Origin of the sequence: Serratia sp. szju, assembly GCF_044594185.1 — a bacterium.
GTDB lineage: Bacteria > Pseudomonadota > Gammaproteobacteria > Enterobacterales > Enterobacteriaceae > Serratia > Serratia bockelmannii.
In genome coordinates this window covers 393,462-508,804 of record NZ_CP172576.1, presented here as the reverse complement: position 1 = coordinate 508,804, position 115,343 = coordinate 393,462, and the positions used below count along the sequence as shown (strand labels likewise).

Sequence of the window (115,343 nt, the reverse complement as noted above, 5' to 3'; positions counted from 1 at the left end):
CCTGTCTCCGGCGCTGAAATTCATCTGTATCGACGTGGCCAACGGTTACTCTGAACACTTCGTCGCCTTCTTGCAGAAAGCGCGCGAAGCCTGCCCGAATCACGTGATCTGCGCCGGCAACGTAGTGACCGGCGAGATGGTGGAAGAGTTGATCCTCTCCGGCGCCGACATCGTTAAAGTCGGCATTGGCCCGGGGTCGGTATGCACCACCCGCGTGAAAACCGGCGTGGGCTATCCGCAGCTGTCGGCGGTAATCGAATGCGCCGATGCGGCCCATGGGCTGGGCGGCCAAATCGTCAGTGACGGCGGCTGCTCGGTGCCGGGCGATGTCGCCAAAGCCTTCGGTGGCGGCGCGGACTTCGTGATGCTGGGTGGCATGCTGGCCGGCCACGACGAGTGCGAAGGCACCGTGGTGGAAGAGAACGGCGAGAAGTTCATGCTGTTCTACGGCATGAGCTCCGAGTCAGCGATGAAGCGCCATGTCGGCGGCGTAGCGGAGTATCGCGCGGCCGAAGGGAAAACCGTCAAGCTGCCGCTGAGGGGCGAGGTGGAGTTTACCGTGCGCGATATCCTCGGCGGCCTGCGTTCCGCCTGCACCTACGTCGGCGCCGAGCGTTTGAAAGAGCTGACCAAGCGCACCACCTTTATCCGCGTGGCAGAGCAGGAAAACCGCGTCTTCGGCAGCAAATAAGCCGCACCTTGCATTCGGGCGCAGCACACCGCGGCGCCCGCTATCCTCTTCCCTTTATCCCAACACGCTGCCCAGTTGAAAGATAGGCAGGTACATGGCGATCACCAAAGCGCCGACAATCCCGCCCACCACCAGCATCAGCAGCGGCTCCAGCGTTTGCGCCAGCGTATCGGCCAGCTCGTGCGTCTGCCGTTCATACCACTGTGCCAATTTATCCAGCAAGGCGTCCAGCGAACCGGACTCTTCGCCCACCCGCACCAACTGCCGGCACAGCGGCGGAAACAGCGGTTGCAGGCCCATGGCATGATGAAAGGCTTCGCCTTCGGCGATCTGCCGTCGCACCTGCTCCAGCGCCTGTCGGTACAGCAGATGGTCAGCCGCCAGCGCCGCCGCGCTCAAGCCTTCCACCAGCGTCAGCCCGGCGCGTTGGGTCATGGTCAGGATGCGAAATGTTTGGCTCAGCGCGCCGCCGCTCACCAGCCGGGCGATCAGCGGCAGGCGAAGCAAGAGTGCCTGTTCACGTCTGCGCCACGGCGGGCGCGGATGCAGCCAGCGGCAGTAGCCGAACAGCGATGCGCCGAGCAGCAGCGCCAAATAGGGGCCAACGGCGATCAGCAGCGCGGACAACTTCAATAGCCCTTGGGTAAACCAGGGCAGTGGCGCATCGAACGATTGATAAACCTTGGCGAATTCCGGCAGCACCATCACCAGCATCAGCACGCTGACCAGCAGCGCCACCGCACAGATGAAGAGGGGATACCGCAGCGCCTTGGTCACCTTGCGGCGCAGCAGCAGTTGGGCTTCTTGCTGTTGTGCCAGCTGCAGGCAGCAGCGATCGAGGTTACCGGTCAGTTCGCCGATGGCGATCAGCTGGCGGTAGATCAGGGGAAAAATCCCCGGTTGTTCGGCGAGGGTTTCGGAAAGCGGTTGCCCTTCGCGCACCTGGTCGGCCAACTGGCGCAGCAGGCAGCGCCAGGCTGTCGAAGGATGCTCTGCTGCCAGCAACTGCAGCGCATCGACCAGCGGCAACCCCGCCTGCAGCAGAGTGGCGAGCTGGCGGGTGAAGTGGATTAAGGGTTCTCCACGCCATTGGCCGGGCGTAACGCGTTTGCCGTGCCCGATTCGGCACGGTTGCATGCCTTGCTCAATCAGTAATCGGCTCACCTGCCGTTTTTCTTCGCTCATCAGTTCGCCGCGGCGTAAGGCGCCCTGAGCGTCGAAAGCCTGCCACAGAAACAGGCGGCGCGCTTTCATGACGTGGTTGCGCCGAGCTGGACGACGTCGATCACGCGATACAGTTCTTCCAGCGAGGTCGTGCCTTCGGCGGCCAGAGTCAGCCCGGCCTGCAGCAGCGAAAGCTGCCCCTGCTCACGGGCGATATTCGCCAGCAGGCTAGGAGCAGCGTTCGCCAGCAGCGCCGCCTGTATTTCCGGCGTAATGGCCAACAGCTCATACACGCCGATGCGCCCATAGTAGCCGCCGAAGCAGTGCTCGCAGCCGTCGGCGCGCCAGGCGGTCAGCGGTTCTGGCCAGATAGCGGTGGGAAAATGCGTCGGCTGGCTTTGCGGATAGCGGCAGTGGCGGCACAGCCTGCGCACCAACCGCTGCGCGACGATCAGCTTCAGGCAGCCGGCGAGCAGGTAGCCGGGGATCCCCATGTGCATCAGCCGCGTCAGGGTTTCGCCAGTGGAGTTGGTATGCAGCGTTGACAGCACCAGGTGGCCAGTTTGCGCGGCCTTGACCGCGATCTCGGCGGTTTCCGCATCGCGGATCTCGCCGATCATGATGACGTCCGGATCCTGGCGCAGCAGGGCGCGCAGCACCCGGGCGAAGCTCAGCTCGGTTTTGGCGTTGATCTGGGTCTGATTAATGCCGAACAGCGGGATCTCGACCGGATCCTCGACGCTGCATAGGTTGCTTTGCGCATCGTTCAACTGGCGCAGACCGCTGTACAGCGTCACCGTCTTGCCGCTGCCGGTCGGGCCGGTCACCAGGATTAACCCTTGCGGGCAGGCCAGCGCCGTCGCGTAGCGCGCCAGATCCGCCCGGCTCATGCCCAGTTTATCCAGCGGCAGCTCCTGCTGCTCACCCTGCTGGACGCGCAGTACCACCTTTTCGCCGTGCAGCGTCGGCAGGGTGGCGATACGCATGGCATAGCGCGCGCTGTCCAGCGTCAGGCTGAGCTGCCCGTCCTGAGGCTGACGGCGCTCGGCGATATCCAACTGGCCGAGGATCTTCAGCCGGGCGATGAGGCGCGCGGTCAGCTGCGGCGGCGGTGAGGCGAGGGTTTGCAGCACGCCGTCGATGCGCAGACGAATGCGAAAATGCTGCCGAAAGGGCTCGAAGTGGATGTCCGAGGCGCGGCGCTGAATGGCCAGGCGCAGCGTCTGGTTGATGAACTGTACCACCGGCGCATCGCCGTCGTCGGGGTAGGCGATATCGGTTGTGTCCTCTTCGGCCGCCAGCGGTGCCGAGAGCGGCTCGTGGTGCTGATTCAGCGCCAGCTCCAACCTGGCCGCCGGCCATTGTTCCAGATGGATGCGTTTGCCGGTGGCGAAACGCAGCGCCGCCAGCAGCCCCTGCGGCGCTTCTTCGCTGAGCGCGACCGTCAGGGTGGTCGGGTCTTCGCTCAGCGCCAGCGCCTGATAGCGCCGACACAGGGTGTGAACCTCTTCGCTGATTTGCGCGTTCATCGCTGCTACTCCGCTGCGTCGTCGAAGCGGAAGACTTCCCGGCACACCTCAACCAGCGTCGCGTTTTCGCTGCTGCACAGCCGGGTCCAGTGGGTCAGCCCATCGGCGTTCGATTTGGGGGTTAACGCCACCGCCAGCCCCTGCAGCGTTTGGGCGCCGGTCAGCGTGATGACGCCTTTAACGACTTTCACCCCGCTGACGTAACGCGACGCGCCGCCGGTGGGAATGCCTTTGCTGCCGGCTTCACAGCCGGCGGGCGCGCCTTCATCCAGCACGCACAGTTCGACCGCCAGTTTATACGGCGCCATGGTTTGCAGCATGTCGGTCATCGCCGCTTTCTGGATGTAGCGCTGGTAGGCGGGAATGCCGATGGCGCTGAGGATGGCGATGATGGCGATCACCACCATCAGTTCGATCAGGCTAAAGCCGCGTTGCGTTTCCATGCGTTGTTTCCTCCATAAGGGTGTGGAAAACAACGGTAGCGGTTTGCGCGGGGGAACGGCGAGCGGGTTTTACGCGTTTCTCGGCGTGCTTCCATCAGTAATGATGCCGTTTGCAGCGGAGGGAAAAACGGTGCGAGGGGCTTCGCAAATCTGCGGTAACGCCCCCGGCGGCGGCCGGGGGCGAGGGGATCATTTGAAGCGCATCGACAGATCGAGCGCGGTCACATGTTTGGTCAGCGCGCCGACCGAAATGTAATCCACGCCGGTCTCGGCGAAGGTGCGCAGCGTCTCGCTGGTGACGTTGCCGGATACCTCCAACTGGGCGCGGCCCTGGGTTTGGGCAACCGCCTGACGCATCATCTCGACGCTGAAGTTGTCCAGCATGATGATGTCGGCGCCGGCGTCCAGCGCCTGCTGCAGTTCATCAAGCGATTCGACTTCCACTTCCACCGGCACGTCGGCGTGCAGCCAGAAGGCTTTTTCCACCGCGTTTTTGATCGAGCCGGAGGCGATGATGTGGTTTTCCTTGATCAGGAAGGCATCGGACAGCCCCAGCCGGTGGTTGCTGCCGCCCCCGCACAGTACGGCATATTTCAACGCGGTGCGCAGGCCGGGCAAGGTCTTGCGGGTATCGAGCAGGCGAGTCTGGGTGCCTTCCAGCAGAGCCACATAGCGGCTGACCTCGGTCGCCACGCCGGAGAGCATCTGCACGAAGTTCAGCGCGGTGCGCTCGCCGGTCAACAGCACCCGCGCAGGGCCGCGCAGCCGGCAAAGCGGTTGGTTCGGTATCAGACGGTCGCCGTCTGCCACCAGCCACTCCACCTGCACCTGGTTGCCCAACTGAATAAAGACTTCGTTCAGCCAGCGGCGGCCACAGAACACGCCGGCTTCGCGGGTAATGACGGTGGCTTCGGCCTGCTTGTCCGCCGGTAACAATTGCGCGGTAATATCGCGCCCGGCGTCAACTTCACCTCCCAGGTCTTCGCGCAGCGCCTGGGCGACGGAATAGGGAATATCACTTTCAATACGTTCAAGAAGCTCGGTACGGCGACGGTCGGCACTGTAGCGGCGTGTCGGCATGGAAAACTCCGAAATGGACGGTTAGATCGTAGGGGAACATGCTACTCTGTTGCAGGAATAAGTACCACCGCAGAGAGGTGTCTGATGCAGTTGGAAAATGGCTGGATTGTCGGGGTGACGCGAGTGGTTTCGCCGCACTGCGATCGTCGCCCGGATGACGAGCCGCCCTCGCTGCTGGTCATCCATAACATCAGCCTGCCGCCCGGCGAATTCGGTGGCCCCTATATCGACCAGCTGTTCACCGGCACGCTCGATCCCGCGCAGCACCCTTATTTCGCCGAGATCCATCAGCTGCGAGTGTCTGCGCACTGCCTGATCCGCCGCGATGGGGAGATCGTGCAGTATGTGCCCTTCGACCAGCGCGCGTGGCACGCGGGCGTTTCTCTGTATCAGGGGCGCGAACGGTGCAACGATTTCTCCATCGGCATCGAGCTGGAAGGCACCGACCAGTTAGCCTACACCGAGGCGCAATATCGCACGCTGCAGGCGGTCACCGCGCTGCTGGCCGAACATTATCCGCCGTTGGCGGCGCATATCGCCGGGCATTGCGATATCGCCCCCGGCCGCAAAACCGATCCCGGGCCGGCGTTCGATTGGGATCGCTATCTGGCATCTCTGGAACAACGCGGCGCGCCTGCCGACGCTATGCTTGAGACAAGAAAAAGGGAGAGGAATCGCTAATGACGCTGTTTACGCTGTTGCTGGTTTTGGCCTGGGAGCGCCTGTTCAAGCTGGGGGAACACTGGCAGCTGGATCATCGCCTCGAAGTGGTATTTCAGCGGCTGCATCGGGTTTCGCTGGCGCAGACGCTGGCGATGACCGCCGCCTGGATGGTTGTCGTCTGGGGCGTTCTGTGGTTGTCGCACGGGTTATTCTTTGGCGTGGTGACGCTGCTGCTGTGGATCGTCATCGATCTGCTGTGCGTCGGCGCCGGCATCAAGCGCAAACACTACCGCGCCTACCTGAAAGCGGCGCGGCAGGGGGATACCCATGCCAGCGATCAGATGGCGGAAGAGCTGGCGTTGATCCACGGTTTGCCGGTGGACTGCAGTGAAGAGCTGCGTCTGCGCGAGCTGCAAAACGCGCTGCTGTGGATCAACTTCCGCTATTACCTGGCGCCGCTGTTCTGGTTCGTGGTCTTTGGGCCGTACGGGCCGATCGCGCTGGCGGGATATGCCTTCCTGCGCGCCTATCAAACCTGGCTGGCGCGCCACAATACGCCGCTGGAGCGTTCGCAGTCGGGCATCGATCACCTGCTGAACTGGCTGGACTGGATCCCGGTGCGTTTGGCCGGGGTGGCCTATGCGCTATTTGGCCACGGCGAGCGGGCGCTGCCGGCCTGGTTCGCCTCGCTGGGGGATCGGCATTCGTCGTCGTATCAGGTGTTGACGCGGCTGGCGCAGTTCTCGCTGGCGCGCGATCCGCATATGGATCCGGTGCAAACGCCGCGCGCGGCGGTGACGCTGGCGCGCAAGGTGACGATGATCATCGTGGTGGTGGTGGCGCTGTTGACCATTTACGGCACGCTGCTGTAAACCGCAGCGAAAAACAAAACGGGCGCCGAGGCGCCCATTTTTTTGGCCATCCGGCCGGGATTACAGCTTGGCGAAGCAGCGACGCGCGGCGTCGATGGTGCGCTGGATGTCTTCTTTGCTGTGCGCCACGGACATGAATCCCGCTTCGAAGGCGGACGGTGCCAGATACACCCCTTCTTCCAACATCAGGTGGAAGAAGCGCTTGAAGCGTTCCACGTCGCACTGCATCACGTCCTGGTAGCAGGTGACCGCCGGCGCGTCGGTGAAGAACAGGCCGAACATGCCGCCGACGTTGTTGACCACCAACGGGATATTCTCTTCCTGCGCCGCATGCAGCAGGCCTGCGGCCAGCATCTCGGTCAGTTCGGTCAGCGTCTGGTGCACGCCAACCTGCGACACTTCGGTCAGGCAAGCGTAGCCCGCCGCCATGGCGATCGGGTTGCCGGACAGGGTGCCCGCCTGGTAGACCGGACCGGTCGGCGCCAGCGCCTCCATCACATCGCGACGGCCGCCGAAGGCGCCCACCGGCATACCCCCGCCGATGATTTTGCCGAGGCAGGTCAGATCCGGCTCAACGCCGTAATAGGACTGCGCGCCGGCCAGCGCCACGCGGAAGCCGGTCATCACTTCGTCGATGATCAAGAGCGCGCCGTACTTGTCGCACAGGGCGCGCAGGCCCGGCAGGAATTCCGGCAGCGGCGGCACGCAGTTCATGTTGCCGGCGACCGGCTCGACGATGATACAGGCGATCTCTGACGGGTACTGTTCGAAGGCGGCGCGCACCGAATCCAGATCGTTATAGGTGCAGGTCAGAGTGTGTTTGGCGAAGTCGGCTGGCACGCCCGGTGAGTTCGGCTGGCCGAGGGTCAGCGCGCCGGAGCCGGCTTTCACCAGCAGGCAGTCGGCGTGGCCGTGGTAGCAGCCTTCGAACTTGATGATTTTATCGCGGTTGGTGTAGCCGCGCGCCAGGCGGATGGCGCTCATGGTGGCTTCGGTGCCCGAGTTCACCATGCGCACCATATCCATCGTCGGCACCAGCTCGGTGACCAGCTGCGCCATTTTGACTTCCATCTCGGTCGGCGCGCCGAAGCTCAGGCCGCGCTGCGCCGCTTCGATCACCGCGTCGCGGATCGCCGGGTGGTTATGCCCCAGCACCATCGGCCCCCAGGAACCGACATAGTCGATATAGGCCTTGCCGTCGGCATCGAACAGGTAAGCCCCGTCTGCGCGCTCGATAAACAGCGGCACACCGCCTACGCCGGTGAATGCACGCACCGGAGAGTTTACCCCGCCGGGGATCAACTGTTGCGCCTGGGCGTACAGACTTTCGGACTTGCTGTGTAGGCTCATAAATCGGCTCCTGGATTCTCTTTTGAATGATTTGACCGCGCTATTCTAGAGGAGAGCGCCGCGTTATGAAACGATCACAGTCAGATACCATTAACGGCAGCGCCCGCCGCCGGGTTGGGGTAGAATTATCGCCCTGCCTATTTGTATTACAAATTACCTGACGAATTATTCGCGATGACAGAATCATACTCACAGCCCGTCGGGACGTTGAGCCCGCGCCTTAGCCGCAGCGATGCGGTGCGCCAGTTTATCCGCCGCGATAAAACGCCGGTGGCGATCTTGTTGATGGCCGCGCTGGTGGGGACGCTGGCTGGTTTGCTTGGCGTGGCCTTCGATAAAGCGGTGGAGTGGGTGCAGCAGCAGCGGCTGGCTTCGCTGGCGCAGGTCGCCGACTCCTGGATCCTGGTGTGGCCGCTGGCGTTTATCCTGTCCGCCGCGCTGGCGGCGCTGGGCTATTACCTGGTGCGGCGCTTTGCGCCTGAGGCGGGCGGCTCGGGCATTCCGGAGATCGAAGGCGCGCTGGAGGAGCTGCGGCCGGTGCGCTGGTGGCGCGTGATACCGGTGAAATTCATCGGCGGCATGGGCACGCTGGGGGCGGGCATGGTGCTGGGGCGCGAAGGGCCCACGGTGCAAATGGGCGGCAACGTCGGGCGCATGGTATTGGACGTGCTGCGCATTCGCGGCGCCGAGGCGCGTCATTCGCTGCTGGCGACCGGGGCCGCCGCCGGGCTGTCCGCCGCGTTCAACGCGCCGCTGGCCGGCATTCTGTTTATCATCGAAGAGATGCGGCCGCAGTTTCGCTACAACCTGATCTCGATTAAAGCGGTGTTTATCGGCGTTATCATGTCGAGCGTGGTGTACCAGCTGTTTAACGGCCAGGGCTCGGTGATCGCGGTCGACAAACTTTCTTCGGCGCCCATCAACACCCTGTGGCTCTATCTGGTGCTGGGGGCGATATTCGGCGCGGTGGGCGTGGGGTTCAACGCGCTGATCTTCCGCACCCAAGACATGTTCGCGCGCCTGCACGGCGGCAGAATGCGCAATATCTTGTTGATGGGTGGGTTGCTCGGCGGCGTGTGTGGCATTCTGGGGTTGATTCAGCCAGAGGCGGCGGGCGGCGGCTTTGGGCTGATCCCGATCGCCGCGGCGGGCAATTACAGCGTCGGCATGTTGATGTTTATCTTCATTACCCGCATCTTCACCACGCTGCTGTGCTTCGGTTCCGGCGCGCCGGGTGGCATCTTTGCGCCGATGCTGGCGCTGGGCACGCTGTTCGGCACCGCCTTCGGGCTGGCGGGGGCGCATCTGTTCCCGCAATACGGCATCGAAGCGGGCACCTTCGCCATCGCCGGTATGGGGGCGCTGTTCGCCGCCACGGTGCGGGCCCCGTTGACCGGTATCGTGCTGGTGCTGGAAATGACCGACAACTACCAGCTGATTTTACCGATGATCATCACCTGCCTCGGCGCCACGGTAGTGGCGCAGCTGCTCGGCGGCAAGCCGCTGTATTCATCGATCTTGGCTCGCACCCTGCAAAGGCAGGAGGCGCAGCTGGCACGGGAAGCGGCGGAGAAAACAGGTAAAGAAAATACAACAAATGCGGTGAATACTTGAACGCAACACTCAGGTATCGGATAATCGTTAATATTAATCAGGCAGCCATAGTCGCGATCTGATGCTGAACAATGTTGGGAGTAAAGAGTATGAGTGATCAAACGGCACTGCCCTTGCAATTTACCGAGGCAGCAGCAAACAAGGTTAAGTTCCTGATTGCTGACGAAGAAAACCCGAACCTGAAGTTGCGGGTTTACATTACCGGCGGCGGCTGCAGCGGATTCCAGTACGGCTTCACTTTTGACGACAAGGTCAACGATGGCGACATGACCATCGAGAAGCAGGGCGTGGCGCTGGTGGTCGATCCGATGAGCCTGCAGTATCTGGTCGGCGGTTCGGTGGACTACACCGAAGGGCTGGAAGGGTCGCGCTTCGTGGTGACCAACCCGAATGCCAAAACCACCTGCGGTTGCGGTTCGTCGTTCAGCATCTGAGTTTGCCTGTCAGAACATCAACCCGCTCGCCTTAGGCCGGCGGGTTTTTTTTATGCCTACCATTACCATTCCACGAGGATCACTTCCGCACCGTTCTGCTGCGTCGGTGGGTTGCGGATGATCTTCGGCTGCGCCGTCGCGTGGCTGCATTCGGCCTGGGGGACGGCGGCTTCGAGGCGCACGGCGCATTGCGGTTCAATGGTCAGGGTAACGCCGATCTGGCCGCTGACGGCATCGGCATACGCGGCGCCACTCAGCAGGGCGCCACAGCAGGCAAGCAGAATTTTTTTCATCATTGCGGGAATAGTCATCCGTAAGCCATCTTGTGATGACTTATCGGCAAAAAGTTAAAAAGTTTTAACAGCGTGGGGAAGGGATTAACCTGCGGGTAACAGAATTTTACATCGACACTACGCTATTTTTTGGACGAAAATAATACCACTGGACCCGTTTTTAGTCTAATAAATCACCCGGTGCGGCGTTGCCACGCGTCGCCCCGCAGGGCGACGGCTCAGCGTTCGAGAATAAAGGCGGGCAGCTTGAGGTGCCAGCGGATGGCCGCCAGCCGAATGGCCAGCGTGATGATCATGCCCAGCATCATGGCCTGTTGCAGCGGCATGTGGAAGGTGTAAAACGCCGTAGCGTGCACGATGCCGCCGATGATGCAGGCGGTGGCGTAAATTTCGGTGCGCAGGATCATCGGGATCTCGCGCGCCAACACGTCGCGGATAATGCCGCCGCCGACGCCGGTGATCACTCCCATGCAGATCGCCACCAGCGGGCCGGTGCCGGCCGCGAAAGCCTTGTTGACGCCGATGCCGACGAACACCGCCAGCCCGACGGCGTCGAGCACCGGCAGCACCCATTTCGGCAGGCGGCGCGGCTGGCGCACCAGCAGCAGCGTCAAGACGCAGGTGATCATCGCCACCACCAGATCGGTGGGATCCTTGACCCAGAACACCGGGCCGTTGGCCAGCGCCATATCGCGGATGGTGCCGCCGCCGACCGCGGTGACCACGCCCAATACCAGTACGCCGAACGGATCCATGCGCAGCTTGCCGGCTAACAGTACGCCGGAGACGGCGAACACCGCCGTGCCGAGAATATCCAACCAGAACACCAGCATCAGCGGATCTCCGCCAGCTGGCGGCACAGCTGCTGCGCCGCCAACAGCAGGCGCGGCCCGCCGCGATTGAACCAGTCTTCGTTCAGCGCGATCACCGGCACCTGCAGCTGCGGCGCCCAGAAGGCTTTCACATTGGCGGCCTCTTTCGCGCCGCCGGTGATGACGATGGCCTGGGGTTGACGCGCCAGCACCTGCTCGCGGCTGATCTGCGGCCAAGGGGTGCGGCTATCGGCGAAGACGTTCTGCCCGCCGCACAGCGCCAGCACCTGGCTTTGCAATGTGGCGCCGGAGCTGGTGAACAGCGGCTGGGTGCCGAACTGCAGCAGCACGCGCCGTGGTGAGTTAGCGGCGTATTGTTGCTTGAGAGCGGCGAACTGGCGGCGAAGGTCGTCTGCCGCCTGATGCGCCTGATCCGGGTGCGGGCTGTATTGCGCCAGCTTATCCAGCAAGCCGGCGATCCCCCCGAGGTTGTCGGCGTCCGCATAGAAGATCGGGATGCCGAACGCGGCGAGCTGATCCAGCACGCGCTGCGGATTGCCGCCGCGCCAGGCGAGGATCAGGTCCGGCTTGAGCGCCAGCACCCGCTCCAGGTTGATGCCCTGCCAGGAGGCCACCTGCTCCAGCTTGGCGGCCTGCGGCGGGTAATCGGAATAGGCGCTCGCCGCCACCAGTACCTCGCCCATGCCGGCGGCATAGGCGAGCTCGGTGGCGTTGGGCGCCAGGCTAATCACCCGCTGGGCGGCGCCGACCGGCAGGGCCAGCCAGAGCGCCAACAGACAGAGCATCGAGGTGAAGCGCAGCCTCACATCAACCGCGCTTGGCCAGGGTTTGCAGCATGGCATTGACCATCAGCGTAGACTGCTTGGCCGCTACCACCAGGAACTCGTCAAAGCTCATGTGCGACTCGCTGTCGGCGACGTCGGAAATGGCGCGCACCACCACGAACGGCGTGCCGAACAGATGGCAGACGTGGGCGATCGCCGCGGCTTCCATTTCCACGGCGGCGACGCGCGGGAAAGTGGCGCGGATGCGCGCCAGCGGCTCGGCGCCGTTGATGAAGGCGTCACCGCTGCAGATCAGGCCGCGCACCGCGTGCAGATCCAGCTGTTTGATGCAGCTTTCCGCCAGCGCGATCAGCGCGTCGTCGGCGACGAACGCCGCCGGGCAGCCGGCCATCTGGCCCGGCTCGTAGCCGAAGGCGGTGACGTCGGCGTCGTGGTAGCGCACTTCTTCCGACACCACGATATCGCCCACGCGCAGGGTGCTGGCCAGGCCGCCGGCGGAACCGGTGTTGATCACCAGATCCGGGCTGCAGTGTTCCAGTAGCAGGGTGGTGCCCATGGCCGCAGAGACTTTGCCGATGCCGGATTTCAGCAAGGCCACGTCAACGCCGCCGATCTGGCCGGTGTAGATTTCGCAGCCCGCGCGCTGGATGGTTTGACGGTTTTCGATTTGATCGCGCAGCAGGGTGACTTCCTGCTCCATTGCGCCGATGATGCCTACTTTCATAAATAACACTCGCTGATTGGCCGTGAGAATTGCGGCATAGTCTATCATGGCTGTGTATCAGAGATAATGCGTTGCATCCGCTGCCGGGAATTGTTATCACGGGGGCAGGGCGCAACGGCGGAGAAACAGATGTCCGGGATCGACTTCAAGCAAAAAATCAGCTTCCAACGGCCTTTCAGCAAACCGATCGAGGCCGAGGAAGAGTACGACATCGTGCGGCAGTTCGAGAGCGATCGCGGGCGCATCGTCAACTCGGCCGCCATTCGCCGTCTGCAGCAAAAAACCCAGGTGTTTCCACTGGAGCGCAACGCGGCGGTGCGCAGCCGCCTGACGCACTCGATGGAGGTGCAGCAGGTTGGGCGCCACATCGCCAAAGAGATCCTCAATCGCTTCAAACAGGCGGGGAGAATTGATGAGCTCGGCTTGACCCGGCTGCTCGATCCGTTTGAAAGCATCGTGGAAATGGCCTGCCTGATGCACGACATCGGTAATCCGCCGTTCGGACACTTCGGCGAGTCGGCGATCAACGACTGGTTCGCCCAGCGGCTCGATCCCGCCAGCTGCGGCAGCGAGCCGGGCAGCCACGATCGCTGCCAGGTGGCGACGCTGCGCCTGCATGAAGGGGAGAGCGATCTGAACCGGCTGCGCAGCCGGATCCGTCAGGATCTCAGCCACTTCGAGGGCAACGCCCAGGCGATCCGCATGGTGTACAGCCTGCTCAAGCTCAACCTGACCTACGCGCAGGTCGGCTGCATTTTGAAATACACCCGCCCGGCCTACTGGGCGAGCGACATCCCTGCCAGCCACAGTTACCTGATGAAAAAGCCCGGCTACTATCTGGCGGAAGAGGCCTTCGTCGATCGGTTGCGGCGCGAGCTGCACATGGGCGAGTTCGATCGTTTCCCGCTGACCTATATTATGGAGGCCGCCGACGATATCTCGTACTGTGTGGCCGATCTGGAAGACGCGGTGGAGAAGAGCATTTTCACCGTCGAGCAGCTGTATCAGCACCTGATTCAGGAGTGGGGCGAGGTGGTGCCGGGCGATCTGTTCGACAAGACCGTCGCCAGCGCGTTTCGCAAGATAGATCGCGGCGGCGCGCGGCGCAGCGCGGAAGATCAGTTCTTCATGTATCTGCGGGTGTTTACCGTGGCGCGGCTGGTGCCGCATGCGGCGCAGCGCTTTATCGACAATCTGGACGCGGTCTATCAGGGCAGTTTCAATCAGGCGCTGCTGGAGGATTCCAGCCCGGCCTATCGGCTACTGAAGATATTTAAAAATGTGGCGTTCAAGCACGTGTTCAACCACCCTGAGGTCGAGCAGCTCGAGCTGCAAGGCTATCGGGTGATCAGCGGCCTGCTGGACATTTACAGCCCGCTGTTGGCGATGTCGCTGGCGGACTTCAGCCAGCTGGTGCGCGAGGACAGCCATCGCGCTTATCCGATTGAAACACGCCTGTTCCACAAGCTGTCCACCAAGCATCGGCTAGCGTATGCGGAGGCGGTAGAAGGGCTGCAGCATTTATCGCCGGAGCAGCAAGCCATTCGGGAATATTATTTCCGCGCGCGTTTATTGCAGGACTATATCAGCGGAATGACCGACCTGTACGCCTATGATGAATATCGTCGATTGATGGCGGCGGAATAATTGAGCTGAAGAATAATTTCCAGCAATTCCAACCGGTTGGCTGTCTCGAGTTTTGTAAAGACGGACAATATTTGTTTACTATTGCCAATCATCTGTGCCGGAACTTCGGGCTATTAATTAACTCTGAATAAGCACGCAAGACGGCCATTCTTTTTGAACGACTTTATAAGAGACACACAGATGAAAAAAACCGCATTAGTTCTGAGCGCACTGGCATTCAGTATCGGTATGGCGATGGGCCCGGCGACGGCCAGCGCCGCTGAAACCGCCTCTTCCAGCACCCAACAGCTGCCGAGCCTGGCACCGATGCTGGAGAAGGTGATGCCTTCCGTCGTGAGCATTAACGTTGAGGGCAGCACCACGGTCAATACGCCGCGCATGCCGCAGCAGTTCCAACAGTTCTTCGGTGAGGATTCGCCGTTCTGCCAGGACGGTTCGCCGTTCCAGGGCTCGCCGATGTGTCAGGGCGGTGAACAGCCAGGGCCGGATGGCCAGCCGCAGGGCACGCAGCAGAAATTCCAGGCGCTGGGCGCCGGGGTGGTTATCGATGCCGCCAAGGGCTATGTGGTGACCAATAACCACGTGGTGGACAACGCCAACAAGATCCAGGTGCAGCTGAGCGACGGACGCCGCTTCGACGCCAAAGTGATCGGCAAGGATCCGCGTTCCGATATCGCGTTGATCCAGCTGAAAGACTTCAAGAACCTGACGGCGATCAAGATGGCGGACTCCGATCAGCTGCGCGTCGGCGATTACACCGTGGCGATCGGCAACCCGTACGGGTTGGGTGAAACCGCCACCTCGGGCATCGTGTCCGCCCTGGGGCGCAGCGGCCTGAACATCGAAAACTACGAAAACTTTATCCAGACCGATGCGGCGATCAACCGCGGTAACTCCGGCGGCGCGCTGGTTAACCTGAACGGCGAGCTGATCGGCATCAACACCGCGATCCTGGCGCCGGACGGCGGCAATATCGGTATCGGCTTCGCTATTCCGAGCAACATGGTGAAAAACCTGACGGCGCAAATGGTCGAGTATGGCCAGGTGAAACGCGGCGAGCTGGGTATCATGGGCACCGAGCTGAACTCTGAGCTGGCCAAGGCGATGAAGGTCGATGCGCAGCGCGGGGCCTTCGTCAGCCAGGTAATGCCGAAATCTTCCGCCGCGAAGGCGGGCATCAAGGCCGGCGACGTGATCGTCACCATGAACGGCAAGGCCATCTCCAGCTTCGCCTCGTTCCGGGCGGAGATCGGCACGCTGCCGGTCGGCAGCAAGATGTCGCTGGGCATTATTCGCGACGGCAAGCCGGTAACGATTGACGTCACGCTGGAGCAAAGCGCGCAGACCCAGGTGGCCTCGGGCAATATCTACACCGGCATTGAAGGCGCCGAGCTGAGCAATACCCAGGTCGGCAACGTGAAAGGCGTCAAGGTCGACAGCGTGAAAGCCGGCAGCGCCGCCGCGCGCATCGGCCTGAAAAAGGGCGACGTGATCCTGGGCGTGAACCAACAGCCGATCCAGAACCTGGGCGAGCTGCGTAAAATCCTCGACAGCAAACCGTCGGTGCTGGCGTTGAATATTCAGCGTGGCGATAGCCAACTGTACCTGCTGGCGCAGTGATAAACGTCAGGCGCTAAAAGCAACAAAGGCACGCTACGGCGTGCCTTTTTGCATTATGGCCTGAGGATTCAGGCCGGTTGCGCCAGATGCGCGCGCGCCGCGTGGATCACCAGTTCAATCTCATCCAACAGCTCCAGCCACTCCGGCTCCAGTTCGTCGTTGGTGATGCCCTGGCGCAGCTGCCGCTCGAGGTAGAAACACAGCTGCTTGAGGCGCGGCACGCCGCTGTAGCTGCAGCTGCCGTGCAGCTTATGGACCAGGTCGAGGATCTCGTCGTCGTGTTGCCCCTCGAGCAGCGCCTGCACCCGTTCGCGCACCTGCGGCAGGAAATCGAGCAGCATTTGCAGCAGATCGCGCGCCAGATCCGGTTTATTGGCCGCCTGGCGCAGCGCCAGCGGCCAGTCGAGCGACAGCGGGGCATCGTCGGCGACGGCGCTTTCCACGTCGCCGCTGTGGTAGCGCGACAGCACGCGGGTCAGCATTTTCTCGTCGATCGGCTTGGCCAGGTAGTCGTCCATTCCGGCCTGCAGCAGATGCTCGCGTTCGCCGCTGGCGGCATGGGCAGTGACGGCGACGATCGGCGTAGAGTTGTGGTGCGGCAGTTGGCGGATCAGTTCGCTGGCGTGAATGCCGTCCATCTTCGGCATTTGAATGTCCATCAGGATCAGATCCAGCACGTTGTTGCGCGCCAGCGCCAGCGCTTCCTCACCGCTCTCGCACAGCAGCGTTTTTTCCACCTGTTCGCCCAGCAGCGTGCCGATCAGCTTCAGGTTGGCCGGGTTGTCGTCCACCGCCATCACCGTCAGCGGCAGACGTTTACGCTCAGGTGGGGCGGCGAGCCGATCGGGCGTCTCCATTCTCAGCAGCGGGAACAGACGCGTGCTGGTGATAGGCTTGATCAGGCAGCCAAGCGCACCTTGTTGCTTGAGCAGTTCGGCGTCGATCTGCGCCTGGCACGGCAGCGCCAGAATCACCCGATCGGCCAGCTTCAGCGAGGCCAACAATTTGTCCTGATGCTGCGCCATGTTGTCGCGGAACGGGATCGGCACGCCGGCCAGCAGGAAATCGTAATGGCCTGACGGCAGCTGGCCCAGCGTCGGCGAGTGGGTGATCACCAGCTGCGTGACGCTGAGCATGTTGAGCGTCGCCTGTGCCGCCGTCGGGTTGGACTCGATATAGGCCAGCGTTTTGCCGTTCAGATCCGGCAGGCTCGGCGCCAGCGACAGCATGCCCTCGTTCAGATCCAGCGTGATGTGGAACCAGAAGGTCGAGCCGCGATTCAGCTGGCTGTGGAAGCAGATGTCGCCGCCCATCTCCTTCACCAGCTTTTGCGTGATCACCAACCCTAGCCCGGTGCCGCCGTGGCGGCGGGAGATGCTGGCGTCTGCCTGACGGAATGCCTGGAACAGCTGCGACTGCTGGCGTTCGGAGATGCCGATGCCGGTGTCGTGGATCTGCACTTCCACTTCCACCCGGCGATCCAGCTGTTTGCGCAGCTCGACGCGGATATCGATATTGCCAGTTTCGGTGAACTTGATGGCGTTCCCCAGCAGGTTGGTGATGATTTGCTGCAGGCGCAGCGAGTCGCCGATCACCTGCTCCGGCACGTCGTTGTGCACATCCAGCGTCAGCTCCAGCCCTTTGTCGTGGGCGCTGGGGGCCAGCAGCACCACCACTTCGTCCAGCGTTTCGCGCAGGGCGAACGGAATATGCTCCAGCACCAGCTTGCCGGCCTCCAGCTTGGAGAAGTCCAGCACATCGTTGATGATGGTCAGCAGGTTGTTGGCCGAGCGTTCGATGGTCTGCAAATAATCGGTTTGGGTTGCGCTCAGATCGGTTTTCAGCATCTGGCGGGTAAAACCGATCACGCCGTTGAGCGGGGTACGCAGCTCGTGCGACATGTTGGCCAGGAATTCGGACTTGATGCGCGCCGCCTCCTGCGCGCGTTTTTTCGCCAGATCCAGCTCGACGTTCTGGATCTCCATCTGCTCCAGCGTTTCACGCAGGTCAGACGTGGCCTGATCGATGTTCTGCTGCATCTCTTCGTGATAGGCGGTAAGCGACATCGCCATCGAGTTGATGCCGTTCTTCAGCATGTGCAGCTCGCCGAGCATGTAGCCCTCCACGCGGCTGTCGAGCTGGCCGCGGCGGATGCGGTCGACGGTGTTCACCATATTGCGGATCGGGCCGGTCACGTCGCGCATCAGCCGGTAAGCGAACAGGATGGCGATGCACATGCACAGCAGCAACAGCAGGGTGGAGACGAACACCTCTTTATACTGCTGCAGCCGCACCGACTGCAGATCCAGCTCGATCGCCACATAGCCCAGGTTGTTGTCGGGGTGGCTGCCGCCGTCGGCGGTTTCATCCGGATACTGATTTTCCGACAGGATCGGCGTGCGCAGGATCAGCGAATCGCCGCGTCGGGTGAGCATCAGCTCGGTGGGCAACGGCACGCCTTTCGGCAGCTGCAGCTGAGCGAAGTTGTGGTGATAATTAGAGGTAACGAACAAATTGTTCTGTGCATCGAACACGGTGATCGAACGCACGATGTCCGAATGGCGGCGGTGCAACAGGCTGACCAACTGCCTGACCGATTCGCGGCTGCGGAACGTCATGCCGTACTCGCTGGCCACCGCCAGCGGCTCGATGATGCTGGCGCCGGCGTCGACCAATTGCTCCTGCAGCTCGTTATAGCGGTGCACCACGAAGAAGGTGCTGAGCAGCAAACCAATCAGCAAGGTCGGGGCCAGAATCAGGATCATCATGCGCGCACGCAGGCTGTATTTGGTCATGGGATTCCAATGTGGGAGAATTGACAGCTGACACTAGCTTAATGAACCAGCACACAATCGACAAATATGGCGCAATTCTACTCTCCCAAACGCCGCGTGACGACCCGGCAGAGCTCACAAATCTTCACCGTGACGGTGAGCGATCTCGATCCTTTCGGCCAGGGCGTGGCGCGCCACGACGGCAAAGCGGTGTTCGTGCCGGGCGTATTGCCGGGCGAGCAGGCGGAAATCCAGCTGACCGAAGACAAGCGCCAGTTCGCCAAAGGCAAGCTCAAGCGCCTGCTGAGCCGCAGCCCGCAGCGGGTGGCACCGCGCTGTCCGCATTTCGGCGTGTGCGGCGGCTGCCAGCAGCAGCATGCGGATGAGGCACTGCAGCAGCAGAGCAAGGCGGCGGCGCTGGTGCGCATGATCGCCCGCGAAACCGGGGTGACCCCGCAGCAGGAACCGGTGATCGCCGGCCCGGAATACGGTTATCGCCGCCGCGCCCGCCTGAGCCTGGCGTGGCAGCCGAAGTTGCAGCGCCTGATGATGGGGTTTCGACAGGCGGCCTCCAGCGAGCTGGTAGCGGTGGAGCACTGCCCGGTGCTGCGCCCGGAGCTGGAACAGCTGCTGGCGCCGGTGCGCGCCTGCCTGAGCGGGCTGCAGGCGGTGCGGCGGCTGGGGCATGTGGAGCTGGTGCTGGCGGATAACGGCCCGCTGCTGGTGCTGCGCCATCTCGATGCCCTGAAAGAGGCGGATCGCCAGGCGCTGTTGGCGTTTGGCGAGCGGGAAAACGTCGCTGTTTATCTGGCGCCGGACAGCGACCGCGTGGAAAAACTGTGCGGTGAAACGCCGTATTATCAGGTTGACGGGCTACGCTTAGACTTCAGTCCGCGCGACTTTATTCAGGTCAATGACGCCGTAAACCAACAAATGGTGGCGCAGGCCCTTGAATGGCTCGACATTCAACCCAATGATCGGGTGCTGGACCTGTTCTGCGGCATGGGGAATTTCACCCTGCCGCTGGCGCGCCGCGCCGCTGCGGTGGTGGGCATCGAAGGTGTTGCCACGCTGGTAGCGAATGGGCAATATAATGCACATAAGAATAAGCTGAATAATGCGTCGTTCTTCCATGAGAATCTGGAGGACGACGTTGAGCGGCAACCTTGGGCAGCACAAGGGTTTGATAAGGTGATGCTGGATCCCGCCCGCGCCGGTGCGGCCGGGGTGATGTCACACATTGTAAAACTGGCGCCGGCGCGGGTGGTGTATGTTTCCTGTAACCCCACCACGCTGGCTCGCGACAGCAAAGTGCTGTTGAACGCCGGTTATCGTCTTGCGCGCGTGCGGATGTTGGATATGTTTCCGCACACGGGGCATCTTGAATCAATGGCGCTGTTTATCAACGAGCGCGCGCCAGAGGTCGCTGCAAAGTAGGGAGAAGTTATGGTTGCGGTAAGAAGTGCACATCTGAATACGGCGGGTGAGTTCGCTCTCGATGAGTGGATCGCCGGCTTGGGGCTACCCAACCCGCAGTCATGTGAGCGATTGGCCGCAACCTGGCGTTATTGTGAGCAGCAGACCCAAAACCATCCCGACGCCTCGCTGCTGCTGTGGCGCGGCCTGGAGATGGTGGAAATCCTCTCGACGCTGAGCATGGACAACGACAGTATGCGCGCCGCGCTGTTGTTCCCGCTGGTGGACGCCGGCATCGTGCAGGAAGAGACCCTGACCGAAGCGTTCGGCAATGGCATCGTCGCGCTGGTGCACGGCGTGCGCGACATGGACGCCATTCGTCAACTGAAAGCCACCCAAAACGACTCGATGGCCTCCGAACAGGTCGACAACGTGCGCCGCATGCTGTTGGCGATGGTGGAGGATTTCCGCTGCGTGGTCATCAAGCTGGCGGAACGTATCGCCCACCTGCGCGAGGTGAAAGACGCGCCGGAAGACGAACGTGTGCTGGCGGCGAAAGAGTGTTCCAACATCTACGCCCCGCTGGCTAACCGGCTCGGCATCGGCCAACTGAAGTGGGAGCTGGAAGATTTCTGCTTCCGCTACCTGCACCCGGAAGAATACAAGCGCATCGCCAAGCTGTTGCATGAGCGCCGCATCGATCGCGAACAGTTCATCGACGACTTCGTCGCCGGGCTGCGCGCCGAGATGGCCAAAGAAGGCATTCGGGTGGAGATTTACGGCCGGCCGAAACACATCTACAGCATCTGGCGCAAGATGCAGAAAAAGCACCTGGCGTTTGACGAACTGTTCGACGTGCGCGCGGTGCGCATCGTGGCGGAGCGTCTACAGGATTGCTACGCGGCGTTGGGCATCGTGCATACCCACTTCCGCCACCTGCCGGACGAGTTCGACGACTACGTCGCCAACCCGAAACCCAACGGCTACCAGTCGATCCACACCGTGGTGCTGGGGCCGCGCGGCAAAACCGTCGAGATTCAGATCCGCACCCGGCAAATGCATGAAGACGCCGAGCTGGGCGTGGCCGCACACTGGAAGTACAAAGAGGGCGCGGGCGTGACCGTGCGCTCCGGCTACGAAGAGCGCATCGCCTGGCTGCGTAAGCTCATCGCCTGGCAGGAAGAGATGGCGGACTCCGGCGAAATGCTCGACGAAGTGCGCAGCCAGGTGTTCGACGATCGGGTCTATGTCTTTACCCCGAAAGGCGACGTGGTGGATCTGCCGGCCGGCTCCACGCCGCTCGATTTCGCTTACCACATTCACAGCGACGTCGGTCACCGCTGCATCGGCGCCAAGATCGGCGGCCGCATCGTGCCGTTTACCTATCAGCTGAAGATGGGCGATCAGATTGAGATCATCACCCAGAAACAGCCAAACCCGAGCCGCGACTGGCTGAACCCGAACCTGGGCTACGTGACCACCAGCCGCGGGCGCTCGAAGATCCACAACTGGTTCCGCAAGCAGGATCGCGACAAGAACATTCTCGCCGGCCGCCAGATGCTGGACAACGAACTGGAGCATCTCGGCATCAGCCTGAAAGAGGCTGAGAAGCTGTTGATCCCGCGCTACAACATGAACTCGCTGGACGAGGTGTTGGCGGCGATCGGCGGCGGGGACATTCGCCTGAACCAGATGGTGAATTACCTACAGGGCAAGTTCAATAAGCCGAGCGCCGAAGAGCAGGATCGCGAGGCGCTGCGCCAGCTGGTGCAGCAGAAAGCGCCGCCGCCGACCCGCAACAAGGATAACGGCCGCGTGGTGGTGGAGGGCGTGGGCAACCTGATGCACCACATCGCCCGCTGCTGCCAGCCGATCCCGGGCGACGACATCGTCGGTTTTATTACCCAGGGGCGCGGTATTTCGATCCACCGTGCGGACTGCGATCAGCTGGTCGATCTGCAATCGCATGCGCCGGAGCGCATCGTCGATGCGGTGTGGGGCGAAAGCTACTCCAGCGGTTATTCGCTGGTGGTGCGCGTGATGGCCAACGATCGCAGCGGGCTGCTGCGCGATATCACCACCATTCTGGCCAACGAAAAGGTCAACGTGCTGGGCGTCGCCAGCCGCAGCGATACCAAGAAGCAGTTGGCCACTATCGACATGGATATCGAAATCTACAACCAGCAGGTGTTGAGCCGGGTACTGGCGAAATTGAATCAGCTGCCGGACGTGATAGACGCCAAGCGTTTGCACGGCAACTAAGCCCATATCGCCTTTCGGGCCGTATCGATAGCGGATGCGGCCCGAAATCCATGAACTCTGCGGGCGCTCCCCTGCGCCCCCATTCTTTCTCAGAGATTTTTTATGACCCAATCCACTCCGCTGCAGCGTCTGCTGAACATCATGAAAACGCTGCGCGACCCGCAGCTCGGCTGCTCGTGGGACCGCAAGCAAACCTTCGCCACCATTGCGCCTTATACGTTGGAAGAGACTTACGAAGTGCTGGACGCCATCGAACGGCAGGACTACGCCGATCTGCGCGACGAGCTGGGCGACTTGCTGTTCCAGGTGGTGTTCTACGCCCAGATGGGGCAGGAGCAGGGGCTGTTCGATTTTGATGAGGTGTGCACCGCCATCAGCGACAAGCTGGAGCGCCGACATCCGCACATCTTCGGCGACGCCGAGGGCGGAGACAGCGAAGCCGTGGCGGCGCGCTGGGAGCAGCTGAAGGCCGGCGAGCGCGCCGAAAAAGCGCTGCACTCGGTGCTGGACGACATTCCACAGGCGCTGCCGGCGTTGATGAAGGCGCACAAGATCCAAAAACGCTGCGCCTCGGTCGGCTTCGACTGGAACACGCTGGGGCCGGTGCTGGACAAAGTGTATGAAGAGATCGACGAAGTGATGCACGAAGCCCGCCAGGCGGTGGTCGATGAGAGCAAGCTGGAAGAGGAGATCGGTGATCTGCTGTTCGCCACCGTGAACCTGTCGCGCCATTTGGGCCACAAGGCCGAGAACGCGCTGCAGGCGGCGAACCGCAAGTTCGAACGCCGCTTCCGGGAGGTGGAGGCGATCGTCCAGCAACGCGGGCTGCGGCTTGAAGACGCCACGCTGGAGCAGATGGAAGACGCCTGGCAGCAGGTGAAGCGCAAGGAAAGTTGAATCGCTGCAACGACAATGTTGATCGCAAACAAGGTTCACTCAGGCTGAAACGGTTAAGCTTACGGTCAGGTCACAGGCGCAGGGCTGCAGTCGGCAGCAAAAGGCCAACAAACTGAAATCTAAGGCGTTTTATCGCTCGATAGGGGCGGTAAAAAGAAATTTTCTCCGCTAACTCTTTGTATTTCCTAGAGGGTTTAGGCGGCGCCGGCGGAGTAAACCCTGATGAACACGGGAGGGCGGCCGAGATGATGGACAGCAAAACGATCGTTTGTAGGTCAGGAGAGGTTCGGGTATACTACTTTCCCGTCCTGGTTCTTCCATCGTCTTTAAACCTAAACTCTCAGGTTCAGCATGACAACTAATTATATTTTTGTGACCGGCGGGGTCGTATCCTCTCTGGGTAAAGGCATTGCCGCAGCCTCTCTGGCGGCTATTCTTGAAGCCCGTGGCCTCAACGTTACCATCATGAAACTGGACCCGTACATCAACGTGGATCCGGGCACCATGAGCCCGATTCAGCATGGGGAAGTTTTCGTCACCGAAGACGGCGCAGAAACCGATCTGGATTTGGGTCACTACGAGCGCTTCATCCGCACCAAAATGTCGCGTCGCAACAACTTCACCACCGGCCGCATCTACTCCGACGTGCTGCGTAAAGAACGCCGCGGCGACTATCTGGGCGCGACCGTGCAGGTCATTCCGCACATCACCAACGCGATCAAAGAACGCATCATCGAAGGCGGCGAAGGCCACGATGTGGTGCTGGTGGAAATCGGCGGCACCGTCGGCGATATCGAATCGCTGCCGTTCCTCGAAGCCATCCGTCAGATGGCGGTGGAAGTGGGCCGCGAGCACACCCTGTACATGCACCTGACGCTGGTGCCTTACATGGCGGCGGCGGGCGAAGTGAAAACCAAGCCGACCCAGCATTCCGTAAAAGAGCTGCTTTCCATCGGTATTCAGCCTGATGTGCTGATTTGCCGTTCCGATCGCGCGGTTCCTGCTAACGAACGCGCGAAAATCGCGCTTTTCTGTAACGTGCCGGAAAAAGCGGTTATCTCTCTGAAAGACGTTGATTCTATTTATAAAATCCCAGGCCTATTGAAATCTCAGGGGCTGGACGATTATATTTGTAAACGATTCAGCTTGAACGCACCGGAAGCCAACCTGGCCGAATGGGAACAGGTGATCTACGAAGAAGCCAATCCGGGCGGCGAAGTGACCATCGGAATGGTCGGCAAATACGTTGAGCTGCCGGATGCCTACAAGTCGGTGATCGAAGCGCTGAAACACGGCGGGCTGAAAAACCGTCTGACCGTGAACATCAAGCTGATCGACTCGCAGGACGTAGAAACCCGCGGCGTGGAAGTGCTGAAAGGGCTGGATGCGATCCTGATCCCGGGCGGCTTCGGCTACCGCGGCGTGGAAGGCAAAGTGATGACCGCGCGCTATGCGCGCGAGAACAACATTCCTTACCTGGGCATTTGCCTGGGCATGCAGGTGGCGTTGATGGAGTTCGCTCGCAACGTGGCCGGCATGGAAAACGCCAACTCCACCGAGTTTATGCCAGACTGTAAGTACCCGGTGGTGGCGTTGATCACCGAATGGCGCGACGAAGACGGCAACGTCGAAGTGCGCAGCGAAGAAAGCGATTTGGGCGGCACGATGCGCGTAGGTGGCCAACAGTGCAACCTGAGCGACAACAGCCTGGTGCGTCAGCTGTACGGCGAACCGACCATTGTCGAGCGTCATCGTCACCGTTACGAAGTTAACAACATGCTGTTGAAGCAGATCGAAGCCGCAGGGCTGCGTGTCGCCGGTCGTTCCGCCGACAACAAGCTGGTCGAGATCATTGAACTGCCGAATCACCCGTGGTTTGTAGCCTGTCAGTTCCACCCGGAATTTACGTCTACGCCGCGTGATGGGCATCCGCTGTTCGCCGGCTTCGTGAAAGCCGCAGGCGAGCATCAGAAGCGCCAGGTGAAATAAAATATTTGGTGGGCGGCGCGCGGTGAGAACCGCGCGCTGTTTGTCTGGAGTTTTAGTTTAACTTGTACTGAGGAAAACCTAATGTCCAAAATCGTTAAAGTCATCGGTCGTGAAATCATCGACTCCCGCGGTAACCCGACTGTTGAAGCCGAAGTTCATCTGGAAGGCGGTTTCGTCGGCTTGGCTGCCGCGCCGTCAGGTGCTTCTACCGGTTCCCGCGAAGCGCTGGAACTGCGTGACGGTGACAAGTCTCGTTTCCTGGGTAAAGGCGTACTGAAAGCCGTTGCTGCAGTAAACGGTCCGATTGCTCAGGCAGTACTGGGTAAAGATGCCAAAGACCAGGCGAACATCGACAAGATCATGATTGATCTGGACGGCACCGAAAACAAATCCAACTTCGGCGCCAACGCCATTCTGGCGGTTTCCCTGGCAGCAGCGAAAGCGGCCGCAGCCTCTAAAGGCATGCCGCTGTATGAGCACATCGCTGAACTGAACGGCACCCCAGGCAAATTCTCCATGCCACTGCCGATGATGAACATCATCAACGGCGGCGAGCACGCTGACAACAACGTCGACATTCAGGAATTCATGATTCAGCCGGTTGGCGCGAAGACCCTGAAAGAAGCGGTGCGCATCGGTTCTGAAGTGTTCCACCACCTGGCGAAAGTTCTGAAAGCCAAAGGCATGAACACCGCCGTGGGCGACGAAGGCGGCTACGCGCCAAACCTGGGTTCCAACGCCGAAGCGCTGGCCGTTATCGCTGAAGCGGTAAAAGCGGCGGGCTACGAGCTGGGCAAAGACGTTACTCTGGCGATGGACTGCGCGGCTTCCGAATTCTACAAAGACGGTAAATACGTGCTGGCCGGCGAAGGCAATAAAGCCTTCACTTCCGAAGAGTTCACTCACTTCCTGGAAGAGCTGACCAAACAGTACCCAATCGTGTCTATCGAAGACGGCTTGGATGAATCTGACTGGGCGGGCTTCGCTTACCAGACCAAAGTGCTGGGCGACAAAATTCAGCTGGTGGGCGACGACCTGTTCGTGACCAACACCAAGATCCTGAAAGAAGGCATCGAGAAAGGCATCGCTAACTCCATCCTGATCAAATTCAACCAGATCGGTTCTCTGACCGAAACGCTGGCTGCAATCAAGATGGCGAAAGACGCTGGTTACACCGCGGTGATCTCTCACCGTTCCGGTGAAACCGAAGACGCGACCATCGCCGACCTGGCGGTAGGGACTGCGGCTGGCCAGATCAAAACCGGCTCCATGAGCCGTTCTGACCGCGTTGCTAAATACAACCAACTGATCCGTATCGAAGAAGCGCTGGGTGACCGTGCGCCATTCAACGGCCTGAAAGAAGTTAAAGGCCAGTAAGTTCGACCGATTCGGTTGTTAAATAAAAACCCGCTGCGGCGGGTTTTTTTGTGGCTATAACCGATATATTAACCAGTAGTTATTTATTAAAAACGGTAGTTTTTAACGGGGTAAATTTATTCCGATATCTCTCTTTCCCGTTTTTATATTCCCATTTTATTTGCTTTATAACTATTCGTTACTAGACTGCCAATAAGGCAGTTTATTTCTCGCCGTTCTGCCGTAGAACTTCATCATCACCATACCTTAATACTGCCGGCTTGCTGGCCGGTTGAGCGGGGGCTTGATGCGACAGCGAATCATCATTATCGGCGGTGGAACCGGCGGCACCATCCTGGCCAATTTATTGGCCGCAAAATTACACCAAGAGATTATTAATAATAAAGTCGAGTTATTAATGATATCGGATTCGCCGCTGCATTATTACAAGCCGGCGTTTATGTATGTGGCGTTCAATGCTTTTTTCAAGCAAGAGCTCACGCGTTCACAGCGGAGTTTATTGCGGCCTGAAATACAGTTTATTGTTGATAAAGCGCAATCTTTCGATTTAAAACAGCGAAGTATAGCTACGCAAAGCGGTAAAATTTATTCCTATGACTTTCTGGTCTTTGCTACCGGCTGTGTCCCTTGGCCAGAACGCATCGAAGGATTGGCGCAGGCGGGCGATCATTTTTATCAGTATCAGGCCGCCAGGCGGCTGGCGCATAAGCTGGCGACGATCGAAAAAGGCCGAATTTTCATCACCGTGTCCTTCCCCGAAACGCCCAACGTGCCCCATCAGTGCGGCATTGCGCCGATCGAAACCACCTTGATGCTGGACGACTACCTGCGGCGGCGCGGCGTGCGCAAGGCGGTAGAGATTGTGTACACCTACCCGACCATTTCCCAACTGCTGCGCAACTGCCTGTTTTTGCAGCGGCCGACCGGCGAAGCGCTGCCCGCCATTTTTGCCGCGCGCGACATTCGCCACCAGCGTGGGTTTACCCTCAGCCGGGTAGACGCCCAGCGTAACATCGCCTATTCCGCCGAAGGGGAAGAACAGCCGTTCGACATTCTGATGGCAACGCCGCCGATTCGCGCAGTCGAGGCGGTGCGCAATACCGGGTTGAGCGAGAGTCAAAACGGCGAAGGCTGGCTGCCAACCGATCATCAAACGCTGCAGGTCTACGGCCAGCAGGGCGTATATGTGATCGGCGATACCGTGGATTTGCCGGTCAGCAAGGCCGGCGGCTCTTGCCATAATCAGGCGCCGGTCATTGCCGACAACATCGTGGCGGAAATGCGGCTGGGCCAGCCCGTGAGCCATTACGATGGCAAGGTGCAGGCGGTCGCGCAAATGGGGCTGAATGCCGGCATGCCGCTGGTCTACGACTACCGGCATGACGTACTGCCAACGCCCGCCACCAAGGTAGGCGGCATGCTGCGTAATGGGTTTAACCGCGGCCTTTACTGGGCCACGGTAAGGGGGCTGATATGACGGAAAGCACGGTGCATGCGGCGGACCTGCAATCATTGGCGGCGTTGCTCGAGAAATTGCAGCCGCTGCTGGCGGGCGGGCGGTTGGATAACGTGGTCGATCTGTTGTCGCTGTTGTCGGACGTGGTGGATATCGCCGACAACGCGCTGGTGGAGAAACTGGCCGGCGTGTTTGAAGGGCTGGTTACGGTCGGTTGGGAGGGGGGGACTGCGTTGCAGATGGCGCACAGCGAGCTGCAATTGAATCCTCCGCCGGCCAGTTTTCGCGCGCTGTACGCCTTGCTGAAGCAGCCGGATACCCTGCTGGGGTTGACGCTGCTGCTGCGTACTTTACAAATCATCGGCCAGCGCACGCGAGACAGCGCATTGCCGCCGGCCCTTTCGGATGAATCAACGAATTAAGCTTCACCCACTCAGGTAAGGAGTTGTGTTATGTCCGCTACAGCAGTTGGCCACGACTTTGCCACCCGGGCTATTCATTACGGCTACGATCCGCAGCGGTATCAGGGGGCACTGTCTCCGCCGGTGTTTATGAGCTCTACGTTTGCTTTTCCCACCGCGGAATACGGCGGTGCCTGCTTTGCCGGCACCGAGCCGGGGTACTTTTATTCGCGCATCGCCAATCCGACGTTAACCCTGCTCGAGCAACGCATCGCCAACCTGGAGGAGGGGGAGGCGGCGGTGGCGTTCGCTTCCGGTATGGGGGCGATCACCGCGTGTTGCTGGACGCTGCTCAGACCGGGCGATGAGCTGATTGTCGATGAAACCGTCTATGGCTGTACCTTCAGCTACTTTCATCATGGCTTGGCACGCTTCGGCGTCAAGATAACCCACGTTGACCTGACCCGGCCGGAGCGGCTAGCGTCGGCCATGGGTCCGCATACCCGACTGGTGTATTGCGAAACCCCGGCCAATCCCAATATGCGCTTGGTCGATATCGCCGCCGTAGCGGAGATCGCCCATCGGCATCAGGCGCTGCTGCTGGTGGACAATACCTACTGCACGCCCTATCTACAGCGGCCCTTGGCGTTAGGTGCCGATATCGTGGTGCACTCGGCGACCAAGTACCTCGGCGGGCACGGCGATCTCTTGGCCGGGATAGCGGTGACGCGCCAGGCGTTGGCCGAGGCGATCCGTCTGGAGGGGCTAAAGGACATGAACGGGGCGGTACTGTCGGCGCAGGATGCCGCGCTGGTGCTGCGTGGGATGAAAACCTTGCCGCTGCGCATGGAACGTCATTGCGATAACGCGCAGCGCCTGGCAGAGATGTTGGCGGAGCATCCGGCGGTCGAGCGGGTGTATTACCCCGGCCTGGCGAACTTCCCGCAGCATGCGTTGGCGCAGCGGCAAATGGCGCGCCCCGGCGGCATGCTGGCGTTTGAACTGCGGGGCGGCATGCGTGCAGGCATTCGCTTCCTCAATGCGCTGCAGCTCATTTTGCGCGCGGTCAGCCTGGGCGATTGCGAAAGCCTGGCGCAACACCCGGCCAGCATGACGCACTCGGCCTACACGCCGGAAGAGCGGAAACGGCACCACATCAGCGAGGGGCTGGTGCGGCTGTCCGCCGGGCTGGAGGCGTTTGACGATCTGCAGGCCGATATCCTGCAGGCGCTGGCGCAAGCGCAATAAAAAAACCCGCCGCAGCGGGTTTTATCAACAGCGGGCGTTACATCTGTTGCGTCGCCGCGGTCACCGGCGAGCCGCCGCCTTTTTTGCGCACCCACAGCCAGTAAGCCACGGTGAGTAAAGCGATCCACACCAGCCCGACGTACAGCGCGATGCGGCTCTCTTCGAAGTAGCCGAGCAGGCCGATGACGAACGCCATAAAGGCGGTCGCCAATGCCGGCGCCACCGGCCACCACGGCACCGGGAAGCTCAACTGACGAGTTTCTTCCGGCGACAGCGTGCGGCGCATGACGATCTGCGACAGCAGGATCATCAGCCACACCCAGACGGTGGCGAAGGTGGCGATCGAGGCGATGATCATGAAGACCTTCTCCGGGATCAGGTAGTTGAGCACCACCGCCAGCAGCAGGGCGAGTGACATCACCAGCACCGTCATCCACGGCACGCCGCTGGCGGTCAGTTTGGTGAAGCTGCGCGGCGCCTGGCCGTCCTGCGCCATGCCGTACATCATGCGGCCGGCGCCGAAGATGTCGCTGTTGATGGCCGAAATGGCCGCGGTGATCACCACCACGTTCAGCACGTTGGCGGCGGAACTGATGCCAAGGTTGCTGAAAATCTCGACGAACGGGCTGCCGTTCTGGCCGATACTGTTCCACGGATAGATCGCCATCAGCACCGTCAGCGTCAGCACGTAAAACAGCAGGATGCGCACCGGTACGGCGTTGATCGCCTTCGGCAGCACTTTGGCGGGGTCTTTCGCCTCGCTGGCGGTAATGCCGATGATCTCGATGCCGCCGAAGGCGAACATCACCACCGCTAATGACGCGACCACGCCGCCGAAGCCGTTAGGCATAAAGCCGCCGTGTTGCCACAGGTTGCTGATACCGGTGGCGTGTTGGGTTTGCCCGAAACCGAACAGCATCACCGCCGCACCGCCGACGATCATCGCCACGATGGCGGCGACCTTGACCAGCGACAGCCAGAACTCCAGCTCGCCGAAGACCTTGACGCTGCACAGGTTGAGCGCGCCAATAAACAGGATGATGCTGAGCACCCAAACCCACTGAGCGACGTCCGGGAACCACAGCCCCATATAGATGCCGAAGGCGGTGACGTCCGCCAGGGCGACGATCACCATTTCAAAGGTGTAGGTCCAGCCGGTGAGGAACCCGGCCAGCGGGCCGAGGTAGTGGCTGGCGTAGTGGCCGAACGAGCCGGAAACCGGCTGGTGTACCGCCATTTCACCCAGCGCGCGCATCACCATGAACACCGCCGCGCCGCCCACCAGGTAGGCCAGCAGCACGGCCGGGCCGGCCAGCTGGATGGCGCCGGCGGAGCCATAGAACAGGCCGGTGCCGATCGCCGAGCCGAGAGCCATGAAACGGATATGCCGCGCGTTTAGTCCGCGTCTGAGTTGTGTCGTTTCGTTACGCATGTTGTTTCCCGTTAAGTGTTTGCCGAACAGGCACGCGCTGCCCGCGCCGGGTGGAATGCACCCGGCGGGGCAGAACAAACTGCGTGATTCAGTGTGTGATGATTATGCCTGGCTAGGCAGCAGCGCCGCAGGCAGCAGCGATGTCAGGTGACCGGCCGCCAAAAGTTGGCTGGCGGCTTCAATGTCGGGGGCGAAGAAACGATCCTTGTCGTAGAAACTGACATGCTCGCGCAGCAGACGGCGCGCCTGCTCCAGACCTTCCGAGGTCTTCAGGCCGTTGCGGAAATCCAGGCCCTGGCAGGCGGCCAGCCATTCGACCGCCAGAATGCCGCGCACGTTGTCCGCCATGCTCCACAGGCGGCGACCGGCGGCCGGCGCCATGGAGACGTGGTCTTCCTGGTTGGCGGAGGTCGGGATGCTGTCGACGCTCGACGGATGCGCCAGCGCTTTGTTTTCGCTGGCCAGCGCCGCGGCGGTGACCTGGGCGATCATGAAGCCGGAGTTCACGCCGCCGTTTTCCACCAGGAACGGCGGCAGTTGCGACATGTGTTTGTCCATCATCAGCGAGATGCGGCGTTCGGACAGCGAACCGATTTCGGCAAACGCCAGCGCCAGGTTATCGGCGGCCATCGCTACCGGTTCGGCGTGGAAGTTGCCGCCGGACAGCACGTCGCCCTGTTCGGCGAACACCAGCGGGTTATCGGAGACGGCGTTGGCTTCGATTTCCAGCACCTCGGCGGCCTGGCGGATCTGCGTCAGGCAGGCGCCCATCACCTGTGGCTGGCAGCGCAGGGAGTAAGGATCCTGCACTTTTTCACAGTTGCGGTGCGAGTCGGAGACTTCGCTGCGCGCGCCGAGCAGGTGGCGGTAGGCGAGGGCGGCGTCGATCTGGCCGCGCTGGCCGCGCACCTCGTGGATACGCGCATCGAACGGGCTGCGAGAGCCCAGCGCCGCTTCCACCGTCAGACTGCCCGCCACGGTCGCCGCGGCGAACAGATCTTCGGCATCGAACAGGCCGCGCAGCGCGAAGGCGGCGGAGACTTGGGTGCCGTTCAGCAGCGCCAGGCCCTCTTTCGCCGCCAGCGTCAGCGGTTTCAGGCCGGCTTTGGCCAGCGCTTCGGTCGCCGGCAGCCATTGGCCCTGATGGCGCGCCTGGCCTTCGCCCAGCAACACCAGGCTCATGTGCGCCAGCGGCGCCAGGTCGCCGGAGGCGCCGACTGAGCCTTTCAGCGGAATATGTGGATAAACTTCGGCGTTGACCAGCGCGATCAGCGCCTGAATGACTTCCAGACGAATGCCGGAGAAGCCGCGCGACAGGCTGTTGATCTTCAGCACCATGATCAGGCGCACCAGGTTGTCGTCGGTCGGCTCGCCCACGCCGGCGGCGTGTGACAGCACGATCGAACGCTGCAGGTTTTCCAAATCGTCGCGGGCGATGCGGGTCGAAGCCAGTAGGCCAAACCCGGTGTTGATGCCGTAAGTGGTGCGGTTTTCTTCAACGATGCGTTCCACGCAGGCCACGCTCTGTTGGATAGGGCCGTAGGCGTTGTCGTCCAGCGTCAGCGTCACCGGATGTTGATACACGTCGCGTAGCTGGGCCAGCGTCAGTTTGCCCGGGCGAATAGTCAGCGCTTTCATGCTTTTTCTCCTTGGGTCGCGGCAACCATCGGCAGGTTCAGGCCTTGCTCGCGGGCGCAGTCGATAGCGATATCGTAACCGGCGTCGGCGTGACGCATGACCCCGGTAGCCGGGTCATTGTGCAAGACGCGGGCGATGCGCTCGGCGGCCTCGTCGGTGCCGTCGCAGACGATCACCATGCCGGAGTGTTGGGAGAAGCCCATGCCGACGCCGCCGCCGTGGTGCAGGGAAACCCAGGTGGCGCCGCTGGCGGTGTTCAGCAGGGCGTTCAGCAGCGGCCAGTCGGAAACCGCATCGGAACCGTCTTTCATCGCTTCGGTTTCACGGTTCGGGCTGGAAACGGAGCCGGAATCCAGGTGGTCGCGGCCGATGACGATCGGGGCGGACAGTTCGCCGCGGCGTACCATCTCGTTGAACGCCAGGCCCAGCTTGGCGCGCTGGCCGAGGCCAACCCAGCAGATGCGCGCCGGCAGGCCCTGGAAGCTGATGCGCTCGCGCGCCATGTCCAGCCAGCGGTGCAGGTGTTCGTCATCCGGGATCAGCTCTTTCACCATGGCGTCGGTTTTGTAGATGTCCTGCGGATCGCCGGACAGCGCCGCCCAGCGGAACGGCCCGATACCGCGGCAGAACAGCGGACGGATGTAGGCCGGCACGAAGCCCGGGAAGTCGAAGGCGTTGTCGACGCCGGTTTCTTTCGCCATCTGGCGAATGTTGTTGCCGTAGTCGAAGGTTGGCACGCCCATCTGCTGGAACGCCAGCATGGCTTTGACGTGATCGGCCATCGACTGCTTGGCGGCGGCGACCACTTTGGCCGGCTCGGTTTGCGCGCGCTGGCGATACTCTTCCCAGCTCCAGCCCTTCGGCAGGTAGCCGTTCAGCGGATCGTGGGCGCTGGTCTGGTCGGTGACCATGTCCGGGCGCACGCCGCGGCGCACCAGCTCAGGCAGGATTTCCGCTGCGTTGCCGCACAGAGCGATGGAGATGGCTTTGCCTTCTGAGGTGTATTTCTTGATGCGGGCCAGCGCGTCGTCCAGATCTTTGGCCTGCTCATCGACGTAGCGGGTTTTCAGACGGAAATCGATGCGGCTCTGCTGACATTCGATGTTCAGCGAGCAGGCGCCCGCCAGCGTCGCGGCCAGCGGCTGCGCGCCGCCCATGCCGCCCAGACCGGCGGTCAGCACCCAGCGCCCCTGCAGGCTGCCGTCGTAGTGCTGGCGGCCCGCTTCAACGAAGGTTTCATAGGTGCCCTGAACGATGCCCTGGCTGCCGATGTAGATCCAGCTGCCGGCGGTCATCTGGCCGTACATCGCCAGGCCTTTGGCGTCCAGCTCGTTGAAGTGTTCCCAGGTTGCCCAGTGCGGCACCAGGTTGGAGTTGGCGATCAGCACGCGTGGCGCGTTGCTGTGGGTTTTGAAGACGCCGACCGGTTTGCCGGACTGCACCAGCAGGGTTTCGTCTTCTTCCAGCGTTTTCAGGGTTTCGACGATCTTGTCGTAGCAATCCCAGTCGCGCGCGGCGCGGCCGATGCCGCCGTACACCACCAGCTCGTGTGGGTTCTCCGCAACTTCAGGATCGAGGTTGTTCATCAGCATGCGTAACGGCGCTTCGGTCAGCCAGCTTTTTGCGTTTAATTGTGTGCCGCGTGGCGCGCGTACATCGACATTGCGAACTTTGTTATTTGTAGTCACAGCAGTTTCCTCAAACAGTATCGGTGCAGATTCCATGCCGCGGTGGGGATGAGTACCACGGCATAACAATGCATAGGGCTTATTAACATATACTTGTATGTACAAGCATATGCAACACTGACCAGTTGCCGCTGAAAAGTGGCATAAGAAAAAGTTATTTTCTTTTTATATCAGGTTGATATGCGATTTTTTATCGCCGGTCTCAGGTACGGAAAGCCGGAGAAAAGTGAGCTGTTCGGCAAAAATGAATTAAAATTGACTCATTTTTGGGCGACTAGTCACAATATTTTTACAGTCTGATTACAGTTGACGGCGGAGAATAAAAAAGCCCTATCACCGCAGGAAGAAAGCCCGCCGTGGGCGGGCTTGCAAGGGTCAGGCGGCCGGCTGCAGCGTCGGTTTGCGGCTCATCTTGCACACCGTGGCGATGGCGGCGATCAGCGCCGGCACGCACAGGAACATCAGGATGCTCTGCACTTCCCACTGCATGGCCAGCAGTTGGGCGCCCATCATGGTGCCGGCGACGCCGCCGAAGCGGCCGATGCCCTGCATCCAGGCGATGCCGGTGGCGCGGCTGTGGGTCGGGTAGAATGTCGCCGCCAGCGTTTGCAGCCCGGACTGCGCGCCGTTCATGGTGACGCCCATCAGGAAGATGAAGGCGCCTAGCAGCACGATCTGTTTATCCTCGGTGGCCATCGCCACGATCAGCAGGGCGGTGACGACAAAGCCGCTCGAGACCACTTTGTGCGCATTCCAGCGGTCCATCAACCAGCCGGCCACCAGGATGCCCAGCGTGCCGCCGAAGGTGAACAGCGAGGTGAGCATCGCCGATTGCTCCAACTGATAGCCCAATCCCTGCATCAGGATTGGCATCCAGCTCAGCAACACGTAGTAGATCACCAGCCCCATAAAGTAGGTCAGCCACAGCATCAGCGTGCCGAGCAGGTAAGGGCGGCTGAACAGCAGGCCGACGCTGGTCTTGGTCTGCGCCAGCTTCTCTTCGTACAGATAAAAACGCGTCACGCCGTCGAGGCTCCGGCTAACGAAGCGCTGCGCGATGCGCTTGATCTTCGCCGCATCCTGGCCGCGGTTAACCATATATTTAACCGACTCCGGCAGCAGCAGGATCAGCAGAACCGTCAATACCAGCGGCGCAATGGCGCCGAGCAGCAGCACACTGTGCCAGCCGTAGCTCGGGATCAGCCACGATGAAATGGCGCCGCCGCCGGCTGCGCCCAGCGGAAAGCCGCAGTACATGGTGTTGATCGCCAGCGAACGGCAGCGCTGCGGCGCGTATTCGGAGATCAAGGTAATGGCGTTGGGCATCGCCGCCCCCAGCCCAAGGCCGGTGAGGAAGCGCCACAGCGTCAGGCTGTTGAGCGAACCGGCGTAGGCGGTGGCCAAACTCGACAGGCCGAAGAACAGGCAGGAAAACACCAGCACGCGCTTGCGGCCGATGCGGTCGGAGATCGGCCCGGCGATCAGCGCGCCGAGCGACAGCCCCAGCAGCGCGGCGCTCAGCACCGGCCCCAGATCCTGTTTGACGATGCCCCAGTCTTTGGCGACCGAGGGGGCGATATAGCCCATGGCGGCGGTATCGAAACCGTCGATGGCGAGGATCAGGAATCCGAGAATGATCAGGGTCCAGTGAAACAGCGAAAACTTGCTGTCGTCGATGGCCTGTTGAATGTTTAACTCGCTGGTGGAATGAGTCATGGCACCCTCTAAACGCAGATGTAGTCGTGATGGAACGTGGCCGAAACTGGCGCTCGGCTTGTGTTTGCTTGTATATACATCTGCGCGTCAGCGCTTTATGTCAAATATAATTATCTTATTTGTTAACTGCGTGTTGTTTTCTGTGGAGCAGGTTGCACCGCCGATGAAAGGCCAAAGACCGGTTAACAAATTAAATGAACGCCATTGGCGGTGAGATATGCTGATGGCGGCGCGGAGGATAAAATTTAATACAATTTTGGCCGTTTGGTCGCCGGGCCGGAATCTGCGATAATCGCTTTTTACTTTTCCAGATTGAGAAACCGATGCAGTACCCGATCAACGAGATGTTCCAAACCTTGCAGGGCGAAGGCTTTTTCACCGGCGTGCCGGCCATTTTCATCCGCCTGCAGGGCTGCCCGGTAGGGTGCAGTTGGTGCGATACCAAACATACCTGGGAAAAGGAAGCCCATCGGGAAGTCGACCTGCAACGGATCCTGGTCAAAACAGAAGAGAGCGACGCCTGGGGCAATGCCAGCGCCGAGCAGCTGTTGGCGGTGATGCGCCAACAAGGCTACACCGCGCGTCATGTGGTGATCACCGGCGGCGAACCCTGCATTTACGATCTGGCGCCGCTGACCGAGCTGTTCGAACAGCACGGCTACCGTTGCCAGATTGAGACCAGCGGCACCCACGAAATTCGCTGCTCCGCCAACACCTGGGTGACGGTTTCACCCAAGGTGAATATGCGCGGCGGCATGAAGGTGCTGGATCAGGCGCTGCGGCGCGCTGACGAGGTGAAGCATCCGGTGGCGCGCGAGCGCGACATCGAGGCGCTGGATGCGCTGCTGGCGACGTTGCAGGATGACAAGGCGCGGATTATCGCGCTGCAACCGATCAGCCAGAAAGAAGAGGCGACCCGCCTGTGCATCGAAACCTGCATTGCGCGCAATTGGCGGCTGTCGATGCAGACCCACAAATATCTGAATATCGCCTGAGTTTTTTATTGGCCGCAGGCCTTCGAACGGGACGGGAGTTACGGTGAAAATTGTATCGCGTGCATTCGAGGCGGTGACGGAAGCGGAATTGCGGTCGATTCGCTCGCTGTTGTCCGACGCTTTCCCCGAGATAACCGACGGATTTTATTGGCGGCAGGTGCCGGCTTGTCTGGTGACCGCCACGGAAGGCGAGGCGATCGTCGGCCAACTGGCGGTGCATGAGCGGCCGGTGTTGATTGACGGTGAGGCCGAGGTGATCGGCATCATCGGGCTGGTGGCCGTGGCACACACGCATCGGCGCCGCGGCGTGGCCGCAAACATGCTGGTGAAGGCGCATGACTATTTGCGCAGTAAAGGGATCGCGTATTCCATACTGTTTGCGGTAAGCGAAAAGTACTATACCGGCGCCGGCTATCGGGCGATGGAAAACGAGACGGCGTTCATTGAGGATGGCGAGAGCAAAACGTTTGTCTATCGAGGGGGAATGGCGCTGAGCCTGTCGGAAAGGCCCTGGGCGGCGCGGCACCTGGATCTGCAAGGCGAGGTAGTGTGAGGGTATCTGCACATACCCTCACGGCATCAACCTTTATATACGCATCCCGCCGTACAGGTCTCTTTCACCATCACCGCAGTCAGTTCCGGTAACTGAGGCTTGAGCTGCTGCCAAATCCAGGCGGCGAGCACTTCGCTGGTGGGATTTTCCAATCCTGGAATATCGTTCAGATAATGGTGATCCAGCCGCTCCCAGATCGGGGAAAACACAGCCTTGAGCTCGGCGAAATCCATCACCCAACCGGTGTGGGGATCCACGTCACCGGTCACTTCCAGACGCACCATAAACGAATGCCCATGCAGACGGCCGCATTTGTGGCCCTCCGGTACATGCGGCAAACGGTGTGCGGCTTCAAACTGAAAATCTTTAAACAGCGTGGTTGCCATTATTACGGCCTCATTGACTCAAAAACCGCCGCATAGTACCGGAAAGCGCGCCTGCTTGCCATTTATACCGGTATGGTCTACCGCCACGGCAAACGCACCCGGTTAACACTTTTTTTGTTTGGTGTCTGCGGCACCTATCGGCTGGGGTTATGAGCCGAAATGTTGAACGGTGAAAAAATGATGAAAAAAAGTGCTTTATTTTCATCTGGATAAAAAACTTTGTTTAACGGTTTAAGCGTTATCCCTTACCAGAAAAACAGCTTAGTCATTTTGGTTATGATTTATTGCTATCCCTTATTTAATCGTTGCTATTCTGCTCGGTAACCTTACAAACTCTCCTGATCTTTTCCGCACACCCGACGCAGCGAAGAGACAGCGACTGGCACTGGCGCGCGCCTGGCAGGAAAGGCGCTAAGTATAGGAAATAAGTACAGCAATGACGACTCAGGCTCCTCCAACATCTTTGCTCCCGCTGACGCCCGAACAGCTGGCGCGCTTACAGGCGACGATCGGCGACTATTCGCCGACGCAGCTGGCGTGGCTGTCCGGTTATTTTTGGGGCATGGTCAATCAACAGCCCGGAGCCGTGGCCATTGCGCCTGCCGCCCCTGCGGCTGCGGCCGCCATCACCATCATTTCCGCTTCGCAGACCGGCAATGCGCGCCGCCTGGCGGAGCAGTTGCGCGACGATCTGTTGGCCGCCAATCTGAGCGCCACGTTGGTCAGCGCCGGCGACTACAAGTTCAAACAGATAGCGCAAGAGCGCCTGTTGGTGATCGTCGCCTCCACACAAGGGGAAGGCGAACCGGCGGAAGAAGCGGTGGCGCTGCATAAATTCCTGTTCTCGAAGAAGGCGCCGAAGCTCAATGACACCGCGTTTGCGGTGTTCGGGTTAGGCGACACCTCTTATGAGAATTTCTGCCAGTCAGGTAAAGATTTCGACGGCAAGCTGGCCGAGCTGGGTGCCGAGCGCCTGGTGGAGCGCGTAGATGCCGACGTGGAGTACCAGGAGCTGGCCGCCGCCTGGCGCAAACAGGTGGTGTCGGTGCTGAAGGCGCGCGCGCCGGCGGAAAGCGCTGCGCCGGGCGTGTTGGCCAGCGGCGCGGTCGACCTGATCGACAGCAGTCCGTACAGCAAGGAACAACCGCTCACCGCCCAACTGGCGGTCAAGCAGAAAATTACCGGCCGCGCGTCGGATAAAGACGTGCGCCATATCGAGATCGATCTGGGCGACTCCGGCCTGCGCTATCAGCCGGGCGATGCGCTCGGCGTATGGTTCGACAACGATCCGGCGCTGGTGGACGAACTGGTGCAGCTGTTGTGGCTGAAAGGCGACGAGCCGGTCGAGGTGGAAGGGAAGACCCTGCCGCTGGCGCAGGCGCTGCGCAGCCATTTCGAACTGACGCAGAACACCACGCCGATCGTCGATAAATACGCCGCGCTGTCGCGCGACGAAACGCTGATCGGTCTGTTGGCGGATAAGGCTGCGCTGCAGCAGTATGCGCACAACACGCCGATCGTCGACATGGTGCGCCAGGCGCCGGCGGATCTGAGCGCCGAACAGCTGGTCGGGCTGCTGCGTCCGCTGACGCCGCGCCTGTACTCCATCGCCTCTTCGCAGGCGGAGAACGAAAGCGAAGTGCACATCACCGTGGGCGTGGTGCGTTACGACATCGACGGGCGCGCCCGCAGCGGCGGCGCCTCCGGCTTCCTGGCGGATCGCCTGGAGGAAGACGGTGACGTGCGGGTGTTTATCGAGCACAACGACAACTTCCGCCTGCCGGCCAATCCGGAGGCGCCGGTGATCATGATCGGCCCGGGCACCGGCATCGCGCCGTTCCGCGCCTTTATGCAGCAGCGCGACGCCGACGGCGCCGGCGGCAAGAACTGGCTGTTCTTCGGCAACCCGCACTTTACCGAAGATTTCCTGTACCAGGTCGAATGGCAGCGCTACGTGAAAGACGGCCTGCTGACCCGCATCGATCTGGCCTGGTCCCGTGACCAGCAACATAAAATATACGTACAAGACAAACTGCGCGAACAGGGCGCAGAAGTGTGGCGCTGGATTCAGGAAGGCGCGCACATTTACGTCTGCGGCGATGCCAATCGCATGGCGAAAGACGTGGAAAACACATTACTGGAACTGGTGGCCGAGCACGGTGGCATGGATACCGAGCAGGCGGATGAATTTTTAAGTGAGCTGCGCCTTGAGCGCCGTTATCAGCGAGATGTTTACTGATGAGTGATAAACACCCCGGGCCTTTGGTAGTCGAAGGCAAACTGGCCGATGCGGAGCGCATGAAGAAGGAAAGCAACTTCCTGCGTGGCACCATCGCCGAAGATTTGAACGACGGCCTGACCGGCGGCTTCAACGGCGACAACTTCCTGCTGATCCGTTTTCACGGCATGTACCAGCAGGATGACCGTGACATTCGTGCCGAACGCGCCGAGCAGAAGCTGGAGCCGCGCCACGCCATGATGCTGCGCTGCCGCCTGCCGGGCGGCGTCATCAGCCCACAGCAGTGGCTGGGCATCGACAAGTTCGCGCAGGAGAGCACGCTGTACGGCAGCATTCGCATCACCAACCGCCAGACGTTCCAGTTTCACGGCATCCTGAAAGGCAATGTCAAACCGGTGCACCAGCTGCTGAACCGCCTGGGGCTGGACGCGCTGGCGACCGCCAACGACGTGAACCGCAACGTGCTGTGCACCTCCAACCCGGTGGAGTCCGAGCTGCATCAGGAAGCCTACGAGTGGGCGAAGAAGATCTCCGAACACCTGCTGCCGCGCACCCGCGCCTACGCCGAGGTGTGGCTGGATCAGGAAAAGGTGGCCACCACCGACGAAGAACCGATTCTGGGGCCGACCTACCTGCCGCGCAAATTTAAAACCACGGTGGTGATCCCGCCACAGAACGACGTCGATCTGCACGCCAACGACATGAACTTTGTGGCGATCGCCGAAAACGGCAAGCTGGTAGGCTTCAACCTGCTGGTGGGCGGCGGGCTGTCCATCGAACACGGCAACAAGAAAACCTACGCGCGCCAGGCCAGCGAGTTCGGCTACATTCCGCTCGAACATACGCTGGCGGTAGCGGAAGCGGTGGTGACCACGCAGCGCGACTGGGGCAACCGCACCGATCGCAAGAACGCCAAGACCAAATACACGCTGGAGCGCGTCGGGGTAGATGTTTTCCGCGCCGAAGTGGAAAAGCGCGCCGGCATTACTTTCGCGCCGATCCGGCCGTATGAATTCACCGGCCGCGGCGATCGCATCGGTTGGGTGAAGGGCATCGACGATCAATGGCACCTGACGCTGTTTATCGAGAACGGCCGCCTGCTGGACTATCCGGGGCGCCCGCTGAAGACCGGCATGGCGGAGATCGCCAAGATCCATAAAGGTGACTTCCGTCTGACGGCGAACCAAAACGTGATCATCGCCGGCGTGCCGGAAAGCGAGAAGGCGAAGATCGAAGCCCTAGCGCGCGATCATGGCCTGATCGACGACGAGATCAGCGAGCAACGCAAGAATTCGATGGCCTGCGTGTCGTTCCCGACCTGTCCGCTGGCGATGGCGGAGGCCGAGCGCTTCCTGCCGCAGTTCGTCACCAAGGTGGAGGGGATCATGCATCGGCACGGGGTGGGCGACGAGCATATCGTGCTGCGCATTACCGGCTGCCCGAACGGCTGCGGCCGCGCGCTGCTGGCGGAGCTGGGGCTGGTGGGCAAGGCGGTCGGCCGTTATAACCTGCATTTGGGCGGCAACCGCGAAGGCACGCGCATTCCGCGCATGTACCGCGAGAACATCAACGAAGACGAGATCCTGAACGAGATCGACCTGTTGGTGGGGCGCTGGGCGGAGGAGCGCAACGGCGGCGAAGGCTTCGGCGACTTCACCGTGCGTGCGGGCATCGTCAAACCGGTGCTGGATCCGGCGCGAGATTTCTGGGAGTGAGGCCGGGCGGCCTCTGGGCAGAGGGGCCGCGCAGGTAATTTCAAGCATCAGGAGAGACAACATGGCTGAATTCGATCTGGCGGCGCTGAACGCGTTGCCCAAATCCGGGCAGGCGCTGGCATTGGCGGTAGTCAACGGCCAACTGGAGACCCTCAGCGCCGAACAGCGCGTTGCATGGGCGCTGGAGCATCTGCCCGGCGAGTTCGTACTCTCGTCCAGTTTCGGCATTCAGGCGGCGGTATGTCTGCACCTGGTGACGCGCATCCGGCCGGATATCCCGGTGATCCTGACCGACACCGGTTACCTGTTCCCGGAAACCTATCGCTTTATCGATCAACTGACCGACCAGCTGAAGCTGAATCTGCAGGTGTTCCGCGCCGAACAGTCTCCCGCCTGGCAAGAGGCGCGCTATGGCAAGCTGTGGGAACAGGGCGTGGAAGGGATTGAAAAGTACAACCAGATCAACAAGGTTGAGCCGATGAACCGCGCGCTGGAGACGCTGGGGGCGCAGAGCTGGTTCGCCGGTCTGCGGCGCGAGCAGTCCGGTAGCCGCGCCAATCTGCCGGTGCTGGCGGTGCAGCGTGGGGTGTTCAAGATCCTGCCGATCATCGACTGGGACAACCGCAAGATTTACCAGTATCTGACCGAACACGGGCTGAGTTATCACCCGCTGTGGGAACAGGGCTACCTGTCGGTAGGCGATACCCACACCACCCAGAAATGGGAGCCGGGCATGAGTGAGGAAGAGACGCGTTTCTTCGGCCTGAAGCGCGAGTGCGGTCTGCACGAAGGCTAAAAGAGGCGAATCACCCGACAGGGCTCAGCAATGCTGGGCCCTGTTTTTTTGTAGGCTACTTTTTCTTTTGTGCTTTCGGCGGGTGCGCCTGCGCCAACTCTTTGATCAGCGGCAGCAGGATCTGCACGCTGTCGCGGCTGCGTTTGTCGATCCGCCCCGGCAGATAGCGATCCAGATACTGCAGGTTGTCGTATTGCGGGCGGTGCCAGGTGATGCCCTGCGGGAAGTGCGGGCTGACGGCGCGCTGCTGATAGCCGTCCTTCTCCCCCAACGACCAGTTGGTGGCCTCTACCGACAATACCGGGATGCCTGCGGCATCGAACACCTCTTGATCGGAGCAGCAGCCGGTGCCCTGCGGATGCTGTGCGCTGCCTGGATTGGTGGCGGCGGCGATGCCGTAGCGATGGGCGATATCCAGCGCGCGATCGCGGGAGCGCTTCGCCATCTGCGGCGGCGTGTTGCGCCCGGCGTTGAAGTACAGCCGATCGCCAGTGATCAGGCTGTCGAGATTGATCACCAGCACGGTGTTGCTTTTCTCTTCCGCACTCATTCGCTGCAGGTAGTTCTGCGCCCCCAGCGAACCGAGCTCTTCGGCGCTGGTGGCGACGAAGCGCAGGCCGTAGGCGGTGGGGATGTTCTTCAGGCGTTCCGCCAGTTCCAGCATTACGCCGATGCCGGAGGCGTTGTCGTCGACGCCCTGCAGCGTCAAGCCACCGAGGTTGTTATCCAGATCCTCGTCGCTCTGCGGCGTATAGGTGTCGAAGTGGGCGACGACCACGATTTGTTTCGGGCTGTCGCCGTTGCGGGCGGCGATCACCGAGCTGGCGGTGACGTTGTTCCAGTTCTTCTTGCCATCTTTGCTGGTGTAGAGATAGCGCGTATTGACGCTGCGAATATCGCTTTGGTAACCCATCTTGCTGAATTGCTGCTTCAGGTAGTCGGCGGTGAGCAATTCGGCCGGGCTGCCCGCCATGCGGCCGGGGAAGTAAGTGGCGATGTGGCGGGTCTGTTCGGCGGCGAAACGGCCCATTGGCGCGTCTTTTACGGGCTGTGCGGCACACACGCTGAAGACGCCGCCGAGTGCGAGGGCCAGCAGGCTGGTCTTCAGGTAAAAACGGGAAAACATACCGAAAAATCCTTCTTTGCTATCGGCGCTGCCGATCATTTTTCTTCGGCACCCAGTATGAGACGCCGGGCGGCATTACACAATTTCCCTGTCTCTTAATTTTCGCGCCAACGCGCAAACTGCTGTCGTGAGTATCACCGTTTGCCTTCGGCGTTGCGGCCTATATTCCATAAAGGAACTAATCATTCCTTTTCGTCATTTCAGAGGCTAAATCTCAGCCCGTATAGTCACACTATCTTTCTGTTATATGAAAAGGCTGTTGTGGACTATCTACCAATATTCGCCGACCTGAAACAACGTCCGGTACTGGTCGTTGGCGGTGGTGACGTGGCGGCGCGCAAAGTCGATCTGCTTCAGCGCGCCGGGGCTGAAATACGGATAGTTGCGCAGTCGCTCTCACCGGAACTGGAACAACAACGTCAGCAAGGGCAGGTGCTCTGGCTGGGGAAAAGCTTTGATCCGCAGCAGCTGGACGACGTGTTTCTGGCGATCGCCGCCACGGACGACAACGCGCTGAACGCCGCGGTGTTCGCCGAGGCGGATAAACGCCGGGTGCTGGCCAACGTGGTGGACGATCAGCCGCGTTGTTCGTTCATCTTCCCGTCGATCATCGATCGCTCGCCGCTGGTGGTGGCCGTATCGTCCAGCGGCCAGGCGCCGGTGCTGGCGCGGTTGCTGCGCGAAAAGCTGGAGGCGTTGCTACCCGCCAGTTTGGGGCAGATGGCGCAGGTGGCGGGCCGCTGGCGCGGCCAGGTCAAACAGCGGCTGGCCTCGATTGGCGAGCGTCGCCGTTTCTGGGAGAAAACCTTTGGCGGTCGTTTCGCCACGCTGGTGGCCAACGGCCAGACGGCGCAGGCGGAACGGCAGCTGGAGCAGGATTTGCACCGCTTCGCCGCAGGCGATGAAGGCGCGCAGGGCGAGATCGCTCTGGTGGGCGCCGGGCCGGGCGACGTGGGGCTGTTGACCCTGCGTGGGCTGCAGGTGATGCAGCAGGCGGACGTGGTGCTGTATGACCATCTGGTCAGCGGCGAAATCCTCGATCTGGTGCGCCGTGACGCCGAACGCATCTGCGTGGGCAAGCGCGCCGGCGCGCACTCGGTGATCCAGGAGGAGACCAATCGGCTGCTGGTGGAACTGGCGCAGCAGGGCAAACGCGTGGTGCGCCTCAAGGGTGGCGATCCGTTCATCTTTGGCCGCGGCGGCGAAGAGCTGCAGGTGGCTGCCGCCGCCGGCATCCCGTTCCAGGTGGTGCCGGGCGTCACGGCCGCCGCGGGGGCGACCGCCTACGCCGGCATTCCGCTGACGCACCGCGACCACGCGCAGAGCGTGACCTTTATCACCGGCCACTGCCGCCCCGACGGCGATGGCCTGGACTGGGCCGATCTGGCTCGGGCGCGGCAGACGTTGGCTATCTATATGGGCACGATGAAGGCGGCGGACATTAGCCAGCGGCTGATCGCCCACGGTCGCGCTGCCGCGACGCCGGTGGCGGTGATCAGCCGCGGCACGCGCGCCGATCAGCAGGTGCAGATCGGCACGCTGGAACAACTGGAACACCTGGCCCAACAGGCGCCGCTGCCGGCGCTGTTGGTGATCGGCGAAGTGGTGGAACTGCACCATCAAATCGCCTGGTTCGGGCATCAATCGCAGACGGAAGGGGCAGCGCGCCCGGCCGTCGTGAATTTGGCATAGGCAAGGCTTTTAAGGACCTGTTATGGACGAAAAACGACTCACTCATTTGCGGCAATTGGAGGCGGAGAGTATCCATATCATCCGTGAAGTCGCCGCTGAATTCGCCAACCCGGTGATGCTGTATTCCATCGGCAAAGACTCTTCCGTGATGCTGCATCTGGCGCGCAAGGCGTTCTTCCCCGGCACGCTGCCGTTCCCGCTGCTGCACGTCGATACCGGCTGGAAATTCCGCGAAATGTACGAATTCCGCGATCGCACCGCGAAGGAGTACGGCTTCGAGCTGCTGGTGCATAAAAACCCGGAAGGGGTGGCGATGGGCATTAACCCGTTCGTGCACGGCAGCGCCAAGCATACCGACATCATGAAGACCGAGGGCCTGAAGCAGGCGCTGAACAAGTACGGTTTCGACGCCGCCTTCGGCGGTGCGCGGCGCGACGAGGAGAAATCGCGCGCCAAAGAGCGCATCTATTCGTTCCGCGATCGCTTCCACCGCTGGGATCCGAAAAACCAACGGCCGGAGCTGTGGCACAACTACAACGGCCAGATCAACAAAGGGGAGAGCATCCGCGTCTTCCCGCTGTCGAACTGGACCGAGCTGGATATCTGGCAGTACATCTTCCTGGAAAAGATCGACATCGTGCCGCTGTACCTGGCGAAACCACGCCCGGTGGTGGAGCGCGACGGCATGCTGATGATGGTGGACGACGATCGCATCGATCTGCAGCCGGGCGAAGTGATCAGCCAGCGCATGGTGCGTTTCCGCACCCTGGGGTGCTGGCCGCTGACCGGCGCGGTGGACTCGCAGGCGCAAACCCTGCCGGAGATCATCGAAGAAATGCTGGTCTCCACCACCAGTGAACGCCAGGGGCGGATGATCGATCGCGATCAGTCCGGCTCGATGGAGCTGAAAAAGCGTCAAGGGTATTTCTAAGGAGCCGCCGGATGAACAACGCAATTGCACAACAAATCGCTGACCAGGGCGGCGTCGAGTCCTATCTGCACGCGCAGCAGCACAAGAGCCTGCTGCGCTTTCTGACCTGCGGCAGCGTCGACGACGGCAAAAGCACCCTGATCGGCCGCCTGCTGCACGATACCCGCCAGATCTACGAGGATCAGCTGTCGACGCTGCACAGCGACAGCAAACGCATCGGCACCCAGGGCGAGAAGCTCGATCTGGCGCTGCTGGTGGACGGCCTGCAGGCCGAGCGCGAACAAGGCATCACCATCGACGTGGCCTATCGCTACTTCTCGACCGAAAAACGCAAGTTTATCATCGCCGATACCCCGGGGCATGAGCAGTACACCCGCAACATGGCCACCGGTGCCTCTACCTGCGATCTAGCGATCCTGCTGATCGACGCTCGCAAAGGGGTGCTGGATCAGACTCGCCGCCACAGCTTTATCGCGACCCTGCTGGGCATTCGCCATCTGGTGGTCGCGGTGAACAAGATGGATCTGGTGGACTATCAGGAAGCGGTGTTCGAGCAGTTCAAACAGGATTACCTGACCTTCGCCCAGCAGCTGCCAGGCGACCTGGACATCAAATTTGTGCCGCTGTCGGCGCTGGACGGCGACAACGTGGCGAGCGAAAGCGCCCATATGCCGTGGTACAGCGGCCCGACGCTGCTGGAAGTGCTGGAGAGCGTTGACGTGATCAGCGAGCGAGAAAACCAGCCGCTGCGTTTCCCGGTGCAGTACGTCAACCGCCCGAACCTCGATTTTCGCGGCTATGCCGGCACGCTGTCTGCCGGCGTGGTGCGGGTGGGGCAACGGGTCAAAGTGCTGCCTTCCGGTGTGGAGTCCAGCGTGGCGCGCATCGTGACCTTCGACGGCGATCTGCAAGAAGCGGTGCCGGGCGAGGCGATTACGCTGGTGCTGAAGGATGAAGTGGACATCAGCCGGGGCGATCTGCTGGTCGACGCCGGCGAAAGTCTGCAGGCGGCGCAGAGCGCGCTGGTGGACGTAGTATGGATGGCCGAGCAGCCGTTGGTGCCGGGCCAGAGCTACGACATCAAGATCGCCGGTAAAAAGACCCGCGCACGCGTGGAGAGCATCCGTCATCAGGTGGAGATCAATACGCTGACGCAGCATCCGGCCGACACGTTGCCGCTCAACGGCATCGGATTGGTGGAACTGACCTTCGACGAACCGCTGGTGCTGGACAGCTACCAGAACAATCACGACACCGGCGGGCTGATCTTTATCGATCGCATGAGCAACGTGACGGTTGGTGCCGGTCTGGTGCGTGAGACGCTGCAGGCCGCATCGGCGGCGCGCGGCGAATTCAGCGCCTTCGAGCTGGAGCTGAATGCGCTGGTGCGCAAGCACTTCCCGCACTGGGGCGCGCGCGATCTGCTCGGTGGCCGATAAGGTGGCCGTTGAACTGAGGGCGACCGGGCCGGACGACGAAAATGTGGTTTGGCATCCGCACGCGGTGACGCGCGCGGATCGCGAAGCGCGCAACGGCCATCGCGGCGCGGTGCTGTGGTTTACCGGGCTGTCCGGCTCGGGCAAATCCACCGTCGCCGGCACGCTGGAGCAGGCGCTGCATGGGCTCGGCGTCAGCACCTACCTGCTGGACGGCGATAACGTGCGCCATGGCCTGTGCCGCGATCTCGGCTTCTCCGACGAGGATCGGCGCGAGAACATTCGCCGGGTGGGGGAAGTGGCCAAGCTGATGGTGGACGCCGGGCTGGTGGTGCTGACCGCGTTCATTTCGCCGCACCGCGCCGAGCGGCAAATGGTGCGCGAGATGCTCGGCGACGATCGCTTTATCGAGGTGTTTGTCGATACGCCGTTGGCGATCTGCGAGGCGCGCGATCCGAAGGGATTGTATAAGAAAGCGCGCGCCGGCGAGCTGCGCAATTTCACCGGTATCGACGCGGTTTACGAGGCGCCGCAGCAGCCGGAAATCCACCTTGATGGCCAACAATTGGTAACAAATTTGATTGCGCAATTGTTAGACGTGTTGCGTGGTCAGGCTATTATCAAACCCTGAATTCAAAAAAAGCGTGTGGCGTTTTTCGCCATGCGCTTTTTACTCTAAGCCGCCGCAGAGCGAGCCGAATAACCAGGGATCACTATGCAAAATGTCACGCCTATCTTGATCGACGCCAAGCAATCAAAACAGGAGAGAGAGGAGCCTTCTTATTCTTTCCTGGGCGGCGTCAGCGGCTTTGTTTTCTACTGGCTGGCGTTCGCGTTGCCGTTTCTGGTTTACGGTTCCAACACGCTGTTTTTCCTGCTTTATACTTGGCCATTCTTCCTGGCGCTGATGCCGCTGTCGGTGTTGATCGGCATCACCCTCAGCATGCTGCTGCGCGGTCGTCTGATCTTGACGCTGCTGTTGACCGGCACCATTGTGCTGTGCCTGTTTTGGCTGGTGTTCAGCTTCCTGACCGGGTGGTGAGGGAGCGGGCGCCGATGCCGGCGCCCGAAGGATTGCAAAGCGGTGCCGAAGGTTACAAAACTTTGCTTAGAAATGCCTGAGTGCGCGGATTAGTCGGATGGCTGAAGATCTGCTGCGGTGCGCCTTCCTCCTGAATGATCCCCTGATCGATAAACAGCACCCGGTCGGCCACCTCGCGGGCAAAGCCCATCTCATGCGTGACGACCACCATGGTCATGCCCTCGTGGGCCAGCGATTTCATCACTGCCAATACTTCGCCCACCAGCTCCGGATCGAGCGCGGAGGTCGGTTCGTCGAACAGCATGATCTTCGGCTCCATCGCCAGCGCGCGGGCGATCGCCACCCGCTGCTGCTGGCCGCCGGACAGGCTGTTGGGGTAGGCGTCAATCTTGTCGAGCAGGCCGACCTTGCGCAGCAGCTGTTCAGCTTGCGTAATGGCTTCGGCGCGCGGCAGTTTCTTCACGCTTACCGGTGCCATGATGATGTTTTCCAACACCGTCATGTGCGGGAACAGGTTGAAGCGCTGAAATACCATGCCCACGCTTTCACGCATTTTGTTCAGGTCGGTTTTCTGATCGTGGACGGCGAAGCCATTCACCTCGATCTCGCCGCCGGAGAGCGTTTCCAGCGCGTTGATGCAGCGCAGGAAGGTGCTCTTCCCTGAGCCGGAAGGGCCGATGACGCACACCACTTCATTGGCGGCGATCTGACAGGAAATGCCGCGCAGCACGTGGCTTTCGCCGAACTGTTTTTGCAGGTTATGTACGCGAATCACTTTTACCGAACCTCTTTTCCATGTGTTGCACCAGCAGCGAGAGCAGGAAGGTGATGACCCAATAGACCAGCGAAATGGTCAGATAGGGCTCCCAGTAAGTGGCGTAGGCGCCGGAGACGGTACGGGCGGCATAGGCCAGATCCGCCAGGCCGATGGCGGAGGCCAGCGACGAATCCTTGACGATCGCGATGGCGTTGTTGCCCAGCGGCGGCAGCATGCGGCGGAAGGCCTGCGGCAAGATAACCTGTCGCATGGTCTTGCCGTAGCTCATGCCCAGCGAACGCGAAGCCTCCATCTGACCGCGATCGATCGATTGGATCCCGGCGCGGAAGATCTCCGACACATAGGCGCCGGCGTTGAGCGTGATCGCCACCACGCAGGAAAGAAAGGCACCGTAGTCGGCGCGCAGAGCACGGGCGAAATCGACGCTCATCAGGCCGCTGGTGACCAACAGGCCGTCGCGCGGATTGATGAACAGCGGCACCAATGCAAAGTGCACCACCATGATCTGCACGAACAGCGGCGTGCCGCGAAAGGCGCTGATGTAGATGCGTACCGGCCACTGAACGCCGTAATGCAGGATGGGTTTCCAGATGCCGTGCGGCGCCTGCGCCAAGCGGCCCAGCCCGAGGATCAAGCCCCAGGTGGTGCCCAGCAGCACGCAGATAATGGTGCATTTGATGGTCATCCAGGCGCCTTCCATAAACAACGGCGCGTATTCCTGGATGATCTCCCAGCGGAAGTTCAAAGGGTGTTCCTTCTTGGTAGGCTGAAACGGTGGCGCGCCGACGCCCATGCGGGCGCCGGCGGCAGGGCATTATTCCGCCGGCAGCGTCGGTACGTTGCTGTCGAACCAGGTTTGGTAGATCTTGGCGTAGGTGCCGTCGGCGACGATTTTCTTCAGGCCGGCGTTGATTTTGTTGCGCAGCTCATCGTTGCCTTTGGCGACGGCGATGCCGAAATACTGGCGCTCAAACTTGGCGTCGGGCACCAACTTGAAGGCTTTCTCAGGGTGGGTTTTGATATAGAACTTGGCCACGCCGACGTCGCCGACCGCCGCGCCGATGCCGTCTTCATACAGCTCTTGCAGCATCAGCGGGGTATTGTCGAAGCGCTTGATAGCGGTGCTGTTTTTACCCAGCACGTCGGACACCACGATGTCGCCGGTGCTGGAGTTCACCACGCCGACCTTCAGCGCCTTCAGCGCGGCGATGGAGTCCACCGTCGAGTCTTGCGGCACCACGATAGCCTGTTCGGCCGGGAAGTAAGGCGCCGAGAAATCAACCATTTGCTTGCGCTTGTCGGTGATGGTGATGCCGGAAATGATGATGTCGCGATCGCCGGAATTCAACGTGGCGAAGATCCCCTCCCACGGCGTATTGATCAGTTTGATTTGGAAGCCTTCGGCTTTGGCCACCGCTTTGATGATGTCGATGTCGAAACCTTCCAGCTGCTTTTGGCTGTTTTCAAACTCGAACGGCCGATAGGTGCCGCCGGAGCCGACGACGTAGGTCGTTTCAGCCGCTAACGCGGCGGTGGAGAAGGTGGCGGCCAGGCAGGCGCCGATCAGAACTAAACGTTTTAACATCGCGATCCCCGATAATGAATGGTTATATATTGGAATTATTTATGCACTATGAATGCATAAAAATAAGCTTCAATGAATGAAAGTGCAACCACTGCATGAGGATTATTCTTTCTATGGTGTTAAATATTCACTTTTGACGTTGCTTTGGCGTAAGCGATGGGTCAGCAAGCGGCGATGCAGTGGTTCTTGCTGCATAATGGGGGGAGGGCAGTGTATGTCTCATCGGAAAATGCGCCGCGCGTGCCGGGCAAAAGGGGCTTTTTTTGCCGCTTTCACCACGGAATTAGGCGATAAACTCGGGAACCCTTCATCCGTATTCTGAATTTGGCGCTGAAATGCCGCTCTCAGTGTGGAGTCCAACGAGAAGTTGTGGGATGATTGGTCGGTTTTTCAGGGGGCGGAGATGGGAAAACTTACGCTGCTATTGCTGGCATTGCTCGGTTGGTTACAGTATTCACTGTGGCTGGGCAAAAATGGTATTCACGATTACGTGCGAGTCAATGAAGACGTTGCGGTCCAACAGGGCAGTAACGCCAAGTTGAAAGCGCGTAACGATCAGCTGTTTGCCGAAATCGATGATTTGAACGGCGGTCAGGAAGCGATCGAAGAGCGAGCGCGTAATGAGCTGGGCATGATCAAGCCCGGTGAGACTTTCTATCGTCTGGTTCCTGACCAATCCAGACGCAACGCGGCGTCTTCCTCGCAAAATAACGCACAAAAATAACGCATGAATCACTCCGCAGGCACCTTTCCCTCGGTGATTGCCGTCCTGCCCGCTGCCGGTATCGGCAGCCGCATGCAGGCGGAATGCCCGAAGCAATATTTAACCATCGGCCGGCACAGCATCGTCGAACACGCTATCCATGCCCTGTTGCGCCACCCGCGCATTGAACGGGTGATCGTGGCGATTAGCCCGGAAGATCGCCAGTTCGAACGGCTGCCCATCGCCCAGGATCCGCGGGTGACCGTCACTCAGGGCGGCAAACAGCGCGCTGATTCGGTGATGGCCGGGCTGAAGCTCGCGGGCGATGCGGACTGGGTGCTGGTGCATGACGCTGCGCGCCCCTGCCTGCATGCCGACGATCTCGAGCGCCTGCTGGCGATCACCGCACACAGCAAGGTCGGCGGCATTCTTGCCGCGCCGGTGCGTGACACCATGAAACGCGCCGAACCTGGCCGCGACACCATCGCCCACACCGTCGAACGGCAGGATCTGTGGCATGCGCTGACGCCGCAGCTGTTTCCGCTGCCGCTGCTCAAGCAGTGCCTGCAGCGCGCGCTGGATGAAGGCGCTAACGTCACCGACGAAGCCTCGGCGCTGGAGCATTGCGGTTATCATCCGCAGCTGATCGCCGGCCGGGCGGACAACATTAAAGTAACGCGGCCGGAGGATTTGGCGCTGGCGGCGTTCTATTTGACTCAGTTAGACAATTAAGGAGCGCACCATGCGTATCGGTCACGGTTTTGACGTACATAAATTCGGCGGCGAAGGCCCGTTGGTGATCGGTGGCGTTCGCATCCCTTACGACAAAGGTTTGCTGGCCCATTCCGACGGCGACGTTGCGCTGCACGCCGCGACCGACGCCTTGCTGGGCGCTGCGGCGCTGGGTGATATCGGCAAGCTGTTCCCCGATACCGATCCGGCTTTCAAGGGCGCGGACAGCCGCGAGCTGCTGCGCGAAGCCTGGAAACGTATCCGCGCCAAAGGATACCGCCTCGGTAACCTCGATATCACGATTATCGCTCAGGCGCCGAAAATGGCGCCGCACATCCCGCAGATGCGCGTCTTCCTGGCGGAAGATCTGCAGTGCCATATGGATGACGTCAACGTGAAGGCCACGACCACCGAGCAGCTCGGCTTCACCGGGCGCGGCGAGGGCATCGCGTGCGAAGCGGTCGCCTTGCTGATTAAGGAATAACCGCATGGATATGGCGAATCTGACCTGGCTGCATGGCCGGCCGCAGAGCACCGGGGTGTTGAAAGCCAATCCGGAAGATTTCGTGGTGGTGGAAGACCTGGGCTTTGCGCCGGACGGCGAAGGCGAGCACGTGCTGGTGAACATCCGTAAAAACGGCTGCAATACCCAGTTCGTGGCCGACTATCTGGCGCGCTTCGCCGGTATTCACGCCCGTTCCGTCAGCTATGCCGGCTTGAAGGATCGCCACGCGGTGACCGAACAGTGGTTCTGCCTGCATATGCCGGGCAAGGACACGCCGGATTTCTCACAGTTTGCGCTGGAAGGCTGCGAGGTGCTCTCGTTCGCCCGCCACCTGCGCAAAATGCGCATCGGCAACCTGAAGGGTAACCACTTTACGCTGGTGCTGCGCCACATTTCCGATCGTCAGGACGTGGAAAACCGTCTGCAGGCTATCGCCGCGCAGGGCGTGCCAAACTATTTCGGCAGCCAGCGCTTCGGCCGCGGCGGCAACAATCTGGTGATGGCGCGTCGCTGGGCAAACGACGAAATCCGCGTCAAAGAGCGCAGCAAACGCAGCTTCTACCTTTCCGCCAGTCGCAGCGCGCTGTTCAATCTGATAGTCGGCCGGCGCCTGGCCGACGGCCTGCAGCGCACCGTGCTGGAGGGGGACGCCCTGCAGTTGAGCGGCCGTGGCAGCTGGTTCGTCGCCAAGGCCGATGAGCTGGAGACGTTGCAGCAACGGCTGGATGCCGGCGAGTTGGTTGTCACCGCGGCGTTGCCGGGCGACGGTGAGCCAGGCACCGCCGGCAAAGCCTTGGCTTTTGAACAACAATGCTTGGCGGAACAACCGGAATTGCTTACGCTTTTAAAGCGCGAGCGTGTCGACCCCGCTCGTCGGGCCCTGCTGTTGCAGCCGCAAAATTTGCAGTGGAACTGGTGGGATGACGTTACCGTGGAACTGCGCTTCTGGCTGCCAGCAGGCAGCTTCGCCACCAGCGTAGTTCGCGAAATCATGCAGCAGGATAACAGTGATGCGGATATTGCTGAGTAACGATGACGGCGTTAGCGCCCCGGGCATTCAGGTGCTGGCGGCGGCGCTGCGGGAGTTCGCCGAGGTGCAGGTCGTGGCGCCGGATCGTAACCGCAGCGGTTCTTCCAACGCCCTGACGCTGGAGTCGCCGCTGCGCACGCAGACGCTGGCCAACGGCGATATCGCGGTGCTGCAGGGGACGCCGACCGACTGCGTTTATCTTGGCGTCAACGCATTGATGCGCCCGGCGCCGGATATCGTCGTCTCCGGCATTAACGCCGGACCGAATTTAGGCGATGATGTCATCTATTCCGGCACCGTCGCGGCGGCGATGGAGGGCCGGCACCTGGGGCTGCCCGCGCTGGCGGTGTCTCTGAACGGTCACCAACACTACGCAACCGCAGCGGCCATTACCTGCCGCATCCTGCGTGCGCTGCAGCGTGAACCGTTACGCACCGGAAAAATCCTGAATATCAACGTGCCGGATTTGCCGCTGGCGGAGATCAAAGGCATGCGCGTCACTCGCTGTGGCAGCCGTCATCCTGCCGATAAGGTCTTCTGCCAGCAGGATCCGCGTGGACAAAATCTCTACTGGATCGGGCCGCCTGGTGATAAATTTGATGTCGGGCCGGATACCGACTTTGCGGCGGTGGAACAAGGCTATGTGGCGATCACGCCGCTACAGGTGGATTTGACCGCCTACGCGGCGCAGGAAGTCGTGACAACATGGTTAACCAAGGCAGAGGTTAGCGGGGAATGGTGAACAAGCGTATGCAAACATTGCTGACGCAGCTGCGTCAGCAAGGGATCCGGGACGAAAAGCTGCTGAGAGCGATCGAGGCGGTGCCGCGCGAGCGTTTTGTCGACGAAGCGCTGGATCACAAAGCCTACGAAAACACTGCATTACCGATCGGCTCTGGCCAGACCATTTCTCAGCCTTATATGGTGGCGCGGATGACCGAGCTGCTGAATCTGAAGCCCACCTCAAGAGTGCTGGAGATCGGCACCGGTTCCGGTTATCAAACCGCCATCCTGGCGCATCTGGTGCAACACGTTTGTTCTGTCGAGCGCATCAAGGGGCTGCAGTGGCAGGCCAAGCGCCGCCTGAAGCAGCTCGATCTTCATAATGTTTCCACTCGCCACGGCGACGGCTGGCAGGGCTGGGCGTCGCGCGGCCCATTCGATGCGATCATCGTCACTGCCGCGCCGCCGGAGATCCCGCAGGCGCTGGTGGAGCAGCTGGACGACGGCGGCATTTTGGTGTTGCCGGTGGGCGAGCAGGCCCAAACCCTCAAACGCATTCAGCGTCATGGCAACGATTTCGTGGTCGATGCGGTAGAAGCGGTGCGCTTTGTGCCGTTGGTGAAGGGCGAATTGGCCTAGCGATTGTCTGATTTTTCGACCGTCTGCAAAATCTGTTGCACTTTCATCACGTGCGGATAAGGTTTTCTCGTTCCAATCAGGCTAATTTTCACTAGAATTGGCCTTTCTACGTAGTTGTCTTATGGTGCGGCGACGCCAATGTGGTTAGCATTGGCGCGCGTTTTGATGCTCCGGCGGGAGATGACCTGGCGTTCAGGGATCGGCCGGCGGCGCCTTTACATCGCAGAAACTGGGAAGTGGCAAAAGCTCGGCTACGATGTAAAGGGTATTTTGGATATATCACTGATATTGCTGTCATGGGGGAAGCATGAGCACGGGAAGCCCAATGATTACGTTACGCCGGGTAGCGGTGTGTACGATGGTAAGTTTGTGGTTGGCGGGTTGTACGAATACGGCCTCGACGTCGGCCCCTATCAGCAGTGTGGGCGGCGGCGCCGTTCCATCCGGCAATAATAATGGCGGAGTGCAGCAGGCCAGCCCAGAGGGCCGCATTGTCTATAATCGTAGTTATAACGCCATCCCAAAAGGGAGCTACAGCGGCGGCGAAACTTATACGGTCAAGCGCGGCGACACGCTGTTTTACATCGCCTGGATCACCGGCAATGATTTCCGCGACCTGGCGCAGCGCAACAATATTCCCGAGCCATACAGCCTGAATGTTGGCCAAACCATTCAGCTTGGTAATGGTTCTGCCAACGGCGGCGGCGGCATGTTGGCGACGACAGACGCGACCAAAGGCGGCGTTCCGAAGCCACCTTCCAGCGCCCAGATCCAGACGGCAACGGTTGATTCTCAATCAACTAACGCGTATTCTGAAAACTCGGGTAAACAGAATGTAGGTAAGATGTTACCTGCAGCAGGTGCCGCAGCGGTTGGGACCGCGACTGCGCCTGTTACCGCGCCGGAAGCCGCTCCACCCGTGAGCAGCACCGTCAGCAACAGCGCTCCAGTCAGTACCTGGAGATGGCCGACTGACGGTAAGGTTATTGATAACTTTTCCTCATCAGAAGGTGGGAATAAAGGTGTCGATATCGCCGGTTCTCGTGGGCAGCCTATCTTCGCTACCGCCGATGGTCGCGTAGTGTATGCAGGCAACGCTTTACGGGGTTACGGTAATCTAATCATCATCAAACATAATGATGATTACCTGAGCGCCTACGCTCATAACGACACAATGCTGGTCCGGGAACAACAAGAAGTGAAGGCGGGTCAAAAAATAGCCACCATGGGTAGCACCGGTACCAGTTCAGTACGTTTGCATTTTGAAATTCGTTACAAGGGGAAATCCGTAAACCCGCTGCGTTATCTTCCGCAGCGATAGATTGGGCAGAATACGCTGAGATTCTGCTCGCGGTATCACGGGTAGGAGCAGCATATGAGCCAAAATACGCTGAAAGTTAACGAGTTACATGATGATGCGGATTTCGACGAGAATGGAGCTGAGGCCGAGTCGTTTGATGAAAAAGCGCTGGTAGAAGAAGAGACCAGCGAGAACGATTTAGCGGAAGAAGAGCTGTTGTCTCAAGGCGTTACGCAACGCGTATTGGATGCGACGCAGCTCTATCTGGGTGAGATCGGTTATTCACCTCTGCTGACCGCAGAGGAAGAAGTCTATTTTGCGCGGCGTGCTCTGCGCGGTGACGTGCCGTCCCGCCGTCGCATGATTGAAAGCAACCTGCGGCTGGTGGTGAAAATCGCCCGTCGCTACAGCAACCGCGGTCTGGCGCTGCTGGATCTGATCGAAGAAGGTAACCTCGGTTTGATTCGCGCAGTGGAAAAATTCGACCCGGAACGCGGTTTCCGCTTCTCCACTTATGCAACCTGGTGGATCCGTCAGACGATTGAACGGGCGATCATGAACCAAACCCGTACTATTCGTTTGCCTATCCATATCGTCAAAGAACTGAATGTCTATCTGCGCACCGCACGCGAGCTTTCCCACAAGCTGGATCATGAACCGAGCGCTGAAGAGATTGCCGAGCAACTCGACAAGCCGGTGGATGACGTCAGCCGCATGCTGCGCCTGAATGAGCGCATCACTTCGGTAGATACGCCGCTGGGCGGGGATTCGGAGAAAGCGCTGCTGGACATTCTGGCCGACGAGAAGGACAACGGGCCTGAAGACACCACGCAAGATGACGATATGAAACAAAGCATCGTCAAATGGTTGTTCGAACTGAACGCCAAACAACGTGAAGTGTTGGCGCGTCGTTTCGGCCTGCTGGGCTATGAAGCGGCGACGCTGGAAGACGTAGGCCGGGAGATTGGCCTGACGCGCGAGCGCGTCCGTCAGATTCAGGTTGAAGGTCTGCGCCGTCTGCGTGAGATTCTGCAGATGCAGGGCCTGAGCATTGAGGCGCTGTTCCGCGAATAACGCCGGTTGTTGAACCGCATCAAATAAAAACGGTGAGCATTATGCTCACCGTTTTTTTATGCCTGCGTTTAGCGCCTGACTACACCATATTTTTCAGCCGGTAGATCCATTCCAGCGCCTGGCGCGGCGACAGGGAATCCGGATCCAGCGCTTCCAGGGCTTCAACCGCCGGCGAGGCCTCTTCCTGCAGCAGCGTCATCTGGGTGGCATCGACGCTGCCCGACGCGGTGTGGCTGGAGATAGACTCCAGCTCGCGCAGCTTCTGGCGGGCGCGCTTGATGACGTCGCGCGGCACGCCAGCAAGCGCGGCGACCGCCAGGCCATAGCTTTTGCTGGCAGCCCCGTCCTGTACGCTGTGCATAAAAGCGATGGTGTCGCCATGTTCGAGCGCGTCCAGATGCACGTTGACCACGCCCTCCATTTTTTCCGGTAGGGTCGTCAGTTCGAAGTAGTGGGTGGCGAACAGTGTCATCGCCTTGATGCGGTTAGCCAGGTTCTCGGCGCAGGCCCAGGCCAGCGACAGGCCGTCGTAGGTGGAGGTACCGCGGCCGATTTCATCCATCAACACCAAGCTGTGCTCGGTGGCGTTGTGCAGGATGTTGGCGGTTTCGGTCATCTCCACCATGAAGGTGGAACGGCCGGAAGCCAGATCGTCCGCAGCGCCGACGCGGGTGAAGATGCGATCCACCGGGCCGATGTTGGCCTTGGTGGCCGGCACGTAACTGCCGATGTGCGCCATCAGCACGATCAGCGCCGTTTGCCGCATATAGGTGCTTTTACCGCCCATGTTCGGGCCGGTGATGATCAGCATGCGGCGCTGCGGCGACAGGGTGAGCGGGTTGGAGATAAACGGTTCGCTCAGAACCTGCTCCACCACCGGGTGGCGGCCTTCGGTAATGCGGATCCCCGGCTGCTCACTCATGGTCGGGCAAGCGTAGTTCAGGGTATCGGCGCGTTCGGCCAGGTTGGCCAGCACGTCCAGTTCGGCCAGTGCGGCGGCGCTCTGCTGCAGCTCCGCCAGGTGCGGCAGCAGCAGATCGAACAGCTCGTCGTACAGGCTTTTCTCGATCGCCAACGCCTTGCCCTTGGAGGTGAGCACTTTGTCTTCGTACTCTTTCAATTCCGGGATGATGTAGCGCTCGGCGTTTTTCAACGTCTGGCGGCGCACATAGTGGATCGGCACCAGATGGCTTTGGCCGCGGCTCACCTGAATGTAGTAGCCGTGTACGCCGTTAAAACCGACCTTGAGCGTGTCCAGCCCCAGCTTTTCACGCTCGCGGATCTCCAGCCGGTCGAGGTAGTCGCTGGCGCCATCGGCCAGCGCGCGCCACTCGTCCAGCTCGCTGTTGTAACCGGGGGCGATCACGCCGCCGTCGCGCACCAATACCGGCGGCGATTCAATCACCGCGCGTTCAAGCAGCTCGCGCAGCTCGTCGAACTGGCCCACCTGCGCCAGCAGCTGCTGCACGTGCGGGGTGTCCACGTCTTGCAGCAGCGCGCGGATGTCCGGCAATTGCTGGAAAGCATGACGCATGCGCGCCAGATCGCGCGGACGCGCGGTACGCAGCGCAAGGCGCGCCAAAATTCGCTCCTGATCGCCCACCTGGCGCAGCGAAGGCTGCAGATCGGCGAACAGCTCCTGCAATGCGCCGATCGCCTGTTGGCGGGCGGTCAGCACCTTGATGTCTCGGGTCGGCATGTGCAGCCAGCGTTTCAGCATGCGGCTGCCCATCGGCGTGACTGTGCGATCGAGGATCGCCGCCAGCGTGTTGTCGCTGCCGCCGGACAGGCTCTGCGTCAGCTCCAGGTTGCGGCGGGTCGCGGCGTCCATGATGATGCCGTCCTGCTGGCGCTCCATAGTGATGCCGCGAATATGCGGCAGCGAAGTACGCTGGGTATCTTTGACGTATTGCAGCAGGCAGCCAGCGGCGCGCAGCGCCTGGTGCGCCTGCTCGACGCCGAAGCCGGTCAAGTCGCGGGTGCCGAACTGCAGGTTGAGCTGCTGGCGTGCGGTCTCCAGTTCGAATTCCCACAGCGGGCGGCGGCGCAGGCCGTGGCGCTGTTCGATCAGCGCCATTTGTTCGAAGGTTTCCGGGTAGAGCAGCTCGGCCGGATTGGTGCGCTGCAGCTCGGCGGCCATGGTTTCCAGATCCTGCGGCTCGGCGACGCGGAAGCGGCCGGAGCTCACGTCCAGCGTGGCGTAACCGAAGCCGCGCGCATCCTGCCAGATCGCCGCCAGCAGGTTGTCCTGGCGTTCTTGCAGCAGCGCTTCGTCGGTGATGGTACCGGGGGTGACGATACGCACCACTTTGCGCTCGACCGGCCCTTTGCTGGTGGCCGGATCGCCGATCTGCTCACAGATGGCGACGGACTCGCCAAGCTGCACCAGCTTGGCCAGGTAGTTCTCCACCGCGTGGTGCGGCACGCCGGCCATCGGGATCGGTTCACCCGCCGAGGCGCCGCGTTTGGTCAGCGAGATATCCAGCAGTTGGGAAGCGCGCTTGGCGTCATCGTAAAACAGCTCGTAGAAGTCGCCCATGCGGTAGAACAGCAGGATTTCAGGATGCTGGGCCTTGAGGCGCAGGTACTGCTGCATCATCGGCGTGTGCGAATCGAGTTTATCGGTGCTATTCATGCGATTATTTTTCCAATCCATTGAATGTAAAGGGAACTGTGATTTTCATTGTCGTCATTCGCTATTACATTGTTTCAGCAGGCGCCGCCCCCCTTTAGCGCTTGGCGAGCGGCGCAAATCAAATCATCAAAACGCCAAACGGCGCGCTCAAACCCGAGGTTTGCACAGACGCTTATACTAGCCCAGCGGGCAATCGGCTGTCACAGGTAAAAATGGGAAGCGCTGCGCAAGGCCGGTTTGTAACGCAGCGAGATTGTTGTTCGCCTGCGGACAACAACGCAAGTGTTGCCGCACGGAGTGGTGGTGAGGCTATGGCTCGGGAGTGAGAGGCAAGGGAATGAAGTCCTGTACATTCCTTGATATAATGTCTTCAACAAATTTGCGAACAGAGGTTGTCATGAGTAACAGCAAAAAAGTGCAGGTGGGTTATGCCAAGCCGTCCCGTACGGACATTGCGCGTTCCGTGGCGACATCAACGGCGGTTGAAACAGGTCAACCCTCAGCCAGAGTTGAAGCTTCTTTAGAAGAAGCGCGTAAAAAATTTGCTCATTTGCGCCTTGCCTAATATCTTCTTAGTGCTTGACTGACCCAGTGTTTCATTGGTTCGTAGTTCATGTTCATACCTGAGTGAATCGCTGAGATATACTGGGCTCTGTTTTGCTCCCAGCTTTGATAATCCAACGGTTTATGCCCGCCCTGAACCGCCATCACATCGGCCAACAGCCGTGACAAACGGCCATTCCCTTCTCTGAAAGGGTGTATGAGTATCAGTTCAACATGGATTATCGCAATCGCTTCTATCAGCTGTTCTTCGCTCATGGCTGAGCAAGGTGTGTAACGGGCCAGGTATTCCACCTCGAAATCGTCCAGTAGTTTGGGCAATCGCGTCGAAGGGGCAAACATAAAGCCCCCTTTGCTGATATTGACAGTTCTTGCTTGACCAGCCCATGCATAGATATTGCCTAACCAGCGGCGATGCCAGCCCTTGATCATCTCGACGGTGATTTTCCCTAATGGAAAATGCTGTTCGAAAATGGAATGGTAGAGCTGTTCCAGCAATACCAATTCGGCATCGTCGAGTTCATTGCTATCGGCAATACCCAGCTTGTTGGCTAGAACTTGCTCGCCGGATTCTTTCTCATATTGGCCTTCGCTGCTGGAAACATGGTATCGGCTCATGCTTACGCTCGATAAATGAGGCGGGAGATAAGGCAAGTATAATCAGCGATACGCGGCGGAACAATTTAATTAAAATCAGGTTATTAAGTTAGGATTAATCATAAGTCTGATTAATGGCATCGAAGTAAATAGTTTCAATTTATTGGATGTTAACGATACAACGCAAGTCGCCGCCCGCAGTGGGGCGGCGACTTTATTGCGCGGCGGTGAGAGGCAGGGGCAGTTGATAGAGGCGGAAACTGTCGGGCACTTCGGTTTCATGGCCGGGCAGCAGACGGTGGCGGATGCGCGACTCGCTGACGAAGGCGCAGCCTTGTGGGGTGATAGTCAGGTTAACCGGCGACTCCATGCCTTCGCGCAAGACCTCAAGTTGGTGCATCCCTGCCGCCTTGGGTGACGGGATCCGCAGGATCCGCCCTTGGCCGCTCTGGATCCCGTTTTCCAGCACGATCAGCGCGCCGTCCGGCGCCAATCCCATTCCGTCCGGGTTTTCAATCAGGCGCGGCAGCTGCATTTCCGTCAGCTGCGGCTGCGGATCGTTATAGCTGAGGGTATAAAGCTTACCGGTGCCGAAATTGGCGACAGCCATCAGCCGATCGTCGAGCAGCACGATCCCGGCGGCGCCCAGCCCGCTGGGGGCCGCCAATCGCGCATCCTGAAACAGCGTACTGAATGCCGCTTCGCCCGGCCGCAGGCGCAGGATGCCGCCGCCTCGGGTTTCTGTCACGTATACCGTACCGTCTGCGCCGAGCACGATATCGTTGCCCATTTCCCCCGTCGGCAGCGCCAGGCTGCGGTTGAGCGTGCCATCGGCGACATTCAGCGCATAGATGCGGTTGGCGCGCGATTTGCCGCCGGAAAGGAAGTCCGGCGAATTGCCCCACAGCAACCCGCGCCGTTCGTCCAGCCGCAGCGCGTTTGAGGCGAACACCGTGTCAGCGCCAGGGAAAAAGGTTTCCCACGCTTTACCCGGCCGCTTGCGCAGCACGTTGCCGCTGGTGATCAGGCCGACATACAGCGAGCCGTCCGCCGCGCGGGCGATGCCGTTGGGATAAAGCGCGCCGGGCGGCAGCGTCATGCTGCTTTCGGCGCAGTGGGCATTGGCGGCGGCCTGCGCCGGAGTGGTCAGGGGGAGTGCGGCGGCGAGGGTGAACAACGCTGCTCGCGCGGTAAGCGCATATGACATGTCTTCTCTCCTGGAATGACGGAAAAGGGGCTACCAGCGATCGGGACGGGCAGCGTGCGCCATCGGCGCCTCCAGCGCGGCCACGTCTTGCGGCGATAAGCTGAGATTGAGCGCCGCCAGCGCATCCTGCAGATGGTGCGGCTTGGACATGCCCACCAGTGGCGACGCCACGCCGGGTTTGGCCAGCAGCCAGGCCAGCGCGATCTGCGCCGGTGGAACGCCGCGCGTGGCCGCCACCTCCGCTACCGCCGCGACGGTGCGTTCCACTTCGTTTCTGCCGCCGTACCAACGGGGCGCCTGTTCGTCGGTGGCGGCGCGCAGCGTGCCGGCGTTGCCGGAACCGGCCAGCACGCCGCGGGCCAGTGGCGACCAGGGCGTCAGGCTGAGCCCCTCCTCCAGACACAGCGGGATCAGCTCCTCTTCGTCTTCACGCGTCACCAGGTTGTATTGGCTCTGCAGCGAAATAAACGGCGCCAGGCGGTGCTGACGTTGAAAGGCCAGCATTTTCATCAGGCGCCAGGCGTGCAGCGAGGAGGCGCCGAGATAGCGGATCTTGCCCGCCCGCACCAGGCCGTCGAGGGTATCGGTGGTTTCTTCGATCGGCGTTTCGGTGTCGAAGCGGTGCAGCACAAACAGATCGAGGTAATCCGTCCCCAGCCGCTGCAAAGAGGCGTCGACGCTGTGCAGCAGGTGCTTGCGCGACAGCCCTCGGCTGTTCGGCTGCGCGTCCATCGGAAAGTAGGCCTTGGTGGCGATCACCACGTCTTCACGGCGGGCGAACGCCTTCAGCGCGCGGCCGAGAATGCGCTCGCTTTCTCCGCCGGAGTAAATGTTGGCGGTATCGAAAAAATTGATGCCCGCTTCCAGCGCCTCGCGGATAAAGGGGCGCGCTTCATCTTCTTTCAGCACCCAGGGCCGCCAGGCCGGATCGCCGTAGGTCATGCAACCCAGGCAGAGGCGGGACACCTGCAGGCCGCTGTCGCCAAGCCGAACGTAGTTCATGGCATCGTCTCCTCAGCGCATGCCGGCGATGGTGTAACCGCCGTCCACCAGCAGGCTTTGGCCGGTGATGAAGCGGGCCTCGTCCGTCGCCAACCACAGCGCCACATCGCCGATGTCTTCCGATTCGCCCAAGCGGCCGGCGGGCGTATGGGCGATAAAGGGCGCGAACGCCGCGCTGTCGGCCACGCTGCCGCGCGCCATCGGCGTGTCGATGATGCCGGGGTTGATGTTGTTGACGCGGATGCCCTGGCCGCTGTATTCGAGCGCCACCGCGCGGATCATCGCATCGAGCGCGCCTTTGCTGGCGGAGTAGCTGGATGAGCCGGCCAGCGCGCCGTGGGTCAGCCAGGAGGAGGTGTTGATGATCACGCCGCCTGAATGCTGTGCCAGGAAGGTTTCAATCTCGTATTTCATCGCCAGCCAGACGCCTCTGAGGTTAATGGCGATCACGCGGTCAAAATCCTCGCTGCTCTGTTCGGTGATGGGGGCGAAGTTGCCGATGATGCCGGCGTTGTTGAAAGCGACGTCGAGCCGGCCGTAGTGGGCGGTCACTGCGGCGAGCAGCCTACGGATATCGTCTTCCAGGGAGACGTCGGCCACGATGGGCAGGGCGTCACCGCCGGCTAGCGCGATATCGCGCGCCGTGGCTTCGATCTCCGCCGCGCGCCGGCCGACCAGTGCGACTTTGGCGCCCTCGCGGGCATAGGCCAGCGCCGCAGCGCGGCCGATACCGGTACCGCCGCCGCTCACCAGTACGACTTTGTCTGCCAGACGGCGCGGCGTTTCATGGGTTGGAGCTGTAGCATTAATCATCGCATCGATACCTGGTAATGGGTTCGATCGCAATGCTATGTTGTTAGATGACGGATAACTATCCGCTAAAAATTCATCTCACTATTAGATAATTTATATCAATAGCATGAAGAAACCCGAACTGTCCGGCCTGGCGGCCTTCGTGGCTATCGCCAGTGAACGCAGCTTCCGCCGCGCCGCCGCCCGATTGGGCGTGACGCCGCCGACGCTGACCCACACCCTGCGCGAACTGGAGGCGCAGGTGGGCATTCGCCTGCTGAACCGCACCACCCGCAACGTCTCGCCGACGGAGGCCGGAGAGCATCTGCTGGCGCAGCTGGTGCCGGCTTTTACCGACATCGACGCCGCGCTCGAGAGCCTGAATGCGTTTCGCGAAGGGCCGCGCGGCCTGGTGCGCATCAACGCGCCGCGTTCTGCGATCGATCTCGCCATCGTGCCGCATCTGGGGCGGTTGGCCAGCGAATACCCCGGCATTACGCTGGAAGTAGTGGCGGACGAGGGGTTCGCCAATATCGTCGAGCAAGGTTTTGACGCCGGCATCCGGCTCGGTGAGGACCTGCATAACGATATGCGCGCGGTGCGCCTGACACCGGATCTGCGTTTCGCCATCGTCGCCACGCCGGACTATTTTCAGCGGCACGGCGAGCCGACGCATCCGCGGGATTTACTGCAGCACCGTTGCATCGGTTGGCGCAAAGCCTCTTCAGGCGAGCGCTACAAATGGGCTTTTCAGCAGGGGGAGCAGCGATTTTCTGTGGCGGTTAACAGCCCGTTGATACTCGATGACGGCAGGATGATGGTGCAGGCGGCGCTGGCGAACGTCGGCATCGCTTTTGCCATCGAGCAGGAGGTGGAAGAATACCTGGCGAGCGGGCGGCTGCGGCGGGTTCTAGCCGACTGGTGCGCGCCGTTTCCCGGTTTTTACCTCTATTACCCCAACCGCAGGAACCATTCCGTGGCGCTGGCCACGGTGATCGAGTTGCTGCGTCTGCCCATGTAATCCTCTTCGCCTGCTGCCGTCGCGTTCGGATGGCAGCAGCCGAATCAAGCTTGAACTATTTTTACTCCCTCGCCGTTTGTTCAGGCGCAAATAACCTCTTAAATTCTCAGCGAGTTCATAACTTGCTGTTTATAATTGTCATTTGATTATTTATTAAGAATATTCTTAGTTTTTAGCGGTTATTTGAGAGCCCGGTCACACTATTTTTTTGTGCAAAATGTGAAGAGGGTCAATCCATCAGGTCAATGAGAGACGGTTCTGTCTCCTCTTGGCTTACCGATCCGTTTTTCATGCTCCGTATACTGTCTGTAACCAGGGCAACGTGACGGAAATTTTCATAAGGAATGTGCGTGAAGCAATCGTGATTGCATCTGGCATACAAATAACACCGGGTTTTTTTGATTATCTGAGGTGCTTGGTATGGAAAAGAAAAAAATCTATCTGTTTTGTTCTGCCGGTATGTCCACTTCCCTGTTGGTATCAAAAATGAAGGCGCAGGCCGAAAAATATGAAGTGCCGGTGATCATCGCCGCCTATCCGGAAGCGCTGGCCGCGGAGAAAGGCGTTGAAGCGGATCTGATCCTGCTGGGGCCGCAGATCGCCTACACCCTGCCGGAAGTGCAGAAACAGCTGCCCAATAAACCTGTTGAAGTCATCGATCCGCTGTTGTACGGCAAGGTCGATGGGCTGGGCGTACTGAAGGCCGCGGTGGCCGCCATCAAGAAAGCCAATCAATAACAGGAGGCCGCCGTGAATACCCTCATTGCCTCGCTCGAGAAGGTTATCCTGCCTTTCGCCGTAAAAATCGGTAAGCAGCCCCATGTCAACGCCATCAAGAACGGCTTTATCCGCCTGATGCCGCTGACCTTGACCGGGGCGATGTTCGTGTTGATCAACAACGTGTTCCTGAGCTTCGGCGAGGGATCGTTTTTCTATTCGTTGGGTGTAAGGTTGGACGCCTCCACCATCGAGACGCTGAATAGCCTGAAGAGCATTGGTGGCAGCGTTTATAACGGTACGCTAGGGATCATGTCCCTGATGACGCCGTTCTTTATCAGCATGGCGTTGGCCGAAGAGCGCAAGGTCGATCCACTGGCCTCGGCGCTGCTGGCGGTGGCGGCCTTCATGACCGTCACGCCGTTCAACGTCGGCGAGGCCTATGCGGTGGGCGCCAATTGGCTGGGCGGCGCCAACATCATTTCCGGTATGGTGATCGGGCTGGCGGTGGCTGAGATGTTTGCTTTCATCGTGCGGCGCAACTGGGTGATCAGCTTGCCGGACAGCGTGCCGGCTTCGGTGTCGCGCTCTTTCTCGGCGCTGATCCCCGGTTTCATCATCCTCTCCATCATGGGGCTGGTGGCGTTCGCGCTGGCGCACTGGGGCACCAACTTCCACCAGATCATCATGGACGGCATTTCGGCGCCGCTGGCCAAGATGGGCAGCGTGGTGGGCTGGGTTTACGTGCTGTTCTCCTCGCTGCTGTGGTTCTTCGGGGTGCACGGCTCCATGGCGCTGGCGGCGCTGGACAGCGGCATCATGACGCCGTTCGCGCTGGAAAACGTGGAGCTGTACAACAAATACGGTTCGGTCGAAGCGGCGGTGGCCGCCGGCAAAGAGTTCCATATGTGGGCGAAACCGTTCGTCGACTCCTACATCTACCTTGGCGGCACCGGCTCGACGCTGGGTCTGATTATCGCCATCTTCATCGCCTCGCGCCGCGAAGATTACCGCCAGGTCGCCAAGCTGGCGACGCCGTCCGGCATCTTCCAGATCAACGAACCGATTCTGTTCGGCCTGCCGGTGATCATGAACCCGGTGATGTTCATTCCGTTCATCCTGGTGCAGCCGGTACTGACCATTATCACCTCGCTGGCTTATTACTCCGGGCTGATCCCGCCGATCACCAACATTGCGCCCTGGACCATGCCGGTCGGCCTGGGGGCATTCTTCAACACCAACGGCAGCATCATGGCCATGTTGCTGAGCCTGTTCAACCTGGCGGTCGCCACCGTGATTTATCTGCCGTTCGTGGCGATCTCCAACAAGGCGCAGAGCCAGATCGACGCGGCGACGGAAAGCGAAGAAGACATCGCCAAGGCGCTGAAATTCTAACTGTGGAACGGGGCGGCGCGGCCGCCCCGCGAGGGACACGAGTATGGAATATCAATTTGCCGACGGGTTCTGGTGGGGCAGCGCCACCTCCGCGCCGCAGTCTGAAGGTGCGGCAGCGCGGGACGGCAAGAGTCGCAATATCTTCGATTATTGGTACGAGATCGCGCCCGAGCGCTTTCACGATCGGGTGGGGCCGGCCGAGGCCTCGACCTTTTACGACCATTTCCGTACCGATATCGGGCTGCTCAAAACGCTGGGCCACAATACCTTCAGAACCTCGATTTCGTGGTCGCGGCTGATCCCGGACGGCGACGGCGAGGTGAACCCGCAGGCGGTGGCCTTCTATAACGCGATGATCGACGAGCTGCTGGCGCAGGGCATCACCCCGTTTATCAATCTCTATCACTTCGATATGCCGCTGTGCATGCAGCAGCGCGGCGGCTGGGAAAACCGGGCAGTGGTCGAAGCCTATGCGCGTTATGCCGACATCTGCTTCGGTCTGTTTGGCGATCGGATCACCCACTGGTTCACCTTCAACGAGCCGATCGTGCCGGTGGAGGCCGGTTACCTGAATGACCTGCATTACCCTTGCGTGGTGGATTTCAAACGGGCGATCACCGTGGCGTATCACAGCGTACTGGCGCACGCCATGGCGGTGCAGCGTTTCAGAGCGCGCGGGCTGCCGGGGAGCATCGGCATTATTCTGAATCTGAGCCCGACCTATCCGCGCTCCGACGCGCCGGAGGATCGGCAGGCCGCATACGACGCCGATCTGCTGCTCAACCGCAGTTTCCTCGATCCGGTTGCCAAAGGGCGTTATCCGGCGGCGTTGCTGCACTTGCTGGAGCGCCATGGGCTGATGCCCTACTGCGAGCCGCAGGATGCGCAACTGATCGAAGGCGGCGTGGTGGATATCCTCGGCATCAATTACTACCAGCCGCGCAGGGTACAGGCGAAAGCGGGGCGTCGTGCCGAGGGGCCGATCGCATCGCCGGAGGATTTGTTCAGTTACTATGCAATGCCGGGCCGCAAAATCAATCCGCACCGCGGCTGGGAGATCTACGAGAAGGGGCTGTACGACATCCTGATGGATCTGAAAGAGAACTACGGCAATCTGCCTTGTTATATTTCCGAAAACGGCATGGGCGTCGAGGGCGAAGAGGCGTTTATCGGCGCCGATGGGCGGGTGGAGGACGATTACCGCATCGACTTTATTCGCGAGCATCTGAAGTGGCTGCACCGCGCGCTGGCGGAAGGCTCGCAGTGCAAGGGCTATCATCTGTGGACCTTTATCGACTGCTGGTCCTGGCTGAATGCCTACAAGAATCGTTATGGGCTGGTGCGGCTGGATCGGGCGGATCAGCGCCGCACCATCAAAAAAAGCGGCTACTGGTTTGCCGAGACGGCCAGACGCAACGGGTTTGACTAACGGGAGGCCGGCGCCGTGTCCGATAACCGAATTTCGCTGAGTGCCAACGACGTGAAGCTGATTCGCGAGCAGGATTTCTTTAACTGCAAAGACTTTCACCTGTTCATCTACAACAAGGTGGAAAGCGCCACCGGGCTGCATCAGCACGATTATTACGAGTTCACCATCGTGCTGAGCGGCAAATGTTATCAGGAGATCAACGGCAAGCGGGTGCTGCTGGAACGCGGGGATTTCGTCTTTATCCCTATCGGCTCCTACCACCAGAGCTTTTACGAGTTCGGCGCGACGAAAATCTTCAACGTGGCGGTCAGCAAAGCGTTCTTTGAAGAGCACTATTTGCAGCAGCTGCCGCGTTGCTTTGTCGCCTCGCAGGCCTACAGCCTGAGAAGCGAGTTCTTGGCCTACATCGAGTCGGTGGTGAGTTCGCCACAGTTTCGCGAGGATGACTTCGCCGAATTTCTCGAAACGCTGACCTTCTATGTGATCAGCCGTATTCGTCACTATAAAGAAGACAATGACGGCGGCGATGATATCCCGCAGTGGCTGAAGAACACCCTCGCCGGCATGCATGACAAGGCGATGTTCGGCGAAAGGGCGTTGGCGAACATGGTGGCGCTGTCGGGGAAAACCCAGGAATATCTGACCCGGGCGATGCGGCGCTACTACCAGAAGACGCCGATGCAGGTGATCAACGAGATCCGCATCAACTTCGCCAAGACGCAGTTGGAGGTCACCAACTATTCAGTTTCCGATATCGCCTTTGATTCTGGCTATGGCGACGTCAGTCTGTTCATTAAAAACTTCAAGCGGCTCACCGACGTGACCCCAGGCAACTACCGAAAAAAGTGTTACGGCCCTCTTTAGGGCCGCTCCCGATCAGTATTAACGCCGATATGCCGATGAGCTTTAGGCCGCCGGCCGGTTAATCATTCGATTTTTACCTTCGAGAAGGGGAATGCCGCGCCGGTCGGTCGGCCTTTCCTTGCCGAAAATTCATCCTGCGGGAGCCATTATGGAAAAACTACTGATCGTGAATGCCGACGACTTCGGCCTGAGCAAAGGACAGAACTACGGTGTCGTCGAGGCGTATCAGCATGGCGTCGTTTCCTCCACCACGGCGATGGTGAACGGCGGCGGCGCGGAGCATGCTGCAGCGCTCAGCCGGCAATATCCCGGATTGCCGATCGGGCTGCATTTCGTTTTGACCCATGGCAGGCCGCTGGGCGCCATGCCTTCGCTGGTCAATGAGCATGGCGAGCTGGGCAAATGGCTGTGGCACCGCGCCGAGGCCGGCGAGCTGCAGCTGGACGAGATTCAGGAGGAGCTGCAGCGCCAGTTCACGCGGTTTGTGACGCTGTTCGGCAGGGCGCCAACGCACATCGACAGCCACCACCATGTGCATATGCAGCTGCAGATTTACCCGCTGGTGGAGGCGTTTGCGCAGGCACAGGGTCTGCCGCTGCGCCTCGATCGCGAAGAGGCGAAACGGCGCGGTATTGCGTTGCAGACGCCCTACAGCACCGACGCGTTTGACGCGGGATTCTACGGTGAAACGATTTCCGAAGCCTTGTTCCTGCAGAGGTTGGCGCGCGCCGACGCGCAGGGCGCCGAGTCATTGGAAATGATGTGCCACCCGGCGTTCCTCGATGCGACGATCCTGCAGAGCAAATACTGCCACCCGCGCCTCGTCGAGCTGGATGTGTTGACAGCGCCGACGCTGAAAGCGGCGATCGCCGAACGCGGTTTTATGCTGGGCTCTTTCCAGGATCTGTAGCACCACCGTTTACAGCATGGCGTGCGCCTTTTTCAGGCCGGTGTCCTCTTGCGGATCGGCTCCCTGAGGCAAGGGTTCCTCCTCCTGTTCTTCGGGCTGCGGCTCCTCGACATCGGGCGCCGCTTCCGGCGGCGGCATGGTGTCGTGAATGATCTGCTCATCGAAGGTCGGATTGAGCGCCGGCGACAGCGGTGAACTGGCGAGGCTGTCTGGCAGCGCAATGTGCGGCACCGGCGCGTCCTGTGCCAGCTGCGGTTCCTCCGCTTTCGCCGTACGGCCGAGGGCCGCCAGCAGTACGCCGCACAGAGCGAAGAAGGCGTACAGGATATTGCCGCCAAGCGGCTCGATCAGCGCGCCGACCGCCAACGGCCCGATGCTGGCGCCGACGCCGAACGCCATCAGCAGACAGGCGGCCAGCGAGACGCGGCGCTCCGGCTCGATCAGATCGTTGGCCAATGCCACCACCAGCGGATAGAGCGTAAACTGCAGCATGCTGACGACGAACCCCACCGCCAGCAGCAGCGGGAAATCGATGTGCGGCAGCAGCGCCAGCGGCAGCGCCGCCACGATCAGCAAAATGGCGTTGAAGCGCATCAGCAACGGGCGGTTATAGCGATCCGACAGCCAACTGAGCGGGAACTGCGCCACCAACCCGGCGAAGATGGCCAGCGCCATGAACAGGCCGGTTTGCTGAGTGGTTAAGGATTGCAGGCTGGCGTAGACCGGCGCCAGGCCGTAAAACGAGCCCACCACCATGCCGATCACCAACGTGGTGGCCAGCACCTTGGGAATGGCGCCGACAAAGTAACGCAGCTCCATCGGGGCCGGCGACATGTGGCGCGCATTGGTGCGGGTGGTGAGAGCGATCGGCACCAGACAGAGCGCGAAACACAGTGCGATCACCAGCAGCGTGGTGATGCCCAGATTGCTTTGCAGCATCAGCACGATCTGGCCCAGCGACATGCCGAGATAGGTCGCCGCCATATAGAAGCCGAACACCATGCCGCGCTGGTTGGATTCCGCCTGGTCGTTCAGCCAGCTTTCCAGCACCATATACTGGCACATCATGCACAGCCCGATCACCAGACGCAGCGCGACCCAGGCGGGAATGAACTCCGTCAGGCCGTGCCCCAGCACCGCGGCGGTGATGATGCCGGCGCAGGCCACGTAGGCGCGGATATGCCCGACGCGGGCGATGAGAAAGTGGCCGACCTTGCCGCCGATCACCAACCCGATGTAGTTGGCGGCGATGATAGCGCCGATCAACGCGCTGCTGACGTGGATGGAGGTCAGCCGCAGCGAGACGTAGGTGGTGAGCAGGCCCGAGCCCAACAGCAGCAGCAGGGTGGTGGTGTACAACGGCAAAAATACGCCCAACGTTTTTTTCACGCTATCATCCTAATCTCTTCTGGTGCGCCCTGAGGCCGCCGCCGCAGCGTGCCGCCTCCGTGATGTTCCTTGTGCTGGTGCGCCGCCGCTCGATGGGGCGCTTCTTTTGATACTAGCAGCTTGGCTGGGCGCTTAAAACCGCACCTCCTGCGAGGCGCTGCGCATTTCTGCGCGCCAGCCGCTGCAGCGCCTTGATAAATGCTACTATCGGGCGCATATACCTGAATTCGCGAGGGAGGGATTATGAGTGAAAACCAACTGCGTCAGCTCAGCGTGCTGGCAGGGGAGAAACTGAAGGCTCAGGGCCGCTGGATCACCTGTGCGGAATCCTGCACCGGGGGGGGGATCGCCAAGGCCATTACCGATATCGCCGGCAGCTCCGCCTATTTCGATCGCGGTTTCGTCACCTACAGCAATGCGGCAAAGCATGACCTGCTGGGGGTGAACGAAGCGACGTTGGCGGCGCACGGCGCGGTCAGCGAAGAGGTGGTGCGCGAGATGGCGATAGGGGCGCTGCGTGCGGCGCAGGCCGATCTGGCGCTGTCGGTGAGCGGCATCGCCGGCCCGGACGGCGGCAGCGCGGAAAAGCCGGTCGGCACCGTGTGGTTCGGTTTCGCCGGCAGCGATGGCCGGGGGCTGTCGCGCAAGATGCAATTCGAGGGCGACCGCGATGCGGTGCGGCTGCAGGCGACGATTTTCGCGCTGCAAACCGCCATCGACGAATTTTTGTAAATTAGGCTTGATACTGTATGACCATACAGTATAATTAGTGACATTTCCTGCACAACATACATTCAGTGGCAGTGTGGGGTAACACCGGCATTGCGAAACGAAGGAGCAAAAATGGCTATTGATGAGAACAAGCAAAAGGCGTTAGCTGCAGCACTGGGCCAGATTGAGAAACAGTTCGGCAAAGGCTCCATCATGCGCCTGGGTGAAGACCGCTCCATGGACGTGGAAACGATCTCCACCGGCTCACTGTCACTCGATATCGCTCTGGGCGCCGGCGGCCTGCCGATGGGCCGCATCGTCGAAATCTACGGCCCGGAATCGTCCGGTAAAACTACCCTGACGCTGCAGGTGATCGCCGCTGCGCAGCGCGAAGGCAAAACCTGTGCGTTCATTGATGCTGAGCATGCGCTGGATCCTATCTATGCGAAAAAGCTGGGCGTTGATATCGACAACCTGCTGTGCTCCCAGCCGGACACCGGCGAGCAGGCGCTGGAAATCTGTGATGCGCTGACCCGCTCCGGCGCGGTTGACGTCATCATCGTCGACTCCGTGGCGGCGCTGACGCCGAAGGCGGAAATCGAGGGTGAAATCGGCGATTCGCACATGGGTCTGGCGGCGCGCATGATGAGCCAGGCGATGCGTAAGCTGGCCGGCAACCTGAAAAACGCCAATACCCTGCTGATCTTCATCAACCAGATCCGTATGAAGATCGGCGTGATGTTCGGCAACCCGGAAACCACCACCGGTGGTAACGCCCTGAAGTTCTACGCTTCGGTACGCCTGGATATCCGTCGTATCGGCGCCATCAAAGAGGGCGACGAAGTGGTGGGCAGCGAAACCCGCGTGAAAGTGGTGAAGAACAAAATTGCTGCGCCGTTCAAACAAGCTGAATTCCAAATCATGTACGGCGAAGGCATCAACAGCCGTGGCGAGCTGGTCGATCTGGGCGTGAAGCACAAGATGATCGAAAAAGCCGGCGCCTGGTACAGCTATAACGGCGAGAAGATCGGTCAGGGCAAGGCGAACGCCTGTAACTTCCTGAAAGAAAACCCGGCTATCGCCGCCGAGCTGGATAAGAAACTGCGCGACCTGCTGCTGCACAGCGGCGGTGAGCTGGTGGCTGCCTCCGGTGACGACTTCGAAGATGACGAAGCGGAAACCAGCGAGCAGTTTTAATCGCTGAAGATGTGCGCCGCCGTTTATGTGGCGCACATCCCCTGAATTCAGGCTCAAATGATGAATGACTTGCTAAGCCGCGCCATGCGCCTGCTGTCGCAACGCGATCATAGTGAAGCTGAACTGCGCCGCAAACTTGCGGCGCAGCCGTTTGTGGCGAAGGCCCGTTTTGGCGGCAAGGGACCACATGCGCCGGCATCACCGCCGGTGGCTGAAGAGCCGGTAGATCCTGCGCTGATCGAGCAGGTTATCGCCTACTGTTATCAGCATAATTGGCTGGACGATAAGCGTTTCGCCCACAGTTACATTGGCAGCCGCAGCCGCAAAGGTTACGGCGCGCAGCGCATCCGCAGCGAACTGATGCAAAAGGGCGTCGACAAAGCGCTGGTACAGGACGCGCTGGCGGAATGCGACATCGACTGGTGTGAACAGGCGAAACAGGTGGCGCAGCGAAAATTTGGCGATGCGTTGCCAACTGACTGGAAAGAGAAAGCCAAAGTGCAGCGTTATCTGCTCTATCGCGGCTTTTTCCAGGAAGAAATTCAGTCAATTTACCGTGATTTTGCGCAATGAGCGCACACGGGGTTTTACTTCCCTCTGAAGAAAATTTATCTTATCCCCACTTTTTGTTCGTGAGCTGGTTGTCATCGTCGGGATGACGCGCCACCGGCTCACGTGTCGTTATTCTAGCCTTTCCAGGAAAATTATGAGCAAGAGCACCGCTGAGATCCGTCAAGCGTTTCTCGATTTCTTTCATAGTAAGGGTCATCAGGTTGTAGCAAGCAGCTCCCTGGTGCCTAACAATGATCCGACATTGCTGTTTACCAATGCCGGCATGAACCAATTTAAGGATGTTTTCCTGGGGCTCGACAAACGCGCCTATTCCCGCGCCACTACCTCGCAGCGCTGCGTGCGCGCAGGCGGCAAGCATAACGACCTGGAAAACGTCGGGTATACCGCTCGTCACCACACCTTCTTTGAAATGCTGGGCAACTTCAGCTTCGGCGATTACTTCAAGCACGACGCGATCAGCTACGCGTGGGAACTGCTGACCGGTGAAAACTGGTTCAACCTGCCGAAAGAGCGACTGTGGGTCACCGTGTATGAAACCGATGACGAAGCATTCGACATCTGGCAGAAGCAAATCGGCGTACCGGCCGAGCGCATTATCCGCATCGGCGACAACAAGGGCGCGCCTTTCGCTTCCGATAACTTCTGGCAGATGGGCGATACCGGCCCATGCGGCCCGTGCACCGAGATTTTCTACGATCACGGCGATCACATCTGGGGTGGTCCTCCGGGCAGCCCGGAAGAAGACGGCGATCGCTACATCGAGATCTGGAACATCGTTTTCATGCAGTTCAACCGTCAGTCCGACGGCACCATGTTGCCGCTGCCGAAACCTTCGGTGGATACCGGTATGGGCCTGGAACGCATCGCGGCGGTGTTGCAGCATGTGAACTCCAACTATGAGATCGACCTGTTCCGCACCCTGATTGCCGCCGTGGCGAAAGTGACCGGTGCGACCGATCTGGACAATAAATCTCTGCGCGTTATCGCCGACCACATCCGTTCCTGCGCCTTCCTGGTGTCTGACGGCGTGATCCCGTCTAACGAAAACCGCGGCTACGTGCTGCGTCGCATCATTCGTCGTGCGATCCGCCATGGCAACATGCTGGGCGCGAAAGACACCTTCTTCTACAAGCTGGTGGCGCCGCTGATCGAAGTGATGGGCCCGGCGGCCGATGAACTGAAACGCCAGCAGTCGCTGGTGGAGCAGGTGCTGAAAACCGAAGAAGAGCAGTTTGCCCGTACGCTGGAGCGTGGTCTGGCGCTGTTGGACGAAGAGCTGGCCAAGCTGCAGGGCGATACCCTGGACGGCGAAACCGCTTTCCGTCTGTACGATACCTACGGCTTCCCGGTGGACCTGACCGCTGACGTCTGCCGCGAGCGCGGTCTGAAAGTCGACGAAGCGGGCTTTGAAGAGGCGATGGAAGCACAGCGCCGCCGCGCGCGCGAATCCAGCGGTTTCGGCGCCGACTACAACAGCCTGATCCGTGTGGACGGCAGCAGCCAGTTCAGCGGCTACGATCACGACGAGCAGCAGGCGATGGTCATTGCGCTGTTCCGCGACGGCCAGCCGGTCGATCAGATCAACGCTGGCGAAGAGGCGGTGGTGGTGCTGGACGAGACGCCGTTCTACGGTGAATCCGGCGGCCAGGTCGGCGATAAAGGCGTGCTGAAAGCCGCAGGAGCCGAGTTTGTGGTCAACGACACCCAGAAATACGGTCAGGCTATCGGCCATCAAGGCAAGCTGGCGCAAGGTTCGCTGAAGCTGAACGATCGCGTGGACGCGCAGATCGACACTGAACGCCGCAACAGCATCCGCCTGAACCACTCCGCGACCCACCTGCTGCACGCTGCGCTGCGCCAAACGTTGGGCGAGCACGTTGCGCAGAAAGGCTCTCTGGTTAACGACAAATACCTGCGCTTCGACTTCTCGCATTTCGAAGCGATGAAGCCGGAACAAATTCGCACGGTGGAAGATCTGGTTAACCAGCAGGTGCGTCGTAACCTGCCGGTGCAGACCGAGCTGATGGCGTTGGAAGATGCCAAAGAGAAGGGTGCGATGGCGCTGTTCGGTGAGAAGTACGACGACAACGTTCGCGTGCTGACCATGGGCGACTTCTCCACCGAGCTGTGCGGCGGCACCCACGCCAGCCGCACCGGCGATATCGGCCTGTTCCGCATTCTGAGCGAGTCGGGCACCGCGGCGGGCATTCGCCGTATTGAAGCGGTAACCGGTGCTGGCGCTATCGCTACGCTGCATCAGCAAAGCGATTTGTTGCAAGACGTTGCACAGTTGGTGAAGGGCGATAGCAACAACCTGACCGATAAAGTGCGCTCGGTGCTCGATCGCACCCGCGTGCTGGAAAAAGAACTGCAGCAACTGAAAGATCAGCAGGCGGCGCAGGAGAGCGCGTCGCTGTCCAGTCAGGCGAAAGTGGTTAACGGCGTGAAGCTGTTGGTCAGCCAGTTGGACAATGTCGAAGCCAAAATGCTGCGCACTATGGTGGATGACCTGAAAAATCAATTGGGTTCGGCCATTATCGTGTTGGCGACGACGGCTGATGACAAAGTCAGCCTGGTCGCGGGCGTGACCAAGGATCTGACTGACCGCGTGAAAGCCGGCGAGTTGATCGGCAACGTGGCGCAGCAGGTCGGCGGCAAGGGCGGTGGTCGCCCTGATATGGCGATGGCGGGGGGGACGGATATCAACGCCCTGCCAGCGGCGTTAAACAGCGTAGAAGCCTGGGTGGCCTCGAAGCTGTGAACATAAATAAATAGCACGCACAAACGCCATAATACTTTGTTGATTATGGCGTTTTCATACTGTGCTAACACAATTTAGTTACAATTGCGGGAACAAAGTTTTTCAGGTCGGCTAAACTTACCATTATCTGAGGTGGGACCAAGTCTGCTTACACTTATTGTGGGTTGCGCGGCTTACGTTTTCACCACATATGATGGATAATGACGGGGAAACTGAGAGACCCGACTCTTTTAATCTTTCAAGGAGCAAAGAATGTTAATTCTGACTCGTCGAGTTGGTGAAACCCTCATGATTGGCGATGAGGTTACGGTCACTGTGCTAGGGGTAAAAGGCAACCAGGTGCGTATTGGTGTGAATGCCCCCAAAGAGGTTTCGGTTCACCGTGAAGAAATCTATCAGCGCATTCAGGCAGAGAAGTCTCAGCAGACGACTTACTGATTCCGAAGCAGCGTCTCGTTGCCAGACGAGACGCTACTGCATCGTTTTACCCACTTCTTTCGTTCTCCCCTCTCTTTTTCGTGATTATTTTCCCGGTGAGTTTCCTGCTTTGTTGCCACAGACGCTGCGGTTGCCTGTTGATAAAACGCCCTTTTTGCCGTGAAATCGCCCATGTTGGGTGTGAATTGTGCAAACGCGCATGAGTTGGGAAAAATTGTTTGACTTAAAAGTCGGAGAAAGTAATATGTGCGCCACGCAGTGCCGATGAGCTTCTCCAAAGCAAGTTAGGCACAATTCGAAAGAAGCGTATGGTGAGGTGGCCGAGAGGCTGAAGGCGCTCCCCTGCTAAGGGAGTATGCGGTCAAAAGCTGCATCCGGGGTTCGAATCCCCGCCTCACCGCCATTTGCATCCATAGCTCAGCTGGATAGAGTACTCGGCTACGAACCGAGCGGTCGGAGGTTCGAATCCTCCTGGATGCACCATATTTTGCAGTATGGTGGGGTAGTAACAACGTACCATACGGTATCAAAAAAGAATTCCTGTGCATCCATAGCTCAGCTGGATAGAGTACTCGGCTACGAACCGAGCGGTCGGAGGTTCGAATCCTCCTGGATGCACCATTCTTTCTGTCGTGTTTCGTTAGCGAAGCAGGCAAGCAGTAAAAAAATAGACATGCATCCATAGCTCAGCTGGATAGAGTACTCGGCTACGAACCGAGCGGTCGGAGGTTCGAATCCTCCTGGATGCACCATCTAAGAGAAACCCGCCTCGGCGGGTTTTTCGCTTTTCAGCCTTTATCTATCTCCCCCCTTTCCCCTTTGTGCACGATTAGGCACAGCACATTCCGCTATGACGCAGTCAGCGACAACCCATCGGCTTTACGCTAAAGTAGTTTTCTTTCCTCAACGATCATGGAGTAACGATGTACGACCGCTATCAGGGTCTTATTTTCGACATGGACGGCACGATTCTGGACACCGAGCCAACGCACCGTAAAGCGTGGCATGAAGTGCTGTCCCGTTATGGCATGACGTTTGATGAAACGGCCATGGTGGCGCTGAGCGGTTCGCCGACCTGGCGCATCGCTCAGGCGATTATCGCCAGCCATCAGGCCGACCTCGATCCCCATCACCTGGCGGCGGAGAAAACCCGCGCGGTGGAAGCGATGCTGCTGGATAGCGTGCGTCCATTGCCGCTGATCGAGGTGGTGAAGTCCTATCACGGCCGCCGTCCGATGGCGGTCGGTACCGGCAGCGAGCACCGCATGGCTGAAATGCTGCTGCGTCATCTCGGCCTGTTCGACTGCTTCGACGCGATCGTCGGCGCGGACGACGTACAGCGCCATAAACCGGAGCCGGATACCTTCTTACGCTGTGCTGAACTGATCGGCGTGCCGCCGGAAAAATGCGTGGTGTTTGAAGATGCCGAATTTGGCATTCAGGCGGCGAAAAGTGCCGGTATGGCTGTGGTAGACGTCCGCACGCTGTGAGTAGTACGCTAGCCGTAATATCGTTATTTGGCAGTAGCTTCCTCAGTGCGACGCTGCTGCCGGGAAATTCAGAAATCGTTCTGGTCGCCTTGCTGACCCAGAGTCGCGTCTCGCCGGAATTGCTGGTATTGGCCGCGACCTTGGGCAACACGCTGGGCGGCTTGACCAATGTCATTATCGGGCGCCTGTTACCGGCGTTGAAACCACAGCGGGGGCTGGCAACGGCGCTCGGGTGGCTGCAACGCTTCGGCCCGGCTGCGCTGTTGCTCAGCTGGGTGCCGGTGGTGGGCGATTTGTTGTGCGTGTTGGCAGGTTGGCTGCGCATGCCCTGGGGCTCTGTCGCGCTGTTTCTGTGTATCGGAAAGGCGCTGCGTTACATCGTTTTGGCTATGATAACGGTACAGGGCATTGCCTGGTGGCAGTAACCAAGTGAATATAACTCAATATTCTCTCGGGTGCGGATTCAGTATGCTTACGAGTTATTGTTTTTAGAAGCGGGAGGTCAATTTGATCCCGGACGTATCACAGGCGCTTTCTTGGTTGGAAGCCCATCCTCAGGCATTAAAAGGCATTCGTCGCGGCATCGAGCGTGAAACGCTGCGAGTCACGCCGAACGGCACCTTGGCGACCACCGGGCATCCGGAAAAGCTGGGGGCGGCATTGACGCACCACTGGATCACCACGGACTTCGCCGAGGCGCTGTTAGAGTTTATTACGCCGGTTGATGACAATATCGATCACCTGCTGACGTTCCTGCGCGATATTCATCGCTACGTGGCGCGCAACATTGGCGATGAGCGCATGTGGCCGCTCAGCATGCCGTGTTTTATCGAAGCCGAGCAGGACATCGAGCTGGCGCAGTTCGGTTCGTCGAACATCGGCCGCATGAAGACGCTGTACCGTGAAGGGCTGAAGAATCGCTATGGCGCGCTGATGCAGACTATTTCCGGTGTGCACTACAACTTCTCGCTGCCGCTGGAATTTTGGCAGGCCTGGGCCGGCGTGCAGGACGCAGAAAGCGGTAAAGAGCAGATCTCGGCGGGGTATTTCCGCCTGATCCGCAACTATTATCGTTTCGGCTGGGTGATCCCATATCTGTTTGGCGCATCGCCGGCCATTTGTTCTTCGTTCCTCAAAGGGCGCGAGACCACTCTGCCGTTCGAGCGCACCGAGCAGGGGATGTGCTACCTGCCGTACGCCACCTCGCTGCGTCTGAGCGACCTGGGCTACACCAATAAGTCGCAGAGCAATTTGGGCATCACCTTCAACGATCTGCACAGCTATGTGGCCGGTCTGAAACGGGCGATTGCTACGCCTTCCGAAGAGTTCGCCAAGCTGGGCGTGAAAGAGGGCGATCGCTACCTGCAGCTGAACAGCAACGTGCTGCAAATCGAGAACGAGCTGTATGCGCCGATCCGGCCGAAGCGCGTGACCCAAAGCGGCGAGACACCGTCAGACGCGTTGCTGCGCGGCGGTATCGAATACATCGAAGTGCGTTCGCTGGATATCAACCCGTTCTCGCCGATCGGCGTGGATGCGGTGCAGGCGCGTTTCCTGGATCTGTTCCTGGTGTGGTGCGCGCTGGCCGATGCGCCGGAGATGAGCAGCGATGAACTGCTGTGCACGCGCAAGAACTGGAACCGGGTGATCCTCGAAGGGCGCAAGCCGGGCCAGACCATCGGCATCGGCTGTGGTGCCAGCCATGAGCCGCTGGAAAAAGTGGGTAAGGCGCTGTTCGCCGATCTGCGTCGGGTGGCGGAAGTGTTGGACGGCGAAGCCGGCAACCGTCAATACCAGCAGGTGTGCGATGAGCTGGTCGCCGCGTTCGACGATCCTGAGCTGACCTTCTCCGCGCGCATTCTGAAGGCGATGAAGGCGGAAGGCACTGGGCGCGTCGGTCTGCAGCTGGCGGAGCAGTATCGCCAGACGTTGCTGGAAGAACCGTTGGAAATCCTGAATGAGGCCGAGCTGGATAAAGAGCGGGAAGCCTCGTGGCAGCGCCAACGCGACATAGAAGCCAATGATACGCTAAGCTTTGAAGCGTTCCTGAAGCAAAACGGCGGAAGCTGAAAAAGAAAAAGGCCACATCAATGTGGCCAAATATGCATCTCTGATGACAGGGATGATGATAACAAATGCGCGTCTTTCACATACTCAGACTCGCAGGGTTGGAAAAGGTTTCCCGGTTAGGAAAAAAAGTTTCGAAATAAATGCTCTTTTACGAGGAGGTAGCGAAATGCCATTGCTGGATAGCTTTACCGTCGATCATACCCGTATGGCAGCTCCGGCTGTCCGCGTTGCAAAAACCATGAAAACGCCTCATGGCGATACCATCACGGTGTTTGATCTGCGCTTTTGCCGCCCGAACCTGGAAGTGATGCCCGAGCGCGGCATTCACACGCTGGAGCACCTGTTCGCCGGTTTTATGCGTGACCACCTGAACGGCCAGGGCGTGGAGATTATCGACATCTCCCCGATGGGCTGTCGTACCGGTTTCTACATGAGCCTGATCGGCGTGCCGGAAGAGCAGCGCGTTGCCGATGCCTGGAAAGCGGCAATGGCCGACGTGCTGAAAGTGACTGACCAGCGCAAAATCCCTGAGCTGAACGAATACCAGTGCGGCACTTACCATATGCACTCGCTGGAAGAAGCGCAGGAGATCGCCAAGCACATCCTGGATAACGACGTGGTGGTTAACCACAACGACGAGCTGGCGCTGCCGAAAGAGAAGCTGCAGGAACTGCATATCTAGCCGCGAGTTTCCCGCAGAGATAAAAAAAGACGCGATTTCGCGTCTTTTTTACGTTCTGGCCGGCGGTTAGTGATGGCCTACGCTGGACTGCAGCGAGGTGATCGGCGTGACTCGCACTTGTTTGATCATGTTGCCCTGCACGTCGAGAATGTCGATATCGTAGTGGCTGATACGCACCCGGGTGCCGATGTCGGGGATCTCTTCCAGCTCTTCCAGCAGCATACCGTTGACGGTACGGGCTTCATTGGCCGGCAAGGTCCAGTTGAAGGCCTTGTTCAGCTCGCGCACGTTGGCAGTGCCGTCGATCAAGACCGAACCGTCGCTCTGCGGCGTGACTTCTTCTGCCAGCGTCGGTGACATCGAGGTGGTGAAGTCGCCGACGATCTCTTCGAGAATGTCTTCCACCGTGACCAAGCCCTGAATGTCGCCGTACTCGTCGACCACGATGCCGACCTTCTCTTTATTGCGCTGGAATTTCACCAACTGAACGTTGAGCGGCGTGCCTTCCGGTACGAAGTAGATCTCATCGGCGGCGCGCAGCAGGTTCTCTTTGTTGAACTCTTTTTTCTCGGTCATCAGGCGGTAGGCTTCGCGCACGCGCAGCATGCCGATCGCATCGTCCAACGAGCTGCGATACAGCACGATGCGGCCGTGCGGCGAGTGGGTCAGCTGGCGCATGATCGACTTCCAGTCGTCGTTGACGTCGATGCCGACGATCTCGGTGCGCGGCACCATGATGTCGTTGACCGTCACCTTTTCCAGATCCAGCACCGAGATCAGCATGTCCTGATTGCGGCGTGAGATCTGCGACTGGGATTCGCGCACGATGGTACGCAGCTCATCCTTGCTGACGGCGTCGCTGATGCGCACGTTGGTGCGAATGCCGAACAGGCGCAAGGTCAGGCTGGTGATGCCGTTGAGCAGCCAGACCAGCGGGAACATCACCTTTTGCAACGGGGCCAGCAGGACGCTGCTGGGGAAGGCAATACGTTCCGGATAGAGGGCGGCGAAGGTCTTCGGCAGCACTTCGGCGAACAGCAGCACGGCGAAGGTCAGTATGCCGGTCGCGATCGCCACGCCGAGATCGCCATACAGCCGCATGCCGACGATGGTCGCCAGCGCCGAGGCGAGGATGTTGACCAGGTTGTTGCCGATCAGCACCAGGCCGATCAGCCGATCCGGTTTTTGCAGCAGCTTCTCCACCCGACGCGCCGAGCGGTTGCCCTGTTTGGACAGATGACGCAGGCGATAACGGTTGAGCGTCATCATGCCGGTTTCGGAGGCGGAGAAGTAAGCGGAGACCACGATCATGATCACCAGGATAATGATGAGGGTCCCCGTCGACACATGCTCCAATGCAGTATTCCTTATAGAGAGGGAGAATTGAGTCAGGCTGGCCTAGCGCACCATCACCTGCTGAATCAGACGGCTGCCGAAATAGGCGAGCGTCAGCAGGAAGGCGCCGGCGAAGCTGAACCAGACGACGCGGCGGCCGCGCCAGCCTTCATGGTAATGGCCCCACAACAGCACGATATACACGAACCAGGCCATGATCGACAGCACGGCTTTATGCACGTTCTCTTTGCTGAACAGGTTATCCATGTACAGCAGGCCGGTGCACAGGGTGAGCGTCAGCAGCACCACGCCGATCTGGGTGATATGGAACATCTTGCGCTCGATGCTCATCAGCGGCGGCATGTCGGCGCTGAAGGTCAGCTTCTTGTTTTTCAACAGGTAGTCGAGCCAGGCGAGCTGTAAGGCGTAGAGCGCGGCGATGATCAGGGTGGCGTAAGAGAATAGCGCCAGGCCGATATGCACCATCAATTCCGGGCTGGCCTCCAGGTGAGTGATGAACTCGCCGGGCATGAAGCTGGCGAAGGCCAGATTGATCATCGCGAAGCTGTAGACGATCGGCAGCAGGAACCAGCCGCGATCGCGTGAAGCGACGAAGGTCATCACCGAGCAGATGATCAGGCTGACGATAGAACCAATGTTCAGCAGGCTGAGATTCTGCCCGGCGCTGACGTCAAAGATGCGCTGCTGCAGCGCGATGGCGTGGCAAATCAGCGCCACCACCGCCGAGACGAGGGCCAGTCGACGGTATGCGCTGTTCTTCCGCAACAAGCTGGGAATGATCAGTCCAAGGCTGAGCAGGTAGGCCATCAAAGCCACAATGGAGAAAACTGGCATAGCGTTTAATTTTGCTTCGGCGTGGTTAATAGGAGTGTCAGTATAACGTTGCGCGCGTTTCACTCCAACCTATCTCCAACGCTGAGGCAGAGATCCTGCGCGCTTCGTGTTATCATCGGCGCAATTGTGTCGCCGGAGCGGCCTGTCATTACACGTTGAGCATGAGACGATGTTTGAAAATTTAACCGATCGATTGTCGCGCACGTTGCGCAATATCAGCGGCCGCGGGCGGCTGACCGAAGAGAATATCAAGGAAACCCTGCGTGAAGTGCGTATGGCATTGCTGGAAGCGGACGTTGCGCTGCCGGTGGTGCGCGACTTCATCAACCGTGTCAAAGAGAGCGCGGTTGGTCATGAAGTCAACAAGAGCCTGACGCCGGGGCAGGAGTTCGTCAAGATCGTCAAGGGCGAGCTGATCGCCGCGATGGGCGAAGTCAACACCGAGCTGAATCTGGCGGCCCAGCCGCCGGCGGTGGTGCTGATGGCGGGCCTGCAGGGCGCCGGTAAAACCACCAGCGTCGGTAAGCTCGGCAAGTTCCTGAAAGAAAAACAGAAGAAGAAAGTGTTGGTGGTTTCCGCGGACGTTTATCGCCCAGCGGCGATCAAACAGCTGGAAACGCTGGCGGAAGGCGTCGGCATCGATTTCTTCCCGTCTGACGTCAAAGAAAAACCGATCGACATCGTCAATCGCGCGCTGCAACAGGCCAAGCTGAAATTCTACGACGTACTGATCGTCGATACCGCCGGCCGTCTGCACGTTGACGAAGCGATGATGGACGAGATCAAACAGGTGCACGCGGCGATCAAGCCGGTGGAAACCCTGTTCGTGGTCGACGCCATGACCGGCCAGGACGCCGCCAATACCGCCAAGGCGTTTAACGAAGCGCTGCCGCTGACCGGCGTGGTGCTGACCAAGGTCGACGGCGATGCGCGCGGCGGTGCGGCGTTGTCCATCCGCCACATCACCGGCAAGCCGATCAAGTTCCTCGGCGTCGGCGAGAAGACCGAAGCGCTGGAGCCGTTCTATCCGGATCGCGTGGCGTCACGCATCCTGGGCATGGGCGACGTGCTGTCGCTGATCGAAGATATCGAAAGCAAGGTCGACCGCGAGCAGGCGGAGAAACTGGCCAACAAGCTGAAGAAGGGCGACGGTTTCGATCTGACCGACTTCCTGGAGCAGCTCAAGCAGATGCGCAACATGGGCGGTATGGCCAACATGTTGAGCAAGCTGCCGGGCGCGGGCCAACTGCCGGACAACGTCAAATCGCAGATGGATGACAAAGTGCTGGTGCGCATGGAGGCGATCATCAACTCGATGACGCTGAAAGAGCGCGCCAAACCTGAAATCATCAAGGGCTCGCGCAAGCGCCGCATCGCGATGGGGGCCGGCATGCAGGTGCAGGACGTCAACCGCTTGCTGAAGCAGTTCGACGAAATGCAGCGTATGATGAAGAAGATGAAGAAAGGCGGTATGGCGAAGATGATGCGCGGCATGAAAGGTATGATGCCACCGGGCTTCCCAGGCCGCTGATGGGCCTCCGCACGCTGAGTGCGGGCGCTTTCAGCATTCGCCGTTCGCGGTGAAAACCGCCCGAAATTTGACAGGCTGCAAAAGTTGTCCCCTGCGATCGACGCTTTAGATTGCTTTTTGCGCCAAAATGAGTAAAATTTTCGGGCTTTTTATATTGCAACCGGGCCCCGTCCCTCAATGGGGCCCGGCTGTTTTATTAACTAAAGAGGATGTTATGGTAACAATTCGTTTGGCACGTGGCGGCGCTAAAAAGCGTCCGTTCTATCAAGTAGTAGTGACCGACAGCCGCAACGCTCGTGATGGTCGTTTCATCGAGCGCGTTGGCTTCTTCAACCCGATCGCTTCCGGTCAGGCTGAAGCACTGCGTCTGGACCTGGACCGCATCGAGCACTGGGTTGGTCTGGGTGCAACCGTTTCTGATCGCGTTCACGCGCTGATCAAAGACGCTAAGAAAGCAGCTTAATCTGTCGCGGTGGTGGCAATGAGCAAGCAACTCAAACCGGTAGCGCCTAAGCAGCCGATTGTACTCGGTAAAATGGGGTCCGCTTACGGCATTCGTGGTTGGCTCAGAGTGTTTTCATCCACCGAGAACGCCGAAAGCATTTTTGACTATCAGCCGTGGTTTATCCAGCAGGCGGGTCAGTGGCAGCATATCGAGTTGGAAGACTGGAAGCGCCACAGTCAGGATCTGATCATCAAGGTCAAAGGCATTGACGATCGGGACGCGGCGAATCTGCTGACTAATCGCGAGATTATGGTGGATTCTGAGCAACTTCCTCCGCTGGAGGGTGACGATTACTACTGGAAAGACCTGATGGGCTGCCAGGTAGTCACCACCGCCGGCTACGAGCTGGGTAAAGTCATCGATATGATGGAAACCGGCTCGAACGATGTGATGGTTGTGAAAGCGAACCTGAAAGATGCGTTCGGCATGAAGGAGCGGTTGATTCCGTTTCTTCATGGGCAGGTTATCAAGAAAGTCGATCTCACTGCCCGCGTGATTGAGGCAGATTGGGATCCTGGTTTTTGACCCCCGGATCAAACGGTCGAAGCAAGTGGAATAACGGTAAGGGGATTGGCTTGTGTTCATCGGTATTGTAAGCCTGTTTCCTGAGATGTTCCGCGCTATCACCGATTACGGGGTGACTGGCCGGGCAGTAAAAAATGGCCTGCTGAGCGTGCAGTGTTGGAGTCCTCGCGACTTCACCTACGACCGGCATCGTACCGTGGACGATCGCCCTTACGGCGGCGGCCCGGGAATGCTGATGATGGTGCAACCTTTACGGGAAGCCATTCATGCGGCGAAAGCAGCGGCAGGCGAGGGAGCAAAGGTGATTTATCTGTCACCTCAGGGGCGCAAGCTGGATCAAACCGGCGTGTGCGAACTGGCGGCCAATCAGAAGATGATTCTGGTATGCGGCCGTTACGAAGGGATAGACGAGCGCGTAATCCAAGCCGAAATTGACGAAGAATGGTCAATCGGCGATTACGTTCTCAGCGGCGGGGAACTGCCGGCAATGACCCTGATTGATTCAGTCGCCCGTTTCATACCGGGTGTGCTGGGCCATCAGGCCTCAGCGGAGGAAGACTCCTTCGCCGACGGATTGCTGGACTGCCCGCACTATACCCGCCCAGAGGTGTTGGAAGGGATGGAGGTACCGCCAGTTCTGCTGTCGGGTAACCATGCCGAGATACGTCGTTGGCGCTTAAAGCAGTCGCTGGGCCGAACCTGGCTTAGAAGACCTGAACTTCTAGAAAGCCTAGCTCTGACTGACGAGCAAGCGGTGTTGCTGGCTGAGTTCCAACGGGAACATCAGGCCAGGCAACAGGACTATGAAGGAAACGTCTGACAACAGACGGGACCGATATATCAGTTTACCTAGGGTAAGAGACATATTATGAGCAACATTATTAAGCAACTTGAACAAGAGCAGATGAAACAAGACGTACCTGCATTCCGTCCGGGTGATTCCGTGGAAGTGAAGGTATGGGTCGTTGAAGGTAGCAAAAAACGTCTGCAGGCATTCGAGGGCGTGGTTATCGCTATCCGTAACCGCGGTCTGCACTCTGCATTCACTGTTCGTAAGATTTCCAACGGCGAAGGTGTTGAGCGCGTATTCCAGACTCACTCCCCAGTAATCGACAGCATTGCTGTGAAACGTCGTGGTGCCGTTCGTAAAGCTAAACTGTACTACCTGCGTGAGCGTACTGGTAAGGCTGCTCGTATCAAAGAGCGTCTGAACCGCGTTGGCTAACGCTGCATCCAAAAGTTAATAGTTATCAGGGGTTGGCATTATGCCAACCCCTTTTTTTATCTTAAATCTCGACTGGTTACATTTGCGAGATTTCGTCTGCGCGCTGCCAACATAATAAAGCCTGCATAAGCAGGCTTTTTGCATTATAGCGCCGCGGCGCTTTGTTTATGCTGACTCTCCGGCGGGTGAGGCTGCGCCGGGATAATGTCATCGCCAGGTTTGACGATCACCCGCGCGACGGACTCGTGCGTGGCGAACGTGCAGCTGCAATTGATGTTGCGGCATTGATGGTAACGCTCTTTGGTCGACTCGCTCAGATAGCGGCTGGAGCGAGTGTGGGCCACGTGACCGCATAGTGGACAGTGCATCATAAGAACCCCCTTGAACAAATTAAGTGAAATTGTTGTGGCATCACCCTTTGGCGAGCGAACTCGTCATGATGAGGCAATCCCCTGCAAGCACAGTGCGCGTTCCATGGCGCGTCGCTGTTCCAGCCCCTTATTTTTCTTTCCGTTTACGTAAATCCAGCGTGGTAACTGATCGCAGGCCTGCCGCCACTGGCGCTGTTGCAGCAGCGCGACCAGCGTAGAGTGGCAGGCTGCGCCGACGCCCACATTGAAGGCGAAGGCGATCACTGCGTCATAGGTTTGTTGCGAGAGCGTATGCGGCAGGCAAGCGGCCATGCCGCGTTCGGTGCGGCGAACATCGTCTACCAAATCCACCGCGGCTTTGCGTTCATCTATCATCTTGTCTGGGATGACGCCGGCAGTGTGTCCAATGCCCTGTGTCCACACCCCGGCGCTACACTGGTAAGGCGACAGGCGGCAGCCTTCGAGATCGGCGATCAGCCTGAGGCCGGCTTCTGAGGTTTGCAGCTCGCCAAATGACGGCAATAGCACGGCGATGGCCAAAACGGTGGCGACGCTGCAGTGCTTAACGATTGCATTCATCGTAAATTTTCCTCCGTGATGCCGCATTGCGTTCAATAGCCTTCAAGATCTGCAGGCTTTTACGTCGGTAGTACCAGTTCACCAGAAACGTGCCGATGCCTACCGCCGCACCGACTAGAAAGGCAATGTCCTGCGGTGACAGCTTGCCGAGCCAGGCGAGAAACAACGCCATGGCGTAGGTGATGAATGAGGTGATTTTCTCCATAGCTTATGCTCGCTTTGTTTACAGTCTCTCGGGAGCTGTGGCGGCTATCGATGCGTTTCTGGCCACTCTCTATCGAAATCCATCATGCTCCGAGGCTGTATAATAATTACTGTATATGCATACAGTATTAAGCTATTTGCTAAAGTCGTCAATGGGTGGGGTGAATATTTTTAGCAGATTGTGCAAAAGAGGGCGGCAGGCATAAAAAAAGCCCATCAATGATGGGCTTTGAGAAATATTGGGGGGAAATTACAGGCCGTAGACCAGCGTGACTGAGGTCGTCGTGTCGGTGTTCTTCGGCGCCGAGGCCGGCGGTTTGCTGTTGTAGGTCACGGTGTAAGCCACGCGCAGCGAGAAGCGATCGTTGATCGCCACGTTCAACGCGCTTTCCGAGTTCAGCGTGGTTTCTTCGTTCGCCAGTGCGGAAACGCCCTGAATGAACTTGGTGTTGTCGGTCAGCTGATAGGAATAGTTGGCCGCGCCATAGGCCAACCCTTTGGTCGAGCGGCCGCCGCCATGGTATTCGTCATGGCGCACGCCGGGACCGAATTCCACCCGCAGATCGCTAAGCGGCCCGTTGAGGAGTTGACGGCCGTAGCCGCCGGTCAGCGTGGAGCGTGAGTCGTAACCGTTGAAACGGTCGCTCAGCCAGCTGGCCTGGCCGAACAGGTAGTTGCGGTCGGTCAGGTTATAGCGCGTACGGCCACCGGCCTGGTATTTTTCGGACGAGCGCACGTTGGAGGAGGTGGTGTTGTTAGCCGCCCCCCACAGGCTGTACGCCGCGTCGCTGTTGAACCAGGTCATGTTGGTGTTGGCAAGCAGGGTGGAGCTCTGCGAGTTGCCTGACTGGGCGTTGTAGCCCGCCTGCACGTTGCCTTCGAATGGTTTCTTGGCGGTGGCCGGATCGTCCATCGCGGTGAAAAGCGTATTGTCGGCAAAGGCTGAAACACTGGTGAAAGTCGTTAAGCAGCAAATATACAGCGGAAAAGCGCGACGAGCGCGAGAAGAGAGCATCTTGGATCCAGTTGTTAAGGGTGGTTATTGTTGATGACGGTCACATTATATCGGTTCATTTCAGCGACAAAAATAGCCGCTATTAGCTTAAGTTTTTAATTTTTATTCCTCATTTATTCGCTTTTCTTCTACTGAAATTCATCGCTTTCGGCGGCATTTCGTGCTGAGTCTGACGGTATCCGCGCCTGCCCGTTCGTTGGCGCCGAGACGGGCGGCGTATCTTGCCTGTAAAACAGGTCGTACACATATGTTTACGATATGGGGCTTTCGTCGGGAAGGCGAACAGGTGCGTTTTGAGGCGTTCGTGAATTTATTATTTAATTGAATTTGTTTGTTTTTATTGTATTTTCTTGATGTATTTATGCATGTTCTTTCATAAGAGAAATTATGGTAATTTTTTATTTACGGAAATTGGATTGAAAACTTTACATATCGTGATAGGGTAGAGCCCTGACACGCTCAATGTTCCATTTCAACGCATAACGCCAAACGACAGGAATAGCATCATGCAAAAAGACGCGCTCAATAACGTACACATCAGTGCAGAACAGGTTCTCATCACGCCGGAGGAGCTGAAGAACCAGTTCCCGCTCAGCGCCGACGACGAAAATGAAATCGCCACCGCGCGTAACACCATCGCCAACATTTTGCAGGGGCGCGATCATCGCCTGTTGGTCGTGTGTGGGCCTTGTTCGATCCACGATCCGGACGCGGCGCTGGACTACGCCCGTCGTTTGAAAACCCTGGCGGCTGACTTGAGCGATCAGCTGTATATCGTTATGCGCGTCTACTTTGAAAAACCCAGAACCACTGTCGGCTGGAAAGGTTTGATCAACGATCCGTACATGGACGGTTCGTTTGACGTTGAAGCAGGCTTGCATATCGCGCGTCGCCTGTTGCTGGATTTAGTGGGCATGGGCTTGCCGTTGGCTACCGAAGCGTTGGATCCGAACAGCCCGCAGTACCTGGGGGACTTGTTCAGCTGGTCGGCGATCGGTGCGCGTACCACCGAATCGCAGACCCACCGTGAAATGGCTTCTGGCCTGTCGATGCCGGTCGGCTTCAAAAACGGCACCGACGGCAGCCTGGGTACCGCCATCAATGCCATGCGCGCCGCCGCTATGCCGCACCGCTTCGTCGGCATCAACCAGGCGGGCCAGGTTTGCTTGCTGCAGACTCAGGGCAATCCGGACGGGCACGTGATCCTGCGCGGCGGTAAAACCCCGAACTACAGCGCCGAGCACGTTGCGGCCTGTGAAAAACAGATGCTCGAGGCGGGACTCCATCCGTCCTTGATGATAGATTGCAGCCATGGCAACTCGAATAAAGACTATCGCCGTCAGCCGGCGGTGGCCGAGTCCGTGGTGGAGCAGATTAAAGCGGGTAACCGCTCGATTACCGGCATTATGCTGGAGAGCCATCTGCATGAGGGCAATCAGTCTTCCGAACAGCCGCGTGCTGACATGCGTTACGGCGTATCCGTCACCGACGCCTGCATCGACTGGGAGAGCACGGAAACGCTGCTGCGCCACATGCATCAGGAACTCGGCGCTGCGCTGAAGGCACGCACGGGAGAAAAGTAAGTTATGGTGGCAGAACTGACCGCGCTGCGCGATCAAATCGACGAGGTGGACAAAGCGTTGCTGGATCTGCTGGCGAAACGCCTGCATCTGGTAGCGGAAGTGGGGGAGGTGAAAAGCCGCCACGGTTTACCGGTTTATGTGCCGGAACGCGAGGCGGCGATGCTGGCCTCGCGCCGCCAGGAGGCGGAAAACCTCGGCGTGCCGCCGGATTTGATCGAGGACGTCTTGCGCCGTGTGATGCGCGAATCGTACGTCAGCGAGAACGATAAAGGTTTTAAAACTCTGTGCCCGCAGCTGCGGCCGATCGTCATCATCGGCGGCAACGGCCAGATGGGCCGGCTGTTCAACCGTCTGCTGACGCTGTCGGGTTATCAGGTCAGGGTATTGGATCAGGAAGATTGGCCGCAGGCGGAACAGCTGTTGGCCGACGCCGGTATGGTGATTGTCAGCGTACCGATCCATGTGACCGAGCAGGTGATAAGCCGCCTGCCGCTGTTGCCCGACGACTGCATTCTGGTGGATCTGGCGTCGGTGAAGAATCGTCCGCTGCATGCTATGTTGGCGGCGCACAGCGGCCCGGTGGTGGGGTTGCATCCGATGTTTGGTCCGGACGTGGGCAGCGTGGCGAAGCAGGTGGTGGTTTACTGCGATGGCCGCCAACCGGAGGCTTACCAATGGCTGCTTGAACAGCTGCAGGTGTGGGGGGCGCGGCTGCATCGTATCAGCGCGGTCGAACACGATCAGAATATGGCGTTTATTCAGGCGCTGCGGCACTTCGCCACCTTCGCCTACGGGCTGCACCTGGCGGAAGAGAACGTGCAACTGGAGCAGCTGCTGGCGCTCTCCTCGCCGATCTACCGGCTGGAGCTGGCGATGGTTGGCCGCCTGTTCGCGCAGGATCCGCAGCTGTACGCTGACATCATCATGTCGTCGGAAGAAAACGTGGCGCTGATTAAGCGTTACTACCAGCGCTTCGGCGAGGCGATCAAGCTGTTGGAGCATGGCGACAAACAGGCGTTTATCGATAGCTTCCGCAAGGTAGAGCATTGGTTCGGCGATTACGCCCAGCGCTTTCTGGTGGAGAGCCGCACGCTGTTGCGGCAGGCTAACGACAGCCGGCAGTGAAACGCGGGCAGTAAACGTAAAGGGTTCGGCCAAGCCGAACCCTTTTTTTATGGTTTCAGGATGGGTTGACCGGCACCACGGTGTCGCTCGGGTAACAGCCCAGCACCTTCAGCGAGCGGGTGATTGGCGTCAGATCGCGCAGCGCTTTTTGCATCGCCTCGGCGCGTAGGTTGGCCTGCACATCGATATAAAACATCTCTTCCCACGGATTGCCGTTGATCGGGCGTGACTCCAGCTTGGTCATGATTATGCCGTTGTCGCGTAGTACCAGCAGCGCTTCGACCAGTGCGCCGGATTGTTGGCCGGTCGCCATGATCAGCGTGGTTTTGGCCGGCACCTGTTCGGAGACGTCGATCGCTTTGCGCGCCAGGACGATAAAACGGGTGATGTTCTGCTGCTGGTTGGCGAGGTTATGTTCCAGCACCTGCAGCCCATACAGTGCGCCGCCGGCTTCGCTGCCCAGAGCAGCCACCTTCGGCGAATTCAGCTTGGCGACTTTCTCCATCGCGGCCGCTGTGCTTTCAGTGTATTCGATTTTCCAGTGCGGGAAGCGGTTCAGGAACTGGCTGCACTGCTGGAACGGTTGCGGGTGGCTGTAGACGGTTTCAATCTGGCTCAGATCGCTGTCGCCGGCAATCAGAACGCAGTGATTGATCGGGTTGGTCAGTTCGCCGACGATCGACAGGCTGGTGTGCTGCAGCAGATCGTACACCTCGTTAATCGACCCGGAGCTGGTGTTCTCGATCGGCAGAATCGCATAGTCCGCCTGGCCGGTTTCCACCTGGGTGAAGATATCCTGAAACTTCTGGCAGCCGCATTCGATCAGCTGATCGAAGTGGCGGGCAGCGTATTGGCGTGCTGCCAGATGTGAGTAAGAGCCTTTTGGGCCGAGGAAGGCGATGCGGGCGGAATGTTGGCTGACGGGGTTGAGCTGGTGCTGTAGCAACGCCTGCTGGGTCAGGACGGAATCTTCGATGATCAGTTGAAACAGGCGGGTGACGTAAAAGCCGTCCAGGTCGTAAGGCTTGGCGGCGGCGATCAGCGCATCCAGCAGATCGCGCTCGCGCTCTTTATCGCGGATCGGGCGATGAGAGTGCAGCTTGGTCTTGCCGACTTCGATCGCCAGCTCACGGCGTTCCGCCAGCAGGGCCAACAGTTTCAAGTCCAGTGCGCTGATGCGCTCGCGCAGCACCAATAACGGGTTGTCAGTCATAATCAGCTTCCGCCTTCAGTTCTTATTCGTTGTAAAACAGCCATAAAAAAAGCCTCCTGTTTCCAGGAGGCTTTGTTGTTCGTCTTCGCATTCTTTCTTACACGACGAAACGCCTCCCAGTCAGGGGAAGGTAAAAAAGAATGCGAAGAAAAACGGTGTGCGTGGCATGGTCTACCTAAGGTTAATGCGAACAGGTTTTAAAGTAACCGCTGGCTTTTACCCCGTCAACAAAAATACCCGACAAAAAACGCGCCCTCGGGCGCGTTTGATGCGGCAATCGCTGTCGGACGGTTATTCCTGCTCTTGCGTGACTTCCGGCACGATGTCTTTCACGCTGGCATTGCAGCGGCGCGCTTCGCCTTTATGCTGCACCTTGTTCAACTGGCGTTCCAGCTTGGCGATCAGCTCATTAACGGCGGTGTACATGTCATCATGTTTGGCGCTGGCGACCAGCGGGCCGTTAGGCGTGGTAATGGTAGCGTCGGCGACAAACCCCTGCGGTTCTTTAGATAAGACGATATGTGGGTTTATCAGCTGGGTCTGCCATTTTTCCAGTTTGGTGAGACGGTCTTCGACGTGATTGCGGATTGCGGGAGTGATATCCATTTGTTTGCTGGTAATGTTCAATGTCATATAACTTACCTCTCTGTCTTTCCGTCTTGGTGAACCCAGCATACCCCGCTTTTTGTTTAAATGCGTGATGTAAATCACGATTTTTTGTCACTTTTTGCAAAGTTAGTTCAATCTGTGATTCAGCATTTGAATTGGCTATCTAATGCTTGAGAGTTGCCGCCGGATGGCGCATTATCGATGAGTTGACCGGTGAGGAGCGCTAGCTAACACCGTGTTTTTACTTGTGTATTTTTCCAGTGAAAACCAGGTCGACGCCAATGAAAACGGCAGCCGAGGCTGCCGTTTTGTTTTTCTGCCGTTACCGACGCGCGCTTATTGCGGGTTGGCGGCGATCACTTTGGCCACTTTGTCAGCCTGGCCGTTCAGCTGCAGCTGCTTGTAGGCATTTTCCATCAGCGGCAACACGTCGTGCGTCGCTTTGGTATCCGGGAATTCACGCAACATCTGTTCGGCGCGATTAACGACCGCGACGTAAGCACCGCGTTTAGTGTAGTATTCCGCCACCGAAAGCTCATACTTGGCCAAGCGGTCTTTCAAATACACCAAACGCTTGTTGGCGTCGGTCGCGTATTGGCTGTTCGGGTATTGCTGAATCAACTGGCTGAAGTCGCGGAACGCAGCGCGAGCGTGCTGAGGATCGCGGTCAGAACGGTCAACCCCGAAGAAGCCCTGCAGCGCGCTGTCATCGAGCGCCATGTCGGTCAGGCCGCGCATGTACATCACGTAATCGATGTTCGGGTGCGTCGGGTTCAGACGCATGAAGCGATCGATGGATGCCTGAGCCATCGGCAAGTCGGCGGCCTTATAGTAGGCGTAAATCAAATCCAGCTGGACCTGCTGGGAATACGGCCCGAAAGGATAGCGGTTATCTAACGCTTCGAGTTGCGTAATCGCGCCCTTGAAGTTACCGTCCTGCAGTTTTTGCTGCGCGGTAGCATAGATTTCCGAAGGTGGGTTGTCGGGAACCGCATCCTTGGATGTGGAGCAACCTGCCAGCGCCAGGCTCAACGTGGCTGCCGCCACCAGATATTTCATACGCGTCATGACGTTTTGATTATCCTCAGGGTGTTATTCCGGGAGACTGTCCGTTAAGCTCCCGACAAAGACCAGGTACAATAGCACATTATATTAAACGGCATCGCCGTGAAAACCCAACGTTAACGAAGAAGCTGCATATGGCACAACAAGTACAACTCACCGCAACGGTGGCCGAATCTCAACTCGGACAACGTTTAGATCAGGCTTTGGCCGAATTGTTCCCTGATTATTCACGATCTCGCATAAAAGAGTGGATCCTGGGCGATCGGGTGAAGGTCAATGGCAAAACGTCAAACAAACCGAAAGAGAAGGTGCTGGGCGGAGAGACAGTCGCCATCGATGCACAGATTGAAGAAGAGGCGCGTTGGGAGCCACAGGATATCGCGCTGGATATTGTCTATGAAGACAGCGACATCCTGGTGATCAACAAGCCGCGCGATTTGGTGGTGCATCCCGGCGCCGGTAACCCGGATGGTACGGTGCTCAATGCGCTGTTGTATCACTACCCGGAAATTGCCGACGTGCCGCGTGCCGGCATCGTGCACCGTCTGGATAAAGACACCACCGGCCTGATGGTGGTGGCGAAAACCGTGCCGGCGCAAACCCGGCTGGTGGAAGCGCTGCAGGCGCGTGAAATCACCCGTGAATACGAAGCGGTGGCGATCGGCACCATGACCGCTGGCGGCACGGTAGAAGAGCCTATCGCGCGTCACTCCACCAAACGCACTCATATGGCGGTGCACCCGATGGGTAAACCGGCGGTAACGCACTATCGCATCATGGAGCATTTCCGTGCGCACACCCGCCTGCGTCTGCGTCTGGAAACCGGCCGTACTCACCAGATCCGCGTACACATGGCTTACATCAGCCATCCGCTGGTGGGCGATCCGCTGTACGGCGGCCGTCCACGTCCGCCGAAAGGCGCTTCGGAAGCCTTCATCAACACGCTGCGCGGCTTTGACCGTCAGGCGCTGCACGCCACCATGCTGCGTTTGTATCATCCGATCAGCGGCATCCAGATGGAGTGGCATGCGCCGCTGCCGCAGGACATGGTTGATCTGATCAACGCGCTGAAGGCGGACACCGAAGAATTCAAAGATCAGATGGACTGGTAATGAGCTCGCTCATTCTGCCTGACTGGCCGTTGCCTCCCGGCGTTAAGGCCTGCAGTACCACGCGCGGTGGCGGCGTCAGCCTGCCGCCTTATGACTCGCTGAACCTCGGCACCCACGTCGGTGACGAGGAGCAAGCGGTGACACGCAATCGGGAACGATTGGTTATCGCCGCCGGTTTGCCGCAGATGCCGGTGTGGCTCGAGCAGGTGCACGGCACTCGCGTGGTGACGTTGACGGGGAAAGCACCTGCCGATTTGCGGGCGGATGCGGTGTACAGCAATGTGCCGGGGCAGGTGTGTGCCGTGATGACGGCGGATTGTCTGCCGGTGTTGTTCTGCTCGCAGCACGGTGACGAAGTGGCTGCCGCCCACGCCGGCTGGCGCGGATTGTGCCACGGCGTGCTGGAGCAAACCGTGGCGGCGTTCAGCGCCGCACCGAGCCAGATTAGCGCCTGGCTGGGGCCGGCGATCGGTCCGCAGCAGTTTGAGGTCGGGCCAGAGGTGCGGGCCGCTTTCATGGCGGAAGATGCTGAAGCTGCAGCGGCATTTACCCCGCACGGCGATAAGTTTTTGGCTAATATCTACCTGCTGGCTCGCCAACGCTTGTTGCGTGCAGGCGTTCAGGCCATCTATGGTGGCGATCGCTGCACGGTTAACGAAACGAGCCATTTTTTCTCCTATCGACGCGACGGAATAACCGGACGTCTGGCAAGTTTAATCTGGCTGATATAACCTATTGAATTAGGACGATCCAACGACGCATGGCGTTGTACCGAAAATTTAGCGTCGAGATAACCTTGAAAATTTGAGGGATGACCTCATTTAATCTCCAGTAGCAATTTCGACCCATCTTGGAGGTGTTATGCGTCTGGATCGTCTTACCAACAAATTCCAGCTTGCCCTCGCCGATGCCCAGTCACTAGCCCTTGGGCACGACAACCAGTTTATTGAACCGCTACATCTGATGAGCGCCCTGCTTAATCAGGAAGGGGGCACGGTTCGTCCACTATTAACTTCCGCAGGTATCGATGCCGGGCGTGTGCGCACCGAGATCGAACAGGCGCTGTCCCGTTTACCGCAGGTAGAAGGCACCGGTGGCGACGTTCAACCGTCCCATGAGCTGGTGCGCGTCCTGAACCTGTGCGACAAGCTGGCGCAGAAGCGCGCGGACAAATTCATTTCTTCCGAGCTGTTTGTGCTTGCGGTGCTGGAAGATCGCGGCTCGTTGACCGACTTGTTGAAAGCGGCCGGCGCGACGGCAGACAAAATCAGCAAAGCCATTGAACAAATGAGAGGCGGTGACAGCGTGGAAGATCAAGGCGCCGAAGACCAACGGCAAGCATTGAAGAAATACACTATCGATCTGACCGAGCGCGCCGAGCAGGGCAAGCTTGATCCGGTGATCGGCCGTGACGAAGAGATCCGCCGCACCATCCAGGTGCTGCAACGTCGTACCAAAAATAACCCGGTGCTGATCGGCGAGCCTGGCGTGGGTAAAACCGCCATCGTCGAAGGCCTGGCGCAGCGCATCATCAACGGCGAAGTGCCGGAAGGGCTGAAGCACAAGCGCGTATTGTCCCTCGATATGGGCGCCTTGATCGCCGGTGCTAAGTACCGCGGCGAGTTTGAAGAGCGCCTGAAAGGCGTGCTCAACGATCTGGCCAAGCAGGAAGGCAGCGTTATCCTGTTTATCGACGAATTGCACACCATGGTCGGCGCCGGTAAGGCGGATGGCGCGATGGATGCAGGCAACATGCTCAAACCGGCGCTGGCGCGCGGCGAGCTGCACTGCGTCGGCGCGACTACGCTCGACGAGTATCGTCAATATATAGAGAAGGATGCGGCGCTCGAACGTCGTTTCCAGAAAGTGTATGTGGCGGAGCCGAGCGTGGAAGACACCATCGCTATCCTGCGCGGCCTGAAAGAGCGTTATGAACTGCACCACCACGTGCAAATCACCGACCCGGCCATCGTGGCGGCGGCAACGCTTTCGCACCGCTATATCGCCGATCGTCAATTGCCGGACAAGGCTATTGACCTTATCGACGAAGCGGCGTCCAGCATTCGCATGCAGATGGACTCTAAGCCGGAGTCGCTCGACAGGCTTGAGCGCCGCATCATCCAATTGAAGCTGGAACAGCAGGCGCTGAATAAAGAGTCTGACGACGCCAGCAAGAAACGCCTGGACATGCTCAGCGATGAGCTGGGGCAGAAAGAGCGCGAATATTCTGAGCTGGAAGAAGAGTGGAAGGCGGAAAAAGCGTCGCTCTCCGGCACCCAGAACATCAAGGCTGAACTCGAGCAGGCCAAAATCACCCTGGAGCAGGCGCGCCGCGTCGGCGATCTGGGGCGGATGTCGGAACTGCAGTACGGCAAGATCCCTGAGCTGGAGAAACAGCTCGCCGCCGCTACGCAGGCCGAAGGCAAGAGCATGAAGCTGTTGCGTAACCGGGTGACCGATGCGGAGATTGCTGAAGTGCTGGCGCGTGCCACCGGGATCCCGGTGGCCAGAATGCTGGAAGGTGAGCGCGACAAGCTGCTGCGCCTGGAGCAAGAGCTGCATTCGCGAGTGATTGGCCAAGACGAAGCGGTCAGCGCGGTCTCCAATGCGATCCGCCGCAGCCGTGCGGGGCTGTCCGATCCTAATCGGCCGATCGGTTCGTTCCTGTTCCTCGGCCCGACCGGGGTGGGGAAAACCGAGCTCTGCAAGGCACTGGCTTCGTTCCTGTTCGACAGCGACGACGCTATGGTGCGTATCGATATGTCCGAGTTTATGGAGAAACACTCCGTGTCGCGTCTGGTCGGTGCGCCTCCAGGTTATGTCGGTTATGAAGAGGGCGGCTACCTGACGGAAGCCGTACGTCGCCGGCCTTATTCGGTGATTCTGCTGGATGAAGTCGAGAAAGCGCATCCGGACGTGTTCAATATTCTGTTGCAGGTGTTGGATGACGGCCGCCTGACCGATGGTCAAGGCCGTACCGTCGATTTCCGCAATACTGTGGTGATCATGACGTCCAACCTGGGGTCCGATCTGATCCAGGAGCATTTCGGTCAGATGAACTACGCGCAGATGAAAGAGTCGGTGATGGAGATGGTGAGTCACCACTTCCGTCCGGAGTTCATCAACCGTATCGACGAAGTGGTGGTGTTCCACCCGCTGGGCGAGAAACACATTGCCGCGATCGCCAAGATTCAGCTGTCGCGTCTGTACAAGCGTTTGGAAGAGCGCGGTTACGAAGTGACCATGACCGAACCGGCCCTGGCTCTGTTGAGCAAAACGGGTTACGACCCTGTGTATGGTGCGCGTCCGTTGAAGCGTGCTATTCAGCAGGAGATCGAGAACCCGCTGGCGCAGCAAATCCTGTCTGGCAAACTGATCCCCGGCAAGCTGGTAACGCTGGATGTGGAAAACGACCATATCGTTGCACGCCAATAACGACAATTAAGCGTAATAAAGATGAAAGGGAGCGGGTGACCGCTCCCTTTTCTTTACCTTCGTTTGTCCCTGTTTACAGGGTTTGCCGCTATTACTGTGCTAAAACCGGTATTTTCTGACTAATAAACATCCTAAAAAGGCGTTTTTGGTGATTATTTGAACGCTTGAAAAGTTTTTTGCATTTAGGGGTTGCGGCCCGCCGAGAACTCCCTATAATGCGCCTCCACTGACCGGGAACAACGACTGACAAGCCGCCGGGTCAGCGAGAGAAAAGCGAAATAAACGCTTGACTCTCCGGGTGAAAAGCGTAATATACGCCACCTCGAGTTAGCAAGCGAAAGCGCCTAACTCACTGCTCTTTAACAATTTATCAGACAATCTGTGTGGGCACTCCACAAGACGATATCCAGCATCTTCGGATGCAAAAAAATATCAAGTCTTGAAGAGTGACTAACTGAAGTAAAATTCATGCAGTAAATCTTTGAGCATCGCTTCTCGAGTGGAAGCAAATCAAGCTTTTAATTGAAGAGTTTGATCATGGCTCAGATTGAACGCTGGCGGCAGGCTTAACACATGCAAGTCGAGCGGTAGCACAGGGGAGCTTGCTTCCTGGGTGACGAGCGGCGGACGGGTGAGTAATGTCTGGGAAACTGCCTGATGGAGGGGGATAACTACTGGAAACGGTAGCTAATACCGCATAACGTCGCAAGACCAAAGAGGGGGACCTTCGGGCCTCTTGCCATCAGATGTGCCCAGATGGGATTAGCTAGTAGGTGGGGTAATGGCTCACCTAGGCGACGATCCCTAGCTGGTCTGAGAGGATGACCAGCCACACTGGAACTGAGACACGGTCCAGACTCCTACGGGAGGCAGCAGTGGGGAATATTGCACAATGGGCGCAAGCCTGATGCAGCCATGCCGCGTGTGTGAAGAAGGCCTTCGGGTTGTAAAGCACTTTCAGCGAGGAGGAAGGTGGTGAGCTTAATACGTTCATCAATTGACGTTACTCGCAGAAGAAGCACCGGCTAACTCCGTGCCAGCAGCCGCGGTAATACGGAGGGTGCAAGCGTTAATCGGAATTACTGGGCGTAAAGCGCACGCAGGCGGTTTGTTAAGTCAGATGTGAAATCCCCGGGCTCAACCTGGGAACTGCATTTGAAACTGGCAAGCTAGAGTCTCGTAGAGGGGGGTAGAATTCCAGGTGTAGCGGTGAAATGCGTAGAGATCTGGAGGAATACCGGTGGCGAAGGCGGCCCCCTGGACGAAGACTGACGCTCAGGTGCGAAAGCGTGGGGAGCAAACAGGATTAGATACCCTGGTAGTCCACGCTGTAAACGATGTCGATTTGGAGGTTGTGCCCTTGAGGCGTGGCTTCCGGAGCTAACGCGTTAAATCGACCGCCTGGGGAGTACGGCCGCAAGGTTAAAACTCAAATGAATTGACGGGGGCCCGCACAAGCGGTGGAGCATGTGGTTTAATTCGATGCAACGCGAAGAACCTTACCTACTCTTGACATCCAGAGAACTTTCCAGAGATGGATTGGTGCCTTCGGGAACTCTGAGACAGGTGCTGCATGGCTGTCGTCAGCTCGTGTTGTGAAATGTTGGGTTAAGTCCCGCAACGAGCGCAACCCTTATCCTTTGTTGCCAGCGGTTCGGCCGGGAACTCAAAGGAGACTGCCAGTGATAAACTGGAGGAAGGTGGGGATGACGTCAAGTCATCATGGCCCTTACGAGTAGGGCTACACACGTGCTACAATGGCATATACAAAGAGAAGCGACCTCGCGAGAGCAAGCGGACCTCATAAAGTATGTCGTAGTCCGGATTGGAGTCTGCAACTCGACTCCATGAAGTCGGAATCGCTAGTAATCGTAGATCAGAATGCTACGGTGAATACGTTCCCGGGCCTTGTACACACCGCCCGTCACACCATGGGAGTGGGTTGCAAAAGAAGTAGGTAGCTTAACCTTCGGGAGGGCGCTTACCACTTTGTGATTCATGACTGGGGTGAAGTCGTAACAAGGTAACCGTAGGGGAACCTGCGGTTGGATCACCTCCTTACCTAAAGATATTGATTCGAGTGGCGTGCTCACACAGATTGTCTGATGAAAAAGTAATGAGCAAACAAAACCTTGTGGTATAGGTAAGTGCCGGGAGATTTGTGACTGTCCAGTGCAGTGACAAACGACAATGGCGCTCGATTTTTCACGAAAAATCTCACCTTTACCCGAAATTATCGAATCGGTGATTCGATAAGCCAATTTCGGGTCCCCATCGTCTAGAGGCCTAGGACACTGCCCTTTCACGGCTGTAACAGGGGTTCGAATCCCCTTGGGGACGCCATTCCGATAATGAGTGAAAGACATTATCACCGGTTAGCGATAACCGAAAAAATCTTAAAGATGACTTGCGAGTCATGTTTAAGATATTGCTCTTTAACAATCTGGAACAAGCTGAAAATTGAAACATGACGGCTGAAATTTATCCCTCCGTAGACGTATTGGGATGAAGAGTAACCTGTCATAGAGTCTCTCAAATGTTTGCAGCACGAACGATGGAAACATCTTCGGGTTGTGAGGTTAAGTGACTAAGCGTACACGGTGGATGCCTAGGCAGTCAGAGGCGATGAAGGGCGTGCTAATCTGCGAAAAGCGTCGGTAAGGTGATATGAACCGTTATAACCGGCGATACCCGAATGGGGAAACCCAGTGTGTTTCGACACACTATCATGTCATGAATACATAGTGGCATGAGGCGAACCGGGGGAACTGAAACATCTAAGTACCCCGAGGAAAAGAAATCAACCGAGATTCCCCCAGTAGCGGCGAGCGAACGGGGAGGAGCCCAGAACCTGAATCGGCTTGTGTGTTAGTGGAAGCGTCTGGAAAGTCGCGCAGCAAAGGGTGATAGCCCCGTACACTAAAATGCACAGGTCGTGAGTTCGATGAGTAGGGCGGGACACGTGACATCCTGTCTGAATATGGGGGGACCATCCTCCAAGGCTAAATACTCCTGACTGACCGATAGTGAACCAGTACCGTGAGGGAAAGGCGAAAAGAACCCCGGCGAGGGGAGTGAAATAGAACCTGAAACCGTGTACGTACAAGCAGTGGGAGCACCTTCGTGGTGTGACTGCGTACCTTTTGTATAATGGGTCAGCGACTTATATTTTGTAGCAAGGTTAACCGTATAGGGGAGCCGTAGGGAAACCGAGTCTTAACTGGGCGATTAGTTGCAAGGTATAGACCCGAAACCCGGTGATCTAGCCATGGGCAGGTTGAAGGTTGGGTAACACTAACTGGAGGACCGAACCGACTAATGTTGAAAAATTAGCGGATGACTTGTGGCTGGGGGTGAAAGGCCAATCAAACCGGGAGATAGCTGGTTCTCCCCGAAAGCTATTTAGGTAGCGCCTCGTGAACTCATCTTCGGGGGTAGAGCACTGTTTCGGCTAGGGGGCCATCCCGGCTTACCAAACCGATGCAAACTCCGAATACCGAAGAATGTTATCACGGGAGACACACGGCGGGTGCTAACGTCCGTCGTGAAGAGGGAAACAACCCAGACCGCCAGCTAAGGTCCCAAAGTCATGGTTAAGTGGGAAACGATGTGGGAAGGCATAGACAGCCAGGATGTTGGCTTAGAAGCAGCCATCATTTAAAGAAAGCGTAATAGCTCACTGGTCGAGTCGGCCTGCGCGGAAGATGTAACGGGGCTAAACCATGCACCGAAGCTGCGGCAGCGACGCTTAGGCGTTGTTGGGTAGGGGAGCGTTCTGTAAGCCGTTGAAGGTGGCCTGTGAGGGTTGCTGGAGGTATCAGAAGTGCGAATGCTGACATAAGTAACGATAAAGCGGGTGAAAAGCCCGCTCGCCGGAAGACCAAGGGTTCCTGTCCAACGTTAATCGGGGCAGGGTGAGTCGACCCCTAAGGCGAGGCTGAAAAGCGTAGTCGATGGGAAACAGGTTAATATTCCTGTACTTGGTGTTACTGCGAAGGGGGGACGGAGAAGGCTAGGCTAGCCGGGCGACGGTTGTCCCGGTTTAAGCGTGTAGGGGGTGTGACCTGGTAAATCCGGTTGCATACTAACCCTGAGGCGTGATGACGATGCACTACGGTGCAGAAGTAGTTGATGCCCTGCTTCCAGGAAAATCCTCTAAGCATCAGGTAACATTAAATCGTACCCCAAACCGACACAGGTGGTCAGGTAGAGAATACCAAGGCGCTTGAGAGAACTCGGGTGAAGGAACTAGGCAAAATGGTGCCGTAACTTCGGGAGAAGGCACGCTGGCATGTAGGTGAAGTCCCTTGCGGATGGAGCTGAAGCCAGTCGAAGATACCAGCTGGCTGCAACTGTTTAATAAAAACACAGCACTGTGCAAACACGAAAGTGGACGTATACGGTGTGACGCCTGCCCGGTGCTGGAAGGTTAATTGATGGGGTCAGCCGCAAGGCGAAGCTCTTGATCGAAGCCCCAGTAAACGGCGGCCGTAACTATAACGGTCCTAAGGTAGCGAAATTCCTTGTCGGGTAAGTTCCGACCTGCACGAATGGCGTAATGATGGCCAGGCTGTCTCCACCCGAGACTCAGTGAAATTGAACTCGCTGTGAAGATGCAGTGTACCCGCGGCAAGACGGAAAGACCCCGTGAACCTTTACTATAGCTTGACACTGAACATTGAGCCTTGATGTGTAGGATAGGTGGGAGGCTTTGAAGCGTGGACGCCAGTCTGCGTGGAGCCATCCTTGAAATACCACCCTTTAATGTTTGATGTTCTAACTCGGCCCCATAATCTGGGGTGAGGACAGTGTCTGGTGGGTAGTTTGACTGGGGCGGTCTCCTCCCAAAGAGTAACGGAGGAGCACGAAGGTTAGCTAATCACGGTCGGACATCGTGAGGTTAGTGCAAAGGCATAAGCTAGCTTGACTGCGAGAGTGACGGCTCGAGCAGGTACGAAAGTAGGTCTTAGTGATCCGGTGGTTCTGAATGGAAGGGCCATCGCTCAACGGATAAAAGGTACTCCGGGGATAACAGGCTGATACCGCCCAAGAGTTCATATCGACGGCGGTGTTTGGCACCTCGATGTCGGCTCATCACATCCTGGGGCTGAAGTAGGTCCCAAGGGTATGGCTGTTCGCCATTTAAAGTGGTACGCGAGCTGGGTTTAGAACGTCGTGAGACAGTTCGGTCCCTATCTGCCGTGGGCGTTGGAAGATTGAGAGGGGTTGCTCCTAGTACGAGAGGACCGGAGTGAACGCACCACTGGTGTTCGGGTTGTCATGCCAATGGCATTGCCCGGTAGCTAAGTGCGGAAAAGATAAGCGCTGAAAGCATCTAAGCGCGAAACTTGCCTCAAGATGAGTCTTCCCTGGGCCTTTAAGGCCCCTGAAGGAACGTTTAAGACTAAGACGTTGATAGGCTGGGTGTGTAAGTGCAGCGATGCATTGAGCTAACCAGTACTAATGATCCGTGAGGCTTAACCTTACAACACCGAAGGTGTTTTTAGAGAGATTTTCAGCGAAGTTCCGAGATTGGTTCTGATGGCTTCATGGAAGTGAGGCGGTTGGAATGAAACAGAATTTGCCTGGCGGCAATAGCGCGGTGGTCCCACCTGACCCCATGCCGAACTCAGAAGTGAAACGCCGTAGCGCCGATGGTAGTGTGGGGTCTCCCCATGCGAGAGTAGGACACTGCCAGGCATCAAATTAACGTTATCAGTGTGACGACTGGTAATGCGCAAATCGCAAAGCGCGAATTTGCCGGCATCGAGAGATGCAACGTAAAAGAATCGGTGGAGCGGTAGTTCAGTTGGTTAGAATACCTGCCTGTCACGCAGGGGGTCGCGGGTTCGAGCCCCGTCCGTTCCGCCACTTAATTGATAAGCCCTGAGTCTCTGACTCAGGGCTTTTTCATATCTATATTTTGCGATTTTCAGGCCGGAATTGTCCTTCCTTACCGCCTTACTCCCCATATTGTTGCCTTTAGATCAAAAGTCTTATGCCGAACCAGGCGTTTTTGATCAATAAAAAAGTTGCCATAATCTTCCTCATACCACATCTACCCATTAATGAGAGAAAACATTATGAGCATCCCTGCATTTGGTTTAGGTACTTTCCGCCTTCAGGATCAGGTTGTTATCGATTCTGTCAGCACCGCACTCGAGCTGGGCTATCGCACTATTGATACTGCACAGATCTATGAAAACGAAGCGGCTGTTGGCCAGGCTATCGCTGCCAGCGGCGTGAAACGTGAAGACCTGTTCATCACCACCAAGATTTGGATCGCGAACCTGGCGAAAGGCGCGCTGATCCCAAGCCTGCAAGAAAGCCTGAAAAAACTGCAAACGTCCTACGTTGATCTGACGCTGATCCACTGGCCGTCACCCAACGACGAAGTGCCGGTTGCCGAATTTATGGCTGAGCTGCTGGAAGCGAAAAAGCTGGGGCTGACCCGCCAAATCGGCGTATCTAACTTCACCATCGACTTGATGCAGCAAGCGATTGACGCGATTGGCGCCGATGAAATCGCCACCAACCAAATCGAGCTGTCACCGTTCTTGCAGAACCGCAAGGTGGTAGAATTTGCGCAGCAGCACGACATCGCCATCACCTCTTACATGACGTTGGCCTACGGCAAAGCGCTGCAGGACGAAACGATCAAAAGCATTGCTGCTCGTCACAATGCGACCCCAGCACAGGTTGTCCTGGCTTGGGCATTGAAGCTGGGTTATGCGGTTATTCCTTCTTCGACCAAGCGTGAAAACCTGGCGAGCAACCTGTTGGCGCAGCAACTGACGCTGACCGACGAAGATATGGCGCAGATTGCCGCACTGGAGTGCAACGGCCGTCTGGTTAGCCCAGAAGGTCTGGCGCCAAACTGGGATTAATCATTCCTCGCAGTAGTCAGCATAAGGCGTCCATCGGGGCGCCTTTTTTATCGTTTCAGGTATTCACTCACAAAATCAATAAAACTGCGCAGACGGTTGCTGACGGCGCTGTCGCTGTAATAAACCGCGTTGATCGGCATGGCGACCGGCAGTGTCGCTTCCACCAGAATCGGGACCAAATCTCCACGTTTGATATCTTCGTCGCTCATAAAGTCCGACAGGCAGGCGATACCGTTGCCATGCAGACAGAGATGGCGCTGGGTTTCTCCGCTATTGGTCGTCAAGCCTGGGGTGATTTCCAACTGGCTGCCATCTGAGCAAGCCAGTGGCCAGCGGTTCAAGCTGGGAAGGTCGTTGAAGCCGATGCAGCAGTGATGTTCAAGATCTTCTACCGTTAGCGGCGTGCCGTGTTGAGCCAGATAGGCTGGAGAGGCGAGCACATGCCGGTAGCTGGTCATCAGTTTGCGCGCTTTCAGTGTGGAATCGGTCAGTTCGCCTACGCGGATTGCGATATCCACTTTTCGCTCGATCAAGTTGATAAAGTTTTCCGAGGACACCAACGATAACGACATTTCAGGATAACGTTCGCGGAACTCCGCCACTAAAGGCGTCAGCATGTGCAGCACCACCGGCGTTGCCGCGTCGACGCGCAGCAGACCTTGCGGACGCTGGCGGCTTTCCATCAGCGCATTTTCCGCCGCGGCCATATCGTTCAGTACCTTCTGCACCTGGCGAAAGTAATTCTCTCCTTCCTGAGTCAGGCTGATTTGGCGCGTGGTGCGGTTGAGCAACGTCACGCCCAGTTTGCTTTCCAGTTTTTTTACCGTTCGGCTGACTACGGAGTTCGCTTGTTCCAGGCGTTCGGCCGCCCGGCTGAAACTGCCGCTTTCCACTACGGTGACAAAGGTGATCAGCTCGTCTGAGTTTGCTTTCATTTTTGCTCCGATAGCAAAGTTAATTTGAAATTTTGAGCATTTTTATCATTTAAGCATAGGCAGATAATAGCCGTCATCAACTTGAATGCTATTTCGGAGTAAAAAATGCCACTCGCATTACTTGCCTTAACCATCAGCGCTTTTGCTATCGGCACGACCGAGTTCGTGATTGTTGGGTTGATCCCGACTATCGCGGAGCAGATTGGGGTGACCGTACCGTCCGCTGGATTGCTGGTGACTATCTATGCCCTCGGCGTGGCCATTGGCGCGCCGGTGCTGACGGCCCTGACCAGCCGTATACCGCGCAAGCTGCTGCTGGTTGGCCTGATGGTGCTGTTCACTCTCGGTAACCTGCTGGCCTGGCAATCACCCAGCTATGAATCGCTGGTGATTGCCCGGTTGTTGACCGGCCTGGCGCACGGCGTGTTCTTCTCTATCGGCTCCACTATCGCGACGAGCCTGGTGGCGAAAGAGAAGGCGGCTTCCGCCATCGCCATCATGTTTGGCGGCCTGACGGTGGCGCTGGTGACCGGCGTACCGTTAGGGACGTTCATCGGTCAGCAGTTTGGCTGGCGTGAGACCTTCCTGGCCGTTTCTCTGATTGGCGCGGTCGCTACGGTGGCCAGCATTATTCTGGTGCCGAACAATATCAAGAACCAGGGCAGCGCCGGCGTGCGGGAACAGATGAAAGTACTGACCCATCCTCGTCTGCTGCTGATTTACGCAATTACCGCATTGGGATACGGCGGGGTCTTCACGACCTTTACCTTCCTTGCGCCAATGATGCAGGAACTGGCGGGCTTCTCTGCTCCGACCGTGAGCTGGATACTGTTGGCTTATGGTGTCGCGGTGGCGGTGGGTAACATCTGGGGGGGCAAGCTGGCCGATCGCCATGGGGCGGTGCGTGCGTTGAGCTTTATCTTTGCCGCGCTGGCTGTTTTGTTATTGGTGTTTCAGTTTACCGCCAGCCACAGTATTGCCGCTTTGCTGACGGTGATTGCGATGGGTGTGTTCGCTTTCGGCAACGTACCGGGGCTGCAGGTCTATGTGGTGCAGAAAGCCGCGCAATACACGCCAAATGCGGTAGATGTGGCGTCCGGTCTCAATATCGCGGCGTTCAACATCGGTATTGCGCTCGGTTCGGTGATTGGCGGTCAGACCGTCGCCTCACTGGGGCTGGCGCAGACCCCCTGGATTGGCGCGCTGATCGTGGTAGTTGCACTGTTGCTGGTTAGCCTCAGCGGCCGCCTGGATAAAAAGTCTCAGCTGCAAACGGTTTGATACACAAAATCATTGTTGTCTGGCCCGCATTTTGCGGGCCTTTTCGCATTTTTCACCTATTACTCCCTGTCTTTACACAGCTATACCGTCAGAAGATTGAAATCGCTGCAGGTGGCCCCTATAACTGAAAAGGTGATGCCCGCAAAAGCCATGCCCTCTATGCGGGGTAGGCGTATAATCAATTCATCGTTGGCGAGTGTTCATCGCCAGTTTTCATGTTAATGGGTAATAGGCGAATCGCGTGCCGAAACGAACTTATGCAATGAGGTATGTTGCAGGTCAGCCAGTTGAGCGAATCTTTCCTGGCGCCGTTAACCAGCCGTTGCCGCCAGGGGCGGCGCTGCCGACGACCGGCGCCTTGCGCGTTATGGTGTGGAATATTTTCAAACAGCAGCGAGCCGACTGGCTTTCGGTGCTGAAAAACCATGGCAAAGACGCGCAGCTGGTGTTGTTGCAAGAGGCGCAAACCACGCCGGAACTGGTGAGCTACGCTACTGCCAACTACCTGGCGGCCGATCAGGTACCGGCCTTTGTGCTGCCGCAGCATCCTTCCGGCGTGATGACGCTGGCGGCCGCTCATCCTGTTTACTGCTGCCCGCTGCGCGAGCGAGAGCCCCTGCTGCGGCTTTCTAAGTCGGCCCTGATCACCGTTTATCCGCTGTACAACGGTGAACTGTTGATGGTGGTGAACATCCATGCGGTGAACTTTAGCCTGGGCGTCGACGTCTACAGCAAGCAGTTGGGGCCGATAGGCGAACAGATCGCCAGTCACCGGGGGCCGGTGATTATGGCGGGGGATTTCAACGCGTGGAGCCGCAAGCGCATCAATGCGCTGTATGACTTCGCCGGCGAAATGGCGCTGCGCGAAGTGAGCTTCACCGACGATCACCGCCGCAAGGCTTTTGGCCGTCCGCTGGACTTCGTGTTTTACCGCAATCTTGGGGTCGTAGAGGCGTCGGTGCTGGTGACCAGCGCGTCGGATCACAATCCGTTGTTGGTGGAGTTTCATCCGGAGAAAGACTCGCCGGTATGGTGAACCGCAGGTAATAAAAAAGCACCCCGAGGGGTGCTTTTTTTGTGCCGAACATTTAAGTATCCGGCGTCATCTTGTTGCCGACAAACAGGGTCAGCTTCAGACCTGGCTGTAGGTTGCCTTTGGCGAGCGTTGAATTCCAACGCATCACGTCGTTAATATCGACGCCGTGACGACGTGCGATACTGGTGAGCGAATCACCTTTACGAACCTGGTAGGTGATACTGCTGTTACTGCCAGTATTGCTGGCCACTTGCAGGGTTTGCCCAACTTTTATGGCGCTCTTGGCGCGTAAGTTGTTCCAACTCTGCAAATCGCTGGTCTTAACGTTCAGCCGCTTGGCAATGCCCGATAAGGTGTCGCCGGAGCGCACTTTATACGAACTGCCACCGGACAAACCGCTGTTCTTCGCCAACTGCGTCGTTGGTTGAGTCACGGCGATCTGGCCATCGGCCAGCGAGTCTTTCAGCTGATCGGCATGCCCTTTGGGAACCATGATGTAATGGGGCCCGTTGGGTGCCGTAACGCCTTTTTTGTAGCCTGGGTTATACGCTTTCATCTTGGTGACTGAAAGCCCTGCCATCTCAGCCGCCTGAGTTAGCTGGATCTGCTGCCCGACATCGATACGAGCCAGCGCACGGGTTTCATCCGTTTTCGGGAGTTTCACGCCGTATTTCTTGCTGTTCTTGATGATGTCGCTCAGTGCCAGCATTTTCGGGACATAGATTGACGTTTCACGCGGAAGCGACAATGCCCAGAAATTGGTTGGCTTACCCTGGCGTTTGTTTGCCTTCACCGCTTGCATCACGCGGCCTTCACCACTGTTATAGGCGGCTACGGTCAGTAACCAGTCGCCGTTAAACATGCGGTTCAAGCGCTGCATCATGTTAAGCGCAGCGGTTGTCGAGGCGACGACATCGCGTCGACCGTCATACCACTGATTGTTTTTCAAACCATAATTGCGACCCGTTTGCGGCACGATTTGCCATAGCCCTGCGGCGTTGGCACTTGACGTGGCGTGTGGGTCAAAAGCGCTCTCCACTATGGGTAGCAGTACCAGTTCCATCGGCATATTACGTTTCTTAATCTGCCCGACTATCCAGTACATGTACGGCTCTGCCCGTAATGTTACATCGTGGAGATAGCTCTTACTTTTTAAGTACTTTCTTTTCTGATCACGGATCCGGGAATTTTCCGGAACCTCCATCTTCAGCTCGTCGCTAATGAAGTTCCACAGGTCCTGTTGCGCGGCGGGACTGTTGTTATCCAACCACCGCGCCGAGCTCGCTCGGCCATTTGCTGTGTACTCTCCTGCTTCACCATCTTGACCAGCCGAAGACAAACTCTGTGCATGCTGTTCTGGCGCCGGTGCGTCCTGCCTGGACGACTGGCAACCCACTAGCAAGACTGAGGCGAGAAATATCGCTTTAGCCTTCATGTGTGTGTCAATGTAGTTGCTTAAAAGACGAGCAATAATACTTTGCTTCGCCAAATAACACAACTAAAAGCTTAGAAGTTATCTTTCCGCAGGCGTAATTCGGAAAAAACTGAATGAAGGCTTTCTGGTGGTGAATTAAAGCCTAATTTCTTTTGTAAATCAGCGTCATGGCAACGTAAAAACAGGTTAATTTTGCGTTCTAATTGCAACGTGGTCGGCACACTGGCTTGGCCTTTTGCCCTTAACGCTTCAACATGTTGTTGATATGTTTCAATCTCTCGATCTTCCGGCAAAATAGCCCGCGCAAACTTAAGATTAGAAAGAGTATATTCATGCGCGCAGCAAATTAAGGTGTTATCGGGAAGTTGCGCGAGTTGTTGAAATGAGTCGTACATTTGTTTGGCGGTGCCTTCAAACAGCCTGCCGCAGCCGGCGGAGAAAATGGTGTCGCCGCAGAACAGATAAGGGGCACTATAGAATGCCACATGGCCCAACGTATGGCCGGGAACGGCGATAGTCCTGTATTGGCGGCCATCGATGTCAAAGGTGTCGCCGTCGCGGACGATGTGGTTGGCGCCTTTGTCCGCGGTTTCTTGCGGCCCATAGACGACCAGCCCGGGATACTTCGCTACGATTTGCGCCACGCCGCCGACGTGATCGTGATGATGGTGGGTCAGCAGGATCGCCGCCGGCGCCAGCTGCAGGCGCTGCAACGCTTCGAGTACCGGCTGCGCTTCACCCGGATCGACGATAATGCAGCGCCCCTGTCGGTCATCCAATAACCAAATGTAATTGTCCTGGAAGGCGGGAATGCTGATAAGATTCATGGTGTACCTCTCGTTGGCAACGGCTTGAAAGAAGATAATAAATCATGAAACCAGCCCATACTCTACAAAAGCTCACCGGCCCGCAGTCCTGGGCTGAGCTGCCGTGGGGGGAGTACTATCGTGAAGCGCTCGAGCGGCAGTTGCAACCCTGGTGGCCCAAGCTGTTCGGTTTCCATCTGCTGAAGATGGGCATGCTCAGCGCCGAGCTGGCCACGGACAAATGTGCGATTTCCCATCAGGTCAACGTAGGGCTGGAGGGGGACGGGCTGCAGGTGATCGCCGATGCCTATCAACTGCCGTTCGCCGCCAAGTCGGTGGATGCCTGCCTGTTGGCGCATACGCTGTCCTATGCGGACGATCCGCACCGCATGCTGCGTGAGGTGGACAGGATATTGATCGACGACGGCTGGTTGGTTATCAGCAGCTTCAATCCGTTCAGCCTGCTGGGATTGGGCAAGCTGGTGCCCGGGTTGCGTCATCGCCAGCCCTATGTCAGCCGCATGTTTACCCAGATGCGGCTGTTGGATTGGCTCAGCCTGCTGAATTATGAGGTGCTGCATCAGTCGCGTTTTCACGTGCTGCCGTGGCACCGCAAGGGCGGCAAGTTTTTATGTACCCATTTGCCAGCGCTGGGCTGCATGAGCGTGATTGTGGCGCGCAAACGCACCTTGCCGCTAACGCCTACGCCGATGAAACTGGGGGCGAGAAAGCCGTCTCTTAGCCGCGCGGTGGGCGCGACCAAGAGCTATCGCAAGCTGCCTTAGGCTTCCGGTTGGTAACCGACGTCTTCCTGCGTCGGCTTACCGGCCGCTTCGCGCGCCAGCACGTCACAACGTTCGTTCTCCGGATGGCCGGCGTGGCCTTTGACCCATTCCCATTTCACCTCGTGGCGCTGAATGGCCAGATCCAACCGCTGCCACAGATCGACATTCTTGACCGGCTTTTTGTCGGCGGTTTTCCAGCCGCGCTTCTTCCAGTTATGGATCCAACTGGTGATGCCCTGGCGCACATACTGGCTGTCGGTGCTGAGCGTCACGGCGCAGGGCACGGTCAGCGCTTCCAGCGCCACGATCGCCGCCATCATTTCCATGCGGTTATTGGTGGTCAGACGAAAACCCTCGCTGAAGGTTTTTTCCGTTTGCTTATAGCGTAATATCGCGCCGTAGCCACCGGGGCCGGGGTTGCCAAGGCAGGAGCCGTCGGTGAAAATTTCTACCTGTTTGAGCATCTCTGGTAGACTCTTCCTATCAGTTTTATAAAAGCCAAGTCTGACATAAACGAGCGCTGTGAGCACTGCAATATGATCTCTACAACCACCAGACAGATTGTCCTCGATACCGAAACCACCGGTATGAACAAGCTTGGGGTGCACTACGAAGGGCACCGTATCATTGAAATCGGTGCGGTGGAGGTGATTAACCGCCGCCTGACCGGGCGCAACTTCCACGTTTACATCAAGCCGGATCGGCTGGTGGATCCGGAAGCGTACGGCGTACACGGCATCAGCGATGACTTCCTGGCCGACAAGCCGACCTTCGATCAGGTTGCCGACGAATTCCTCGACTTTATCCGCGGCGGCGAGCTGGTGATCCATAACGCGGCGTTCGATATCGGCTTTATGGATCACGAATTCCGCATGTTGCAGCAGGGCATCCCGAAGACCGAGACCTTCTGCACCATCACCGACAGCCTGCTGATGGCGCGCCGCCTGTTCCCGGGCAAGCGCAACAACCTCGATGCCTTGTGCAGCCGTTATGAGATAGACAACAGCAAGCGTACGCTGCACGGCGCATTGCTCGATGCCGAGATCCTGGCGGAAGTCTATCTGGCGATGACCGGCGGTCAGACCTCGATAGCGTTCCAGATGGAAGGTGATACCCAGCAAAACGACGCCGCGCAAGAAATTCAGCGCATCGTCCGCCCGGCGACGGCGATGAAAGTGGTCTACGCCAGCGACGAAGAAGTGAAGGCGCACGAGGCGCGTCTGGATCTGGTGGCGAAAAAGGGCGGCAGCTGCCTGTGGCGCGGTGCGCCGGCCGAGTAACGGCATTTTTGCACGAAAAAAAACGCACCGGATGAACCTTCGTTGAAAAACTGTGCAAACGGTTCATTTGGTGAGAAAAAGGCGTTGACGGAACCGAGAGGCGTCCGTAATATGCGCCTCGTTCCCCCGCAAGAGGGAATGGCGCGGAGCGGTA

Annotated in this window: 104 protein-coding genes, 7 tRNA genes, 3 rRNA genes and 1 other annotated feature (2 of these 115 cut by a window edge); of the genes, 74 read left to right on the top strand and 40 right to left on the bottom strand. The window is 58.8% G+C overall.

The genetic code is table 11. The features are described from left to right. Positions 1–691, top strand: the 3' portion of a protein-coding gene (locus RE418_RS02550; RefSeq protein ID WP_049204784.1) for a GMP reductase. The gene continues 353 nt to the left of window position 1, outside the view; only the last 691 of its 1,044 coding nucleotides appear in the window; its start codon lies beyond the left edge, outside the window; its stop codon occupies positions 689–691. Between the two features lie 54 nt (positions 692–745). Here RE418_RS02550 and hofC read toward each other — a convergent pair whose 3' ends face one another. The 4 genes from hofC to nadC all read right to left on the bottom strand — a co-directional run bounded on the left by hofC (position 746) and on the right by nadC (position 4,907). Beyond that, positions 746–1,945, bottom strand: a complete 1,200-nt coding sequence (gene hofC, locus RE418_RS02545) for a protein transport protein HofC (RefSeq protein ID WP_089180566.1) — start codon at positions 1,943–1,945, stop codon at positions 746–748. After that, a complete protein-coding gene (gspE, locus tag RE418_RS02540) occupies positions 1,942–3,384 on the bottom strand; it encodes a type II secretion system protein GspE (RefSeq protein ID WP_049207265.1) in 1,443 nt (480 codons plus the stop codon). The genes hofC and gspE overlap by 4 nt, the downstream gene beginning before the upstream one ends. A 5-nt stretch (positions 3,385–3,389) precedes the next feature. Next, positions 3,390–3,827: a prepilin peptidase-dependent pilin gene (gene ppdD / locus RE418_RS02535; protein ID WP_025301583.1), complete on the bottom strand. Its 438-nt coding sequence runs from the start codon at positions 3,825–3,827 to the stop codon at positions 3,390–3,392. A gap of 189 nt (positions 3,828–4,016) precedes the next feature. Beyond that, complete coding sequence (gene nadC / locus RE418_RS02530; protein WP_025301584.1) at positions 4,017–4,907, bottom strand: carboxylating nicotinate-nucleotide diphosphorylase; 891 nt, start codon at positions 4,905–4,907, stop codon at positions 4,017–4,019. Positions 4,908–4,991: 84 nt separating this feature from the next. Here nadC and ampD point away from each other — a divergent pair, with 84 nt between their 5' ends. After that, on the top strand, positions 4,992–5,588 hold the full coding sequence (gene ampD, locus RE418_RS02525; protein ID WP_025301585.1) for a 1,6-anhydro-N-acetylmuramyl-L-alanine amidase AmpD: 597 nt from the start codon (positions 4,992–4,994) through the stop codon (positions 5,586–5,588). Then, positions 5,588–6,442 (top strand): beta-lactamase regulator AmpE, encoded by an 855-nt coding sequence (gene ampE / locus RE418_RS02520; RefSeq protein ID WP_025301586.1) that lies wholly within the window; start codon positions 5,588–5,590, stop codon positions 6,440–6,442. The genes ampD and ampE overlap by 1 nt, the downstream gene beginning before the upstream one ends. 60 nt (positions 6,443–6,502) lie before the next feature. On the opposite strand, the gene hemL is transcribed toward ampE, so the two are convergent. Continuing rightward, positions 6,503–7,792, bottom strand: a complete 1,290-nt coding sequence (gene hemL, locus RE418_RS02515) for a glutamate-1-semialdehyde 2,1-aminomutase (protein ID WP_025301587.1) — start codon at positions 7,790–7,792, stop codon at positions 6,503–6,505. Between the two features lie 174 nt (positions 7,793–7,966). Between hemL and clcA the strand changes: the two genes are divergently transcribed. Together clcA and erpA are read left to right on the top strand one after the other, a co-directional pair. After that, positions 7,967–9,406, top strand: coding sequence for a H(+)/Cl(-) exchange transporter ClcA (clcA, locus tag RE418_RS02510; RefSeq protein ID WP_060448159.1), 1,440 nt, complete (start codon positions 7,967–7,969; stop codon positions 9,404–9,406). 89 nt (positions 9,407–9,495) lie between these two features. Then, positions 9,496–9,840 (top strand): iron-sulfur cluster insertion protein ErpA, encoded by a 345-nt coding sequence (erpA, locus tag RE418_RS02505; protein ID WP_004932708.1) that lies wholly within the window; start codon positions 9,496–9,498, stop codon positions 9,838–9,840. A 62-nt stretch (positions 9,841–9,902) separates the two neighbouring features. Here the strand turns inward: erpA and RE418_RS02500 are convergent, their stop codons facing one another. The 4 genes from RE418_RS02500 to mtnN all read right to left on the bottom strand — a co-directional run bounded on the left by RE418_RS02500 (position 9,903) and on the right by mtnN (position 12,475). Further along, entirely contained in the window at positions 9,903–10,151 is a 249-nt protein-coding gene (locus tag RE418_RS02500; protein WP_065424607.1) for a hypothetical protein, read from the bottom strand. A 200-nt stretch (positions 10,152–10,351) separates the two neighbouring features. Further along, positions 10,352–10,966: a TRIC cation channel family protein gene (locus RE418_RS02495; protein WP_038873529.1), complete on the bottom strand. Its 615-nt coding sequence runs from the start codon at positions 10,964–10,966 to the stop codon at positions 10,352–10,354. Next, positions 10,966–11,751, bottom strand: coding sequence for a vitamin B12 ABC transporter substrate-binding protein BtuF (btuF, locus tag RE418_RS02490; RefSeq protein ID WP_043136301.1), 786 nt, complete (start codon positions 11,749–11,751; stop codon positions 10,966–10,968). Before btuF ends, RE418_RS02495 begins: the two co-directional genes overlap by 1 nt. A gap of 22 nt (positions 11,752–11,773) precedes the next feature. Then, positions 11,774–12,475, bottom strand: coding sequence for a 5'-methylthioadenosine/S-adenosylhomocysteine nucleosidase (gene mtnN / locus RE418_RS02485; RefSeq protein ID WP_049200308.1), 702 nt, complete (start codon positions 12,473–12,475; stop codon positions 11,774–11,776). Positions 12,476–12,604: 129 nt separating this feature from the next. Between mtnN and dgt the strand changes: the two genes are divergently transcribed. After that, positions 12,605–14,122, top strand: coding sequence for a dGTPase (gene dgt / locus RE418_RS02480; RefSeq protein WP_025301593.1), 1,518 nt, complete (start codon positions 12,605–12,607; stop codon positions 14,120–14,122). A gap of 180 nt (positions 14,123–14,302) precedes the next feature. Further along, entirely contained in the window at positions 14,303–15,742 is a 1,440-nt protein-coding gene (gene degP, locus RE418_RS02475) for a serine endoprotease DegP (protein WP_049204769.1), read from the top strand. 68 nt (positions 15,743–15,810) lie between these two features. Here the strand turns inward: degP and barA are convergent, their stop codons facing one another. After that, positions 15,811–18,537 (bottom strand): two-component sensor histidine kinase BarA, encoded by a 2,727-nt coding sequence (gene barA, locus RE418_RS02470; RefSeq protein WP_049204768.1) that lies wholly within the window; start codon positions 18,535–18,537, stop codon positions 15,811–15,813. Positions 18,538–18,603: 66 nt separating this feature from the next. Here barA and rlmD point away from each other — a divergent pair, with 66 nt between their 5' ends. The 8 genes from rlmD to RE418_RS02430 all read left to right on the top strand — a co-directional run bounded on the left by rlmD (position 18,604) and on the right by RE418_RS02430 (position 29,562). Next, the gene (rlmD, locus tag RE418_RS02465) at positions 18,604–19,953 is read left to right on the top strand and encodes a 23S rRNA (uracil(1939)-C(5))-methyltransferase RlmD (protein ID WP_025301596.1); all 1,350 of its coding nucleotides are present in this window, start codon (positions 18,604–18,606) and stop codon (positions 19,951–19,953) included. A 9-nt stretch (positions 19,954–19,962) separates the two neighbouring features. Next, complete coding sequence (gene relA / locus RE418_RS02460; protein WP_025301597.1) at positions 19,963–22,194, top strand: GTP diphosphokinase; 2,232 nt, start codon at positions 19,963–19,965, stop codon at positions 22,192–22,194. Positions 22,195–22,296: 102 nt separating this feature from the next. Next, positions 22,297–23,091, top strand: coding sequence for a nucleoside triphosphate pyrophosphohydrolase (gene mazG, locus RE418_RS02455; RefSeq protein ID WP_089180568.1), 795 nt, complete (start codon positions 22,297–22,299; stop codon positions 23,089–23,091). Between the two features lie 351 nt (positions 23,092–23,442). After that, positions 23,443–25,080, top strand: coding sequence for a glutamine hydrolyzing CTP synthase (gene pyrG / locus RE418_RS02450; RefSeq protein ID WP_004932674.1), 1,638 nt, complete (start codon positions 23,443–23,445; stop codon positions 25,078–25,080). Positions 25,081–25,161: 81 nt separating this feature from the next. After that, a complete protein-coding gene (gene eno, locus RE418_RS02445) occupies positions 25,162–26,457 on the top strand; it encodes a phosphopyruvate hydratase (protein ID WP_025301599.1) in 1,296 nt (431 codons plus the stop codon). A 286-nt stretch (positions 26,458–26,743) separates the two neighbouring features. After that, the gene (locus tag RE418_RS02440) at positions 26,744–27,934 is read left to right on the top strand and encodes an FAD/NAD(P)-binding oxidoreductase (protein WP_025301600.1); all 1,191 of its coding nucleotides are present in this window, start codon (positions 26,744–26,746) and stop codon (positions 27,932–27,934) included. Further along, complete coding sequence (locus tag RE418_RS02435) at positions 27,931–28,335, top strand: hypothetical protein (protein ID WP_080271238.1); 405 nt, start codon at positions 27,931–27,933, stop codon at positions 28,333–28,335. The genes RE418_RS02440 and RE418_RS02435 overlap by 4 nt, the downstream gene beginning before the upstream one ends. A 30-nt stretch (positions 28,336–28,365) precedes the next feature. Further along, a complete protein-coding gene (locus RE418_RS02430) occupies positions 28,366–29,562 on the top strand; it encodes a methionine gamma-lyase (protein WP_025301602.1) in 1,197 nt (398 codons plus the stop codon). Positions 29,563–29,599: 37 nt separating this feature from the next. Here the strand turns inward: RE418_RS02430 and RE418_RS02425 are convergent, their stop codons facing one another. The 4 genes from RE418_RS02425 to RE418_RS02410 form a co-directional block, all read right to left on the bottom strand. Further along, complete coding sequence (locus RE418_RS02425; RefSeq protein WP_089180569.1) at positions 29,600–30,994, bottom strand: amino acid permease; 1,395 nt, start codon at positions 30,992–30,994, stop codon at positions 29,600–29,602. A gap of 102 nt (positions 30,995–31,096) precedes the next feature. Beyond that, positions 31,097–32,632 (bottom strand): histidine ammonia-lyase, encoded by a 1,536-nt coding sequence (gene hutH, locus RE418_RS02420; protein WP_025301604.1) that lies wholly within the window; start codon positions 32,630–32,632, stop codon positions 31,097–31,099. Next, positions 32,629–34,320, bottom strand: coding sequence for a urocanate hydratase (gene hutU, locus RE418_RS02415; protein WP_025159649.1), 1,692 nt, complete (start codon positions 34,318–34,320; stop codon positions 32,629–32,631). The genes hutH and hutU overlap by 4 nt, the downstream gene beginning before the upstream one ends. 375 nt (positions 34,321–34,695) lie before the next feature. Then, complete coding sequence (locus tag RE418_RS02410; protein WP_025301605.1) at positions 34,696–36,036, bottom strand: aromatic acid/H+ symport family MFS transporter; 1,341 nt, start codon at positions 36,034–36,036, stop codon at positions 34,696–34,698. Positions 36,037–36,359: 323 nt separating this feature from the next. Between RE418_RS02410 and queE the strand changes: the two genes are divergently transcribed. Further along, positions 36,360–37,031, top strand: a complete 672-nt coding sequence (gene queE / locus RE418_RS02405; protein ID WP_004932641.1) for a 7-carboxy-7-deazaguanine synthase QueE — start codon at positions 36,360–36,362, stop codon at positions 37,029–37,031. A gap of 43 nt (positions 37,032–37,074) precedes the next feature. Next, a complete protein-coding gene (locus RE418_RS02400; RefSeq protein WP_158523376.1) occupies positions 37,075–37,584 on the top strand; it encodes a GNAT family N-acetyltransferase in 510 nt (169 codons plus the stop codon). 26 nt (positions 37,585–37,610) lie between these two features. On the opposite strand, the gene queD is transcribed toward RE418_RS02400, so the two are convergent. Then, complete coding sequence (queD, locus tag RE418_RS02395) at positions 37,611–37,970, bottom strand: 6-carboxytetrahydropterin synthase QueD (protein ID WP_025301608.1); 360 nt, start codon at positions 37,968–37,970, stop codon at positions 37,611–37,613. Positions 37,971–38,406: 436 nt separating this feature from the next. Between queD and cysJ the strand changes: the two genes are divergently transcribed. The 3 genes from cysJ to RE418_RS02380 all read left to right on the top strand — a co-directional run bounded on the left by cysJ (position 38,407) and on the right by RE418_RS02380 (position 42,720). Then, a complete protein-coding gene (gene cysJ / locus RE418_RS02390; RefSeq protein ID WP_025301609.1) occupies positions 38,407–40,209 on the top strand; it encodes an NADPH-dependent assimilatory sulfite reductase flavoprotein subunit in 1,803 nt (600 codons plus the stop codon). Then, positions 40,209–41,924: an assimilatory sulfite reductase (NADPH) hemoprotein subunit gene (cysI, locus tag RE418_RS02385; RefSeq protein ID WP_043135856.1), complete on the top strand. Its 1,716-nt coding sequence runs from the start codon at positions 40,209–40,211 to the stop codon at positions 41,922–41,924. The genes cysJ and cysI overlap by 1 nt, the downstream gene beginning before the upstream one ends. Before the next feature lie 61 nt (positions 41,925–41,985). After that, positions 41,986–42,720 (top strand): phosphoadenylyl-sulfate reductase, encoded by a 735-nt coding sequence (locus RE418_RS02380; RefSeq protein WP_016929052.1) that lies wholly within the window; start codon positions 41,986–41,988, stop codon positions 42,718–42,720. A gap of 55 nt (positions 42,721–42,775) precedes the next feature. On the opposite strand, the gene RE418_RS02375 is transcribed toward RE418_RS02380, so the two are convergent. Next, complete coding sequence (locus RE418_RS02375) at positions 42,776–43,846, bottom strand: aminopeptidase (protein WP_025301612.1); 1,071 nt, start codon at positions 43,844–43,846, stop codon at positions 42,776–42,778. Between the two features lie 261 nt (positions 43,847–44,107). Here RE418_RS02375 and cysG point away from each other — a divergent pair, with 261 nt between their 5' ends. The 5 genes from cysG (at position 44,108) to RE418_RS02350 (ending at position 48,947) form a co-directional block, all read left to right on the top strand. After that, on the top strand, positions 44,108–45,538 hold the full coding sequence (gene cysG / locus RE418_RS02370; protein WP_043135853.1) for a siroheme synthase CysG: 1,431 nt from the start codon (positions 44,108–44,110) through the stop codon (positions 45,536–45,538). A 22-nt stretch (positions 45,539–45,560) separates the two neighbouring features. Continuing rightward, complete coding sequence (cysD, locus tag RE418_RS02365) at positions 45,561–46,469, top strand: sulfate adenylyltransferase subunit CysD (RefSeq protein ID WP_004932620.1); 909 nt, start codon at positions 45,561–45,563, stop codon at positions 46,467–46,469. An 11-nt stretch (positions 46,470–46,480) separates the two neighbouring features. Then, positions 46,481–47,908: a sulfate adenylyltransferase subunit CysN gene (gene cysN / locus RE418_RS02360; RefSeq protein WP_043135846.1), complete on the top strand. Its 1,428-nt coding sequence runs from the start codon at positions 46,481–46,483 to the stop codon at positions 47,906–47,908. Then, positions 47,847–48,536, top strand: coding sequence for an adenylyl-sulfate kinase (gene cysC / locus RE418_RS02355; RefSeq protein ID WP_080287102.1), 690 nt, complete (start codon positions 47,847–47,849; stop codon positions 48,534–48,536). The genes cysN and cysC overlap by 62 nt, the downstream gene beginning before the upstream one ends. 84 nt (positions 48,537–48,620) lie before the next feature. Next, complete coding sequence (locus tag RE418_RS02350) at positions 48,621–48,947, top strand: DUF3561 family protein (protein WP_025301616.1); 327 nt, start codon at positions 48,621–48,623, stop codon at positions 48,945–48,947. Positions 48,948–48,999: 52 nt separating this feature from the next. Here the strand turns inward: RE418_RS02350 and RE418_RS02345 are convergent, their stop codons facing one another. The 3 genes from RE418_RS02345 to RE418_RS02335 are packed head-to-tail and all read right to left on the bottom strand — an operon-like array spanning position 49,000 to position 51,310. Beyond that, on the bottom strand, positions 49,000–49,722 hold the full coding sequence (locus RE418_RS02345) for an amino acid ABC transporter ATP-binding protein (protein WP_043135839.1): 723 nt from the start codon (positions 49,720–49,722) through the stop codon (positions 49,000–49,002). Beyond that, on the bottom strand, positions 49,706–50,518 hold the full coding sequence (locus RE418_RS02340) for an amino acid ABC transporter permease (protein ID WP_049204754.1): 813 nt from the start codon (positions 50,516–50,518) through the stop codon (positions 49,706–49,708). Before RE418_RS02340 ends, RE418_RS02345 begins: the two co-directional genes overlap by 17 nt. A 21-nt stretch (positions 50,519–50,539) precedes the next feature. Beyond that, the gene (locus RE418_RS02335; protein WP_025301618.1) at positions 50,540–51,310 is read right to left on the bottom strand and encodes a basic amino acid ABC transporter substrate-binding protein; all 771 of its coding nucleotides are present in this window, start codon (positions 51,308–51,310) and stop codon (positions 50,540–50,542) included. Positions 51,311–51,713: 403 nt separating this feature from the next. On the opposite strand from RE418_RS02335, the gene ftsB reads away from it, so the two are divergent. From ftsB to rpoS, 8 genes are all read left to right on the top strand, one after another. Continuing rightward, a complete protein-coding gene (ftsB, locus tag RE418_RS02330) occupies positions 51,714–52,034 on the top strand; it encodes a cell division protein FtsB (protein ID WP_021505314.1) in 321 nt (106 codons plus the stop codon). A 3-nt stretch (positions 52,035–52,037) separates the two neighbouring features. After that, positions 52,038–52,745 (top strand): 2-C-methyl-D-erythritol 4-phosphate cytidylyltransferase, encoded by a 708-nt coding sequence (ispD, locus tag RE418_RS02325; protein ID WP_043135831.1) that lies wholly within the window; start codon positions 52,038–52,040, stop codon positions 52,743–52,745. A gap of 10 nt (positions 52,746–52,755) precedes the next feature. Continuing rightward, the gene (gene ispF, locus RE418_RS02320) at positions 52,756–53,229 is read left to right on the top strand and encodes a 2-C-methyl-D-erythritol 2,4-cyclodiphosphate synthase (protein WP_004932594.1); all 474 of its coding nucleotides are present in this window, start codon (positions 52,756–52,758) and stop codon (positions 53,227–53,229) included. Between the two features lie 4 nt (positions 53,230–53,233). After that, positions 53,234–54,280 carry a tRNA pseudouridine(13) synthase TruD gene (truD, locus tag RE418_RS02315; protein ID WP_043135828.1) on the top strand — a complete coding sequence of 349 codons (1,047 nt, stop codon included), beginning with the start codon at positions 53,234–53,236 and terminating at the stop codon, positions 54,278–54,280. After that, positions 54,261–55,022: a 5'/3'-nucleotidase SurE gene (surE, locus tag RE418_RS02310; protein WP_043135825.1), complete on the top strand. Its 762-nt coding sequence runs from the start codon at positions 54,261–54,263 to the stop codon at positions 55,020–55,022. The genes truD and surE overlap by 20 nt, the downstream gene beginning before the upstream one ends. Next, complete coding sequence (locus RE418_RS02305) at positions 55,016–55,642, top strand: protein-L-isoaspartate(D-aspartate) O-methyltransferase (protein ID WP_004932585.1); 627 nt, start codon at positions 55,016–55,018, stop codon at positions 55,640–55,642. Before surE ends, RE418_RS02305 begins: the two co-directional genes overlap by 7 nt. Before the next feature lie 325 nt (positions 55,643–55,967). Continuing rightward, a complete protein-coding gene (gene nlpD / locus RE418_RS02300; protein WP_025301622.1) occupies positions 55,968–56,963 on the top strand; it encodes a murein hydrolase activator NlpD in 996 nt (331 codons plus the stop codon). A gap of 54 nt (positions 56,964–57,017) precedes the next feature. Continuing rightward, positions 57,018–58,016, top strand: coding sequence for an RNA polymerase sigma factor RpoS (rpoS, locus tag RE418_RS02295; RefSeq protein ID WP_004932578.1), 999 nt, complete (start codon positions 57,018–57,020; stop codon positions 58,014–58,016). Positions 58,017–58,095: 79 nt separating this feature from the next. Here the strand turns inward: rpoS and mutS are convergent, their stop codons facing one another. Then, the gene (mutS, locus tag RE418_RS02290) at positions 58,096–60,651 is read right to left on the bottom strand and encodes a DNA mismatch repair protein MutS (protein WP_043136296.1); all 2,556 of its coding nucleotides are present in this window, start codon (positions 60,649–60,651) and stop codon (positions 58,096–58,098) included. Positions 60,652–61,048: 397 nt separating this feature from the next. On the opposite strand from mutS, the gene RE418_RS02285 reads away from it, so the two are divergent. Continuing rightward, on the top strand, positions 61,049–61,216 hold the full coding sequence (locus RE418_RS02285) for a hypothetical protein (protein ID WP_162882342.1): 168 nt from the start codon (positions 61,049–61,051) through the stop codon (positions 61,214–61,216). Here RE418_RS02285 and RE418_RS02280 read toward each other — a convergent pair. From RE418_RS02280 to RE418_RS02265, 4 genes are all read right to left on the bottom strand, one after another. Beyond that, positions 61,213–61,830, bottom strand: coding sequence for a Fic family protein (locus RE418_RS02280; RefSeq protein ID WP_025301624.1), 618 nt, complete (start codon positions 61,828–61,830; stop codon positions 61,213–61,215). The two genes, RE418_RS02285 and RE418_RS02280, sit on opposite strands and share 4 nt — an antisense overlap. Before the next feature lie 193 nt (positions 61,831–62,023). After that, positions 62,024–63,016, bottom strand: a complete 993-nt coding sequence (locus tag RE418_RS02275; protein WP_233494376.1) for a hypothetical protein — start codon at positions 63,014–63,016, stop codon at positions 62,024–62,026. Between the two features lie 30 nt (positions 63,017–63,046). Further along, on the bottom strand, positions 63,047–64,018 hold the full coding sequence (locus tag RE418_RS02270; RefSeq protein ID WP_043135818.1) for an aldo/keto reductase: 972 nt from the start codon (positions 64,016–64,018) through the stop codon (positions 63,047–63,049). Between the two features lie 12 nt (positions 64,019–64,030). Beyond that, positions 64,031–64,768, bottom strand: coding sequence for an SDR family NAD(P)-dependent oxidoreductase (locus tag RE418_RS02265; RefSeq protein ID WP_025301627.1), 738 nt, complete (start codon positions 64,766–64,768; stop codon positions 64,031–64,033). A 169-nt stretch (positions 64,769–64,937) separates the two neighbouring features. On the opposite strand from RE418_RS02265, the gene RE418_RS02260 reads away from it, so the two are divergent. From RE418_RS02260 to chbG, 6 genes are all read left to right on the top strand, one after another. Continuing rightward, positions 64,938–65,831, top strand: coding sequence for a LysR family transcriptional regulator (locus tag RE418_RS02260; RefSeq protein WP_043135815.1), 894 nt, complete (start codon positions 64,938–64,940; stop codon positions 65,829–65,831). A gap of 420 nt (positions 65,832–66,251) precedes the next feature. Then, positions 66,252–66,569 carry a PTS sugar transporter subunit IIB gene (locus tag RE418_RS02255; protein WP_004932561.1) on the top strand — a complete coding sequence of 106 codons (318 nt, stop codon included), beginning with the start codon at positions 66,252–66,254 and terminating at the stop codon, positions 66,567–66,569. A 12-nt stretch (positions 66,570–66,581) separates the two neighbouring features. Further along, positions 66,582–67,943, top strand: coding sequence for a PTS N,N'-diacetylchitobiose transporter subunit IIC (gene chbC / locus RE418_RS02250; protein WP_016929034.1), 1,362 nt, complete (start codon positions 66,582–66,584; stop codon positions 67,941–67,943). A gap of 43 nt (positions 67,944–67,986) precedes the next feature. Further along, the gene (locus RE418_RS02245) at positions 67,987–69,372 is read left to right on the top strand and encodes a glycoside hydrolase family 1 protein (protein ID WP_043135812.1); all 1,386 of its coding nucleotides are present in this window, start codon (positions 67,987–67,989) and stop codon (positions 69,370–69,372) included. 15 nt (positions 69,373–69,387) lie between these two features. Then, positions 69,388–70,236, top strand: a complete 849-nt coding sequence (chbR, locus tag RE418_RS02240) for a transcriptional regulator ChbR (RefSeq protein ID WP_043135810.1) — start codon at positions 69,388–69,390, stop codon at positions 70,234–70,236. Between the two features lie 148 nt (positions 70,237–70,384). Beyond that, complete coding sequence (gene chbG / locus RE418_RS02235; RefSeq protein WP_043135808.1) at positions 70,385–71,146, top strand: chitin disaccharide deacetylase; 762 nt, start codon at positions 70,385–70,387, stop codon at positions 71,144–71,146. Between the two features lie 9 nt (positions 71,147–71,155). On the opposite strand, the gene RE418_RS02230 is transcribed toward chbG, so the two are convergent. After that, positions 71,156–72,535: an MFS transporter gene (locus RE418_RS02230; protein WP_043135805.1), complete on the bottom strand. Its 1,380-nt coding sequence runs from the start codon at positions 72,533–72,535 to the stop codon at positions 71,156–71,158. 243 nt (positions 72,536–72,778) lie between these two features. On the opposite strand from RE418_RS02230, the gene pncC reads away from it, so the two are divergent. The 3 genes from pncC (at position 72,779) to recX (ending at position 75,016) form a co-directional block, all read left to right on the top strand. After that, the gene (gene pncC, locus RE418_RS02225; RefSeq protein WP_025301633.1) at positions 72,779–73,267 is read left to right on the top strand and encodes a nicotinamide-nucleotide amidase; all 489 of its coding nucleotides are present in this window, start codon (positions 72,779–72,781) and stop codon (positions 73,265–73,267) included. Between the two features lie 111 nt (positions 73,268–73,378). Further along, positions 73,379–74,443, top strand: coding sequence for a recombinase RecA (recA, locus tag RE418_RS02220; protein WP_004932541.1), 1,065 nt, complete (start codon positions 73,379–73,381; stop codon positions 74,441–74,443). 60 nt (positions 74,444–74,503) lie between these two features. Further along, positions 74,504–75,016, top strand: a complete 513-nt coding sequence (recX, locus tag RE418_RS02215) for a recombination regulator RecX (protein ID WP_043135802.1) — start codon at positions 74,504–74,506, stop codon at positions 75,014–75,016. A 40-nt stretch (positions 75,017–75,056) separates the two neighbouring features. On the opposite strand, the gene RE418_RS02210 is transcribed toward recX, so the two are convergent. Next, positions 75,057–75,200 carry a hypothetical protein gene (locus RE418_RS02210; protein ID WP_162180460.1) on the bottom strand — a complete coding sequence of 48 codons (144 nt, stop codon included), beginning with the start codon at positions 75,198–75,200 and terminating at the stop codon, positions 75,057–75,059. On the opposite strand from RE418_RS02210, the gene alaS reads away from it, so the two are divergent. The 10 genes from alaS to luxS all read left to right on the top strand — a co-directional run bounded on the left by alaS (position 75,150) and on the right by luxS (position 82,457). Further along, a complete protein-coding gene (alaS, locus tag RE418_RS02205; RefSeq protein ID WP_043135799.1) occupies positions 75,150–77,777 on the top strand; it encodes an alanine--tRNA ligase in 2,628 nt (875 codons plus the stop codon). The genes RE418_RS02210 and alaS overlap by 51 nt on opposite strands. Before the next feature lie 252 nt (positions 77,778–78,029). Further along, on the top strand, positions 78,030–78,215 hold the full coding sequence (csrA, locus tag RE418_RS02200) for a carbon storage regulator CsrA (protein WP_004091602.1): 186 nt from the start codon (positions 78,030–78,032) through the stop codon (positions 78,213–78,215). Between the two features lie 310 nt (positions 78,216–78,525). After that, positions 78,526–78,618, top strand: a tRNA-Ser gene (locus RE418_RS02195). Between the two features lie 3 nt (positions 78,619–78,621). Beyond that, positions 78,622–78,698: transfer RNA gene (locus RE418_RS02190), tRNA-Arg, on the top strand. A gap of 61 nt (positions 78,699–78,759) precedes the next feature. Continuing rightward, positions 78,760–78,836: transfer RNA gene (locus RE418_RS02185), tRNA-Arg, on the top strand. A 54-nt stretch (positions 78,837–78,890) separates the two neighbouring features. Then, positions 78,891–78,967 (top strand) — tRNA-Arg (locus RE418_RS02180). A gap of 171 nt (positions 78,968–79,138) precedes the next feature. Then, a complete protein-coding gene (gene yqaB, locus RE418_RS02175) occupies positions 79,139–79,705 on the top strand; it encodes a fructose-1-phosphate/6-phosphogluconate phosphatase (protein WP_025301636.1) in 567 nt (188 codons plus the stop codon). Beyond that, positions 79,702–80,130 carry a YqaA family protein gene (locus tag RE418_RS02170; protein WP_004932520.1) on the top strand — a complete coding sequence of 143 codons (429 nt, stop codon included), beginning with the start codon at positions 79,702–79,704 and terminating at the stop codon, positions 80,128–80,130. The genes yqaB and RE418_RS02170 overlap by 4 nt, the downstream gene beginning before the upstream one ends. 82 nt (positions 80,131–80,212) lie before the next feature. Then, complete coding sequence (gene gshA, locus RE418_RS02165) at positions 80,213–81,775, top strand: glutamate--cysteine ligase (RefSeq protein ID WP_043143899.1); 1,563 nt, start codon at positions 80,213–80,215, stop codon at positions 81,773–81,775. Positions 81,776–81,941: 166 nt separating this feature from the next. Then, a complete protein-coding gene (luxS, locus tag RE418_RS02160; protein WP_019455133.1) occupies positions 81,942–82,457 on the top strand; it encodes an S-ribosylhomocysteine lyase in 516 nt (171 codons plus the stop codon). A gap of 66 nt (positions 82,458–82,523) precedes the next feature. Here luxS and RE418_RS02155 read toward each other — a convergent pair whose 3' ends face one another. Both RE418_RS02155 and RE418_RS02150 read right to left on the bottom strand, forming a co-directional pair. Next, positions 82,524–83,813: an HlyC/CorC family transporter gene (locus RE418_RS02155; RefSeq protein ID WP_043143897.1), complete on the bottom strand. Its 1,290-nt coding sequence runs from the start codon at positions 83,811–83,813 to the stop codon at positions 82,524–82,526. Positions 83,814–83,855: 42 nt separating this feature from the next. Beyond that, positions 83,856–84,647 carry an inner membrane protein YpjD gene (locus RE418_RS02150; protein WP_004932506.1) on the bottom strand — a complete coding sequence of 264 codons (792 nt, stop codon included), beginning with the start codon at positions 84,645–84,647 and terminating at the stop codon, positions 83,856–83,858. Positions 84,648–84,816: 169 nt separating this feature from the next. Between RE418_RS02150 and ffh the strand changes: the two genes are divergently transcribed. From ffh to rplS, 5 genes are all read left to right on the top strand, one after another. Then, entirely contained in the window at positions 84,817–86,178 is a 1,362-nt protein-coding gene (gene ffh / locus RE418_RS02145) for a signal recognition particle protein (RefSeq protein ID WP_004932504.1), read from the top strand. Between the two features lie 214 nt (positions 86,179–86,392). Continuing rightward, complete coding sequence (gene rpsP, locus RE418_RS02140) at positions 86,393–86,641, top strand: 30S ribosomal protein S16 (RefSeq protein ID WP_004932501.1); 249 nt, start codon at positions 86,393–86,395, stop codon at positions 86,639–86,641. An 18-nt stretch (positions 86,642–86,659) separates the two neighbouring features. Beyond that, positions 86,660–87,208: a ribosome maturation factor RimM gene (gene rimM / locus RE418_RS02135; RefSeq protein WP_019455135.1), complete on the top strand. Its 549-nt coding sequence runs from the start codon at positions 86,660–86,662 to the stop codon at positions 87,206–87,208. Between the two features lie 52 nt (positions 87,209–87,260). After that, complete coding sequence (trmD, locus tag RE418_RS02130) at positions 87,261–88,028, top strand: tRNA (guanosine(37)-N1)-methyltransferase TrmD (RefSeq protein ID WP_043143896.1); 768 nt, start codon at positions 87,261–87,263, stop codon at positions 88,026–88,028. A gap of 48 nt (positions 88,029–88,076) precedes the next feature. Next, the gene (gene rplS, locus RE418_RS02125) at positions 88,077–88,433 is read left to right on the top strand and encodes a 50S ribosomal protein L19 (RefSeq protein WP_025301638.1); all 357 of its coding nucleotides are present in this window, start codon (positions 88,077–88,079) and stop codon (positions 88,431–88,433) included. Between the two features lie 143 nt (positions 88,434–88,576). Here rplS and RE418_RS02120 read toward each other — a convergent pair whose 3' ends face one another. The 4 genes from RE418_RS02120 to RE418_RS02105 all read right to left on the bottom strand — a co-directional run bounded on the left by RE418_RS02120 (position 88,577) and on the right by RE418_RS02105 (position 90,602). Further along, complete coding sequence (locus RE418_RS02120; RefSeq protein ID WP_025301639.1) at positions 88,577–88,804, bottom strand: ogr/Delta-like zinc finger family protein; 228 nt, start codon at positions 88,802–88,804, stop codon at positions 88,577–88,579. 63 nt (positions 88,805–88,867) lie between these two features. Further along, positions 88,868–89,383: a lysozyme gene (locus RE418_RS02115; RefSeq protein WP_025301640.1), complete on the bottom strand. Its 516-nt coding sequence runs from the start codon at positions 89,381–89,383 to the stop codon at positions 88,868–88,870. Continuing rightward, entirely contained in the window at positions 89,367–89,588 is a 222-nt protein-coding gene (locus RE418_RS02110; RefSeq protein WP_025301641.1) for an HP1 family phage holin, read from the bottom strand. The genes RE418_RS02115 and RE418_RS02110 overlap by 17 nt, the downstream gene beginning before the upstream one ends. A 249-nt stretch (positions 89,589–89,837) precedes the next feature. After that, a complete protein-coding gene (locus RE418_RS02105; RefSeq protein WP_025301642.1) occupies positions 89,838–90,602 on the bottom strand; it encodes a YdiY family protein in 765 nt (254 codons plus the stop codon). Positions 90,603–91,108: 506 nt separating this feature from the next. On the opposite strand from RE418_RS02105, the gene RE418_RS02100 reads away from it, so the two are divergent. Further along, positions 91,109–92,185, top strand: a complete 1,077-nt coding sequence (locus tag RE418_RS02100; RefSeq protein WP_025301643.1) for a 3-deoxy-7-phosphoheptulonate synthase — start codon at positions 91,109–91,111, stop codon at positions 92,183–92,185. Between the two features lie 3 nt (positions 92,186–92,188). Further along, the gene (gene tyrA, locus RE418_RS02095) at positions 92,189–93,310 is read left to right on the top strand and encodes a bifunctional chorismate mutase/prephenate dehydrogenase (RefSeq protein ID WP_043143894.1); all 1,122 of its coding nucleotides are present in this window, start codon (positions 92,189–92,191) and stop codon (positions 93,308–93,310) included. A 55-nt stretch (positions 93,311–93,365) separates the two neighbouring features. On the opposite strand, the gene pheA is transcribed toward tyrA, so the two are convergent. The 4 genes from pheA to bamD all read right to left on the bottom strand — a co-directional run bounded on the left by pheA (position 93,366) and on the right by bamD (position 96,200). Continuing rightward, complete coding sequence (gene pheA, locus RE418_RS02090) at positions 93,366–94,523, bottom strand: bifunctional chorismate mutase/prephenate dehydratase (protein WP_025301644.1); 1,158 nt, start codon at positions 94,521–94,523, stop codon at positions 93,366–93,368. A gap of 42 nt (positions 94,524–94,565) precedes the next feature. Beyond that, positions 94,566–94,692 (bottom strand) — a sequence feature (Phe leader region). Next, positions 94,644–94,691 (bottom strand): hypothetical protein, encoded by a 48-nt coding sequence (locus RE418_RS02085; RefSeq protein WP_101428074.1) that lies wholly within the window; start codon positions 94,689–94,691, stop codon positions 94,644–94,646. (Overlaps the previous feature by 48 nt.) Before the next feature lie 122 nt (positions 94,693–94,814). Further along, the gene (gene raiA / locus RE418_RS02080; RefSeq protein WP_004932457.1) at positions 94,815–95,156 is read right to left on the bottom strand and encodes a ribosome-associated translation inhibitor RaiA; all 342 of its coding nucleotides are present in this window, start codon (positions 95,154–95,156) and stop codon (positions 94,815–94,817) included. A 312-nt stretch (positions 95,157–95,468) separates the two neighbouring features. Then, a complete protein-coding gene (bamD, locus tag RE418_RS02075) occupies positions 95,469–96,200 on the bottom strand; it encodes an outer membrane protein assembly factor BamD (RefSeq protein ID WP_004932456.1) in 732 nt (243 codons plus the stop codon). A 131-nt stretch (positions 96,201–96,331) separates the two neighbouring features. Between bamD and rluD the strand changes: the two genes are divergently transcribed. The 9 genes from rluD to dkgB all read left to right on the top strand — a co-directional run bounded on the left by rluD (position 96,332) and on the right by dkgB (position 107,631). Next, positions 96,332–97,309 (top strand): 23S rRNA pseudouridine(1911/1915/1917) synthase RluD, encoded by a 978-nt coding sequence (rluD, locus tag RE418_RS02070; RefSeq protein ID WP_028127833.1) that lies wholly within the window; start codon positions 96,332–96,334, stop codon positions 97,307–97,309. Further along, entirely contained in the window at positions 97,309–98,040 is a 732-nt protein-coding gene (gene yfiH, locus RE418_RS02065; protein WP_025301646.1) for a purine nucleoside phosphorylase YfiH, read from the top strand. The genes rluD and yfiH overlap by 1 nt, the downstream gene beginning before the upstream one ends. Positions 98,041–98,170: 130 nt before the next feature. Continuing rightward, a complete protein-coding gene (clpB, locus tag RE418_RS02060) occupies positions 98,171–100,744 on the top strand; it encodes an ATP-dependent chaperone ClpB (protein WP_025301647.1) in 2,574 nt (857 codons plus the stop codon). 519 nt (positions 100,745–101,263) lie between these two features. After that, positions 101,264–102,805, top strand: a 16S ribosomal RNA gene (locus RE418_RS02055). A 206-nt stretch (positions 102,806–103,011) separates the two neighbouring features. Next, positions 103,012–103,087, top strand: a tRNA-Glu gene (locus RE418_RS02050). A 234-nt stretch (positions 103,088–103,321) separates the two neighbouring features. Beyond that, positions 103,322–106,229, top strand: a 23S ribosomal RNA gene (locus RE418_RS02045). 99 nt (positions 106,230–106,328) lie between these two features. Next, a 5S ribosomal RNA gene (rrf, locus tag RE418_RS02040) occupies positions 106,329–106,444 on the top strand. The 16S, 23S and 5S rRNA genes sit together here with 2 tRNA genes alongside, the layout of an rRNA operon. Before the next feature lie 94 nt (positions 106,445–106,538). Continuing rightward, positions 106,539–106,615 (top strand) — tRNA-Asp (locus RE418_RS02035). Positions 106,616–106,827: 212 nt separating this feature from the next. Continuing rightward, on the top strand, positions 106,828–107,631 hold the full coding sequence (gene dkgB, locus RE418_RS02030) for a 2,5-didehydrogluconate reductase DkgB (protein ID WP_043135486.1): 804 nt from the start codon (positions 106,828–106,830) through the stop codon (positions 107,629–107,631). A gap of 47 nt (positions 107,632–107,678) precedes the next feature. Here dkgB and yafC read toward each other — a convergent pair whose 3' ends face one another. Beyond that, positions 107,679–108,566 carry a DNA-binding transcriptional regulator YafC gene (gene yafC, locus RE418_RS02025; protein ID WP_025301648.1) on the bottom strand — a complete coding sequence of 296 codons (888 nt, stop codon included), beginning with the start codon at positions 108,564–108,566 and terminating at the stop codon, positions 107,679–107,681. A 105-nt stretch (positions 108,567–108,671) separates the two neighbouring features. Between yafC and RE418_RS02020 the strand changes: the two genes are divergently transcribed. Both RE418_RS02020 and RE418_RS02015 read left to right on the top strand, forming a co-directional pair. Next, positions 108,672–109,847 carry an MFS transporter gene (locus RE418_RS02020; RefSeq protein WP_043135492.1) on the top strand — a complete coding sequence of 392 codons (1,176 nt, stop codon included), beginning with the start codon at positions 108,672–108,674 and terminating at the stop codon, positions 109,845–109,847. Positions 109,848–110,109: 262 nt separating this feature from the next. Next, positions 110,110–110,883 (top strand): endonuclease/exonuclease/phosphatase family protein, encoded by a 774-nt coding sequence (locus tag RE418_RS02015; protein WP_033634121.1) that lies wholly within the window; start codon positions 110,110–110,112, stop codon positions 110,881–110,883. A gap of 52 nt (positions 110,884–110,935) precedes the next feature. Here RE418_RS02015 and mltD read toward each other — a convergent pair whose 3' ends face one another. Further along, a complete protein-coding gene (mltD, locus tag RE418_RS02010) occupies positions 110,936–112,318 on the bottom strand; it encodes a murein transglycosylase D (RefSeq protein ID WP_089181660.1) in 1,383 nt (460 codons plus the stop codon). Between the two features lie 71 nt (positions 112,319–112,389). Beyond that, positions 112,390–113,145, bottom strand: coding sequence for a hydroxyacylglutathione hydrolase (gloB, locus tag RE418_RS02005; RefSeq protein ID WP_043135494.1), 756 nt, complete (start codon positions 113,143–113,145; stop codon positions 112,390–112,392). 44 nt (positions 113,146–113,189) lie between these two features. On the opposite strand from gloB, the gene RE418_RS02000 reads away from it, so the two are divergent. Further along, positions 113,190–113,909: a class I SAM-dependent methyltransferase gene (locus RE418_RS02000; protein WP_025301652.1), complete on the top strand. Its 720-nt coding sequence runs from the start codon at positions 113,190–113,192 to the stop codon at positions 113,907–113,909. Here RE418_RS02000 and rnhA read toward each other — a convergent pair. Further along, entirely contained in the window at positions 113,906–114,373 is a 468-nt protein-coding gene (gene rnhA, locus RE418_RS01995) for a ribonuclease HI (RefSeq protein ID WP_033649910.1), read from the bottom strand. The two genes, RE418_RS02000 and rnhA, sit on opposite strands and share 4 nt — an antisense overlap. 72 nt (positions 114,374–114,445) lie before the next feature. Between rnhA and dnaQ the strand changes: the two genes are divergently transcribed. Both dnaQ and RE418_RS01985 read left to right on the top strand, forming a co-directional pair. Continuing rightward, on the top strand, positions 114,446–115,189 hold the full coding sequence (gene dnaQ / locus RE418_RS01990) for a DNA polymerase III subunit epsilon (RefSeq protein WP_038871384.1): 744 nt from the start codon (positions 114,446–114,448) through the stop codon (positions 115,187–115,189). 145 nt (positions 115,190–115,334) lie between these two features. Continuing rightward, positions 115,335–115,343 (top strand) — tRNA-Asp (locus RE418_RS01985); it runs 68 nt beyond the window's last position.

Coding starts and splice junctions, on each gene's coding strand:
- nadC (WP_025301584.1), bottom strand. CDS start 4,907: ATGCCGACACGCCGCTACAGTGCCGACCGTCGCCGTACCGAGCTTCTT.
- RE418_RS02150 (WP_004932506.1), bottom strand. CDS start 84,647: ATGCCAGTTTTCTCCATTGTGGCTTTGATGGCCTACCTGCTCAGCCTT.
- RE418_RS02275 (WP_233494376.1), bottom strand. CDS start 63,016: ATGTCATATGCGCTTACCGCGCGAGCAGCGTTGTTCACCCTCGCCGCC.
- pheA (WP_025301644.1), bottom strand. CDS start 94,523: ATGACTGACAACCCGTTATTGGTGCTGCGCGAGCGCATCAGCGCACTG.
- RE418_RS02260 (WP_043135815.1), top strand. CDS start 64,938: ATGAAGAAACCCGAACTGTCCGGCCTGGCGGCCTTCGTGGCTATCGCC.
- chbG (WP_043135808.1), top strand. CDS start 70,385: ATGGAAAAACTACTGATCGTGAATGCCGACGACTTCGGCCTGAGCAAA.
- ampD (WP_025301585.1), top strand. CDS start 4,992: ATGCAGTTGGAAAATGGCTGGATTGTCGGGGTGACGCGAGTGGTTTCG.
- RE418_RS02255 (WP_004932561.1), top strand. CDS start 66,252: ATGGAAAAGAAAAAAATCTATCTGTTTTGTTCTGCCGGTATGTCCACT.
- RE418_RS02375 (WP_025301612.1), bottom strand. CDS start 43,846: ATGTTTTCCCGTTTTTACCTGAAGACCAGCCTGCTGGCCCTCGCACTC.
- ppdD (WP_025301583.1), bottom strand. CDS start 3,827: ATGGAAACGCAACGCGGCTTTAGCCTGATCGAACTGATGGTGGTGATC.
- mutS (WP_043136296.1), bottom strand. CDS start 60,651: ATGAATAGCACCGATAAACTCGATTCGCACACGCCGATGATGCAGCAG.
- clpB (WP_025301647.1), top strand. CDS start 98,171: ATGCGTCTGGATCGTCTTACCAACAAATTCCAGCTTGCCCTCGCCGAT.
- btuF (WP_043136301.1), bottom strand. CDS start 11,751: ATGCTCTGTCTGTTGGCGCTCTGGCTGGCCCTGCCGGTCGGCGCCGCC.
- RE418_RS02380 (WP_016929052.1), top strand. CDS start 41,986: ATGGCTGAATTCGATCTGGCGGCGCTGAACGCGTTGCCCAAATCCGGG.
- rpsP (WP_004932501.1), top strand. CDS start 86,393: ATGGTAACAATTCGTTTGGCACGTGGCGGCGCTAAAAAGCGTCCGTTC.
- dnaQ (WP_038871384.1), top strand. CDS start 114,446: ATGATCTCTACAACCACCAGACAGATTGTCCTCGATACCGAAACCACC.
- mtnN (WP_049200308.1), bottom strand. CDS start 12,475: ATGAAAGTAGGCATCATCGGCGCAATGGAGCAGGAAGTCACCCTGCTG.
- rimM (WP_019455135.1), top strand. CDS start 86,660: ATGAGCAAGCAACTCAAACCGGTAGCGCCTAAGCAGCCGATTGTACTC.
- luxS (WP_019455133.1), top strand. CDS start 81,942: ATGCCATTGCTGGATAGCTTTACCGTCGATCATACCCGTATGGCAGCT.
- rpoS (WP_004932578.1), top strand. CDS start 57,018: ATGAGCCAAAATACGCTGAAAGTTAACGAGTTACATGATGATGCGGAT.
- surE (WP_043135825.1), top strand. CDS start 54,261: ATGCGGATATTGCTGAGTAACGATGACGGCGTTAGCGCCCCGGGCATT.
- ftsB (WP_021505314.1), top strand. CDS start 51,714: ATGGGAAAACTTACGCTGCTATTGCTGGCATTGCTCGGTTGGTTACAG.
- yfiH (WP_025301646.1), top strand. CDS start 97,309: ATGAGCTCGCTCATTCTGCCTGACTGGCCGTTGCCTCCCGGCGTTAAG.
- hutH (WP_025301604.1), bottom strand. CDS start 32,632: ATGAAAGCGCTGACTATTCGCCCGGGCAAACTGACGCTGGCCCAGCTA.
- eno (WP_025301599.1), top strand. CDS start 25,162: ATGTCCAAAATCGTTAAAGTCATCGGTCGTGAAATCATCGACTCCCGC.
- cysI (WP_043135856.1), top strand. CDS start 40,209: ATGAGTGATAAACACCCCGGGCCTTTGGTAGTCGAAGGCAAACTGGCC.
- gspE (WP_049207265.1), bottom strand. CDS start 3,384: ATGAACGCGCAAATCAGCGAAGAGGTTCACACCCTGTGTCGGCGCTAT.
- queD (WP_025301608.1), bottom strand. CDS start 37,970: ATGGCAACCACGCTGTTTAAAGATTTTCAGTTTGAAGCCGCACACCGT.
- cysD (WP_004932620.1), top strand. CDS start 45,561: ATGGACGAAAAACGACTCACTCATTTGCGGCAATTGGAGGCGGAGAGT.
- recX (WP_043135802.1), top strand. CDS start 74,504: ATGAATGACTTGCTAAGCCGCGCCATGCGCCTGCTGTCGCAACGCGAT.
- rlmD (WP_025301596.1), top strand. CDS start 18,604: ATGGCGCAATTCTACTCTCCCAAACGCCGCGTGACGACCCGGCAGAGC.
- csrA (WP_004091602.1), top strand. CDS start 78,030: ATGTTAATTCTGACTCGTCGAGTTGGTGAAACCCTCATGATTGGCGAT.
- relA (WP_025301597.1), top strand. CDS start 19,963: ATGGTTGCGGTAAGAAGTGCACATCTGAATACGGCGGGTGAGTTCGCT.
- RE418_RS02110 (WP_025301641.1), bottom strand. CDS start 89,588: ATGGAGAAAATCACCTCATTCATCACCTACGCCATGGCGTTGTTTCTC.
- RE418_RS02120 (WP_025301639.1), bottom strand. CDS start 88,804: ATGATGCACTGTCCACTATGCGGTCACGTGGCCCACACTCGCTCCAGC.
- RE418_RS02425 (WP_089180569.1), bottom strand. CDS start 30,994: ATGCGTAACGAAACGACACAACTCAGACGCGGACTAAACGCGCGGCAT.
- RE418_RS02245 (WP_043135812.1), top strand. CDS start 67,987: ATGGAATATCAATTTGCCGACGGGTTCTGGTGGGGCAGCGCCACCTCC.
- RE418_RS02440 (WP_025301600.1), top strand. CDS start 26,744: ATGCGACAGCGAATCATCATTATCGGCGGTGGAACCGGCGGCACCATC.
- recA (WP_004932541.1), top strand. CDS start 73,379: ATGGCTATTGATGAGAACAAGCAAAAGGCGTTAGCTGCAGCACTGGGC.
- ffh (WP_004932504.1), top strand. CDS start 84,817: ATGTTTGAAAATTTAACCGATCGATTGTCGCGCACGTTGCGCAATATC.
- RE418_RS02285 (WP_162882342.1), top strand. CDS start 61,049: ATGAGTAACAGCAAAAAAGTGCAGGTGGGTTATGCCAAGCCGTCCCGT.
- yqaB (WP_025301636.1), top strand. CDS start 79,139: ATGTACGACCGCTATCAGGGTCTTATTTTCGACATGGACGGCACGATT.
- RE418_RS02270 (WP_043135818.1), bottom strand. CDS start 64,018: ATGAACTACGTTCGGCTTGGCGACAGCGGCCTGCAGGTGTCCCGCCTC.
- nlpD (WP_025301622.1), top strand. CDS start 55,968: ATGATTACGTTACGCCGGGTAGCGGTGTGTACGATGGTAAGTTTGTGG.
- clcA (WP_060448159.1), top strand. CDS start 7,967: ATGACAGAATCATACTCACAGCCCGTCGGGACGTTGAGCCCGCGCCTT.
- RE418_RS02435 (WP_080271238.1), top strand. CDS start 27,931: ATGACGGAAAGCACGGTGCATGCGGCGGACCTGCAATCATTGGCGGCG.
- RE418_RS02115 (WP_025301640.1), bottom strand. CDS start 89,383: ATGAATGCAATCGTTAAGCACTGCAGCGTCGCCACCGTTTTGGCCATC.
- dkgB (WP_043135486.1), top strand. CDS start 106,828: ATGAGCATCCCTGCATTTGGTTTAGGTACTTTCCGCCTTCAGGATCAG.
- yafC (WP_025301648.1), bottom strand. CDS start 108,566: ATGAAAGCAAACTCAGACGAGCTGATCACCTTTGTCACCGTAGTGGAA.
- RE418_RS02105 (WP_025301642.1), bottom strand. CDS start 90,602: ATGCTCTCTTCTCGCGCTCGTCGCGCTTTTCCGCTGTATATTTGCTGC.
- RE418_RS02000 (WP_025301652.1), top strand. CDS start 113,190: ATGAAACCAGCCCATACTCTACAAAAGCTCACCGGCCCGCAGTCCTGG.
- barA (WP_049204768.1), bottom strand. CDS start 18,537: ATGACCAAATACAGCCTGCGTGCGCGCATGATGATCCTGATTCTGGCC.
- pyrG (WP_004932674.1), top strand. CDS start 23,443: ATGACAACTAATTATATTTTTGTGACCGGCGGGGTCGTATCCTCTCTG.
- cysN (WP_043135846.1), top strand. CDS start 46,481: ATGAACAACGCAATTGCACAACAAATCGCTGACCAGGGCGGCGTCGAG.
- ampE (WP_025301586.1), top strand. CDS start 5,588: ATGACGCTGTTTACGCTGTTGCTGGTTTTGGCCTGGGAGCGCCTGTTC.
- mltD (WP_089181660.1), bottom strand. CDS start 112,318: ATGAAGGCTAAAGCGATATTTCTCGCCTCAGTCTTGCTAGTGGGTTGC.
- RE418_RS02305 (WP_004932585.1), top strand. CDS start 55,016: ATGGTGAACAAGCGTATGCAAACATTGCTGACGCAGCTGCGTCAGCAA.
- hemL (WP_025301587.1), bottom strand. CDS start 7,792: ATGAGCCTACACAGCAAGTCCGAAAGTCTGTACGCCCAGGCGCAACAG.
- tyrA (WP_043143894.1), top strand. CDS start 92,189: ATGGTGGCAGAACTGACCGCGCTGCGCGATCAAATCGACGAGGTGGAC.
- alaS (WP_043135799.1), top strand. CDS start 75,150: ATGAGCAAGAGCACCGCTGAGATCCGTCAAGCGTTTCTCGATTTCTTT.
- cysJ (WP_025301609.1), top strand. CDS start 38,407: ATGACGACTCAGGCTCCTCCAACATCTTTGCTCCCGCTGACGCCCGAA.
- mazG (WP_089180568.1), top strand. CDS start 22,297: ATGACCCAATCCACTCCGCTGCAGCGTCTGCTGAACATCATGAAAACG.
- degP (WP_049204769.1), top strand. CDS start 14,303: ATGAAAAAAACCGCATTAGTTCTGAGCGCACTGGCATTCAGTATCGGT.
- dgt (WP_025301593.1), top strand. CDS start 12,605: ATGTCCGGGATCGACTTCAAGCAAAAAATCAGCTTCCAACGGCCTTTC.
- RE418_RS02335 (WP_025301618.1), bottom strand. CDS start 51,310: ATGTTAAAACGTTTAGTTCTGATCGGCGCCTGCCTGGCCGCCACCTTC.
- gloB (WP_043135494.1), bottom strand. CDS start 113,145: ATGAATCTTATCAGCATTCCCGCCTTCCAGGACAATTACATTTGGTTA.
- RE418_RS02410 (WP_025301605.1), bottom strand. CDS start 36,036: ATGACTCATTCCACCAGCGAGTTAAACATTCAACAGGCCATCGACGAC.
- raiA (WP_004932457.1), bottom strand. CDS start 95,156: ATGACATTGAACATTACCAGCAAACAAATGGATATCACTCCCGCAATC.
- hofC (WP_089180566.1), bottom strand. CDS start 1,945: ATGAAAGCGCGCCGCCTGTTTCTGTGGCAGGCTTTCGACGCTCAGGGC.
- ispF (WP_004932594.1), top strand. CDS start 52,756: ATGCGTATCGGTCACGGTTTTGACGTACATAAATTCGGCGGCGAAGGC.
- RE418_RS02430 (WP_025301602.1), top strand. CDS start 28,366: ATGTCCGCTACAGCAGTTGGCCACGACTTTGCCACCCGGGCTATTCAT.
- RE418_RS02500 (WP_065424607.1), bottom strand. CDS start 10,151: ATGACTATTCCCGCAATGATGAAAAAAATTCTGCTTGCCTGCTGTGGC.
- erpA (WP_004932708.1), top strand. CDS start 9,496: ATGAGTGATCAAACGGCACTGCCCTTGCAATTTACCGAGGCAGCAGCA.
- RE418_RS02020 (WP_043135492.1), top strand. CDS start 108,672: ATGCCACTCGCATTACTTGCCTTAACCATCAGCGCTTTTGCTATCGGC.
- truD (WP_043135828.1), top strand. CDS start 53,234: ATGGATATGGCGAATCTGACCTGGCTGCATGGCCGGCCGCAGAGCACC.
- queE (WP_004932641.1), top strand. CDS start 36,360: ATGCAGTACCCGATCAACGAGATGTTCCAAACCTTGCAGGGCGAAGGC.
- rluD (WP_028127833.1), top strand. CDS start 96,332: ATGGCACAACAAGTACAACTCACCGCAACGGTGGCCGAATCTCAACTC.
- RE418_RS02495 (WP_038873529.1), bottom strand. CDS start 10,966: ATGCTGGTGTTCTGGTTGGATATTCTCGGCACGGCGGTGTTCGCCGTC.
- RE418_RS02210 (WP_162180460.1), bottom strand. CDS start 75,200: ATGAAAGAAATCGAGAAACGCTTGACGGATCTCAGCGGTGCTCTTGCT.
- rnhA (WP_033649910.1), bottom strand. CDS start 114,373: ATGCTCAAACAGGTAGAAATTTTCACCGACGGCTCCTGCCTTGGCAAC.
- rplS (WP_025301638.1), top strand. CDS start 88,077: ATGAGCAACATTATTAAGCAACTTGAACAAGAGCAGATGAAACAAGAC.
- cysC (WP_080287102.1), top strand. CDS start 47,847: ATGCGCTGGTGCGCAAGCACTTCCCGCACTGGGGCGCGCGCGATCTGC.
- ispD (WP_043135831.1), top strand. CDS start 52,038: ATGAATCACTCCGCAGGCACCTTTCCCTCGGTGATTGCCGTCCTGCCC.
- RE418_RS02015 (WP_033634121.1), top strand. CDS start 110,110: ATGAGGTATGTTGCAGGTCAGCCAGTTGAGCGAATCTTTCCTGGCGCC.
- RE418_RS02280 (WP_025301624.1), bottom strand. CDS start 61,830: ATGAGCCGATACCATGTTTCCAGCAGCGAAGGCCAATATGAGAAAGAA.
- RE418_RS02350 (WP_025301616.1), top strand. CDS start 48,621: ATGCAAAATGTCACGCCTATCTTGATCGACGCCAAGCAATCAAAACAG.
- bamD (WP_004932456.1), bottom strand. CDS start 96,200: ATGACGCGTATGAAATATCTGGTGGCGGCAGCCACGTTGAGCCTGGCG.
- RE418_RS02340 (WP_049204754.1), bottom strand. CDS start 50,518: ATGGGCGTCGGCGCGCCACCGTTTCAGCCTACCAAGAAGGAACACCCT.
- RE418_RS02100 (WP_025301643.1), top strand. CDS start 91,109: ATGCAAAAAGACGCGCTCAATAACGTACACATCAGTGCAGAACAGGTT.
- pncC (WP_025301633.1), top strand. CDS start 72,779: ATGAGTGAAAACCAACTGCGTCAGCTCAGCGTGCTGGCAGGGGAGAAA.